This window comes from Pseudonocardia yuanmonensis (assembly GCF_039542425.1).
In the GTDB taxonomy this organism is placed as follows: Bacteria; Actinomycetota; Actinomycetes; order Mycobacteriales; family Pseudonocardiaceae; genus Pseudonocardia; species Pseudonocardia yuanmonensis.
The window spans coordinates 1-114,052 of the sequence record NZ_BAABIC010000023.1; the positions used below are offsets into that span (position 1 = coordinate 1).

General features: G+C 73.1%; 102 protein-coding genes, 1 tRNA gene and 6 pseudogenes. 63 read left to right on the plus strand and 46 right to left on the minus strand.

Translation table 11 applies throughout. The features are described from left to right. Positions 1 to 136: 136 nt before the first annotated feature. From ABD990_RS26995 to ABD990_RS27005, 3 genes and pseudogenes are all read right to left on the minus strand, one after another. The gene (locus ABD990_RS26995) at positions 137 to 1,117 is read right to left on the minus strand and encodes an alpha/beta hydrolase (RefSeq protein WP_425569668.1); all 981 of its coding nucleotides are present in this window, start codon (positions 1,115 to 1,117) and stop codon (positions 137 to 139) included. Between the two features lie 71 nt (positions 1,118 to 1,188). Then, entirely contained in the window at positions 1,189 to 6,099 is a 4,911-nt protein-coding gene (locus ABD990_RS27000) for an ATP-dependent helicase (protein WP_345383564.1), read from the minus strand. Between the two features lie 139 nt (positions 6,100 to 6,238). Next, a pseudogene (locus ABD990_RS27005) lies at positions 6,239 to 7,021 on the minus strand (DMT family transporter); the annotation flags it as partial. 40 nt (positions 7,022 to 7,061) lie between these two features. Between ABD990_RS27005 and ABD990_RS27010 the strand changes: the two are divergent. Further along, positions 7,062 to 7,628, plus strand: a complete 567-nt coding sequence (locus tag ABD990_RS27010; protein ID WP_345383565.1) for a TetR/AcrR family transcriptional regulator — start codon at positions 7,062 to 7,064, stop codon at positions 7,626 to 7,628. Positions 7,629 to 7,703: 75 nt separating this feature from the next. On the opposite strand, the gene ABD990_RS27015 is transcribed toward ABD990_RS27010, so the two are convergent. Together ABD990_RS27015 and ABD990_RS27020 are read right to left on the minus strand one after the other, a co-directional pair. Beyond that, positions 7,704 to 9,014, minus strand: coding sequence for a CoA transferase (locus ABD990_RS27015; protein WP_345383566.1), 1,311 nt, complete (start codon positions 9,012 to 9,014; stop codon positions 7,704 to 7,706). Next, positions 9,011 to 9,742, minus strand: a complete 732-nt coding sequence (locus ABD990_RS27020) for a TetR/AcrR family transcriptional regulator (protein WP_345383567.1) — start codon at positions 9,740 to 9,742, stop codon at positions 9,011 to 9,013. Before ABD990_RS27020 ends, ABD990_RS27015 begins: the two co-directional genes overlap by 4 nt. Positions 9,743 to 9,784: 42 nt before the next feature. Between ABD990_RS27020 and ABD990_RS27025 the strand changes: the two genes are divergently transcribed. From ABD990_RS27025 to ABD990_RS27045, 5 genes are all read left to right on the plus strand, one after another. Continuing rightward, positions 9,785 to 10,723 (plus strand): ATP-binding cassette domain-containing protein, encoded by a 939-nt coding sequence (locus ABD990_RS27025; protein WP_345383568.1) that lies wholly within the window; start codon positions 9,785 to 9,787, stop codon positions 10,721 to 10,723. Beyond that, positions 10,720 to 11,520, plus strand: a complete 801-nt coding sequence (locus tag ABD990_RS27030; RefSeq protein WP_345383569.1) for an ABC transporter permease — start codon at positions 10,720 to 10,722, stop codon at positions 11,518 to 11,520. Before ABD990_RS27025 ends, ABD990_RS27030 begins: the two co-directional genes overlap by 4 nt. A gap of 19 nt (positions 11,521 to 11,539) precedes the next feature. Beyond that, positions 11,540 to 11,749 (plus strand): DUF3046 domain-containing protein, encoded by a 210-nt coding sequence (locus tag ABD990_RS27035; RefSeq protein ID WP_345383570.1) that lies wholly within the window; start codon positions 11,540 to 11,542, stop codon positions 11,747 to 11,749. Positions 11,750 to 12,018: 269 nt separating this feature from the next. Continuing rightward, positions 12,019 to 13,068 carry a recombinase RecA gene (gene recA, locus ABD990_RS27040; protein WP_345383571.1) on the plus strand — a complete coding sequence of 350 codons (1,050 nt, stop codon included), beginning with the start codon at positions 12,019 to 12,021 and terminating at the stop codon, positions 13,066 to 13,068. Between the two features lie 2 nt (positions 13,069 to 13,070). Then, entirely contained in the window at positions 13,071 to 13,982 is a 912-nt protein-coding gene (locus ABD990_RS27045; protein WP_345383572.1) for a regulatory protein RecX, read from the plus strand. Positions 13,983 to 14,063: 81 nt separating this feature from the next. Here the strand turns inward: ABD990_RS27045 and ABD990_RS27050 are convergent, their stop codons facing one another. Further along, complete coding sequence (locus ABD990_RS27050) at positions 14,064 to 15,068, minus strand: ABC transporter substrate-binding protein (RefSeq protein ID WP_345383573.1); 1,005 nt, start codon at positions 15,066 to 15,068, stop codon at positions 14,064 to 14,066. Between the two features lie 183 nt (positions 15,069 to 15,251). Here ABD990_RS27050 and ABD990_RS27055 point away from each other — a divergent pair, with 183 nt between their 5' ends. Beyond that, positions 15,252 to 16,106 (plus strand): MurR/RpiR family transcriptional regulator, encoded by an 855-nt coding sequence (locus ABD990_RS27055; RefSeq protein WP_345383574.1) that lies wholly within the window; start codon positions 15,252 to 15,254, stop codon positions 16,104 to 16,106. A gap of 9 nt (positions 16,107 to 16,115) precedes the next feature. Here ABD990_RS27055 and ABD990_RS27060 read toward each other — a convergent pair whose 3' ends face one another. Next, a complete protein-coding gene (locus ABD990_RS27060; RefSeq protein WP_345383575.1) occupies positions 16,116 to 17,054 on the minus strand; it encodes a LysR family transcriptional regulator in 939 nt (312 codons plus the stop codon). Positions 17,055 to 17,142: 88 nt separating this feature from the next. On the opposite strand from ABD990_RS27060, the gene ABD990_RS27065 reads away from it, so the two are divergent. The 6 genes from ABD990_RS27065 (at position 17,143) to ABD990_RS27090 (ending at position 24,290) form a co-directional block, all read left to right on the plus strand. Beyond that, positions 17,143 to 17,877 (plus strand): succinate dehydrogenase cytochrome b subunit, encoded by a 735-nt coding sequence (locus tag ABD990_RS27065; protein WP_345383576.1) that lies wholly within the window; start codon positions 17,143 to 17,145, stop codon positions 17,875 to 17,877. A gap of 1 nt (position 17,878) precedes the next feature. Then, complete coding sequence (locus ABD990_RS27070; protein ID WP_345383577.1) at positions 17,879 to 19,822, plus strand: fumarate reductase/succinate dehydrogenase flavoprotein subunit; 1,944 nt, start codon at positions 17,879 to 17,881, stop codon at positions 19,820 to 19,822. Then, complete coding sequence (locus ABD990_RS27075; protein ID WP_345383578.1) at positions 19,819 to 20,577, plus strand: succinate dehydrogenase/fumarate reductase iron-sulfur subunit; 759 nt, start codon at positions 19,819 to 19,821, stop codon at positions 20,575 to 20,577. The genes ABD990_RS27070 and ABD990_RS27075 overlap by 4 nt, the downstream gene beginning before the upstream one ends. 223 nt (positions 20,578 to 20,800) lie before the next feature. Further along, complete coding sequence (locus ABD990_RS27080) at positions 20,801 to 21,613, plus strand: hypothetical protein (RefSeq protein ID WP_345383579.1); 813 nt, start codon at positions 20,801 to 20,803, stop codon at positions 21,611 to 21,613. 5 nt (positions 21,614 to 21,618) lie between these two features. Continuing rightward, positions 21,619 to 23,544 (plus strand): fumarate reductase/succinate dehydrogenase flavoprotein subunit, encoded by a 1,926-nt coding sequence (locus ABD990_RS27085; protein WP_345383580.1) that lies wholly within the window; start codon positions 21,619 to 21,621, stop codon positions 23,542 to 23,544. Beyond that, positions 23,541 to 24,290, plus strand: coding sequence for a succinate dehydrogenase/fumarate reductase iron-sulfur subunit (locus tag ABD990_RS27090; protein WP_345383581.1), 750 nt, complete (start codon positions 23,541 to 23,543; stop codon positions 24,288 to 24,290). The genes ABD990_RS27085 and ABD990_RS27090 overlap by 4 nt, the downstream gene beginning before the upstream one ends. Positions 24,291 to 24,359: 69 nt before the next feature. Here the strand turns inward: ABD990_RS27090 and ABD990_RS27095 are convergent, their stop codons facing one another. Beyond that, positions 24,360 to 24,743, minus strand: a complete 384-nt coding sequence (locus ABD990_RS27095; protein WP_345383582.1) for a hypothetical protein — start codon at positions 24,741 to 24,743, stop codon at positions 24,360 to 24,362. A gap of 112 nt (positions 24,744 to 24,855) precedes the next feature. Here ABD990_RS27095 and ABD990_RS27100 point away from each other — a divergent pair, with 112 nt between their 5' ends. Together ABD990_RS27100 and ABD990_RS27105 are read left to right on the plus strand one after the other, a co-directional pair. Beyond that, on the plus strand, positions 24,856 to 25,194 hold the full coding sequence (locus ABD990_RS27100; protein ID WP_345383583.1) for a hypothetical protein: 339 nt from the start codon (positions 24,856 to 24,858) through the stop codon (positions 25,192 to 25,194). Positions 25,195 to 25,364: 170 nt separating this feature from the next. Further along, a complete protein-coding gene (locus ABD990_RS27105) occupies positions 25,365 to 27,365 on the plus strand; it encodes a S9 family peptidase (protein WP_345383584.1) in 2,001 nt (666 codons plus the stop codon). A gap of 17 nt (positions 27,366 to 27,382) precedes the next feature. Here ABD990_RS27105 and ABD990_RS27110 read toward each other — a convergent pair whose 3' ends face one another. The 4 genes from ABD990_RS27110 to ABD990_RS27125 form a co-directional block, all read right to left on the minus strand. Further along, positions 27,383 to 28,252, minus strand: a complete 870-nt coding sequence (locus tag ABD990_RS27110) for an amino acid ABC transporter permease (protein WP_345383585.1) — start codon at positions 28,250 to 28,252, stop codon at positions 27,383 to 27,385. Between the two features lie 148 nt (positions 28,253 to 28,400). Next, a complete protein-coding gene (locus ABD990_RS27115) occupies positions 28,401 to 29,048 on the minus strand; it encodes an amino acid ABC transporter permease (protein ID WP_345383586.1) in 648 nt (215 codons plus the stop codon). A gap of 156 nt (positions 29,049 to 29,204) precedes the next feature. Then, complete coding sequence (locus ABD990_RS27120) at positions 29,205 to 30,095, minus strand: glutamate ABC transporter substrate-binding protein (RefSeq protein WP_345383587.1); 891 nt, start codon at positions 30,093 to 30,095, stop codon at positions 29,205 to 29,207. 31 nt (positions 30,096 to 30,126) lie between these two features. Continuing rightward, positions 30,127 to 30,855: an amino acid ABC transporter ATP-binding protein gene (locus tag ABD990_RS27125; protein ID WP_345383660.1), complete on the minus strand. Its 729-nt coding sequence runs from the start codon at positions 30,853 to 30,855 to the stop codon at positions 30,127 to 30,129. Between the two features lie 123 nt (positions 30,856 to 30,978). Between ABD990_RS27125 and ABD990_RS27130 the strand changes: the two genes are divergently transcribed. The 3 genes and pseudogenes from ABD990_RS27130 to ABD990_RS27140 form a co-directional block, all read left to right on the plus strand. Further along, on the plus strand, positions 30,979 to 31,644 hold the full coding sequence (locus ABD990_RS27130) for a response regulator transcription factor (RefSeq protein ID WP_345383588.1): 666 nt from the start codon (positions 30,979 to 30,981) through the stop codon (positions 31,642 to 31,644). Positions 31,645 to 31,656: 12 nt separating this feature from the next. After that, positions 31,657 to 33,069 carry a sensor histidine kinase gene (locus tag ABD990_RS27135; protein ID WP_345383589.1) on the plus strand — a complete coding sequence of 471 codons (1,413 nt, stop codon included), beginning with the start codon at positions 31,657 to 31,659 and terminating at the stop codon, positions 33,067 to 33,069. A 345-nt stretch (positions 33,070 to 33,414) separates the two neighbouring features. After that, positions 33,415 to 34,086: pseudogene (locus ABD990_RS27140) on the plus strand (AMP-binding protein); the annotation flags it as partial. Positions 34,087 to 35,586: 1,500 nt separating this feature from the next. Here the strand turns inward: ABD990_RS27140 and ABD990_RS27145 are convergent. The 4 genes from ABD990_RS27145 to ABD990_RS27160 all read right to left on the minus strand — a co-directional run bounded on the left by ABD990_RS27145 (position 35,587) and on the right by ABD990_RS27160 (position 40,250). Further along, entirely contained in the window at positions 35,587 to 36,594 is a 1,008-nt protein-coding gene (locus ABD990_RS27145; protein ID WP_345383590.1) for an ABC transporter ATP-binding protein, read from the minus strand. Then, positions 36,591 to 38,153, minus strand: a complete 1,563-nt coding sequence (locus ABD990_RS27150) for an ABC transporter permease (protein ID WP_345383591.1) — start codon at positions 38,151 to 38,153, stop codon at positions 36,591 to 36,593. Before ABD990_RS27150 ends, ABD990_RS27145 begins: the two co-directional genes overlap by 4 nt. Continuing rightward, positions 38,150 to 39,178 (minus strand): iron ABC transporter substrate-binding protein, encoded by a 1,029-nt coding sequence (locus ABD990_RS27155; protein WP_345383592.1) that lies wholly within the window; start codon positions 39,176 to 39,178, stop codon positions 38,150 to 38,152. Before ABD990_RS27155 ends, ABD990_RS27150 begins: the two co-directional genes overlap by 4 nt. Positions 39,179 to 39,281: 103 nt before the next feature. Continuing rightward, positions 39,282 to 40,250 carry a TAXI family TRAP transporter solute-binding subunit gene (locus ABD990_RS27160; RefSeq protein WP_345383593.1) on the minus strand — a complete coding sequence of 323 codons (969 nt, stop codon included), beginning with the start codon at positions 40,248 to 40,250 and terminating at the stop codon, positions 39,282 to 39,284. A 144-nt stretch (positions 40,251 to 40,394) separates the two neighbouring features. Here ABD990_RS27160 and miaB point away from each other — a divergent pair, with 144 nt between their 5' ends. Then, a complete protein-coding gene (miaB, locus tag ABD990_RS27165; protein WP_345383594.1) occupies positions 40,395 to 41,879 on the plus strand; it encodes a tRNA (N6-isopentenyl adenosine(37)-C2)-methylthiotransferase MiaB in 1,485 nt (494 codons plus the stop codon). A 23-nt stretch (positions 41,880 to 41,902) separates the two neighbouring features. Next, positions 41,903 to 42,433, plus strand: coding sequence for an Rv2732c family membrane protein (locus tag ABD990_RS27170; protein WP_345383595.1), 531 nt, complete (start codon positions 41,903 to 41,905; stop codon positions 42,431 to 42,433). Positions 42,434 to 42,513: 80 nt separating this feature from the next. Here the strand turns inward: ABD990_RS27170 and ABD990_RS27175 are convergent, their stop codons facing one another. The 3 genes from ABD990_RS27175 to ABD990_RS27185 all read right to left on the minus strand — a co-directional run bounded on the left by ABD990_RS27175 (position 42,514) and on the right by ABD990_RS27185 (position 44,801). Beyond that, complete coding sequence (locus ABD990_RS27175) at positions 42,514 to 42,957, minus strand: endonuclease domain-containing protein (protein WP_345383596.1); 444 nt, start codon at positions 42,955 to 42,957, stop codon at positions 42,514 to 42,516. 221 nt (positions 42,958 to 43,178) lie between these two features. Beyond that, the gene (locus ABD990_RS27180; protein WP_345383597.1) at positions 43,179 to 43,382 is read right to left on the minus strand and encodes a type IV toxin-antitoxin system AbiEi family antitoxin domain-containing protein; all 204 of its coding nucleotides are present in this window, start codon (positions 43,380 to 43,382) and stop codon (positions 43,179 to 43,181) included. Between the two features lie 153 nt (positions 43,383 to 43,535). Beyond that, entirely contained in the window at positions 43,536 to 44,801 is a 1,266-nt protein-coding gene (locus tag ABD990_RS27185) for a DUF349 domain-containing protein (protein WP_345383661.1), read from the minus strand. Positions 44,802 to 45,683: 882 nt separating this feature from the next. On the opposite strand from ABD990_RS27185, the gene ABD990_RS27190 reads away from it, so the two are divergent. From ABD990_RS27190 to ABD990_RS27215, 6 genes are all read left to right on the plus strand, one after another. Beyond that, positions 45,684 to 46,403, plus strand: a complete 720-nt coding sequence (locus tag ABD990_RS27190) for a class III extradiol ring-cleavage dioxygenase family protein (protein ID WP_345383598.1) — start codon at positions 45,684 to 45,686, stop codon at positions 46,401 to 46,403. Further along, entirely contained in the window at positions 46,400 to 47,299 is a 900-nt protein-coding gene (miaA, locus tag ABD990_RS27195; protein WP_345383599.1) for a tRNA (adenosine(37)-N6)-dimethylallyltransferase MiaA, read from the plus strand. The genes ABD990_RS27190 and miaA overlap by 4 nt, the downstream gene beginning before the upstream one ends. Positions 47,300 to 47,372: 73 nt before the next feature. After that, entirely contained in the window at positions 47,373 to 48,203 is an 831-nt protein-coding gene (gene dapF / locus ABD990_RS27200; RefSeq protein WP_345383600.1) for a diaminopimelate epimerase, read from the plus strand. Between the two features lie 57 nt (positions 48,204 to 48,260). Further along, a complete protein-coding gene (gene hflX, locus ABD990_RS27205; protein WP_345383601.1) occupies positions 48,261 to 49,883 on the plus strand; it encodes a GTPase HflX in 1,623 nt (540 codons plus the stop codon). Beyond that, positions 49,852 to 50,943 carry an SMP-30/gluconolactonase/LRE family protein gene (locus ABD990_RS27210; RefSeq protein ID WP_345383602.1) on the plus strand — a complete coding sequence of 364 codons (1,092 nt, stop codon included), beginning with the start codon at positions 49,852 to 49,854 and terminating at the stop codon, positions 50,941 to 50,943. Before hflX ends, ABD990_RS27210 begins: the two co-directional genes overlap by 32 nt. A gap of 94 nt (positions 50,944 to 51,037) precedes the next feature. Further along, the gene (locus tag ABD990_RS27215; RefSeq protein WP_345383603.1) at positions 51,038 to 51,862 is read left to right on the plus strand and encodes a universal stress protein; all 825 of its coding nucleotides are present in this window, start codon (positions 51,038 to 51,040) and stop codon (positions 51,860 to 51,862) included. Between the two features lie 19 nt (positions 51,863 to 51,881). On the opposite strand, the gene lexA is transcribed toward ABD990_RS27215, so the two are convergent. Next, positions 51,882 to 52,604: a transcriptional repressor LexA gene (gene lexA / locus ABD990_RS27220; RefSeq protein WP_345383604.1), complete on the minus strand. Its 723-nt coding sequence runs from the start codon at positions 52,602 to 52,604 to the stop codon at positions 51,882 to 51,884. Between the two features lie 381 nt (positions 52,605 to 52,985). On the opposite strand from lexA, the gene ABD990_RS27225 reads away from it, so the two are divergent. From ABD990_RS27225 to ABD990_RS27240, 4 genes are all read left to right on the plus strand, one after another. Next, positions 52,986 to 53,858, plus strand: coding sequence for a hypothetical protein (locus tag ABD990_RS27225; RefSeq protein ID WP_345383605.1), 873 nt, complete (start codon positions 52,986 to 52,988; stop codon positions 53,856 to 53,858). 614 nt (positions 53,859 to 54,472) lie between these two features. Continuing rightward, positions 54,473 to 54,667 (plus strand): hypothetical protein, encoded by a 195-nt coding sequence (locus tag ABD990_RS27230; RefSeq protein ID WP_345383606.1) that lies wholly within the window; start codon positions 54,473 to 54,475, stop codon positions 54,665 to 54,667. Between the two features lie 630 nt (positions 54,668 to 55,297). After that, entirely contained in the window at positions 55,298 to 55,801 is a 504-nt protein-coding gene (gene nrdR, locus ABD990_RS27235; RefSeq protein ID WP_345383607.1) for a transcriptional regulator NrdR, read from the plus strand. Between the two features lie 134 nt (positions 55,802 to 55,935). Next, on the plus strand, positions 55,936 to 58,836 hold the full coding sequence (locus tag ABD990_RS27240) for a vitamin B12-dependent ribonucleotide reductase (RefSeq protein ID WP_345383608.1): 2,901 nt from the start codon (positions 55,936 to 55,938) through the stop codon (positions 58,834 to 58,836). Between the two features lie 55 nt (positions 58,837 to 58,891). Here ABD990_RS27240 and ABD990_RS27245 read toward each other — a convergent pair whose 3' ends face one another. Then, positions 58,892 to 59,896, minus strand: a complete 1,005-nt coding sequence (locus ABD990_RS27245; RefSeq protein ID WP_345383609.1) for an alpha/beta fold hydrolase — start codon at positions 59,894 to 59,896, stop codon at positions 58,892 to 58,894. 119 nt (positions 59,897 to 60,015) lie between these two features. Between ABD990_RS27245 and ABD990_RS27250 the strand changes: the two genes are divergently transcribed. After that, positions 60,016 to 60,474: an NUDIX hydrolase gene (locus tag ABD990_RS27250; RefSeq protein ID WP_345383610.1), complete on the plus strand. Its 459-nt coding sequence runs from the start codon at positions 60,016 to 60,018 to the stop codon at positions 60,472 to 60,474. 114 nt (positions 60,475 to 60,588) lie between these two features. Here the strand turns inward: ABD990_RS27250 and ABD990_RS27255 are convergent, their stop codons facing one another. Continuing rightward, a complete protein-coding gene (locus ABD990_RS27255) occupies positions 60,589 to 61,392 on the minus strand; it encodes a transglutaminase-like domain-containing protein (protein WP_345383611.1) in 804 nt (267 codons plus the stop codon). A 77-nt stretch (positions 61,393 to 61,469) separates the two neighbouring features. Between ABD990_RS27255 and ABD990_RS27260 the strand changes: the two genes are divergently transcribed. Further along, positions 61,470 to 62,447 (plus strand): pirin family protein, encoded by a 978-nt coding sequence (locus tag ABD990_RS27260; RefSeq protein ID WP_345383612.1) that lies wholly within the window; start codon positions 61,470 to 61,472, stop codon positions 62,445 to 62,447. A gap of 15 nt (positions 62,448 to 62,462) precedes the next feature. Here ABD990_RS27260 and ABD990_RS27265 read toward each other — a convergent pair whose 3' ends face one another. Continuing rightward, positions 62,463 to 62,675 (minus strand): helix-turn-helix domain-containing protein, encoded by a 213-nt coding sequence (locus ABD990_RS27265; RefSeq protein WP_345383613.1) that lies wholly within the window; start codon positions 62,673 to 62,675, stop codon positions 62,463 to 62,465. Positions 62,676 to 62,912: 237 nt separating this feature from the next. Here ABD990_RS27265 and ABD990_RS27270 point away from each other — a divergent pair, with 237 nt between their 5' ends. The 5 genes from ABD990_RS27270 (at position 62,913) to ABD990_RS27290 (ending at position 67,013) form a co-directional block, all read left to right on the plus strand. After that, on the plus strand, positions 62,913 to 63,620 hold the full coding sequence (locus ABD990_RS27270; RefSeq protein WP_345383614.1) for a transglutaminase domain-containing protein: 708 nt from the start codon (positions 62,913 to 62,915) through the stop codon (positions 63,618 to 63,620). Between the two features lie 32 nt (positions 63,621 to 63,652). Continuing rightward, positions 63,653 to 64,723 (plus strand): MBL fold metallo-hydrolase, encoded by a 1,071-nt coding sequence (locus ABD990_RS27275; RefSeq protein WP_345383615.1) that lies wholly within the window; start codon positions 63,653 to 63,655, stop codon positions 64,721 to 64,723. A 69-nt stretch (positions 64,724 to 64,792) separates the two neighbouring features. Next, positions 64,793 to 65,689 (plus strand): hypothetical protein, encoded by an 897-nt coding sequence (locus ABD990_RS27280; protein ID WP_345383616.1) that lies wholly within the window; start codon positions 64,793 to 64,795, stop codon positions 65,687 to 65,689. Positions 65,690 to 65,921: 232 nt separating this feature from the next. After that, entirely contained in the window at positions 65,922 to 66,410 is a 489-nt protein-coding gene (locus ABD990_RS27285; protein WP_345383617.1) for a DUF3145 domain-containing protein, read from the plus strand. Positions 66,411 to 66,467: 57 nt separating this feature from the next. Then, entirely contained in the window at positions 66,468 to 67,013 is a 546-nt protein-coding gene (locus tag ABD990_RS27290; RefSeq protein WP_345383618.1) for a hypothetical protein, read from the plus strand. 14 nt (positions 67,014 to 67,027) lie between these two features. On the opposite strand, the gene ABD990_RS27295 is transcribed toward ABD990_RS27290, so the two are convergent. From ABD990_RS27295 to ABD990_RS27315, 5 genes are all read right to left on the minus strand, one after another. Beyond that, positions 67,028 to 68,266 carry a beta-ketoacyl-[acyl-carrier-protein] synthase family protein gene (locus ABD990_RS27295; RefSeq protein ID WP_345383619.1) on the minus strand — a complete coding sequence of 413 codons (1,239 nt, stop codon included), beginning with the start codon at positions 68,264 to 68,266 and terminating at the stop codon, positions 67,028 to 67,030. 82 nt (positions 68,267 to 68,348) lie between these two features. After that, positions 68,349 to 68,591, minus strand: coding sequence for an acyl carrier protein (locus tag ABD990_RS27300; RefSeq protein WP_037052399.1), 243 nt, complete (start codon positions 68,589 to 68,591; stop codon positions 68,349 to 68,351). A gap of 45 nt (positions 68,592 to 68,636) precedes the next feature. Beyond that, on the minus strand, positions 68,637 to 69,647 hold the full coding sequence (locus tag ABD990_RS27305; protein WP_425569667.1) for a beta-ketoacyl-ACP synthase III: 1,011 nt from the start codon (positions 69,645 to 69,647) through the stop codon (positions 68,637 to 68,639). After that, a complete protein-coding gene (locus ABD990_RS27310) occupies positions 69,644 to 70,561 on the minus strand; it encodes an ACP S-malonyltransferase (RefSeq protein WP_345383620.1) in 918 nt (305 codons plus the stop codon). Before ABD990_RS27310 ends, ABD990_RS27305 begins: the two co-directional genes overlap by 4 nt. 151 nt (positions 70,562 to 70,712) lie before the next feature. Further along, positions 70,713 to 71,942 (minus strand): PucR family transcriptional regulator, encoded by a 1,230-nt coding sequence (locus ABD990_RS27315; protein ID WP_345383621.1) that lies wholly within the window; start codon positions 71,940 to 71,942, stop codon positions 70,713 to 70,715. Positions 71,943 to 71,995: 53 nt separating this feature from the next. Here ABD990_RS27315 and ABD990_RS27320 point away from each other — a divergent pair, with 53 nt between their 5' ends. After that, entirely contained in the window at positions 71,996 to 72,757 is a 762-nt protein-coding gene (locus ABD990_RS27320; protein WP_345383622.1) for a pirin family protein, read from the plus strand. A 190-nt stretch (positions 72,758 to 72,947) separates the two neighbouring features. Here ABD990_RS27320 and ABD990_RS27325 read toward each other — a convergent pair whose 3' ends face one another. Then, positions 72,948 to 73,154 (minus strand): cold-shock protein, encoded by a 207-nt coding sequence (locus tag ABD990_RS27325; protein ID WP_037052393.1) that lies wholly within the window; start codon positions 73,152 to 73,154, stop codon positions 72,948 to 72,950. A gap of 254 nt (positions 73,155 to 73,408) precedes the next feature. Beyond that, positions 73,409 to 76,201 (minus strand): pyruvate dehydrogenase (acetyl-transferring), homodimeric type, encoded by a 2,793-nt coding sequence (gene aceE / locus ABD990_RS27330; protein WP_345383623.1) that lies wholly within the window; start codon positions 76,199 to 76,201, stop codon positions 73,409 to 73,411. A 222-nt stretch (positions 76,202 to 76,423) separates the two neighbouring features. On the opposite strand from aceE, the gene ABD990_RS27335 reads away from it, so the two are divergent. From ABD990_RS27335 to ABD990_RS27345, 3 genes are all read left to right on the plus strand, one after another. Then, on the plus strand, positions 76,424 to 76,855 hold the full coding sequence (locus ABD990_RS27335) for a DUF3052 domain-containing protein (RefSeq protein WP_345383624.1): 432 nt from the start codon (positions 76,424 to 76,426) through the stop codon (positions 76,853 to 76,855). 145 nt (positions 76,856 to 77,000) lie between these two features. Then, positions 77,001 to 77,459 (plus strand): peroxiredoxin, encoded by a 459-nt coding sequence (locus tag ABD990_RS27340; protein ID WP_345383625.1) that lies wholly within the window; start codon positions 77,001 to 77,003, stop codon positions 77,457 to 77,459. A 32-nt stretch (positions 77,460 to 77,491) separates the two neighbouring features. Continuing rightward, positions 77,492 to 77,563, plus strand: a tRNA-Val gene (locus ABD990_RS27345). A 471-nt stretch (positions 77,564 to 78,034) separates the two neighbouring features. Here ABD990_RS27345 and ABD990_RS27355 read toward each other — a convergent pair. Next, positions 78,035 to 78,786: pseudogene (locus tag ABD990_RS27355) on the minus strand (acetaldehyde dehydrogenase (acetylating)); the annotation flags it as partial. 160 nt (positions 78,787 to 78,946) lie between these two features. On the opposite strand from ABD990_RS27355, the pseudogene ABD990_RS34560 reads away from it, so the two are divergent. Continuing rightward, a pseudogene (locus tag ABD990_RS34560) lies at positions 78,947 to 79,147 on the plus strand (hypothetical protein); the annotation flags it as partial. Between the two features lie 158 nt (positions 79,148 to 79,305). On the opposite strand, the gene ABD990_RS27360 reads toward ABD990_RS34560, so the two are convergent. The 4 genes from ABD990_RS27360 to ABD990_RS27375 form a co-directional block, all read right to left on the minus strand. After that, positions 79,306 to 80,070: a FadR/GntR family transcriptional regulator gene (locus ABD990_RS27360; RefSeq protein WP_345383626.1), complete on the minus strand. Its 765-nt coding sequence runs from the start codon at positions 80,068 to 80,070 to the stop codon at positions 79,306 to 79,308. A gap of 96 nt (positions 80,071 to 80,166) precedes the next feature. After that, on the minus strand, positions 80,167 to 81,696 hold the full coding sequence (locus ABD990_RS27365) for an amidase (RefSeq protein ID WP_345383627.1): 1,530 nt from the start codon (positions 81,694 to 81,696) through the stop codon (positions 80,167 to 80,169). Continuing rightward, positions 81,693 to 82,340: an NAD(P)H:quinone oxidoreductase gene (gene wrbA / locus ABD990_RS27370; protein ID WP_345383628.1), complete on the minus strand. Its 648-nt coding sequence runs from the start codon at positions 82,338 to 82,340 to the stop codon at positions 81,693 to 81,695. The genes ABD990_RS27365 and wrbA overlap by 4 nt, the downstream gene beginning before the upstream one ends. A gap of 115 nt (positions 82,341 to 82,455) precedes the next feature. Further along, on the minus strand, positions 82,456 to 83,502 hold the full coding sequence (locus ABD990_RS27375) for an LLM class flavin-dependent oxidoreductase (protein ID WP_345383629.1): 1,047 nt from the start codon (positions 83,500 to 83,502) through the stop codon (positions 82,456 to 82,458). A 240-nt stretch (positions 83,503 to 83,742) separates the two neighbouring features. Here ABD990_RS27375 and ABD990_RS27380 point away from each other — a divergent pair, with 240 nt between their 5' ends. The 3 genes from ABD990_RS27380 to ABD990_RS27390 all read left to right on the plus strand — a co-directional run bounded on the left by ABD990_RS27380 (position 83,743) and on the right by ABD990_RS27390 (position 86,074). Beyond that, entirely contained in the window at positions 83,743 to 83,991 is a 249-nt protein-coding gene (locus ABD990_RS27380; protein WP_345383630.1) for a hypothetical protein, read from the plus strand. Beyond that, positions 83,988 to 85,421, plus strand: a complete 1,434-nt coding sequence (locus ABD990_RS27385) for an amidase (RefSeq protein WP_345383631.1) — start codon at positions 83,988 to 83,990, stop codon at positions 85,419 to 85,421. Before ABD990_RS27380 ends, ABD990_RS27385 begins: the two co-directional genes overlap by 4 nt. A 158-nt stretch (positions 85,422 to 85,579) precedes the next feature. Further along, positions 85,580 to 86,074, plus strand: a complete 495-nt coding sequence (locus tag ABD990_RS27390; protein ID WP_345383632.1) for a flavin reductase family protein — start codon at positions 85,580 to 85,582, stop codon at positions 86,072 to 86,074. Positions 86,075 to 86,251: 177 nt separating this feature from the next. Here the strand turns inward: ABD990_RS27390 and ABD990_RS27395 are convergent, their stop codons facing one another. Next, entirely contained in the window at positions 86,252 to 86,980 is a 729-nt protein-coding gene (locus tag ABD990_RS27395; protein WP_345383633.1) for an SDR family oxidoreductase, read from the minus strand. Next, on the minus strand, positions 86,973 to 87,608 hold the full coding sequence (locus tag ABD990_RS27400) for a TetR family transcriptional regulator (RefSeq protein ID WP_345383634.1): 636 nt from the start codon (positions 87,606 to 87,608) through the stop codon (positions 86,973 to 86,975). Before ABD990_RS27400 ends, ABD990_RS27395 begins: the two co-directional genes overlap by 8 nt. 300 nt (positions 87,609 to 87,908) lie before the next feature. Between ABD990_RS27400 and ABD990_RS27405 the strand changes: the two genes are divergently transcribed. The 10 genes from ABD990_RS27405 to ABD990_RS27450 are packed head-to-tail and all read left to right on the plus strand — an operon-like array spanning position 87,909 to position 99,230. Further along, positions 87,909 to 89,225 carry an MFS transporter gene (locus tag ABD990_RS27405; RefSeq protein ID WP_345383635.1) on the plus strand — a complete coding sequence of 439 codons (1,317 nt, stop codon included), beginning with the start codon at positions 87,909 to 87,911 and terminating at the stop codon, positions 89,223 to 89,225. A gap of 37 nt (positions 89,226 to 89,262) precedes the next feature. After that, positions 89,263 to 90,198 carry a 3-carboxyethylcatechol 2,3-dioxygenase gene (locus ABD990_RS27410; protein WP_345383636.1) on the plus strand — a complete coding sequence of 312 codons (936 nt, stop codon included), beginning with the start codon at positions 89,263 to 89,265 and terminating at the stop codon, positions 90,196 to 90,198. Further along, positions 90,195 to 91,097 (plus strand): alpha/beta fold hydrolase, encoded by a 903-nt coding sequence (locus ABD990_RS27415; protein ID WP_345383637.1) that lies wholly within the window; start codon positions 90,195 to 90,197, stop codon positions 91,095 to 91,097. The genes ABD990_RS27410 and ABD990_RS27415 overlap by 4 nt, the downstream gene beginning before the upstream one ends. Beyond that, on the plus strand, positions 91,094 to 91,888 hold the full coding sequence (locus ABD990_RS27420; RefSeq protein WP_345383638.1) for a 2-keto-4-pentenoate hydratase: 795 nt from the start codon (positions 91,094 to 91,096) through the stop codon (positions 91,886 to 91,888). The genes ABD990_RS27415 and ABD990_RS27420 overlap by 4 nt, the downstream gene beginning before the upstream one ends. A 2-nt stretch (positions 91,889 to 91,890) precedes the next feature. Then, positions 91,891 to 92,355: a nuclear transport factor 2 family protein gene (locus ABD990_RS27425; protein ID WP_345383639.1), complete on the plus strand. Its 465-nt coding sequence runs from the start codon at positions 91,891 to 91,893 to the stop codon at positions 92,353 to 92,355. Then, positions 92,352 to 93,122 carry an HpcH/HpaI aldolase family protein gene (locus ABD990_RS27430; protein WP_345383640.1) on the plus strand — a complete coding sequence of 257 codons (771 nt, stop codon included), beginning with the start codon at positions 92,352 to 92,354 and terminating at the stop codon, positions 93,120 to 93,122. Before ABD990_RS27425 ends, ABD990_RS27430 begins: the two co-directional genes overlap by 4 nt. Further along, a complete protein-coding gene (gene mhpA, locus ABD990_RS27435) occupies positions 93,119 to 94,735 on the plus strand; it encodes a bifunctional 3-(3-hydroxy-phenyl)propionate/3-hydroxycinnamic acid hydroxylase MhpA (RefSeq protein ID WP_345383641.1) in 1,617 nt (538 codons plus the stop codon). The genes ABD990_RS27430 and mhpA overlap by 4 nt, the downstream gene beginning before the upstream one ends. A gap of 42 nt (positions 94,736 to 94,777) precedes the next feature. Further along, positions 94,778 to 96,766 carry a flavin-containing monooxygenase gene (locus ABD990_RS27440; RefSeq protein WP_345383642.1) on the plus strand — a complete coding sequence of 663 codons (1,989 nt, stop codon included), beginning with the start codon at positions 94,778 to 94,780 and terminating at the stop codon, positions 96,764 to 96,766. Beyond that, the gene (locus ABD990_RS27445) at positions 96,763 to 98,397 is read left to right on the plus strand and encodes an FAD-dependent monooxygenase (RefSeq protein WP_345383643.1); all 1,635 of its coding nucleotides are present in this window, start codon (positions 96,763 to 96,765) and stop codon (positions 98,395 to 98,397) included. The genes ABD990_RS27440 and ABD990_RS27445 overlap by 4 nt, the downstream gene beginning before the upstream one ends. Then, a complete protein-coding gene (locus ABD990_RS27450; RefSeq protein ID WP_345383644.1) occupies positions 98,394 to 99,230 on the plus strand; it encodes a fumarylacetoacetate hydrolase family protein in 837 nt (278 codons plus the stop codon). The genes ABD990_RS27445 and ABD990_RS27450 overlap by 4 nt, the downstream gene beginning before the upstream one ends. A gap of 682 nt (positions 99,231 to 99,912) precedes the next feature. Here the strand turns inward: ABD990_RS27450 and ABD990_RS27455 are convergent. The 6 genes from ABD990_RS27455 to ABD990_RS27480 form a co-directional block, all read right to left on the minus strand. Further along, positions 99,913 to 100,365 (minus strand): universal stress protein, encoded by a 453-nt coding sequence (locus tag ABD990_RS27455; RefSeq protein ID WP_345383645.1) that lies wholly within the window; start codon positions 100,363 to 100,365, stop codon positions 99,913 to 99,915. A 458-nt stretch (positions 100,366 to 100,823) separates the two neighbouring features. Continuing rightward, positions 100,824 to 101,213 (minus strand): hypothetical protein, encoded by a 390-nt coding sequence (locus ABD990_RS27460; RefSeq protein ID WP_345383646.1) that lies wholly within the window; start codon positions 101,211 to 101,213, stop codon positions 100,824 to 100,826. Beyond that, positions 101,210 to 102,328, minus strand: a complete 1,119-nt coding sequence (locus tag ABD990_RS27465) for a globin domain-containing protein (RefSeq protein WP_345383647.1) — start codon at positions 102,326 to 102,328, stop codon at positions 101,210 to 101,212. Before ABD990_RS27465 ends, ABD990_RS27460 begins: the two co-directional genes overlap by 4 nt. 140 nt (positions 102,329 to 102,468) lie before the next feature. Then, positions 102,469 to 102,849 (minus strand): hypothetical protein, encoded by a 381-nt coding sequence (locus ABD990_RS27470; protein WP_345383648.1) that lies wholly within the window; start codon positions 102,847 to 102,849, stop codon positions 102,469 to 102,471. Between the two features lies 1 nt (position 102,850). Then, entirely contained in the window at positions 102,851 to 103,375 is a 525-nt protein-coding gene (locus ABD990_RS27475; RefSeq protein WP_345383649.1) for a universal stress protein, read from the minus strand. A 262-nt stretch (positions 103,376 to 103,637) separates the two neighbouring features. Continuing rightward, positions 103,638 to 104,909 (minus strand): PucR family transcriptional regulator, encoded by a 1,272-nt coding sequence (locus ABD990_RS27480; RefSeq protein WP_345383650.1) that lies wholly within the window; start codon positions 104,907 to 104,909, stop codon positions 103,638 to 103,640. Positions 104,910 to 105,086: 177 nt separating this feature from the next. Between ABD990_RS27480 and ABD990_RS27485 the strand changes: the two genes are divergently transcribed. Both ABD990_RS27485 and ABD990_RS27490 read left to right on the plus strand, forming a co-directional pair. After that, the gene (locus ABD990_RS27485) at positions 105,087 to 105,461 is read left to right on the plus strand and encodes a hypothetical protein (RefSeq protein WP_345383651.1); all 375 of its coding nucleotides are present in this window, start codon (positions 105,087 to 105,089) and stop codon (positions 105,459 to 105,461) included. A 206-nt stretch (positions 105,462 to 105,667) separates the two neighbouring features. Next, entirely contained in the window at positions 105,668 to 105,994 is a 327-nt protein-coding gene (locus ABD990_RS27490) for a hypothetical protein (protein WP_345383652.1), read from the plus strand. Positions 105,995 to 106,496: 502 nt separating this feature from the next. Here ABD990_RS27490 and ABD990_RS34565 read toward each other — a convergent pair. The 3 genes and pseudogenes from ABD990_RS34565 to ABD990_RS27505 form a co-directional block, all read right to left on the minus strand. Continuing rightward, positions 106,497 to 107,036: pseudogene (locus ABD990_RS34565) on the minus strand (alpha/beta hydrolase); the annotation flags it as partial. Next, a complete protein-coding gene (locus ABD990_RS27500; protein ID WP_345383654.1) occupies positions 107,017 to 107,745 on the minus strand; it encodes a hypothetical protein in 729 nt (242 codons plus the stop codon). The gene ABD990_RS27500 and the pseudogene ABD990_RS34565, both read right to left, overlap by 20 nt. A gap of 579 nt (positions 107,746 to 108,324) precedes the next feature. Next, complete coding sequence (locus tag ABD990_RS27505; RefSeq protein ID WP_345383655.1) at positions 108,325 to 108,834, minus strand: GreA/GreB family elongation factor; 510 nt, start codon at positions 108,832 to 108,834, stop codon at positions 108,325 to 108,327. 469 nt (positions 108,835 to 109,303) lie between these two features. Between ABD990_RS27505 and ABD990_RS27510 the strand changes: the two genes are divergently transcribed. From ABD990_RS27510 to ABD990_RS27530, 6 genes and pseudogenes are all read left to right on the plus strand, one after another. Beyond that, positions 109,304 to 109,735, plus strand: coding sequence for a universal stress protein (locus ABD990_RS27510; protein WP_345383656.1), 432 nt, complete (start codon positions 109,304 to 109,306; stop codon positions 109,733 to 109,735). A gap of 46 nt (positions 109,736 to 109,781) precedes the next feature. Next, positions 109,782 to 110,111, plus strand: a complete 330-nt coding sequence (locus ABD990_RS34570; RefSeq protein WP_425569669.1) for a WhiB family transcriptional regulator — start codon at positions 109,782 to 109,784, stop codon at positions 110,109 to 110,111. A gap of 415 nt (positions 110,112 to 110,526) precedes the next feature. Beyond that, on the plus strand, positions 110,527 to 110,844 hold the full coding sequence (locus ABD990_RS27515) for a DUF3040 domain-containing protein (protein WP_345383657.1): 318 nt from the start codon (positions 110,527 to 110,529) through the stop codon (positions 110,842 to 110,844). Further along, complete coding sequence (locus ABD990_RS27520; RefSeq protein WP_345383658.1) at positions 110,841 to 112,211, plus strand: NAD(P)/FAD-dependent oxidoreductase; 1,371 nt, start codon at positions 110,841 to 110,843, stop codon at positions 112,209 to 112,211. Before ABD990_RS27515 ends, ABD990_RS27520 begins: the two co-directional genes overlap by 4 nt. Further along, entirely contained in the window at positions 112,208 to 113,719 is a 1,512-nt protein-coding gene (locus tag ABD990_RS27525) for an amidase (protein ID WP_345383659.1), read from the plus strand. Before ABD990_RS27520 ends, ABD990_RS27525 begins: the two co-directional genes overlap by 4 nt. A gap of 179 nt (positions 113,720 to 113,898) precedes the next feature. Beyond that, positions 113,899 to 114,052 (plus strand): annotated as a pseudogene (locus tag ABD990_RS27530) (hydroxymethylbilane synthase); the annotation flags it as partial.

The window sequence follows — 114,052 nt, forward strand, 5'->3', positions numbered from 1 at the left end:
CCTCCGGGGTCCGAGCTGTGGTTCCTCGACAGCTCCACACCTCGCCCGGAGGTCCTCCCTACATCAAGATCATAAGCCTCGGCGTGTCACGTCGCCCGCCGTGTCACCAACCTCCGTAGGTGGGACAGCTAGACCGTCAGTCGCCCCGGGGCAGGTCGAGCGCCTGGCGCAGCACCGCGACCCGCTCGGCGGCCTCCCGCTTCGAGATCGTGGCGTCCTCGATCAGCGACGACCCGTGGAAGGTCCCGGGGAACAGGTGCAGCTCCACCGGCACGCCGGCGGCCTGCAGGGCCAGCGCATAGGCGATGCCCTCGTCGCGAAGGGGGTCGAAGGCCATCACCGAGACGTAGGCGGGCGGGAGGCCGGCCAGGTCGGTGGCCCGGGCGGGCGCGGCGTAGGGCGACACCTCGTTCGTGCCGCGGACGCCCTCGCCCAGGTAGGAGTCCCAGCTGACGACGGCGTTCGGCCGGTTCCAGATCGGTGTGTCGGTGAAGGCGCGCATGCTCGGCGTCTCCAGCCGGTCGTCGACCTCCGGGACGCCCAGGTACTGGAAGGCGATCGCCGGGCCGCCGCGGTCCCGGGCCAGCAGCGCGAGCGCGGCGCACAGGCCCCCGCCCGCGCTGATCCCGTGGATCGCGATCCGGTCGGGGTCCACGCCGTACTCCTCGGCGTGCTCGGCGAACCAGACGAGCCCGGCGTAGCAGTCCTCGAGACCCGCCGGGAACCGGTGCTCGGGCGCCAGCCGGTAGTCCACGGTGACCAGCACGGCCCCGACGCTCCGGGCGATCGCGACGTTGGCGGCGTGGCTGCCGTCGAGGTCGCCCATGATGAAGCCGCCGCCGTGCACGTCGTAGATCCCGACGGGGCCCGCGGGCACGTCCGGCCGGTAGATCCGCAGCGGCACGTCGGGCGCGCCCTCGGGACCCGGTACGCGCACCTCGGTGACCGTCACGCCCGTCTCGTCCGGCGCGGGCAGCTGGTCGCGCAGCTCGGTCAGCGTGGCACGCGCGGCCGGCAGGTCGCTGACGTCGAGGACGGGCAGTACGGGGATGGCGGCGGCGAGCTCGGGGTCGAAGTCGTACTCGACGGTCGTCACGGGTCGGACCTCCCACGGCATCGGAGTCGGTGGCCCGATCATCGTCCGTGATGCGGTCGCCTGCATCCGCCGGAAGCCTGAACGATCGCTCGTCAGGCTCTCAGGCGAAGGCCCTTCGGCGTGACGCGGAAGCCCGCCTCCGTGAGCACCTCGGCCAGCTCCGAGCCCAGCGCGCCGCCCCCGTCGGCCCGCTCCACCGCGAGCGTGCCCAGCCAGCCCTCGTGCACCGCGCCCGCGAGCGCCTGCGCGGCCGCGGACAGCTCCTCGTACCCGGTGGTGAAGGACAGCAGGGACTTGCCGCCGCGCTCGACGTAGAGCGTCGGCGCCCCCTCCACGAGCACCACGAGCGCCCCCGCCTTGCGGCCCGGGCGGTGCTTCGAGTCGCCGACGGTCGCCGGCCAGGGCAGGGCCGCGCCGTAGGGCTGCGCGGGATCGGCCGCCGCCAGGACGACGCGCGACAGCCCGGAGCCGCTGCCCGCGTCGTGCGGGGCACGGCCGGCGCCGGCGAAGTGCCGCCCGTCGAGATGGTCGGTCGGCTCGTACCCGCCCGCAACGCCCTCGGGGAGGTCGGCCGAGAAGTCCTCGAACCCGTCGGACTGCCGCCGCCCGCCCGGCCCGGACCCGCTCGTTGCCGACCCGCCCGCCGCGGCGGTGCCCGCCGCCGAGGTGCCGGGCGCCGAACCGCTCCCCCCGAGGCTGCCGTCGGGGCTGGACAGGGCCCGGATCCGGTCGATGGCCCCGGGCACGGCGAACTGCGCCGCCCCGAGCCCCTCGACCACGTACCCGCGCCGCACCCGCCCGGAGTCCTCCATGGCCCGCAGGACCTTGTAGACGGCCGCGAAACCGCCGGTCACCCGCTCGGTGCCCAACGCACCGCGGGTGAGCACACCGTGCCGCTCGAGGAACGCCTCGGCCCGTGCGTGCGCCCGGCGTGTGGGATCGGGCTCGCGGTCCACCGCGAGCGCCCACCGGCCGCCCACGGACGGCGGACCGGTCCGGCTCGGCATCGGTGGGCGCCCGGCGCGCAGCTGCGCGTACCGCCCGCGGGAGGCGGTGCGCCGGGTCCGGTGCGCGGGGCCGCCGCGGCTGCCGGAGCCGCGGCCGCCCCCGCCGAGCCGGGCGCGTAGCGGGCCGAGGGTGTCGTTGGTGAGCAGCCCAGCCCAGACGAGGTCCCAGATCGCGGTGACCGTCGCCTCGTCCGTCGGGGCCTCCTCGCCCTGCGCGACGAGCGCGCGCCCGGCCTGGTCGGCGAGCTGCCGGAAGAACAGGGCGCCGCCGCCGACCGCCGGCTCGCCGAGCTCGGGCAGGCCGAGCGCGGCGAGCAGGGCGCGGTGCAGCGGGGTGGCCGCGATCTCGAGGTCCGGCTCGGGCAGCAGCAGGTCCGCGACGTCCGCCGGGGCGACCGCCAGCCAGCCGTCGCTGCCGGCCAGCGGCCCGCACCCGGTCCAGGTCACCTCGCCGGCCGCGGTGAGCTCGTCGAGCAGGGCGGGGGTGTAGCCCGGCAGCCGGGCGGGCAGGATCAGCGACTCCAGCGCGCTCGCCGGCAGCGGGGCGCCGGCCAGCTGCTCGACCACCCCGAGCACGTCCTCCGCGCCCGGGGCCCGGCGCATGCGGCCGCGCCGCTCGCCGCCCGCGTTCGTGCGGACGCCCTGCCACGCGGGCAGGAACCGGCCGAGCGCACGCTGCTCCACCGGCTCGACCTCGGCGCGCAGCCGCGCGAGCGAGGCCCGGCGCAGCCGGCGCAGGACCTCGGCGTCGCAGTACTCGACCGAGCCCTCGCCGCCACCGGCGGCCTGCGGGCGCAGCTCGCCCCGGACCAGCCGCCCGACCCCGGTCAACCGGTCCAGCACACCGGCCACCACGGCGACGCCGAGCCCGAACCGCGCTGCGCACTCCGCGGCCGTGAACGGGCCGTGCGTGCGCGCGTACCGCAGCACGAGGTCGCCGAGCGGGTCCGGCACCGGCTCGGTGAAGGTCTCCGGGACGCCGACGGGCAGCGGCGCGCCGAGCGCGTCCCGGATGCGCCCGGCGTCCTCGATCGCGACGAACCGCTCCTCGCCCGCGATCCGCACCCGGATCGCCCGGCGCTGCGCCTCCAGCTCGGCGAACCAGGCCGGATCGACGCCGCGGGCCCGGCCGTCGGCCTCGGACAGGTCGCCGACGAAGCGCAGCAGGTCGGCCGCGCCCTCGACGTCCCGCGCGTGCCGGTCCTCCGCGGTGCGCTGCAGCGACGCCCCGACCTCGGCCAGCACCTCGGGGTCGAGCAGCTCGCGGATGGCCTCCGACCCCAGCAGCTCGGCGAGCAGCGTGGAGTCGAGCGAGAGGGCGGCGGCGCGGCGCTCGGCCAGCGGCGCGTCCATCTCGTACAGGAACATCCCGATGTAGCCGAAGAGCAGGCTCCGCGCGAAGGGCGAGGGCTGCGGGGTGGCCACCTCGACCACCTTGACCCGGCGCGACTCCACGTCGGACATCAGCTCGCGCAGGCCCGGCAGGTCGTAGACGTCCTGCACGCACTCGCGCATCGCCTCGAGCGTGATCGGGAACTGCTCGAACTTCCCGGCGACGGCCAGCAGCTGCGCCGAGCGCTGCCGCTGCTGCCACAGTGGGCTGCGCCGCTTCGGGTCGCGGCGCGGGAGCAGCAGCGCCCGGGCCGCGCACTCGCGGAACCGCGAGGCGAACAGCGACGAGTTGCCGAGCTCGGCCACCACGATCTGCTCGACCTCGCCCGGGTCGAGCAGCACGTCCTCCGCGGTCGGCACGACCTCGCCGCCGCTGTCGTCGAGCGCGTCGGGCAGCCGGAGGACGATCCCGTCGTCCGCGCCCGCGGCGTGCACCTCGACCCCGCGCTTCTCCCGCATCCGGGCCGCGATCGCGAGCGCCCACGGCCCGTTGACCTGCGAGCCGAAGGGCGAGTGCACGACGAGCCGCCAGTCGCCCAGCTCGTCCCGGAACCGCTCGACCAGGACCGTGCGGTCGCTCGGCACGTGCCGGGTGGCCTCGCGCTGTTCCCGCAGATAGGACAGCAGGTTGTCGGTGGCCCACTCGTCCAGCCCGGCCGCGGCGGCCCGGGCGCGGGCCTCCTCGTCCTCCAGGCCGGCCATCTCCCGGACGAACTTCCCCACCGCCCGGCCCAGCTCCAGCGGCCGGCCGATCGACTCGCCCTTCCAGAACGGCATGCGCGCCGGCTCGCCGGGCGCGGGCGTGACGATCACGCGGTCGTGCGTGATGTCCTCGACCCGCCAGCTCGAGGTCCCGAGCAGGAACGTGTCGCCGACCCGGGATTCGTAGACCATCTCCTCGTCGAGCTCGCCGACCCGCGAGCCCGCCCCGTCCGCCCCGCCCGGCGTCATGACGGTGAACAGGCCGCGGTCGGGGATCGTGCCGCCGGAGGTGACGGCCAGGCGTTGGGCACCGGGGCGGCCGCGCAGCTCGTCCGTGACCCGGTCCCAGGTGATCCGCGCGCGCAGCTCGCCGAACTCCTCGGACGGGTACCGCCCGGCGAGCATGTCCAGGACCGAGTGCAACGCCGAGTCCGGCAGGGCGGCGAAGGGGGCGGCGCGGCGGACGACGGCGGCCAGCTCGCCGAGGGTCCACGGGTCCATCGCGACCATGGCGACGACCTGCTGGGCCAGCACGTCGAGCGGGTTGCGCGGGTAGCGCATCGACTCGATCGCCCCGCCGCTCATCCGCTCGGCCACCACCGCGCAGGACACCAGGTCGCCGCGGAACTTCGGGAACACCACGCCCTGCGACACCGCGCCGACCTGGTGCCCGGCCCGGCCGACGCGCTGCAGCCCGGACGCGACGCTCGGCGGCGCCTCGACCTGCACCACGAGGTCGACGGCGCCCATGTCGATGCCCAGCTCGAGGCTCGACGTCGCCACCACACAGGGCAGCCGCCCGCTCTTGAGCTCCTCCTCGACCAGGGTCCGCTGCTCGCGGGACATCGACCCGTGGTGCGCCTTGGCCACCACCGGGGCCGCCCCGCCGCCCACCCCGGACTCGCCGATCGCCTCGGCCGGGAACCGGTCGAGCTCCACGGCCTCGCCCGCCTCTTCCGCGGCCAGCTCGTTGAGCTTCGCGGTGAGCCGCTCGGCCAGCCGCCGCGAGTTGGCGAACACGATGGTGGACCGGTGCTCCCGCACCAGGTCGAGCAGGCGCTTCTCCACCGCGGGCCAGATCGAGGGCCGCTGCGCGCCGCCGGCGGCGGAGCCGATGACCTCCTCGTCCGCGCTGCCCGGCGCCGGGCGCTCGTCCAGCGCGGCCAGGTCCGGCACGGGGACCTCGACCCGCACCTCGATCGTCTTGGGCGTCCGCGGGTGGACGACCTCGACCGGCCGCGCCCCGGACAGGAAGGTCGACACCTCGTCCAGCGGGCGGACGGTGGCCGACAGGCCGATCCGCTGGGCCGGCTTCTCCAGCAGCTCGTCGAGCCGTTCGAGGGACAGCGCGAGGTGCGCGCCGCGCTTGGTGGCCGCGACCGCGTGCACCTCGTCCAGGATCACCGTCTCCACGCCGCGCAGCGACTCCCGCGCGGCCGAGGTGAGCAGCAGGAACAGCGACTCCGGGGTGGTGACCAGCACGTCCGGCGGGGTGCGGGCGAACTGGCGCCGCTCGTCCGCCGGGGTGTCCCCGGTGCGCATGCCGACCGTGATGTCGGGAACGGGGTCGCCGCGCCGCTGCGCCTCCTGCCGCATGCCGGTGAGCGGGGCCCGCAGGTTGCGCTGGACGTCCACCGCCAGGGCCTTCAGCGGCGACACGTACAGGACCCGGCAGCGGCGGGTGCGCTCCTCGGGCACGGGTTCCGACGCCAGCCGGTCCAGCGCCCAGAGGAACGCGGCGAGGGTCTTACCGGACCCCGTGGGCGCCACGACCAGCGCGTTCCGGCCCGCCTGGGCGGCGCTCCACGCGCCCTCCTGGGCGGCCGTGGGCGCCGCGAAGGCGCCCCGGAACCAGTCCCGGGTGGCGGGGGAGAAACCGTCCAACGAGCTCACGGTCCCCATGATGCGCCGGGACACCGACAGTTTCGCGCCGACCGGTGTCGCGGCGCCCGGTCCCGCCCCGGCCGGTCCCGCCCCCGGCGAGCGCGAGCCACACGCCGACCGCGCACAGCGCGATGCCCGGCAGGGCCAGCAGGACCGGGACATCGCCGAACATCAGGAAGGCCCAGACCATCGTCGTGGGCGGGGTCAGGTAGAGCAGGGCGGACACCCGGGTGGCCCCGCTGCGCCGCAGCACCACCAGGTACGAGCCGTAGCCGCCGAACGAGGACAGGACCACCACCCAGGCCACCGCGCCCCAGAACCCCGGCTCTGCCGGCGGCTGCAGGCTCCCGGCCAGGGCGGCCACCGCGGTGAACAGCACCGCCGCCGTCGTCGACTGGAGGGCCATCGCGGTGAGCGGGCCCTCCGGCGGCCGCATCCGGCGCTCCAGCACGGTCCCCGCCGACAGCGCCAGCATCCCGCCCACGGGCAGGAGGAACGCCCACGCCGGCGCGGTGCCCGGGCCGAGGTCGCCGGCCACCACCAGCGCCACCCCGGCCAGCCCGACCGCGAGCCCGACCCGCTGCCGGCGCGTGGTGCGTTCGCCGAGGAGCCGGCCCGCCGCCGTCGCGACGACCAGCGGCTGCAGGGCGGCCACCAGCGCGGCGGTTCCCGCGGGGACCCCGAGCCCGACACCCGTGACCACGCCGCCCAGGTAGAGCACCTGGGACAGGGTGCCGAGCAGGGCCTGGCGGCCGACGGCGCCGCGCGGCAGTGGAGGCCGGCGCACCGCCACGACCAGCCACAACACGGCGGCGGCGAGCACGTACCGCCACGCCAGCAAGGTGTCGGCGCCGGTGTACCCGGTGCCGAGCTCCGCCCCGACGAACCCCGAGCTCCAGAACAGCACGAGTGCCGCGCCCGCGACCGCATCCCGCCTCATGGACTCGACGTAACCACACCGGTCGGTATACTCGCAGTGTATGGACACCCTGACCCCCGCCGGGGAGAAGCTCGTCGCCGCGGCGAGCCGCCTCTTCTACCGGCACGGCATCCGCGCGGTCGGCGTCGACCTCATCGCCGAGACCGCGGGCACCACGAAGAAGACGCTCTACGACCGCTTCGGCTCCAAGGACGCGCTGGTCGCGCTGTACCTGGAGCGGCGCGCGGAGTACTGGCGGTCGTTCCTGCTCGAGCACATGCGCGGGCGGTCCGTCGCCGGGGTCTTCGACGTCCTCGCGCTGTGGCTGCGGGACCAGGACCGCGGCTGCGCCTTCGTCAACGCCTACGCCGAGATCGGCGGCACGGATCATCCCGCCGAGCGGGTGATCCGGGAGGAGAAGGCGTGGATGCGCGAGTACTTCGTCGGGCTGGCGCGCGAGGCCGGCCTCCCGCCGGAGCTCGGCGTGGAGCTGCACCTGCTCTACGAGGGCGCGACCGTGCTGGCCACGGCGGGGGGCGTCCCGGAGGCGCCGGCGCAGGCCCGCGCGGCGGCGGAGCGGGCGCTCAGCGCCTGCGGTTCTGCACCCACCACCGGATCAGCAGGGTGAGCGAGGCCAGCAGCATCAGCAGGACCACCGCCTGCCCCAGCGGCGACGACAGGCCGGTGGGATCGGACATACCGGTCAGGGTAGCCACGCCGGCCGGGCGCCGCCGTACTCCGCGGGCGAGGGCCAGTGCAGCGGCCGACCGTCGACCGTGCCGGGCGGCGACGCGATCGTGAACGGGCCGAGCTCCTCCAGGTAAGGCGCCGGATCGACCTCCTCGGCGGCGGGCTCGGTGCGCGGCAGCGTCTGGAGGAAGGCCGCGGTGCCCGCCAGGGCGAGCCGGACGTGGTGGGTCCCGCCCCCGCGGCGTTGCGCGGCGAGCGCCAGCAGGGCCCCGGCCGCACCGAGGTAGCCGGTCGCGTGGTCCAGGACCTGCGCGGGCAGTGTGCCGGGCGGGCCGTCGGGCGAGGTGCGCTCGGTCTCGCCGATCCCGCACGCGGACTGCACGAGGCTGTCGAAGCCCCGCCGCCGCGCCCACGGCCCGGTGTGTCCCCAGGCGGACAGCGTGACGACGACGAGACCGGGGTGCCGCGCCGCCAGCTCCTCGGGGGCCAGCCCGAAGCGGTCGAGGGCCCCGGGGCGGTACCCGGTCACGACGACGTCCGCGCCCGCGAGCAGGTCCTCCACCGGCAGCTCGGCGATCGCGGACCGTTTGCCGGGCAGGGTGTCCCAGGCCTGGGCGGGGAGCTCCGGACGGTGCGGCGGATCGATCCTCAGCACGTCCGCGCCGTGCGCCGCGAGGAACCGGGTGGCGACCGGGCCCGCGATCACCCGCGTCAGGTCCAGCACCCGGGCCCGCCGGGCCGGTCGCGGCGCGGCCTCGCCGAGCAGCCGTCGGTCGACCAGGGGCAGGGCCCGGGCGGTCCGCCCGGCCTCCGTCGCGGTCCACTCCTCCTCGGTCCGGGTGGCCGCGGCGACGCCGCCCGCCTCGTGCAGCGCGGACTCCAGCGCGACCTTCGGCCATCCCGCGATCGCGGCCCGCACCTCCTCGAGGCCGGCGTCGGCGGACAGGTGCAGGACCCGTCGGGCCGCTGCGGCGTGCCAGGGGTAGTTCGCGTGCAGCCGCAGCCAGCCGTCCGCGGTGGGGTGGAAGGCCGACAGGGGGTCGAAGGGGTTGCCGGGGCTCACCCCCTCCCGCCGCAGGTACCGCTGGCTGCGCAGCGCAACCGCGACCTGCCGGGTGTCGATCCCGACGGGCCGGCCCCGGCCCGCCCGGCCGTCGTCGAGCGTCGCCGCGAGCAGCGCGGCACCGATCGTCGCCGTGCCGAAGGCCGTCACCGGGAACCGGCCGGCCAGGGTGTGCGCGGGCCCGCTCGTCGTCAGCCGGGGGAGTTCCGCCGGGTCGCCGCCGAGCGCGGTCCAGACCTGCTCGATCAGGTGCTCGCTCACGGCCGTGATCCTGCCCGGGCCTCGATCAGCCGTGCCACACCGTCGAGAATCCGCTCGAGCCCGAACCGGAACTGCGCGTCCCGGTCCTCCGCCGGGTCCGGGCCCGCCGCGAAGGCGCCCTTCCCGAACGCCTCGATCAGGGCGGGAAAGCGCGCGGGGTCGAGGAACCGGGTGAAGAGGCTCTCGTAGGCCGACTCCGGGGTGTCCGCCGCCTCGGCCTCGTGGAAGGTCAGGTCGCCGAAGGTGTGTGCGTTGAGCATCAGCATCACGTACAGCTTCTCCGGCTCGCTCAGCGGCGTCGGGCGCAACGTCCGCAGCCCGTACTCCAGCCAGGTGAGCTGGTTCGGCGTGGCCGGCGGGCCCAGCATCGGGAGCGTCTGCAGGATCCACGGGTGGGCGCGCATGCAGCGCACCGTCGCCCAGGCCCAGCGCTCCACGCCCTCGCGCCAGTCCGCGCCGGGTGCCGGGTCGAGCTCGGCCGGCGGCGGCCCGACTGCGACGTCCTGCATGTGCAGGACCAGCTCCTCCTTGCTGCCCACGTGCCGGTAGAGCGACATCGGCGTGAACCCGAGGGCCTTCGCGACCCGGCTCATCGACACCGCGTCGAGGCCCTCCGCGTCGGCGAGCTCGATCGCCGCGGCCACGATCCGGGCGAGCGAGAGCCCCTCGCGGCCGGCGGGGCCGGGCCCGGCATTCCAGACCGCCTCCAGCGGTGACAGCGCGTCCATCGGGCTTGATCCTACGACGTGTTTACGACATATACTATGTGTATGGCATACACAGTCGAGGTCGAGGGCCTCCGGAAGTCGTTCGGGACGCGACCCGTGCTCGACGGGATCGACCTGCGCGTCGAGCGGGGGAGCGTCGCGGCGCTGCTCGGACCGAACGGCGCGGGCAAGACCACCACGGTCAAGGTGCTCTCGACCCTGCTGCGGCCCGACGCGGGACGCGTCGTCGTCGCCGGGCGGGACGTGCTCGTCGAGCCGGTGGCGGTCCGCCGGGCGATCAGCCTGACCGGCCAGCACGCCACGGTCGACGAGGTGCTCACCGGGCGCGAGAACCTCGTGATGACGGGCCGGCTGCGGCACCTGACGAAGGCGGCCGCACGGGAGCGGGCGGCCGCGCTGCTGGAGCGGTTCGACCTGGTGGAGGCGGCGGACCGGCGCGTCTCGACCTACTCCGGCGGCATGACCCGCCGGCTCGACATCGCGCTCGGCCTGGTCGACGACCCCGAGGTCCTCTTCCTCGACGAGCCGACCACCGGGCTGGACCCGCGCAGCCGCCGGGACGTCTGGGACTCCGTCGCCGAGCTGGCCGCGTCCGGAGTCACGGTCCTGCTGACCACCCAGTACCTCGAGGAGGCGGACCGGCTCGCCGACCGCATCGCCGTGCTCGCCGCCGGCCGGGTCGCCGCCGAGGGCACGGCGGACGAGCTGAAGTCCCTCATCGGCGGGGAGACGGTGCAGCTGGTGCTGCCCGACGTCGCCACGCTGGCCGCCGCCACCGGCGTCGCCGAGGCGCGCGGGTACGTGGCGCGGGTGGACGCGGACGGCCTCTCCCTGCACGTCCCGACGGACGGCACGGCCGCCGGGGTCCGGGAGCTGCTGGAGGTCGTGGCCGGGCTGCCCGTCCTGCGGGTCTCGGTGCACCGGCCGACGCTCGACGAGGTGTTCCTGGCCCTCACCGAGGCGCCGGCGGTGGTCCGATGAGCACGGCGGTGTCCTCCCCGGTGTCCCCGGCCTCCCGGACGCCCGGCGTGCTGCTCGACGTCGGCACCTTCGTCGGGCGCAGCCTGCGGCACTCGGCGCGCAGTGTCGACGCCACGGTCGTCGCCGTCGTGCTGCCGGTGCTCATCCTGCTGGTCTTCGTCTACGTGTTCGGCGGGGCGATGGACACGGGCACCGAGTACCTGACCTACGTCGTGCCCGGGGTGATCGTGCTCTGCGCCGCGCACGGATCGGCGCAGGCGGCGGTCGGGGTCAACCAGGACATGACGACGGGCGTGATCGACCGGGTGCGCTCGCTGCCGGTCGTCGGGTCCGCGGTCCTGGCCGGCCACGTCGTGGCGGGTGTGGTGCGCAACCTCGTCTCGACGGCGGTGGTGGTCGCCGTCGCCCTGCTGCTCGGGTTCCGGCCGGTCGCCACGCCGCTCGACTGGCTGGCCGCGGCGGGGCTGCTGGCGTTGCTGATGGCCGGGGTGTCGGCGCTCGCGGCGGCGTTCGGCCTGCTGGTGACGAGCGCCGAGGCGGCGGGGGCGCTGTCGTTCGTGCTGCTCTTCCTGCCCTACGTCTCGAGCGGGTTCGTGCCGCCCGACACGATGCCCGCGGTGCTCCGCGGGTTCGCCGAGCACCAGCCCGTCACGCCGCTGATCGAGGCGGTGCGGGGGCTGCTGCTCGGCACGCCGGTCGGCGCGGCGCCGCTCCTCGCGGTCGCCTGGTGGGGCGGGCTGGCCGCGCTCGGCGTGCTGGCCTGCGGCCTGCTGTTCCGGCGGCGGGCCGCCCGGTGAGCGCACTACCCTCGGCCGGGTGCGACTGAGCCACTTCCGGACCCTGATGCACGACGAGTTCGGCGAGATGCGGGCGGCCTCGCTGGCGCGCGACCACGTGTTCGCCGAGCTCGGCGGGCGCAGCGCGGAGCAGGCCATCGAGGCCGGGATCGACCCGAAGCGGGTGTGGCAGGTGATCTGCGAGGCCTACGACGTGCCGGAGGGCCGCCGGCTGGGGCGCGACGACTGAGCCGTCGCTCGTGGTCCCACCCGGGTGGTCCCGCCCCGGTCCGGCGGGAGGGGCGCCGCTCGGCGCGGCAGGGTAGCCGATCGGCGTGTCGGGCTCGGCCTCGAACACGTGTTCGTATAGCGTGGTGTCCACACCCGGCCCCGGTTGTCCACAGCGGGGGCGCGAGTACCGGAACTGTCGGTGGGACCGAATACGGTTCCCCCGTGGCTCCCCGGAAGTCGTCGAACACAGCGAACACAGGCCCGTCCCGCACCGAGCGAGGTAGTCAGATGAGCACTCCCGACCGCGAGAAGGCGCTCCAGCTCGCCCTCGCCCAGATCGAGAAGAACCACGGCAAGGGTTCGGTGATGCGCCTGGGGGACGACACGCGCCCGCCGATCGGCGTGATCCCCACCGGGTCGATCGCGCTCGACGTGGCGCTCGGCGTCGGCGGCCTGCCGCGCGGCCGGGTCGTGGAGATCTACGGCCCGGAGTCCAGCGGTAAGACCACCGTCGCGCTGCACGCGGTGGCCAACGCGCAGGCCGCGGGCGGCACGGCCGCGTTCATCGACGCGGAGCACGCGCTGGACCCGGAGTACGCCAAGGCGCTCGGCGTGAACACGGACGAGCTGCTGGTCTCGCAGCCGGACACCGGTGAGCAGGCGCTGGAGATCGCGGACATGCTGATCCGCTCCGGCGCGCTGGACGTCATCGTCATCGACTCGGTGGCCGCGCTCGTGCCGCGCGCCGAGATCGAGGGCGAGATGGGCGACAGCCACGTCGGTCTGCAGGCCCGCCTCATGAGCCAGGCGCTGCGGAAGATCACCGGTGCGCTCAGCGCCTCGGGCACCACCGCGATCTTCATCAACCAGCTGCGCGAGAAGATCGGCGTGATGTTCGGGTCCCCCGAGACCACGACCGGTGGCAAGGCGCTGAAGTTCTACGCCTCCGTCCGGCTGGACATCCGGCGCATCGAGACCCTCAAGGACGGCACCGACATGGTCGGCAGCCGGACCCGGGTCAAGGTCGTGAAGAACAAGGTGGCCCCGCCGTTCAAGCAGGCGGAGTTCGACGTGCTGTACGGCGTCGGCATCAGCCGCGAGGGCTCGCTGATCGACGTGGGCGTCGAGCAGGGGATCATCCGCAAGTCCGGCGCCTGGTACACGTACGAGGGCGACCAGATGGGGCAGGGCAAGGAGAACGCCCGCAAGTTCCTCAAGGAGAACCCCGACATCGCCGCGGAGATCGAGAAGCGGATCAAGGAGAAGCTCGGGATCGGCGCGGTGCTCGACGCCGACGCCGAGCAGGTCGAGCCGCTGCCCGCGCCCGTCGACTTCTGATCATGGCGAGCTCCGGCGAGGATCGGGGCGGGCCGCCGCTCCGGTCCGGACCCGCCGGGCGCCGGATGTCGCCCGAGGATCTCGAGCCGGCACCGCGGGAGGCGGTCCCGGTCGTCTCCTTCGACGACCTCGAACCCGGCTCGCCCGCCGCTCACGAGGCTGTCGAGCTCGGGGAGCTCGGGGCACCGGCGGAGCGGGCCACGATCCTCTCGATCGAGGACCTGCGGATCCGCCGGGACAGGCGGAAGGGCGCTCCGGGCCGCCGCGGACCGGGCAGTGGGGCGACGGGCCCCGCGCCTGCCGAGGGCGACGCCGCGGCCGGCACCCGAGCGCGCCGCCGCGGCGTGTCGCGCGGGAGCGAGGCCGCGGAGGCCGGACCCGCGCAGGACGAGCGGACCCCGGAGGAGCAGGAGGCGGCGGCCAAGGAGATCTGCCTGCGCCTGCTCACCGACCGCGCCCGCTCGAAGCACGAGCTCGCCACCGCGCTCCGGAAGAAGGGCGTCGCCGGCGAGATCTCGGAGAAGGTCCTCGAACGTTTCGACGAGGTCGGCCTCATCGACGACCAGGCCTTCGCCGACGCCTGGGTCCGCTCGCGACACCGGGCGCGGGGCCTGGGCCGCCGGGCGATCGCGCAGGAGCTGCGGCGCAAGGGCGTCGCCAAGGAGGTCGCCGACACCGCACTCACCGAGGTCGACGACGCCGCCGAGGAGCAGCGCGCCCGCGAGCTCGTCGACCGCCGCCTCCGCGGTGTGACCGTGTCCGGACCGGAGGACCGCCAGAAGGCCGGCCGCCGCCTGCTCGGCATGCTCGCCCGCAAGGGCTACCCGCCCCCGATCGCCTACCGGGTCGTGCGCACCGCCCTCGCCGAGCACGGGGCCGACGAGGACGAGCTCGGCCCCGCCGACCTCGACTGAACCCCGGCGGCCGGGCCTGCCCGGCTCGACCGGACCGCCGGCGGCCCGGCCTGCCCGGCCGAGCAGCCGGGCCGGGACCGTTCAGCCGAGCAGGCGGGCCAGGTCGTCGAGCACGAGGTTCGCGCCGGTCGGGCCGAGCCCGAGGAACCACACGCTGTCGTCGACCTCCTGGGCGCGTCCCGCCTGCACCGCGGGGATGCGGGACCACAGGTCGCCGTTGACCACGGCGTCCTTCCCGGTGGTCGTCGGGTCGCCGTAGCTGGAGTAGAAGATCCGGTCGCCCGCGGCCTGGTCGATCCGCTCCTCCGAGATCTCCGTGGCGAGCTCCTCGATGTCCTGCACCGGCGGCCGCGGGAGGCCGACGTCGTGCAGGATCACGCCGATGAAGGAGAGGTTGCCGTAGAGCCGGAGCCTGCCGGGCATGAAGCGGACCAGCGAGATCGTGGGCGGATCGCCCGCCAGCGCGGCGCGGACCTCGTCGGCCCGGCGCTGGTAGCCGTTGAGCAGGTCGACCGCCTTCTGCTCCTCGCCGAGCGCGGCGGCCGCGAGCCGCAGGTTCTCCTTCCACGGGAAGCCGGGGCGGATGCTCAGCACGGTGGGGGCGATGGTCGAGAGCCGGTCGTAGAGCTGGTCCACGCGCAGCTGGCTGCCGAGGATCAGGTCCGGCTCCAGCGCCGCGACCGCCTCCAGGTTCAGCGGGTCGAGCGTGCCGAGCCGGGCGGCGTCGCCGACCTTCGACTCCAGATAGGTGGGCACCTTCCCGTCCGGGCTGGCCAGGCCGACCGGGGCCACCCCGAGGGCGAGGACGTCGTCGAGCTCACCGGTGTCCAGGACGACCACCCGGGTGGGCCTGGCCTCGATCCGCGTGGTCCCGCGGGCGTGCGTGACCGTGCGGGGGAACACGCCGGGCCCGACGTCGGCACCCAGCGCCGCGGTGGCGGCGTCGGCGGTGGAGAAGCGGGCACCGCCCGTGGCGACCTCGGCGTTGCCGGAGCCGGTCGGCGAGGGCACGGGCTGTGCGCACGCCGCGACGAGCCCGAGCAGGAGCACCGGCAGCAGCGCGCGGCGCAGGGTGAAGCGGGACATGGAACCTCTCCGTGGTGCGGGGGAGGTGGTGGGTGGTGGTGTCAGCCGGGACGTCGGGGAGGAGCCGTGGCGAGGTGCTCAGCCGGCGCCCGGCCGGGCGGCGAGAAACCCGACGGTCGTCATGTCGTGGACACTACAGTGGCGCGAGCAGTCGATGTAGTGGCTACTACAGGGGGCGGTGCGATGCCGGACTCGCTCGAGGCGCGGATGCGGCGGGTGCGGCTCACGGACGCCGAGCAGCGCGTCGTCGACTACCTGCTGGCCCATCCGCGCCAGGCGATCCTCGCGACCGCCGAGCAGATCGCGGGGGGTGCGGGCACCAGCGACGCGACGGTGGTCCGGACGGCCCGGACGCTCGGCTTCGCGGGGCTGCCGGAGCTGCGGCAGAGCCTCACGGACCGGGTGGTCGACGCGACGGGTCCCGCCGCACAGGTCCGGCGGGTGGCGGCGGACTCCTCGGCGGGCCTGCTCGAACGCGTCTTCGCCGAGGCCGTGGAGCGTCTGGCGCGCACCGCCGCGGCGATCGACGGGGAGGCCTTCTCCGCCGCGGTGGCCCTGCTCGCCGCCGCGGGTGAGGTGGTCGGTTACGGGATCGGGCCGTCCGAGCTCGTCGCACGGGCGCTCGCGCTGCGGCTGACCCGCCTCGGCCGTCGGGCCCGGGCCACCGGCGCGGTCGGGTTCCGGCTGGCCGACGACCTGGTGGGCCTCGGGCCGGACGCGGTGGTGGTGCTCTACCTCCCGGCCCGCCGCACCACCGACGCGGAGGTGGTGCTCGGCCACGTCCGCGCCGTCGGCGCCCGCTCTGTGCTGGTGACGGACACGCTGGGGCCGGCGCTGGGGGATCGCGCGGACGTCGTGCTCGACGCGGTGCACGGTCTGGGCGAGCTGACGGGGGAGGGGCTGACCGCCGCGGTCCTCACGGACGCGCTGTGCCTCGCCGTCGCGGCGGAGGACGAGCCCTCCGTGGTCGCGGCCGACGAGACGCTGACCCGGCTGCGTGCCGAGCTGAACCGGGACGCGTCCCGGCGGAGCCGCTGACCGGGCCTCTCACTCCTCCGCCCGGCGCAGCACCTGGACGTCGGCGGAGAGGCCGCCCGTCGCGGCGACCGATCCGATGTAGGCGAGCAGGGTGTCGATGAAGGCCTGGGCCGCGTGGGTGGGGGCGATGTCGGTCCGGCGGGCGAGCGCGACCGTCCGGTACAGCGGCGGGGTCAGCACCGTGCGGCGCAGCCGGGGGCGACCGGCGAACACCAGGTCCGGCACCACCGCGACCCCGGTGCCGGCCTCGACGAGCCGGAGGACGGCGTCCATCTCGCCGCCCTCGACCGCGAACTTGGGCGTGACGCCGGCGGCGCGGTAGGCGTCGAGTGTGACCTCGCGGAGGTCGTAGCCCTGCCGCACCATGACCAGCGAGCGCCGGGACAGTTCGGCCACCGTCATCGACCCGCGGGAGGACGGCGGGCGGCCGGAGCGCGGCGAGGCGACGGAGAGCCGTTCGCGCAGGAGGGGCAGCGTGTGCAGCGCGGGATCGACGCCGGAGGGCGGCACGATGACCAGCGCGACGTCGAGGGCGCCGCGGGCGAGGTCGCGCACCAGGGACTGCGAGCCGTTCTCGGCCAGCTCGAGGTGGACCTCCGGGTGCCGCTCGTGGAAGAGGCGCAGCACGTCGGCGAGCAGGCCGATGCACATCGAGGGGGTCGCGCCGACCCGCACCCGGCCCGTCCGCAATCCGACGAGCTCGGCGACCGAGGTCCGCGCCAGGTCCATGTCGGCGAGCATGCGGCGGGCGAGCGGCAGCACCGCCTCCCCCGCGGGGGTCAGCGTGACGTCCTTCCCGCGGTTCACCAGGGGTGCCCCCAGATCGTCCTCCAGGGCCCTGAGCTGCCGGGAGAGTGTGGGCTGCGCTACACCGACGAGATCGGCCGCCCGAGTGAAGCTGCGCACGTCGGCGACCGCCACGAAGTACGCCAGCTGCTGAAGTGTCACGTGTATAGCGTACGTGCATAGATCATGCCGACTCCATGCATTGGACGCTCGGACTCCTGAGTAGTGCACTGGCCGCGTGGCGACACAGGTGTCTAACAGGGGCTCGGCAGGCAAGAAGGCCCCGGCAAACTCCGCGGCGGCGCCCGCGCGGTCGAGGAAGCCGCGCATCCCCGCCGTCCTGCTCAAGTTCGTGATCGCGGTCAGCTCGGTCCTGCTGGTGCTCTACCTCGTCGTGCACATGCTCGGCAACCTGCAGATCTTCTTCGGGCCCGAGAACATCGACGGCTACGCGGTCTGGATCCGGACGATCCTCGAGCCCCTGCTGGGCAACGAGGGCTTTGTCTGGGTGATCCGGGTCGTCCTCACGCTGGCGGTCGTCGGGCACATCTGGGCCGCGACGGTGCTGGCGCTGCGGGCGAAGAAGGCGCGCCCGGTGAAGTACGTGGCCGGCAACAAGGTGAAGGGCAACTACACGACCCGCACCATGCGGTGGGGCGGCGTGATCATCCTGCTCTTCGTCGTCTACCACATCCTCGACCTGACGACCGGGACGCTGAACCCCAACGGCGAGCACCTGGCCGTGTGGGACAACGTGCACGCGGACTTCGCCCCGAGCCGCTGGTACGTGACGGTCTGGTACCTCGTCGCCCTGATCGCGCTGTTCCTCCACCTGCGCCACGGGCTGTGGAGCGCCGTCCAGACCTTCGGCTGGAACAGCAACAAGCGCGAGCCGATCCTGAAGGCGATCGCCACGGGTTTCGCCGGCGTGCTGATCGTGGGCTTCATGATCGTCCCGATCTCCGTCACCCTCGGATGGATCTGATATGAGCTTCTCCGACTACACCGTCGGCGCTCCCGTCGTCGACAAGGCCGCTCCCGACGGTCCGATCGAGACGCGGTGGGAGCGCCGCAAGTTCGGCGTCAAGCTGGTCAACCCGGCCAACAAGCGGAAGGTCCACATCATCGTCGTGGGCACCGGCCTGGCCGGCGGCGCCGCGGCGGCGACCCTGGGCGAGGCCGGCTACCAGGTCACCTCGTTCTGCTACCAGGACAGCCCGCGGCGGGCGCACTCGATCGCCGCGCAGGGCGGCATCAACGCGGCGAAGAACTACCGCAACGACGGCGACAGCGTCTACCGGCTGTTCTACGACACGGTGAAGGGCGGCGACTTCCGCGCCCGCGAGTCGAACGTGCACCGGCTGGCGGAGATCAGCCGGCAGATCATCGACCAGTGCGTGGCCCAGGGCGTCCCGTTCGCCCGTGAGTACAGCGGCCTGCTGGACACCCGCTCGTTCGGTGGTGTGCAGGTCTCCCGCACGTTCTACGCCCGCGGCCAGACGGGCCAGCAGCTGCTGCTCGGCGCCTACCAGGCGATGGAGCGGCAGGTGAACGCCGGCACCGTCACCGTCCACTCGCGCCACGAGATGCTCGAGCTGATCGTGGTCGAGGGCCGGGCGCGTGGCGTCGTCGTGCGTGACATGGTCACCGGCGAGATCGAGAGCCACCTCGCCGATGCGGTCGTGCTGGCCACCGGCGGCTACGGCAACGTCTTCTACCTGTCGACGAACGCCAAGGGCTCGAACGTCACCGCCACGTGGCGGGCGCACCGCAAGGGCGCGCTGTTCGCCAACCCCTGCTTCACCCAGATCCACCCGACCTGCATCCCGGTCTCCGGCGACCACCAGTCGAAGCTGACCCTGATGTCCGAGTCGCTGCGCAACGACGGCCGCGTGTGGGTCCCGAAGCAGATCGGCGACACCCGCGACCCGCGGGAGATCCCGCACGAGGAGCGCGACTACTTCCTGGAGCGGAAGTACCCGTCGTTCGGCAACCTGGTCCCGCGTGACATCGCGTCGCGTGCGGCGAAGGAGGTCTGCGACGAGAAGCGCGGCGTCGGTCCCACCGGCCTGGGCGTCTACCTCGACTTCGACGACGCGATCCAGCGGCTCGGGCGCAAGGCCGTCGAGGCCAAGTACGGCAACCTCTTCGAGATGTACGAGCGCATCACCGGGGAGAACCCGTACGAGGTGCCGATGCGCATCTTCCCCGCGGTGCACTACACGATGGGCGGGCTGTGGGTCGACTACGACCTGCAGAGCACCATCCCGGGCCTGTACGTGGCGGGCGAGGCGAACTTCTCCGACCACGGAGCCAACCGGCTCGGCGCGTCCGCGCTGATGCAGGGCCTGTCCGACGGCTACTTCGTCCTGCCGGTCACGATCGGCGACTACCTGGCGTCGAACAAGCTGGCGCCGGTGGCACCGGACGACCCGGCGGTCGTCGAGGCGGAGACCGAGGTGCGCGAGCGCATCGAGAGGCTGCTGTCGATCAACGGCACCCGGACCGTCGACTCCTTCCACCGCGAGCTGGGCCACATCATGTGGGACTACTGCGGCATGGAGCGCACCGAGGACGGGCTGCGCAAGGCGCTCGAGCTCATCCCCGAGCTGCGGCGCGAGTTCTGGAACAACGTCAAGATCCCGGGCACCGGCCAGGAGCTCAACCAGAGCCTGGAGAAGGCCGGCCGCGTGGCCGACTTCCTCGAGCTCGGTGAGCTCATGTGCCTGGACGCCCTGCACCGCAGGGAGTCCTGCGGCGGCCACTTCCGCGGCGAGAGCCAGACCGAGGACGGCGAGGCGCAGCGCGACGACGAGAACTTCTCGTACGCGGCCGCGTGGGAGTACACCGGTCGGGGCTCGGCCCCGGTGCTGCACAAGGAAGAGCTCGAGTTCGAGTACGTCCACCCGACCCAGCGGAGCTACAAGTGAAGGTCAACCTGCGTGTCTGGCGGCAGCGCGACGCCGTCGACAAGGGCCGCATGGTCGAGTACGTCGTCGAGGACGCGACCGAGGACATGTCGTTCCTCGAGCTGCTCGACGTGCTGAACGAGAAGCTGATCCTCTCGGGCGAGGAGCCCGTCGCGTTCGACCACGACTGCCGCGAGGGCATCTGCGGCTCGTGCAGCATGGTCGTCGACGGGCACCCGCACGGCCCCGAGAAGGCCACCACCGTCTGCCAGCTGCACATGCGGAAGTTCCACGACGGGTCCACCATCACCGTCGAGCCGTGGCGGGCCGGCGCGTTCCCGGTGATCAAGGACCTGGTCGTCGACCGCAGCGCGTTCGACAAGATCATCCAGGCCGGCGGCTACATCTCGGTCAACACCGGCTCGGCCCCGGAGGCGCACGCCACTCCGGTGCCGAAGGCCAACGCGGACCGCTCGTTCGCCGCGGCGAACTGCATCCAGTGCGGCGCCTGCGTGGCGGCCTGCCCCAACGGTTCCGCCTCGCTGTTCCTCGGCGCGAAGCTGACCCACCTCGGCGAGCTGCCGCAGGGTCAGCCGGAGCGCTGGGAGCGCGTGGTCAACATGGTCGAGACGCACGACGACGCCGGCTTCGGCGGCTGCACCAACACCGGTGCCTGCGCCACGGCGTGCCCGAAGGAGATCCCGCTCGACGTGATCTCCCAGCTGAACCACGACTACCTGAAGGCGACCGTCGGCGGGCGGCGCAAGAAGGCCTGACGGCCCGCTCCGGCGGCCCGACAACCGAACACGGACGAGCCCGATTCCCCAGGTGGGGGTCGGGCTCGTCGTGCTGCGTGAGGGCGCCGCCACGGAGTGTGACGTCCGTCTCGACTACCCATTTGTTCCCGACCTGACACTTCCCGCGTGTGACCCACGTCGTACCCTCCGTGTGATCCGCACTGCAGGCAATGACGCCGGAGAAGACGGGGACAACGACGACGTGTCATCCACCACTGACATCGCCGATCAGCGGGGCGCGGGCCGGGCCCGGATCGCGGCGCGGACGCTCCGCACCGACCGCTGGTGGCTCCCACCGTTGCTCAACGTGGTCGGGCTCGGGGCGTGGGTCCTCTACGCGACCGTCCGGGCCTTCATGCAGGAGTGGTACTTCGTCGCGGAGTACAACTACCTGACGCCGTTCTACTCGCCCTGCGTGTCCTACGGCTGCGTCGAGCAGGCGGCGCACTTCGGCCGGTTCGTAGCGGACGTGCCGTGGCTGCCGTACGCCTTGATCAGCCTGCCGTTCCTGCTGCTGTTCCGGCTGACCTGCTACTACTACCGCAAGGCCTACTACCGGGCGTTCTGGGCGAGCCCGCCGGCCTGTGCGGTCGCCGAGCCGCACGGCAAGTACACGGGCGAGACCCGCTTCCCGCTGATCCTGCAGAACCTGCACCGCTACTTCTTCTACATCGCGGCCCTGATCTCGGTCGTCAACACCTACGACGCGATCCTGGCGTTCATCAAGGCGGACGGGAGCTTCGGGCTGGGCCTGGGCAACATCATCCTGCTCGCCAACGTGATCCTGCTGTGGGCGTACACGGTGTCCTGCCACTCCTGCCGCAGCATCGTCGGCGGCCGGCTCAACCACTTCTCCCGGCACCCGCTGCGGTACCGGGCCTGGACCTTCGTCACCAAGCTCAACGGCAAGCACATGCAGCTGGCGTGGATCACGCTGGCCAGCCTCGCGATCACGGACGCCTACGTCATGTGCGTCTCCGCGGGCTGGATTCCCGACCTGCGGATCGTGGGGTGAGACCGATGACCGACCAGACCGACCGCACAGTCGAGCAGCACGCGTACGACGTCGTCGTCATCGGCGCCGGGGGCGCCGGCCTGCGCGCGGCGATCGAGGCGAGGTTGCAGGGCAAGCGGGTCGCGATCATCTCGAAGTCGCTGTTCGGCAAGGCCCACACGGTGATGGCCGAGGGCGGCTGCGCCGCGGCGATGGGCAACGCGAACCCGAACGACAACTGGCAGGTCCACTACCGCGACACCATGCGCGGCGGGAAGTTCCTGAACAACTGGCGGATGGCCGAGCTGCACGCCAAGGAGGCGCCCGAGCGCGTCTGGGAGCTGGAGACCTACGGCGCGCTGTTCGACCGCACCAAGGACGGCAAGATCAGCCAGCGGAACTTCGGCGGGCACACCTACCCGCGGCTGGCGCACGTCGGCGACCGCACCGGGCTCGAGCTGATCCGCACCCTGCAGCAGAAGATCGTGTCGCTGCAGCAGGACGACCACAAGGTGACCGGGGACTACGAGTCCCACCTGCGCGTCTTCCACGAGTGCACGATCACGGAGCTCTTCACGACCCCGGACGGCCGCATCGCCGGCTGCTTCGGCTACTTCCGCAACGACGGCCGGTTCGTTCGGTTCGACGCCCCGGCGATCGTCATGGCGACGGGCGGCGTCGGCAAGAGCTACCAGGTCACCTCGAACTCCTGGGAGTACACCGGCGACGGCCACGCGCTGGCCCTGCGCGCCGGCGCGACGCTGATCAACATGGAGTTCCTGCAGTTCCACCCGACGGGCATGGTCTGGCCGCCCTCGGTGAAGGGCATCCTCGTCACCGAGTCGGTCCGCGGCGACGGCGGCGTGCTCCGGAACTCCGAGGGCAAGCGGTTCATGTTCGAGTACGTGCCGGACGTGTTCAAGGAGCAGTACGCCACCACCGAGGAGGAGGCGGACCGCTGGTACACCGACCCGGACAACAACCGCCGGCCGCCCGAGCTGCTGCCGCGCGACGAGGTCGCCCGGGCGATCAACTCCGAGGTCAAGGCCGGGCGCGGCAGCCCGCACGGCGGCGTCTTCCTCGACATCGCCTCGCGACTCAAGCCCGAGGAGATCCTCAAGCGGCTGCCGTCCATGCACCACCAGTTCAAGGAGCTGGCGGACGTCGACATCACCAAGGAGCCGATGGAGGTCGGCCCCACCTGCCACTACGTGATGGGTGGGATCGAGGTCGACCCGGACACCGGGATGAGCTCGGTGCCGGGCCTGTTCGCGGCGGGCGAGTGCTCCGGCGGCATGCACGGGTCCAACCGGCTCGGCGGCAACTCGCTGTCCGACCTGCTCGTCTTCGGGCGGCGGTGCGGGCTCGGCGCGGCGCAGTACGCGGACGCGCTCGGTACCGTCCCGCAGGTCGCGCCCGGGGACGTCGAGGCGGCGATCGACCGGGCCCTGCTGCCCTTCTCCAGCGCGACGGACGGCGGCGAGAACCCGTTCGTGGTGCAGCTGGAGCTGCAGAAGACCATGCACGAGCTCGTCGGGATCATCCGCAAGGCCGACGAGATGGAGATGGCGCTCAAGAAGCTCGAGGACATCGCCACGCGCACCCGCACCGTCAGCGTGGAGGGGCACCGGGAGTTCAACCCGGGCTGGCACCTCGCCCTGGACCTGCGGAACATGCTGCTGGTGTCGCTGTGCGTGGCCAAGGCGGCGCTGGAGCGGCAGGAGAGCCGCGGCGGGCACACCCGGGACGACTTCCCGGTGATGGACTCCGACTGGCGGCACGTCCTGCTGGTCTGCTCGGCGCTCGGCGAGGACAACATCGAGCTGACCCGCAAGGAGCAGATCCCGATGCGGCCCGAGCTGTTCGACCTGTTCGAGCTCGACGAGCTGAAGAAGTACTACACCGGCGAGGAGCTCGGCGGGCACCGCGCCGACCAGGGGGAGAAGGCGTGAGCACGCACTGGCACCACTTCCGGGTCTGGCGCGGGGACGCCGAGGGCGGCGACCTCGTCGACTACCCGGTCGAGGTCAACGACGGCGAGGTCGTCCTCGACATCATCCACCGGCTGCAGCAGACCGAGGCGGGCGATCTCGCCGTGCGGTGGAACTGCAAGGCGGGCAAGTGCGGCTCGTGCTCGGCGGAGATCAACGGCCGGCCGCGGCTGATGTGCATGACCCGCATGTCGACCTTCGCCGACGACGAGGTCGTCACCGTGACCCCGCTGCGCACCTTCCCGGTGATCCGCGACCTGGTCACGGACGTGGAGTTCAACTACGTCAAGGCGCGCGAGGTGCCGGCCTTCGCGCCGCCGGCCGGGGTGGCGCCCGGCGAGTACCGGATGCAGCAGGTCGACGTGGAGCGGAGCCAGGAGTTCCGCAAGTGCATCGAGTGCTACCTGTGCCAGAACACCTGCCACGCGGTGCGCGACCACGAGGAGAACAAGGAGGCCTTCTCCGGCCCGCGCTACCTCATGCGCATCGCCGAGCTGGACATGCACCCGCTCGACGCCGCCGACCGCCGCGACACCGCGCAGGAGGACCACGGCCTGGGCTACTGCAACATCACGAAGTGCTGCACCGAGGTCTGCCCCGAGCACATCAAGATCACCGACAACGCGCTGATCCCGATGAAGGAGCGGGTCGTGGACCGCAAGTACGACCCGATCGTCTGGCTGGGCAACAAGCTCTTCCGCCGCTGACATGAACGAACGGCGCTCTCGCTCACTAGATGTGAGCGAGAGCGCCGTTCGTTCAGGATTTCGTGGAGGTCAGAGGCCCATGGACCGGCGGATCTCCTCGAGCTTGTCCTTGGCCTTGCGTTCCCGGTCGGCGAACTGCTCGTCGGCGGTGCGGGCGGCCTCGGTGTCGCCGGCCAGCTCCTGCCAGCCCGCGGCCGTGGCGGCGCGGCCCTCGATCTTGTCCCGGACGTAGTCCAGCGTGGGCACGCCCTCGTCGGTGTAACCGGTGGCGGGCGGGGTGCCGGGGGCGGGCGGGGCGGCGGGCACCGGCGTCGTCTCCTCGACGATCTCGGCGTCGATCGGCTCGGCGTCGCTCGACTCGGCACCGGCGGCCGGGGTGAGCCGGTTCGGGTCCGCGTCGACCGGCTCGGGCGTCGCGTCGTCGGCGGGGCGTGGGTCGTCGGGCCGGCTCATGTCGGTGCCTCCTGTCCGCGCGGTCGCCCCCACGCTACGCGGCCCCGCACCTCCCGGGATCGGGGTCGACCCCGGCTCTCGGCGCCCGGACCCCGACGGGAATCCTTCGCCCGTGACGCGTGTGCGGGAACTCGTGGTGGTCTACGACGTCGCCTGCCCGCACTGTTCGCGCATCGCCCGGGAGCTCCCGGACTGCGTCACGGTGCAGGTGCGTGTGCGCGCCTGCACCGAGCCGCGGCTCGCCGAGATCTACCCCAACCTGCCGGCGGCCGTCGCGGGCTGCCGCACGCCCGCCGTCGGCGTCCTGCGCACGGACGGGCAGGTGCGCTGGTGGACCGGCCTGTCCGGCGCCGTCGGGATCCTGCCCGTGCTGCGGCCGGGGGAGTTCCGCCGCGCCGCCGGGTTGCTGCGCACCGCGGCCCGGGTGCGCCGCCGGCCACCGGCGGCGTGACGGCACCACCCGACACCACGCGGCACCGTCACGACCCCACCCCCTACGGCACCACCCGGCACCACCGCGGCGCTGCCACGACCCCACCCCGCCACCGCGCCGCACGGCACCACCGCGCCGTTCGCGGCGGGTGATCGCGGAGTGTCGGTGGCGGGCACTAGCGTTGCGGCGTGACCTCCGCGCACACCGCTCCCTCCACCCCGGGTCGGGACGACCCGGCCGCCGTGCTGCCCTTCGGCTCCTGGCCGACCCCGATCACGTCCGAGCTCGTCGTCGAGGCCTCGGTGCGGTTGTCCGGCGCGCGGACGGACGGGGACGCGGTGATCTGGGCCGAGGCGCGGCCCACCGAGGGCGGGCGCACCCAGCTGGTCCGCCGCACGCCCGACGGGGCCACCACGGACCTGCTGCCCGAGGGGTTCGACGCGCGCACCGGCGTCCACGAGTACGGCGGCGGCGCCTGGTGGGTGCGGGAGGGGGTCGTCTGGTTCGCCAACTGGACCGACCAGCGGCTGTACCGGCTCGCGCCCGGCGGGGCACCCGAACCGCTCACCCCGGAGCCGGCCTTCCCCCGGGCGGACCGCTACGCCGACGGGTTCGTCACGCGGGAGGGCTCCGCGATCCTCGCCGTCCGCGAGCGCCACGCGTCCGAGGGCGGCGCCGCGGCCGTGCGCAACGAGATCGTCCGGCTGGCCGCGGACCGGCCGTCGGAGCCGGAGGTGCTGGTCAGCGGGCCGGACTTCGTGACCAGCCCGCGGCTGTCGCCGGACGGGGTGCGCCTGGTCTGGATCCAGTGGGACCACCCGTCGATGCCGTGGGACGACACGGTGCTGATGGGGCGCAACCTGCAGACCGGGGACGAGGCGGTCATCGCCGGCGGGCCGGGGGAGTCGGTCTCGGAGCCGTCCTGGCAGCCGGACGGCTCGCTCTGGTTCCTCTCCGACCGCACCGGCTGGTGGAACCTCTACCGCTGGCGGCCGGGGCACGACATCGAGCCCGTCGTGGTGCTCGACGCGGAGATCGGCGTCCCGGGCTGGCAGCTGGGCAGCTCGCGCTACGCGGTGCTGCCGGGCGGGCGGGTCGTGTTCGCGCGCTGGAGCAAGGGCTACGACGGGCTGGCGGTCCGCGAGCCGGACGGCGGGTTCACCGAGCTGGACCTGCCCTTCTCGGCCGTCGCCTCGGTCGTTCCGTACGGCGTCGGCAGTGTGCTCGTCGTCGCCGGGACGCCCACGGAGGAGCCCGGCGTGCACGTCGTGAGCGTCGACGGCGACCTGGAGACCCTGCGTGCGCCGCGCGAGCTCGGCATCGACGACGGTTTCCTGTCCGTGCCCGAGGCGGTCTCCTTCCCGTCGGTCGACGGCGGGGGCACACCGCGCACCGCGCACGCGCTGTACTACCCGCCCGCCAACCCGGGGTTCCGGGGGCCGGAGGGCGCCCTGCCGCCGCTGCTCGTCGTGATCCACGGAGGGCCCACCGCGGCGGCGTTGCCGGTGCTGTCGGTCGGGGTGCAGTACTGGACCAGCCGTGGCTTCGGCGTCGTCGACGTCAACTACGGCGGCTCCACCGGCTTCGGGCGGGCCTACCGGGAGCAGCTCAAGGGCGCGTGGGGCATCGTCGACGTCGCGGACTGCCTGGCCGCGGCCCGGTACCTGGCGACGACGGGGCGGGTCGACGGCGCGCGGCTGGCGATCCGCGGCGGCTCGGCCGGCGGGTACACCACCCTGGCCGCGCTGGCACGCGAGGACACCCCCTTCTCCGCAGGGGCGGACCACTTCGGGGTTGCCGACCTGGAGGCGCTGGCCGCGGACACGCACAAGTTCGAGAGCCGCTACCTCGACGGGCTGGTGGGGCCGTACCCGGCGGCCCGGGAGGTGTACCGCGAGCGCTCGCCGATCCACCACGTCGAGCTGTTCCGCACCCCGCTGATCGTGCTGCAGGGCGCGGAGGATGCGATCGTGCCGCCGAACCAGTCCGAGGCGATCGTCGACGCGCTCCGCGCCCGGGGGGTGCCCGTGGCGTACCTGCTGTTCCCGGGCGAGCAGCACGGCTTCCGGCGCTCGGAGAACATCCGCCGCGCCCTCGACGCCGAGCTGAGCTTCTACGCCCAGGTGTTCGGCTTCGCGCTGCCCGAGGCCGAGGGGATCGAGCCGGTGCGGGTCGAGAACCTCCGGTAGGGCTGCTCGGGGGCGTCCTACAGGGTCGCCGCGAACTCCTCCTCGCGCTCCGCCTCGCGGGCCTGCGCCTCGCCGCCCCGCGGGCTCCGGCGCAGCCGCCTCTCCAGCAGCTTGGACAGCCCCGACAGGATCAGGCACATCGCGATGTAGATGACCGCGACCACCATCGCGACCTGCAGGATCGGGGCGCCGAGCTGGCCCTGGCTGCCGAGGAAGCGCGCCTGGTAGAGCAGCTCCTGGTACAGGATGATGAAGCCGAGCGCGGTGTCCTTGAGCACCACGACGAGCTGGCTGAGGATCGTCGGCAGCATCGCGCGCAGCGCCTGCGGCAGCAGCACGTTCGTCATGACCTGGGTCTTGCGCAGGCCCAGCGCGTAGGCCGCCTCGGACTGCCCGCGCGGCAGCGCCCGCACCCCCGCCCGGAACACCTCGGCGAGCACCGAGCCGTTGTAGAGCATCAGGCCCAGCACCACGGCCCAGTACGCCGAGATGTTCACGCCGAGCCCGCGCGAGACGCCGAAGAACAGGATGAAGATCAGCACCAGCAAGGGGACGGCGCGGAAGAACTCCACGACCACCGTCGACACGCGACTGATCCAGACGTGGTCGGACAGCCGGCCCGCGGCGAACACCGCGCCGAACAGCAGCGCCAGCACCGCGGCCGCCGCGAACGCCTTCAGCGTGTTCCCCAGCGCGCCGAGCAGCAGGTACTGGATGTTGACGTAGGTGATCCAGCTCCACAGCCGCGGCTCGAACTGCCCGGTCACCGCGAAGCGGTAGATCACGAAGCCGACGAGCCCCAGCACGACGAGGGTGCCGACGACACCGAGCAGCGTGTTGCGCGCCCGGGCCCGGGGGCCGGGGATGTCGTAGAGGACGGCGGTCACGAGGCGCTCCCGGGGTGCGGCACGGACGGGGCGGGACGGTTCCGGACGGAGTGCGTCGCGCGGGCCCGGAGGGTGCTCGTCGCGCGGGCGTGAGCGGCGCTCATCGCGCTGTGCCGACGGGCGCTCGTCGCGCGGTGTCGACGGGCGCTCATCGCGCGGTGCTCCAGCGCCGGTCCAGGTTGCGCTGCAGCAGCGTCAGCGGCACGACCAGGATGAGGAAGCCGATCGCGACCCAGACCAGCCCGACGAAGACGTTGGCGCCGCGCTCCGACAGCGCCTGGTAGATCCCGCCGGCCTCGGTGACCGAGAAGCCGGCGGCGATCGTGGTGTTCTTGAGCAGCGCGATCTGCACGTTGGCCAGCGGCGGGACGACGTTGCGGACCGCCTGCGGGAGCACGACCTGGGAGAGCGTCTGGGTGAAGGTGAAGCCTAGGGCCCGCGAGGCTTCGGCCTGGCCGACCGGCACCGTGTTCACCCCGGACCGGATCACCTCGCAGACGAAGGCGGCCGTGTAGAGGATCAGGCCGATGCAGGCGCGGGTGAAGAAGGAGAGATCGGCGATCTCCAGCCGCGGGTACGCGAACGCGAAGAAGAAGATGACCAGCGTGAGCGGCGTGTTCCGCAGGATGTTGACGTAGACCGTGCCGAACGCCCGCAGGATCGGCACGGGGCTGACGCGCATCGCCGCCAGGATGGCGCCGAGGACCAGCGAGCCGACCGCGGACACGACGAACAGCTGGATCGTGCCGAGGAAGCCCCGGGCGTAGAGGTCGATGTTGTCCAGCAGGACGTTCACGGCGGGTCCCACCCTTCCGGCGGAGCGCTCGAACGGACACGGCCCGGGGCGGGCCCCGCTGAGTCGATCAGCGGGGCCCGCCCCGGCGCGGTCGGTGTCGGATCACTTGGGGACCACTCGCGGATCCTCACGGATCCGGTCGGGTCCCGGTGCGGATCAGTACCGCTGCAGCGCCGGCGGCGAGGCCGGCGAGCCGGACTTGCCGAGGGTCTCGTCGTAGATCCTCTGCCAGGTGCCGTCGTCGTAGGCGGCCTGCAGGATGTCGTTGATCTTGCCGCGCAGCGCGGCGTCGTCGCGGTTCAGGCCGATGCCGTAGGGCTCGCTGGAGAAGGTCTCGCCGACGACCTTGAGCCTGTCGGGCTGCTGCGCGGCGTAGCCCTTGAGGATCGCGTCGTCCGTGGTGACGGCGTCGACCTGGTTGGACAGCAGCTGGTCCACGCACTGGGTGTAGGTCTGGAACTCGACGATGTTGGTCGGCTCGGTCAGGCCCTGGTCGCGCACCCGCTGGATCGGCGTCGAGCCGGTCACCGAGCAGACCTTCTTGCCCTTGAGGGTGTCCTTGCCGGTGATCGCGGTCTCGTCGGCGCGCACGAGCAGGCTCTGCCCGGCGACGAAGTACGGGCCGGCGAACGACACGCGCTGCTTGCGGTTGTCGTTGATCGTGTACGTGCCGACGTAGTAGTCGACCTCGCCGCGGGAGATCGTGTCCTCGCGGGCCGCGGACGGCACCGTCTTGTAGTCGATCTTGTCCGTGCCGTAGCCGAGCTTCGCGGCGACGAGCCGCGCCATCTCGATGTCGAAGCCGGAGTACTCGTTGGTGGTCGCGTCCTTGAAGCCCAGGCCGGGCTGGTCGTCCTTGACGCCGATCACCACGCGGCCGCGCTGCTGGATGGCCGCGAAGGTCGCCGAACCGGGGACCTGCACGTCGGCCGCCGGGGCCTCGGAGACCACGGGGCCGGTGGAGCCGCCGGGGCTCCCCGACTGGCCGCAGGCGGTCAGGGTGAGGGCGGCCGCGGCCAGCCCCACCACGAGGGCACGCAACTTCATCGGAACTCCTGTCGGTTCGAGGGGAGCGGCGTCAGTGGGTGAGGATCTTCCCGAGGAAGTCCTTGGCGCGATCGCTCGACGGGTTGGTGAAGAAGTCGTCCGGCGTCGAGTCCTCGACGATCTCGCCGTCGGCCATGAAGACGACCCGGTTCGCGGCGCGGCGGGCGAAGCCCATCTCGTGGGTGACCACGAGCATCGTCATGCCCTCCTTGGCGAGGGTGGTCATGACGTCGAGCACCTCCTGGACCATCTCGGGGTCCAGTGCGGACGTCGGCTCGTCGAAGAGCATGACCTTCGGGTCCATCGCCAGCGCGCGGGCGATCGCCACGCGCTGCTGCTGGCCGCCGGAGAGCTGGGCGGGGTACTTGTCCTTCTGGTTCGCGATGCCGACGCGCTCGAGCAGCCGGACCGCGTTCTTCTCGGCTGCCGGCTTGTCCTGCCGGCGCACCTTGACCGGCGCGAGCATCACGTTCTCGAGCACGGTCTTGTGGGCGAACAGGTTGAAGCTCTGGAAGACCATCCCGACGTCGGCCCGCAGCCCCGCCAGCGCCTTGCCCTCGGCGGGCAGCGCGCGGCCGTCGACCTCGATCGTGCCGGAGTCGATCGGCTCCAGCCGGTTGATCGTGCGGCACAGCGTGGACTTGCCCGAGCCCGAGGGCCCCAGCACGACCACGACCTGCCCCCGCTCGACCTCGAGGTTGATGTCCTTCAGCACGTGCAGCTCGCCGAAGTGCTTGTCCACCGCGGCCATGCGGATCATGGGGGTGTCGGTCACGGTCGGCCTCCAGGCATGGCGGGACGCTAGGACGATTCGGACAGGCGAGTCCACCACCTTGGGCAAGCTTTAGGGTTTCTATCGAATAACAACCTCGGAGGGACCCGCGTGCACATTCTGCTCGTGGAGGACGACGACCGGGTGGCGGCGGCGCTGCGCCCCGCCCTGCACCGGCACGGCATGACCACCACGCGGCTCGAACACGGCCGCGGCGCGGTCGACCACCTCGCCGGTGTCGACGTCGTCCTGCTCGACCTCGGGCTGCCCGACGCGGACGGTGTCGACGTCTGCCGGGCGATCCGGCAGACGAGCGACGTCCCCGTCATCGTGGTGACCGCGCGCGGGGACGTCGAGGACCGGATCGTCGGCCTGCACTCCGGGGCGGACGACTACGTGGTCAAGCCCTACGACGTCGGCGAGCTGGTCGCGCGGATCCACGCCGTGCAGCGCCGCCGCGGCCCGAGCGAGGGGGAGCAGGCCGACCGGGTCGTCACGACGGAGGACGGCGTCGCCATCGACCTCGGCCGGCACACCGTGACGGTCGACGGTGCCGAGGTCACGCTCACCCGTAAGGAGTTCCAGGTCCTGGCGCTGCTCGCGGCCGCCCGCGGCACGGTGTGCACCCGCACCCGGATCGTCGCCGAGGTGTGGGGGCGGAGCTGGCCCGGCGCGAACCGGACGCTCGACGTGCACGTGGCCACGCTGCGCACCAAGCTCGGCCGTCCGGAGCTGGTGCAGACCGTGCGCGGCGTCGGGTACCGGCTCGGCGGCTGAGCGGGGCGAGGCGTGCGCACCCGGCTGCTCGTCATCGTCTGCGTGCTGGTCGGGCTGCTCGCCCTGGGGCTCGGTGTCCCGCTGGCGGTGTCGAACTCGCGGGCGACGCAGCAGGAGCTGTTCATCGACCGGCTCACCGACACCATCTACTTCGCCTCGCGCGCGCAGCGGCCGATCACCGAGGACACCGCGTCCGGCCTGCGCGAGGAGATCGCCCGCTACGACGAGGTCTACGGCGTGGCGGTCACCGTCGTCGACCGGGCCGGGCGGGTCGTCGCGGCCTCGCGGGCCGCGCCGCCCGAGCTCGACGCCGACGGCCGCGAACGACTGCAGGTCGCCCTGGCCAGCCGTCGCTCGGCCGCCCCGCCGCTGATCATGCCGTGGGACACGCGGCCGCTGGTGCTCGCCGAACCCGTGCTGGTCGACGGCGAGGTGCGCGGGGCGGCGATCACGGTGTCCCCGACGGACGCCCTGCGCGCCGCCGAGATCCGGGTCTGGTCGCTGGTGGCGGCGCTGGTGCTCGCGGCGCTCGCGCTCGGCGTGCTGGTCGCGGTGCCCGTGACCCGCTGGATCCTGCGGCCGGTCCGCCGGCTCGACGAGGGCACCGGCCGCGTGACGCGCGCGGTGCTGGCCGGGCGCCCGGCCGAGCCGGTGTCCGACGGGTCCGGCCCGCCCGAGCTGCGCCGGCTCACCCTCTCCTTCGACCGCATGGCCGAGTCGGTCGGCCAGGCGCTGTCGACCCAGCGCGCGTTCGTCGCCGACGCGAGCCACCAGCTGCGCAACCCGCTCACCGCGCTGCGCCTGCGGCTGTCCAACTTGGACGGACGCGTCGGGGGCGCCGCCGCGGAGGAGCACGTCGCCGCGATGGAGGAGGCCGAGCGGCTCTCCGGGGTGCTCGACGGGCTGCTGGCCCTGGCCCGCGCGGAGCGCGACGCCGGCGTGGACCGGGAGGTCGACACGCCGGTCGACCCCGCCGTCGAGGACCGCCTCGACGCCTGGCGGCCGCTCGCCGAGCACACCGGTCTGCGGCTGCTGCGCGGCGGCGTGCGCGGGCTGCGGGTGCGCATCGCGCCCGGCGGCATCGAGACCGTGCTCGACGCCCTGCTGGACAACGCCGTGAAGTTCACCCCGTCCGGCGGCACCGTGACCGTCACGGTCCGCCCGGTGCGCGGCTCGGAGCCGCCGCTGGTCGACGTCGCCGTGCTGGACACCGGCCCGGGGATCCCGCCCGAGGAGCTGGAGCGGGCCACGGACCGGTTCTGGCGCTCACCGGGGCAGAACAACGTCGAGGGCTCCGGGCTGGGCCTCGCCATCGCCGCCCGGACCGTCGAGCTGGCGGGCGGCTCGCTGGTGCTGGAGCTGCCGCCCCGCGGGGGTTTGAAGGTGGCGGCGCGACTGCGGCGGGCCCCGGGACCGGAAGCGTGACGAATCCTGTCCTTCCGGACTATTGCCAAGGTCAGGCTCACCACATCTGATGTGAGTATGACCGAAACGCCGGGGTTCGCCGGAGCCCTCGCGCGCCACGGCGGGCGGCCGGCGGTGCTCGTACCGGGCGGGGAGAGCCTGAGCTACCGGGAGCTGGCGGCGCGTGCCGACGCGCGGGCGGCGGAGCTCGGGGGCGGACGGAAGCTCGTCGCGGTGGTGGCGGGCCCCGGGATCGAGCCGGTCGTCACCTACCTGGCCGCCCTGCGGGCCGGTCACGTCGCGCTGCTGGTCGGTGACGACCCCGTGCGCACCGAGCCGCTGCTCGCGGCGCACGACGTCGCGGTCATGGTGCGGTCGGAGGGGGACGGCGTGCGGATCGAGGAGCGCGGGCCCGGCCCGGTGCTGCACCCCGACCTCGCGCTGCTGCTGCCGACCTCGGGCTCCACCGGCTCGCCGAAGCTGGTCCGGCTGTCCGCGCGCAACCTCGCCGCGAACGCCGAGTCCATCGCCGGGTACCTGCCGATCCGGCCCGGCGACCGGGCGCCGCTCACCCTGCCGCTGCAGTACTGCTACGGGCTCTCGGTGGTGAACAGCAACCTCGCGCGCGGGGCCACGGTGGTGCTGCCGGACCGGTCCGTCGCCGACCCGGCCTTCTGGACCGAGTTCGAGGAGCTCGGCCTCACCAGCCTGCACGGCGTCCCGTACACGTTCGACCTGCTCGACGCGACGGGCTTCGCCGAACGGGCGCTGCCGTCGCTGCGGTACGTCACGCAGGCCGGCGGGCGGTGGGACCCCGCCGCGGTCACCCGGTACGCCGCGCTCGGCGCGGCGCGCGGCTGGTCGCTCTACGTCATGTACGGCCAGACCGAGGCGACCGCGCGGATGGCCTACCTGCCGCCGGAACGTGCCGCAACGGCGCCGTCCGCGGTCGGGCTGCCGGTGCCCGGCGGTGCGTTCAGCATCGAGGGACCGGGCCCCGACGGCGTCGGCGACCTGGTCTACCGGGGCGAGAACGTGATGCTCGGCTACGCCCGCAGCGGCGCGGACCTCGCGCTCGGGCGCACCGTCGACCACCTGGAGACCGGTGACCGGGCCCGGCTGCGACCCGACGGTCTCCTCGAGATCACCGGGCGGGCGGCGCGGTTCGTCAAGCCGTTCGGGCTGCGGGTGGACCTCGACGAGGTGGAGCGGATCATCGCCGGGCAGGGGACGCAGGCGGCGGCGACCGGCGACGACCGCGGCCTGTCCGTCGCGGTCGTCCGCGGCGACCCGGCGGCGGTGGCCGACCTGCTCGCCGAGCGGCTCGGGCTGCCGCCGACCGCCGTCCGGGTCGCCGCGGTCGACGCGATCCCGCGGCTGCCCAACGGCAAGGTCGATCTCGCCGCTGTCGCCGCGGCGGCCCGGGAGCACCCGGCGCCGGCGGCGGAGCGGCCGGCCGCGGGGCCGGACCCGGTCCGGCGGGCCTTCGTGGCGGTCTTCCCGGGCCGCACGATCGCCGACACGGACACCTTCGTCGGGCTCGGCGGCGACTCGCTGCGCTACGTCCAGACCGCACTGCGGCTGCAGCGTACGGTCGGGGCGCTGCCACCGGACTGGCCGGAGCGCACGGTCGCGGAGCTGGCCGCGCCGGCCCGGGCGGCCGGCGCGCGGCCGGTGCCCCGGCGGTGGCTGCCGGTGGAGACCCCCGTCGTCCTGCGGACCGTCGCGATCGTCCTGATCGTGGGCTCGCACGTCGGGCTGTTCCGGATCCTCGGCGGCTCGCACGTGCTGCTGGCCGCGGCGGGCTGGGCGTTCGCGCGGTTCGCCCTGGCGCCGCCCCGGCCGTCGCGCACGATCCTGCGCACCGCAGGCCGGATCGCCGTGCCGAGCGCGCTGTGGGTGGCCTGGCGGGCGACCGTCGCCGAGGACGTCGACTGGTACAACGCGCTGCTGCTGAACTACGTGATCGACCCGGAGGCCTGGGGGTACTGGTTCGTCGAGACGCTGCCGCAGATCCTGCTGCTGATGGCGCTGCTCTTCGCCGTCCCCGCGGTGCGGGCGCTGGACCGGAGCAGGCCCTTCGCGCTGCCCGCGGCCGTGTACCTGGTGGGGCTGCTCGGCCAGTTCGTCGACGACGGCGGCAACGCCTTCTCCCTGCGGCAGATGAGCGTGCACACCGTGATCTGGCTGTTCGCGCTGGGCTGGGCCGCGCAGCGCGCCGGGACCGGCCCGCAGCGGGTCGCCGTGCTCGCCGGCCTCGCGGTCGCCGTGCCGATGATGTTCGCCCACGAGCCGCACCGGGCGGCGGTCGTGGCGGTCGGCACGGCCCTGCTGCTGGTCCCCACGCTCCCGGTGCCGAGGCCGCTCGTGCGGGTGTGCGGGCTGCTGGCGGGGGCGTCGCTGGCGATCTACCTGACCCACTACGCCGTCATGACGGCGCTGACCGGGCTGCCCACGGCCCTCGTCGTGCTCGCGTGCCTGGTCGCCGGGGTCGTCCTGCAGGAGCTCCTCGGCCGGGCTTGCGCCGCGGTGCGGGCGTCAGTCCGGGTAGAAGCGGACCGGTCCGTGCACCTCCAGGCCCACCGCGGTGCCCGGCTCCGGGGTCTCCGGTTCGGCCGTGCGGCAGCGCAGCGCCGTGCCGTCGAGGTCCACGAGCACGGTCGCGTCGTGCCCGTGGAAGATCACCTCCCGGACGCGCGCCGGCCCGCCGGGGCGTAGCCGCAGCTGCTCGGGCCGGACCAGGAGCCGGCCCGGGCCGTCCGCGGCCGCCACCGGCAGCGCGCCCAGCACGGTCTCCGCACAGCCGCCGCGGGCGACCGCGGGCAGGACCACCGCCTCGCCGACGAAGGTGCCCACCCCGAGATCGGCCGGTGCGCCGTAGATCTCCCGCGGCGGGGCGGCCTGGACGATCCGGCCCTCCCGCAGCAGGGCGACCAGGTCCGCGACGCCGAGCGCCTCCTGCTGGTCGTGGGTGACCAGGACGGCGGTCGTGCCGGCCGCCCGCAGCGCGTCCCGGACCTGCTCGCGGACCTCGGCCCGCAGCCCGGCGTCGAGGGCGCTGAACGGCTCGTCGAGCAGCACCAGCAGGGGGTCCGGGGCGAGCGCGCGGGCCAGCGCGACCCGCTGTTGCTGCCCGCCGGAGAGCTCCTGCGGCATCCGGTCGGCGAGGTCCGCCAGCCCGACCAGGTCCAGCAGCTCGCGCACCCGGTGGCCGCGGCGGGCGGCCCGGTCGAGCCCGAAACCGACGTTCGCGGCCACCGACAGGTGGGCGAACAGGGAGCCGTCCTGCGGGACCAGGCCGACGCGGCGGCGCTCGGGCGGGACGTCGACGCCCGGCCCGGCCACGACGCGCTCGCCGAACCGGATCTCGCCCGCGTCGAGCGGATGGAAGCCGGCCACGCAGCGCAGCAACGTCGTCTTTCCGCTGCCCGAGCCACCCAGCACCGCCACGAGCGCGCCGGCGGGCACCGTGAGGTCCACGCCGCGCAGGACGGACACGCCGGGGTGGCCCGCGTGCACGTCCGCGACCGTCAGACCGGCGTTCACCGGTGCACCGCCCGATCGAGCAGGGCGGCCGGGACGGCCGAGACCAGCACGAGGACCACGGCGTACGGGGCGGCGGCCGCGAACGCGCCCGCCCCCGTGTGGCTCCACAGCTGCACCGCCAGGGTCTCGGTGCCGGTCGGCCGCAGCATCAGCGTCACCGGCAGCTCCTTGACGACGGTGAGGAAGACGAGCGCGGCGCCGGCGACCGTGCCGGGCAGCGCGCGGGGAAGGGTGACGCGGGCGAACGCGGCCGCGCGCCCGCAGCCGAGCGAGCGCGCCACCTCCTCGTGCCCGACGGGCGCGGCCGCGACGGCGGTCCGGACGGCCCCGACCGCCAGGGGCAGGAACAGCACCGCGTACCCGACGACCAGCAGCGGCAGCTCCTGATACACCCCCGGCACCAGGCGGATCCCGACGAAGACCAGGGCGAGCCCGATCGTCACACCCGGCAGCGCGTGGCCGGCGTAGGCGGCGGTCTCGACGGCGGTGACCGTCCGGCCGCGGTATCGCGCCGCGAGGATCCCGACCGGCAGCGCGAGCAGGGTCGTCAGGGCCGCACCCAGCCCGGCGGCCTGCAGGCTCCCCAGCGCGGCGCTGCCCAGCGCCGGCCAGTCGACCCCGCCCGACGTGCCCGCCACGGTCCAGCGCACCAGGCTCACCGCGGGCACCCCGAGCGCCGCGCCGGCGACGGCGGCCACCGCGAGGAGCGCCGGCGGCCGCCAGGCGCCCAGCCGCACGGGTACCGGAGGTCGCGGGGTGCCGCGCCCGACCCATCCGGCCGCCCGCCCGCGTGCCCGGTACTCGCCCCAGGTCAGCAGCGCGGCGAGGGCCACGAGGACGCATCCGAGCACGGCGGCGGGCGTCCGGTCGAAGGTGGCCCGGTAGCTGGTGAAGATGCCGAGGGTGAAGGTCTCGTAGCGCATGAGCGAGACCGCGCCGAAGTCGCTGAGCACGTAGAGCGCGACGAGCAGGCTCGCGGCCGCGGCCGTCGGGCGGACCCGGCGCAGGGTCACCGCCAGCAGGACCTGGCCCGGGCCCCGGCCGAGGGAGCGGGCGACCTCCTCCAGCCCGCCGTCGGACACCCGGAGCGCCGCTGCGACCGGCAGCAGCACGTACGGGTAGCTGACCAGGGTGAGCACCAGGAAGGCGCCCGGGAAACCGGCCAGTCCCGGCCACTCGGCGATCCAGGTGAACCCGGCGACGTACGAGGGGACGGCCAGCGGCAGCGCCAGGACCACGGCCCACGCCCGACGCCCGGGCAGGTCGGTGCGGGACACGAGCCAGGCCAGCCCACAGCCCAGGACGAGGCAGGCCGCCGTGACCGTGCCGGCGAGCAGCACGCTGCGGACCAGCAGCTCGCCGGTCCGCGGCCGGGTCAGGACCGCGGCGACCGCGCCGGGACCCGCCTCCAGGGCGCGCACACCCAGGTAGAGCAGCGGGACGCAGGCCAGCACGCCCGTGACGACCGCGGCGCCGAGCAGGGCCCGGGGCGCCGCCCCCGATCGCGAGGACCGCGCCGGGGACGGTGCCGAGGAGGGTGCCGAGGAGGGTGCGGTCACGCCAGACCGGTCTCCTGCAGCAGCGTCAGCGACTGCTGCAGCGAGGCCAGGTCGGACAGGTCGATGTCCGGCGGCTGCAGCTGGTCGAGGGGCGGCAGGGTGTGCCGGGTGGACGTGACGCCCGCGCGGACCGGGTACTCGGCGGTCTCGTCGGCGAAGTACTGCTGGGCCTCGGGGGAGACCAGGAACTCGACCGCGCGGCGGGCCATCTCCTGCTGGGCGGTCCCGGCGACGACGCCGGCGCCGGCCACGTTGACCAGGCCGAGCGGGTCGCCGCCCGGCACGTAGTGCACGCGGGCGGGCACGGCCTGCTCACCGACCTCGGCCACCCGCTCGTACCAGTAGTAGTGGTTGGACAGCCCGAGGGCGATCTGCCCGGCGTTCACCGCGTCGAGGATCTGGACGTTGTTCTCGAACCGCACGGGCTGGTTCGCGGCGAAGGCCTGCAGCCAGGCCCGGGCGCCGTCCTCGCCGCGCAGCACCCGCACCCCGGTGACGAAGGCCTGCCAGGAGGCGTTCGTGGGCGCGTAGCCGATCCGGCCGCGCCACTTCGGGTCGGTCACGGCGTCGAGCGTCGCCGGGAGGTCCGCCTCGGACACCTGCCGCGGGTCGTAGAACAGCACGCGGGACCGGGCCGAGGTGGCGACCCAGCTGCCGTCGTCGGCGCGGTAGATCTCGGGCACGGCCTCGAGCGCCGCGGGCGGCAGCGGCTCGAGGCGGTTCGCCTCGTCGAGCGCCCCGAGGGCACCCGCGTCCTGGGAGAAGAAGACGTCCGCCTCGGTGCCGGTGCCCTCCTCCAGCAGCTGGGCGGCGAGCTCGGCACTGCCCCCGTAGCGCACCTCGACGCTCCCGCCGACCCGCTCCTCCAGCTTCTCGAGCAGCCCGCCCACGAGCTGCTCGTTGCGGCCCGAGTAGATGGTCAGGTCGGCGGAGCTCCCGCAGGCGGTCAGCGGGGCGAGGGCCGCCACCACGGCGACCGTCGCCGAGGCGATCCGGACACGTCGGGAAACGCGGGGGCGGGGCACGGGCGGCTCCTCGGTCGGCGGGCGGGTCGCCCGGGTGAGCGGAGCATAGCCTTGTTATGCCCGAGCATTGCCTGTCCTTTACCTCACCTCTCGGACGGTCCCGTCACGCGCCCTTGGCCTCGCGGTAGAACCGTTCGGCCCCGGGGTGCAGCGGGACGGGCTGGGTGCCGATGGCGGCCCGGGCGTCGATCGTCAGGGCGGAGGGACTGGTCGTCGCGAGCCGGGGCTGCTCCGCGAACACCGTGCCGACGAGGGCGCCGGCCAGGTCGTCGTCGAGCGCGGCGGGCACCAGCAGCAGGTTGCGCACGAACAGCGTGGCCACCGGCTCGCCGATGTCGTACGTGGAGGCCGGGACCGTGCCGGAGGAGTAGACGGGGTAGCGGGCCCGGACGGCCTCGAGCAGGTCGGACAGGTCCAGCAACCGGATCGGCGTGGCCGCGGCGAGCTCGGCGACGCCCGTGGTGGGCAGGCCGCCGAACCAGAAGAAGGCCTCGATCTCCCCGGCCTGCACCGCGTCGGCCGCGTCGGACAGACCGAGCTGCCGGGCGTCGACGTCCCGGTCCGGGTCCAGGCCGGCGCTCTCCAGCAGGCGCCGGGCCACGGCGTAGTACCCCGAGGTCGGGGTCCCGATCGACACGGCGCGGCCGCGCAGGTCGGCGATCCGCCGGACCGGCGAGTCCCGCCGGACCACGACGTGCAGCGCGTCGTCGTAGATGCGGGCGAGGGCGCGCAGCGCGCGGGGATCGCCCGGCGCGAGACCCGCGAGCCGCTCGGCCGCCGTGTCGACCTGGCTGAACGCGACGTCCGCGGTGCCGTCCGCGAGACGGTCGAGGTTCTCGACCGAGCCGGCCGTCGTCAGCACGGTGGGGGTCGCGGCCAGGCCGAGGTGCTCGCGCCACACCTCGGCGAGCGCCCCCGCGAGCCGGACGTAGACGCCGGAGGCCACGCCCGCGGCGATCGACAGCCGGCGTCCGGCGAAGTCGGCGCCGCAGGCCGGGAGGGCAGGGAGCACGGCGAGGGCGGCCAGGACGCGCAGCGCGGACCGGCGGTCCAGCCGGCGTCCGGGCTCCATCGCGGCATCGTGCCGGAGCCGGTGCCGCCGTGTCGTCCCCGGGCCCGTGGTGCCGGGCGGTGTGCGACGGCCGGCTCCGCCCGCTCGGCCCGCGTGTCGACGGTCGGCTCCGCCCGCTCCGCCTGCGGGGCATACCCTCGTGGCGTGACCCGCAGCTACACCATCCGCACCTACGGGTGCCAGATGAACGTGCACGACTCCGAGCGGGTGGCCGGTCTGCTGGAGTCCGCGGGCTATGCGCGCGCCGAGGACCCGGCGCAGGCGGACGTCGTCGTCTTCAACACCTGCGCGGTCCGGGAGAACGCGGACAACAAGCTCTACGGCAACCTCGGCCACCTGCGCCCGGCCAAGACCGCGAACCCCGACATGCAGATCGCCGTTGGCGGCTGCCTGGCCCAGAAGGACCGGGACACGATCACGAAGAGGGCCCCGTGGGTCGACGTCGTGTTCGGCACGCACAACGTCGGGTCGCTGCCCGCGCTGCTCGAGCGCGCCCGGCACAACCGCGCGGCCGAGGTGGAGATCCTCGAGTCGCTCGAGGTCTTCCCGTCGACGCTGCCGGCGCGCCGCGAGTCGGCCTACGCCGGATGGGTCTCGATCTCGGTCGGCTGCAACAACACCTGCACCTTCTGCATCGTGCCCTCGCTGCGCGGCAAGGAGCGCGACCGGCGACCGGGGGACATCCTCGCCGAGGTCGAGGCCCTCGCCGCGGACGGCGTGCTCGAGGTGACCCTGCTGGGGCAGAACGTCAACGCCTACGGATCGGAGTTCGGCGACCGCCAGGCCTTCGCGAAGCTCCTGCGGGCGTGCGGGACCGTGCCCGGGCTGGAGCGCGTGCGGTTCACCTCGCCCCACCCGCGGGACTTCACCTCGGACGTCATCGCCGCCATGGCCGAGACGCCGAACGTCTGCCCGCAGCTGCACATGCCGCTGCAGTCGGGATCGGACCGGGTGCTGCGGGCCATGCGCCGCTCGTACCGCTCGTCGCGCTTCTTGGGCATCCTCGACGAGGTGCGCGCCTCGATCCCCGACGCCGCGGTGTCCACCGACATCATCGTCGGGTTCCCGGGGGAGACCGAGGAGGACTTCGCGGAGACGCTCGAGGTCGTGCGCCGCGCGCGCTTCGCGCAGGCCTTCACCTTCCAGTACTCGCCCCGCCCGGGCACCCCGGCGGCCGAGCTGCCCGACCAGCTGCCCAAGGCCGTCGTCCAGGAGCGGTACGAGCGGCTGGTGGCGCTGCAGGAGCAGATCTCCTGGGAGGAGAACCGCGCGCTCGAGGGCCGCGAGGTCGAGGTGCTGGTGAGCACGGGGGAGGGCCGTAAGGACGGCGCCACCCGGCGGATGAGCGGGCGCGCCCGGGACGGGCGGCTGGTGCACTTCGCGCCCGGCCCCCGGGTCGACGCCGGCGGCATCCGGCCCGGCGACCTGGTGACGGTGCGGGTCGGCTACGGGGCGCCGCACCACCTCGTCGCCGACGACGGGGTGCTGGACCACCGGCGCACCCGCGCGGGCGACGCCCACGAGGCCGGGCAGCGGCCGGGCGGCGCACCGACGGGGCTGGGCCTGCCGGGCTTCGGTAGGCCGGCCCCCGAGCCGGTCGCCGCGGGGTGCGGGGCCCAGGGGTCGTGAACGAGGGACGGACGGAGCGGACGATGAGCGAGGAGCAGGGCTCCCGCCGGGAGCGCCGGGGACCGGACGGCGACCGGGCGCCGTGGGACCGCGAGGCCGACCCGACGCTGTCGGCGCTGGAGACGGAGCTCGCCGGGGTGGCCCGGCGGGTGGAACGGCGGATCGACCCCGGGGTGGCGGCGCTGGTCGCCGCGATCGGCACCCTGGCCGTCGTCGGGGCGCTGCTGCTGCCCTGGGTGGCGGGAGCCACGGGCTGGCAGCTGCTGGTCGGGGCGGAGTCGGCCGGGCCGCTGCCGCGGCTGTTCACCTTCACCGCCACCGCGTTCGGCGTCGTGGCGTCGGCGCTCGCGCTGACCACCCGGTACTGGGCGCTGGCCTGGATCTCCGCCGTCGGCTGCGGGATCTCGCTGGTCAACGGCGTGTGGGCGGTGTGGAGCCGGCAGACCGGGGCCCCCGAGGGCGTCGCGGGCCCCGGCCCGGGGCTGATCCTCGCGGTGCTCGGGGTGGCGCTGCTGACCTTCACCTGGGCCCGCATCTCCCTCCAGCGCCGCTAGACGGCTCTACGGCGCGCCCGTGATCCACGTCCGGGCAGCGGAACGCTCGGATTCCGGACGTCCCGCTGCCCGCGCGTGGATCATGGTCCGAGCGCGCGGCGGATCGCGGCGACCACGAGATCCGGATCGCCCGTGAGGTCGTGCCAGGTGAAGCGCAGGACGGTCCAGCCCGCCGCGACGAGGGCGTTCTGCTTCGCGCGGTCGGCGCGGAACCTGTCGACGTCCGAGTGCCAGGCCCAGCCGTCGGACTCGACCGCGAGCCGCGCGGCCGGGAAGGCCAGGTCCAGCGTCCAGCACCCGAACCGGCGTCCGCGGACCCAGCCCGTGATCCCGGCGACGCGCAGCAGCCGGAACAGAACCCGCTCGGCTGCCGAGTCGGCACGGTCCGCGGCGGCGACGAGCAGGGCGCGCATCCCCGCGGCACCGCGGCACCCCAGTGCGCGCCGATAGGCCCGCAGCACGTCCTCGAACCGGACGTATCGCTGGAGAGCACGGTCGAGGAAGGCGCCGCCGTCCGGCAGCACCGCGGCGGTCTCGAGCGCGGTGAGCGGCGGCGCGGTGAGCCGGACACCCGACGGCGGGTCAGATCCTCGGCAGCGAGGTCCCGCCGCCGTACGCGGATGCCCGGCGGCGGCATGGGCGCTCGCCGGCGCGGCACGGTCACCCGCACGCCGACGGGCGGACGGTCCAGCATGCCCAGCCACCACGCCGCCGCGGGCCCGGACACCGCCCCGTCGGGCAGCGTTCAGAGCGCGGCCACACGCAGCCGGACCACCGGGTCGTCCGCCGAGCCGTGGGCCAGGTAGACGCGCGGCGCCAGCTTCTGCCACGCACCGCCGGCCACCCGGCGTCGCACGGCCTGCCCGGAGATGCCGAGAGCGGCGGCCTGCTGCAGCGTGATCAGGCCGCCCTGGCTCGCCAGCAGGCGGGTGAGGGATGTCGGGGGCACGGCGCGAGAGTGCGGTTCCGACCCCCGGTCCCGGCGCGCTTCCGCTGCCTCGTTCGCACCTGTGAAGCCATGATCCGCGTCCGGGCAGCGGAACGGTCGATATCCGATCGTTCCGCTGCCCGGCCGTGGATCGTCGGCCGTCGCGCTGCCGGCTCAGCGGTCCTGGACGGACTGCTCCGCGGTCTCCAGCCACTCCCGCCACTGCGCGGCCTGCTGCTCCGCCTGCTGGGCGCGACGGTTGTCGCCGGAGGCGCGGGCCTTCTCGGCCTGCGCCTCGAACTGGGCGACGCGGTCGCGGAACTGGGCGACGCGGGCCTCGGCCTCGGGGTCGGTGCGCCGCCACTGCCGGTCGGCGGCCTCGCGCACGGCCTCCTCGACGGCGCGCAGCCGCTGCTCCAACGGTCGCATGTCCTCGCGCGGGACCTTGCCGATCTCCTCCCAGCGCTCCTGGATGCCGCGCAGGGCGATCCGGGCGGCGTCGGGATCGGAGGTGTCGATCTTCTCGGCCTCGTCGAGCAGCGCGCGCTTGGCCTGGGCGTTGGCCGCGAACTCGGAGTCGCGCTCGGCGAACACGGCCGAGCGGCGCGCGAAGAAGGCGTCCTGGGCGCTCCGGAAGCGGTGCCAGAGGGCGTCGTCGGCGTCCTTCTGCGCGCGGCCGGCCGCCTTCCACTCCGCCATGAGGTCGCGGTAGCGGGCGGCGGTGGGCCCCCAGTCGTCCGACTCGGCGAGGGCCTCGGCCTCGGCGACCAGCTCCTCCTTGCGCGCCTTGGCCCCCGCGCGCTGGCGGTCGAGGTCGGCGAAGTGCGAGCCGCGGCGCCGGTTGAAGGCCTCACGGGCGCGGGAGAAGCGCTTCCACAGGGCCTCGTCCGTCTTGCGGTCGATGCCCTTGATCGCGCGCCACTCGTCGAGGATCGCCTTGTAGCGGTCGCCCGCCTGCTTCCACTGGGTGGACTCGGCGGCCATCTGCTCGGCCTCCGCGACCAGCGCCTCCTTGCGGGCGATCGCCGCGTGGCGCTGCTCGTCCCGGGCGCTGCGGGCGGTGGCGACGGCGTCCTCGGCCATCCCGACGAGCTCGTCGAGCCGCTTGCGCAGCCCGTCCAGGTCCCCGACGACGGCGGCCTCGTCGAGTCCGTCGCGCAGGGCCTTCGCGCTGGTCAACGCGTGCTTCGGGTCCCCGCCGCCGGCGGCGAGCCGGGCGACCAGCAGCTCGGCCTCGGCGAGCAGGTCGTCGAACCGGCGGGCGAAGTGGGCGAGGCCCTCGTCCGGGGCGCCGGCCTGCCAGGAGCCGACCCGGCGCTCACCCTCGGCGGTCCGCACGTAGACGGCGCCCTCCGGGTCCACCCGCCCCCAGCGGGACGGGTTCTCCGACGCCGTCGCGACGGGCGAGGGCTCGACGGGTGGGGCCACGGGCCGGGCCACCGGGGCCGGCTGGGCCGGAGGGGCCGGGCGGGCTCCCGGGGGCGGACCCGGTCGCGGACCGGGCCGGGCGCCGGGCGGGGGGCCGGGCTTGGGCGGGCCGGGTTTCGGGGGAGCGGGCTTCGGCGCCGCAGGCTTCTCGGCCGCAGGCGGCGCGGCGTGCTGCTCACCGGATGGCTGCGGGGCGCTCGGCCGGTCGCCGGAGGGCTGCGGAGCGGGGTGCTGCTCGGCGGAGGGCTGCGGGACGGCGTGCTGCTCGGCCGAGGGCCGCGGCGCGGCGTGCTGCTCGGCCGAGGGCCGCGGCGCTGCGTGCTGCTCGCCCGCAGCCTGCGCGACAGCCGAGTGCACGGTGACGGGTTCAGCGGTGGGCCGTCCCGCAGGTGGCTGCGCGGCGGGCTCCTCGGTGACGGCCTGCGGGGCCGCGACGTCCGGAACCCGTGGCGCCGGCTCGCTCGGTGTCGACTCGTCGGCCGCGGCGTGCTCGCCTCCCGACTCGGACGCCTCCGGGTCGTGCGGTGCGGGCGTGCTCGCGGCGGTGCCGGGCAGGTCCTCCCGCTGCGTCTCGTCCGTGTGCTCGTCCGACACCGTCGTCCTCCCTCGTTCGGGCCCGCCGCGGGGACGGGCGCCCCGCCGCCGGACGGCGGGGCCGTGCACGAACCGGCCCGTCGCGACGCGCGACCACCGGTCGGCGGAATTCAAACAGGTCGGGCGGGCGCACGGAACCGCAGCGACCCGGACGAGACCGCGGGCGGACGCCTGAGCGCGCCGAGTCGCCGTCGTCGCGACTCTCCGGCTGCGATCTGCGACGGAGGGTGACGACGGCCGGTCCGCGCAGTACCCACCGCCCGCCGGTGCGGTCGGCCGCGCCGCACTACTGTCGGTCGCGTGCTGTCGCTGGTCGTCGTGCTCCCGCACCCTCCGCTGCTCGTCCCGGAACTGGCCGCGGGAGCGGCGGCCGAGACGGCGGAGCTGCGCGCGGCGGTGCGGTCGGCCGCGGCCCGGCTCGCCGGGGCGGCCCCGGACTGGATCGCGGTGGGCGCCGATGCCGCCGGCCGCCGGACCGTCCCGCCCGCGACCGCCGGCACGTTCGCCGGCTTCGGCAGGGACATTCGGGTCGCGCTCGGGCCCGGCGCCGGTGAAACCGACCCCGATCTCCCGCTACCGCTCCTGGTCGCCGGGTGGGCCGCCGGCGAGACCGACGCGGAGCCGCGCATCCGGGGCGAGCTCGTCGCCGACGACGCGCCCACCGCCGACTGCCTGCAGCTCGGTCGCGAGCTGGCCGCGGAGGCCGAGGCCGCGCCCGGACCGGTGGGGCTCCTGATCGTGGGCGACGGCGCCGCCACCCACACCGACAAGGCCCCCGGCCATCTCGACGAGCGGGCCGCGCCGTTCGACGCCGGCGTCGCGAAGGCCCTCGAGCACGGCGACCCGGCCCCCCTGGCCGCGCTCGACCCGGACCTGGCCGCCGAGCTGTGGGCCGCCGGCCGCGCGCCGTGGCAGGTCCTCGCCGGGGCCGCGGAGGGCCGGGACTGGCGCGGCGAGCTGCTGTACTCGGCCGTCCCTTACGGCGTGGCGTACCACGTGGCCGTGTGGACACCGGCGTGACCAGGCTCGTCGCCGTCGTCGGGCCGACCGCGACGGGCAAGTCCGACCTGGGCCTCGACCTCGCCGAGGCGCTGGGCGGCGAGGTCGTCAACGCCGACGCCATGCAGCTCTACCGCGGCCTCGACATCGGCACGGCGAAGCTGCCGGTCGCCGAGCGCCGGGGGATCCCGCACCACCAGCTCGACGTCCTCGACGTCACGGAGACCGCGTCCGTCGCCGTCTACCAGCGGGAGGCGCGCGCGACGATCGAGGCGCTGCTCGCCGCCGGGCGCACGCCGGTGCTGGTCGGCGGCTCGGGGCTGTACGTCCAGGCCGTGGTCGACGAGCTGGAGTTCCCCGGCACCGATCCCGCCGTCCGCGGGCGCTGGGAGGCCGAGCTGGCCGCCGTCGGGGCCCCGGCGCTGCACCGCAGGCTGGCCGCGGTCGACCCCGCGGCGGCGGAGAGCGTCCTACCCAGCAACGGCCGGCGCATCGTCCGGGCGCTGGAGGTCATCGAGCTGACGGGGCGCCCCTTCCGCGCAACGCTCCCCGGGCAGCGGACGGCGCGCTACGACGCCGTACTGCTCGGCGTCGACCGGGACACCGCCGAGCTCGACGAGCGGATCGCCCGGCGCGTCGACCTGATGATGGAGCAGGGGCTGGTCGAGGAGACCCGGGGGCTGCTCGCGAAGGGTCTGCGGGAGGGGCGGACGGCGTCCCGGGCACTGGGCTACCAACAGGTGATCGCGGCCCTCGACGGCGAGTACGGCCTCGCGACGGCCGCGGCGGAGACCGTGCGGGCCACCCGCCGGTTCGTCCGCCGGCAGCGCTCCTGGTTCCGCCGCGACCCCCGCATCCACTGGTTCGACGGCGCCGACCCGGAACTGTCGGCGGCGGCTCGTAGGCTGGTCACGTGAGCGAGCGCCGGCGAGCGAACCATCCACACATCAGCGACGCGAGCCGTCGGCCGAGCGTCGGCGAGGGCGAGCTGTGAGCGACGGCATCCCCTTCTCGAAGGGCCACGGCACGCAGAACGACTTCGTCGTGCTGCCCGACCCCGACGGCGCCCTCGACCTCACGCCGGAGCGGGTCGCCGCGCTGTGCGACCGGCGGCGGGGGCTCGGGGCGGACGGGGTGCTGCGCGTGGTCCGGTCGGCCGCGCTCGGGGTCGAGGGCCCCGAGTGGTTCATGGACTACCGGAACGCGGACGGCTCGGTCGCCGAGATGTGCGGCAACGGCGTGCGCGTCTTCGCCCGGTACCTGCAGCACGCGGGCTGGTTCCGCAGCGGGGAGCTGCCGCTGGGCACCCGCGCGGGCGTCAAGCGGGTCACGCTCGAGGGGGACGGGGTGTCGGTCGAGATGGGCCGGGCGCTCGTCGGGCCCGAGAGCGTGGCGACGGTCGGTGGCCGGGAGTTCCCGGGCGTGGCGGTGGACGTGGGGAACCCGCACCTCGCGTGCGTCACCGACACGGACCTCGCGGCGCTGGACCTGACCGTCCCGCCGGGCCGGGACGAGGCACTGTTCCCGCACGGGGCGAACGTCGAGTTCGTCGCTCCCGCCCGCGGCGACGAGCCGGTCGCCATGCGGGTGCACGAGCGCGGCGTGGGGGAGACGCGGTCCTGCGGCACCGGCACGGTCGCCGCCGTCGTGGCCGCGCTGCGGGCGGCCGGGCGCGCCGAGGGCCGGCTGCCCGTCGACACCCCCGGCGGGCGGCTCGAGGTCACGGTCCGCGACGACGGGGCGTCGACGGTCCTGCACGGGCCCGCGGTCCTGGTCGCGCACGGTGAACTGGATCGATCGTGGTGGGAGTCCGCGGGATGACGCGCGGGTGAAACCGGCCGACACGGCGGCCCGAAACGTGGGACAATCGACCTCACGATGACTGAATCCCCCCTGCGCTACACGCCTGCCGACGATGCTCTCGACCCCTCGAGGGGTGAGTTGGAGCTGGAGGAGCGGTCCTCGCTCCGGCGGGTCGCGGGTCTGTCGACCGAGCTCACGGACGTCACCGAGGTCGAGTACCGGCGGCTGCGGCTCGAGCGGGTGGTGCTCGTCGGGGTCTGGACCGAGGGCACCTCCGAGCAGGCCAACGCCTCGCTCCTCGAGCTGGCCCGGCTCGCCGAGACCGCCGGCTCCCAGGTCATGGACGGCCTGGTGCAGCGGCGGAGCAAGCCCGACCCGGCCACCTTCATCGGCTCCGGCAAGGTCGACGAGCTGTCCCACGCCGTGCAGGCCGCCGGCGCCGACACCGTGATCTGCGACGGCGAGCTCTCGCCCGGCCAGCTGCGCCAGCTGGAGGACAGGCTCAAGGTCAAGGTGATCGACCGGACCGCCCTGATCCTCGACATCTTCGCCCAGCACGCCCGCTCGCGGGACGGCAAGGCCCAGGTCGAGCTGGCCCAGCTGTCCTACCTGCTGCCGCGGCTGCGCGGCTGGGGTGAGGCGCTGTCCCGGCAGGTCGGTGGCCGGGCCGCCGGCGGTGTCGGCATCGGTGGCCGCGGCCCCGGTGAGACGAAGATCGAGCTGGATCGCCGGCGCATCCGCCACCGCATGTCGAAGCTGCGGCGCGAGATCGCCGCGATGAGCCGCGTGCGCGACACCCAGCGCGGCTCCCGCCGCCGCAACGACGTGCCCAGCGTCGCGATCGTCGGCTACACCAACGCCGGCAAGTCCTCGCTGCTCAATGCGCTGACGGACGCGGGCGTCCTCGTCGAGGACGCGCTGTTCGCCACCCTGGACCCCACGACCCGCCGCGCGGAGACGCCGGACGGCCGGGTCTACACGCTCACCGACACGGTCGGCTTCGTGCGGCACCTGCCGCACCAGCTCGTCGAGGCGTTCCGCTCCACGTTGGAGGAGGCCGGCCAGGCCGACCTGCTGCTCCACGTGGTCGACGCATCCGACGCGCTGCCCGAGGACCAGATCGCCGCGGTGCGCAAGGTGCTGGTCGAGATCGGCGAGGAGCAGGGCGGGGCCATGCCCGAGGAGCTCCTCGTCGTGAACAAGACGGACGCGGCCGGCGACCTCGCGCTCGCCCGGCTGCGGCACCTGCTGCCCGACGCCGTGTTCGTCTCGGCCCGCCGGGGCGACGGGGTGGCGCGGCTCAAGGCCTGCGTCGCCGAGAAGCTGCCGCGGCCCGAGGTCGACCTCGAGCTGCTCGTGCCCTACACCGAGGGCGGGCTGGTCGCGCGGCTGCACTCGGACGGGGAGGTGCTCGCCTCCGAGCACACCCCGGAGGGCACGCGGCTGCACGTCCGGGTCGGGCCCGAGCTCGCCGTCGCGGCCGTGCCGTTCGCCGTCGGGGGGACCGGGTCGGCCCCCGCCGAGAGGGACGGGGCAGGCTCGCGCGGTGCGAACGGCGCAGCGAACGACTCGACGAACGGCTCGGCCGGCGGGTCCGGGAACGGATCGGTTGACCGGACCGCGAGCGGGACTGCGAAGGGGTCCGGGAACGGGTCCGTGCGCGCCGGTGCCGGGGCGCGCGTCGCTGCGCGCGGCTGAGCGCACCGGCGGCGTCGGGCTCGCGCTCGGGGCCGTCCTCCTGCTGACGCTGCTGCTCGCCGCCCCGGTGAGCGCGGCGCCCGCCGCCCTCGTGCCCCCCGCGCCCGAGGAGCGCTGCACGGTCACCGACCGTCGGCTCGTCGAGCTCTCCGGCCTCGCCGTCGCCCCCGACGGCGGGGTGTGGGCGATGAGCGACGGCGGCAGGCGGGTCGCGCTGCACCGGCTCGACCTCGACACGTGCGCGGTGGTCGGCACCCGGACCGCGCCGCTGGACCCGTACGACGCCGAAGACCTCGCCATCGCGCCCGACGGCGCGTTCTGGGTCGCCGACACGGGCGACAACGACCGGGTCCGGGACACCGTGGCGCTGCTCGTGCTCCCGCCCGACGGCGCTTCGCGGCTGCACCGGCTGACCTATCCCGACGGCCCGCACGACGCCGAGGCCCTCCTGATCGGCGCCGACGGCGTGCCCGTCGTCGTGACCAAGGAGGTCTCCGGCACCGCCGGGGTCTACCGGCCGGCGGGGCCGCTGGCCGAACCCGGTCCGACGCCGCTCGTGCGTGCCGGCTCGGCGGGCTTCCCGCGCTCGGAGACCCGGGGCGGCCCGATCGGCAGCCTCGGCGCCTTCACCGTGACCGGCGGGGCGACGAGCGCGGGCCACGAGGTCGTCGCCCTCCGGACGTACACGGACGCCTGGCTCTACCGCGTGCCGCCCTCCGGGGATCTCGTCGCGGCACTGCAGGGCATGCCGCTGCAGGTCCCGCTCGCGGACGAGCCCCAGGGCGAGGCGCTCGCGTTCCTCGCCGACGGCACCCTGCTCTCCGGCTCCGAGACCCGAGGTGTGGACCGCGGCGCGCTCCGTGCCGTGCCCCGTGCCGTCGAGGCGGCCCTCGCCGCCGCACCCGCGGAACCCACGGCCGCACCGCCGCCCGCGGCGACACCGCCGGAGCCCGCGCCGGACTGGCTGCCCGCCGTGATCGGGGGCGGGGTCGCCGTCGTCGTGCTGGGGCTCCTCGCAGGCGCGATGGCGATGCACGGGCGGCGCCGGTCCCGCGTGTGACGAGCCCGTTAAGGCTGCTCACGGCCCGCGTTCGGACGGCCCCGGTCCGCCTAGGCTGATCACGCCGGGAGGAGGGGGGGCCGCGGTGCCGATCGTGACCGCGTACGAGGACACGCCGGGCGGCCACGACGCCCTGGTCCTCGGCGCGCAGCTGGCCCGGTTGACCGGGCTGACGAACGTCGTCGCGACCGTGTACCCGACGGACGGGCTGGGCTACTCGGCGATGGCCCGCGACCCGCGGTGGCGGGAGAAGATCGAGGAGGTCGCGCGCCGGCGGTTCACCCGGGCGCGGGAGCTGATCGGCGGCTCGTCCGGGCCCGGCGAACCCGAGTTCGCCCCGCTGGGGCCCGGGCCCGCGGCAGTGGTCCTCGCCGACCACGCCGAGGAGATCGGGGCGGCGGTGCTGGTCGTCGGGTCGACGGGCGGGGGACTGCTCGGCCGGCTCGCCCCCGGCGGCACCGTCCAGCGGCTGCTGCCGTCCGCGCGCTGCCCGGTCGCGATCGCGCCCCGGGGTTACCGGCACACCGCCGCGAAGGGGATCACGGTCGTCACGGTGGCCTACGACGGCACCCCGGAGGCCGACCGCGCCGCGGTCCTGGCCGTGCACCTGGCCGGCCGCACCGGTGCGGCGTTGCGGTTCGTGGTGGTCGCGGGGGCCGAGGACGAGGTGCCCGCCGCGACCGAGACCGCGCAGAAGGGGCTGGCCCAGGCACCCGTGGAGATCGACGCGCTCTACGACGTCGTCCTCGGGCGCTCGGTCGCCGAGACCCTGGCCGACCTGCCCGAGCGCACGGACGTCCTGGTCGTCGGCTCGCGCGGCTACCCGCTCATGAAGCGGCTGCTGCTCGGCGGGGTCGCGGGCGTGCTGGTCCGCACCGCCCGCTACCCCGTGGTCGTGGTGCCGCCCCCGGAGCGGTGAGCAGGGGGCGTCCGGGCCCTCAGAGCCGCCGCAGGACGGCGACGACGCGGCCGAGGATGGTCGCCTCGTTGCCGTCGATCGGCTCGTAGGCCGGGTTGGCGGGCATCAGCCAGACCTGCCCGTCCGCGCGTCTGAAGGTCTTGACCGTGGCTTCGCCGTCGATCATGGCGGCGACGATCTCGCCCTGCTCGGCGACGGGCTGCTGGCGCACCACGACCCAGTCCCCGTCCGTGATGGCGGCCTCGATCATCGAGTCGCCCTTGACGTTGAGCAGGAAGAGGGTGCCCTCGCCGACGATCTCGCGCGGCAGCGGGAACACGCTCTCCACCGCCTGCTCGGCCAGGATCGGGCCACCGGCGGCGATGTTGCCGAGCAGCGGCACGAACGCCGGGGCCGGCCGCTCGGCCCGGACCTCGGCGGCCTCGGCGCCGTCCGACTCCTCCTCCGGGCTGCGCACGTCGACCGCGCGGGTCCGGTTGGGGTCGCGCCGCAGGTAGCCCTTGCGCTCCAACGTGCGCAGCTGGTGGTGCACCGACGAGGTGGAGGTCAACCCCACCGCGTCCCCGATCTCCCGGACGCTCGGCGGGTAGCCGAAGCGCTCCACCCAGTCCCGGATCACCTCGAGCACCTTGCGCTGCCGGGGGGTGAGGCCCACCGGGTCCGCCGGCGGATCCGGGAAGGCGCGCACCTGTCCGGGCTCCCGGCCGGCCTCGCCGGCGCCGCCGGACTCGTCCCGTGCCATCTGCCTGCCGCCTCCTCGTGTGCCTGTCTCGTGCTCCGTCGAGCCGGTCGTGCCGGCCCGTGCTCCGTGCCGCGCCGTCCCCGGGCCCGTTCCGCCCGCCCGGTCCCGCGCACTTCCGGTGCAGGTGTCCGGGACGCCGGTCGCGTGCCCGCTCCTGCGGGCCGTACTCCCGGGTGCCGGACGCGGGTGCGTGCCGGTGTCGGTCGCGGGCCCGGACGGCCCGCCCGGGCGCCCCGGGTGGTCCGTCGGCTTCGGACGGTAGCCCGGATCCGGCCGATCGCCAAACACATGTTCGAACGACACGCCGATCGTGTCGGCGCGGACCCGTGACGTCCCGTCGCGGCGGTGGTAGAAATTCGCACAGGCGTTCGATTCGAACATGTGTGCGAGATCCGGCTGCTGAGCGGCGCGGACTGGCTGGAGGGGGTCGCCGTGAACGGCGCGGGGATCGCGGAGGGCGTGGCGGACGGGCGGCGGGGCGGTGCCCTGAGCGGCGCGCGGATCGGCGGCGGCCGCGGCGTGTCGCGGGCACTCGGCGAGGGCGTGGGCGTGGTCGAGGGCGAGGGCGTGGTCGAGGGCGGGCAGGCACCTCCGGCCGGTGCGCGGGAGCGAGCGGTCGCGCTCGAGGCCCGCCGCGCCCGCGCAGGGACGCCCGTGGACGGGCGGGGTGAGGCGGGATTCGACCGTGGCCCGCGCCCGGTCCGCCCCGCCCGGACCTCCCGCCGGGCCCGGCGGGCCGCTTCGATGACCGCCCCGATGACCGCCCCGACGGCCGGCCCGCTCGCCGCGCCGACGCCGCGGTCCGCCCCGCCTGCCGTGGGGGCGCGGGCCCGGCCGGTGCGCTCGGGTCCGGGCGCCGCGGTGGTCGGCCCAGGGGTGCGACGGGGCGCAGACGTCGGACGCCCCGCCGTGCGCGTGCTGCCCCGGGCCGTGCCCGCGGCGCGATACCGCCTGCGGCGCGCGGTGGCGGTGGTGGCGATCGCGCTCGCCTCCGCGGCGGTCGTGGTCGTACTGGGGCTCCTGGCCGGGGTGGCAGGGGACGCCCACGCCCGCGCGGCCGTGCCGGCGGGCACCGCGCAGGCGGTGGTCGAGCCGGGGGAGTCGGTGTGGGACGTCGCCCGGCGGGTGGTCCCGCCCGACACCGCCCGGGCAGCGGGCACCGTGGCGGTCGTGGAGCGGATCGCGGCGGAGAACGACCTGCCGGTGGACGCGGCGCCGCTGCCCGCGGGGCTGGTCCTGCGCGTCCCCGCGTGAGGGAGCGGCTCGTCGTGACCCCGGTCACGGCGGGCACCGGTTTTTGTCGGTGGTGGTTGATAGGAATCGCACACGCGTTCGACCGGTGGCCCGGGCATCCGGCTCGGGTGGGGTCGGCGCGGTTGGGGGAGGTCGTCATGGACTCCAGGAGTGCAGCGCTGGCCGAGGTGCCGGGTGGCGCCCGGGCCGGCGCGGCGGGAGCGCCTGGTGGAGGTGCGCACGCGCGCCGTGGCGCGGTCGGCCAGGTCGAGCGGCGGGCCGAGGCGCGGCCGGGCGCTCACCGGCCGCGGCAGGCAGGCCCAGCGGGTCACGGGCACGTCCCGGCCCGTGGCTCCGGTGTGCCTCCGCACGGCGTCCGTGGCCGCTCCGGCGCGGCACCGGAGCGGGTCCTCGGCGCCTACGCGTCGGGAGCCCGGGCTCCGGGAGCCCGGGCTTCGGGGTCCCGGGCGTCGGGGTCTCTGGTGTCGGGATCCCGGGTGTCGGGATCCCGGGCGCCGGAGGTGCCGCCGTCGGGGGTCCGGGCGCGGCTGGTTCGCCCGACCGACGGTCCCGCCGTGGTGCCCGGGTGCCGGCCTGTCACCCGACCCCGCCCGGCCCTCGCGGACTCGCGCTGCGTGGCGCCCCGGCGCCCCCGGCTCTCGCCCCTCTCCCGGCTCTCGCGCTACGAGCGCACGGGTGGGGCCCGGCGGCTGGCCGGCGAGGCGCGCACCGGCGTGGTCGACCGCGCGTTGGCGGTCGTGGCCGTCGCGCTCGCCTCGGCCACGGTCGTGGTCGTGCTCGGACTGCTCGCCGACCTCGCCGCGCGATGAGCGCCGCCCGGAGCGGGCGGATCGCCGGGTCGCCCGGGGTGGGCGGAGCGACGGATCACCGCGCGGGTAGGGGGCCGCGGTCACCGTGGCCGTCCGGCGGATCGGCGAGTGGCCCCTCGAAGGGTCGGGGCGCAGAGGCGTCCGAAGTGGAAGAGGCGCCGACCGGGCACGCGGAACGGGTGGGGCTCGTGAGCGACCGTGTGAGTGGTGGGGGCAACTGGCCCGGCACGGTGCGTGTCGAGGTATCCCGACACGCCGATGATCACGACACGCCGCGAATGCGGTCGGGCGCGTTCCCCGCAGTTCACCCGCGTGTCGCCGATAGGGCGAACGGTCCCGGCGGCGTCCGTCCCCGTGGCGGCCCCTTCGGTGTCCGTCCGCGGGTTCGTCGGAGGCGGGCGTGACCTGCGGAGCGTCACGGGGTGTCGCGGCCCGGCCACCGGGGCACCCGGGGACGGGGCGGCCGCGCCCGGCGTGAGAGGTTCCCTCCCGATCGGGGGAAGTCCGCACGACCCGCTGCACGGAGATGGCGCGACCCCTAGATGTTGTGGTTACATCCGTGTCGTTCGCCCACAGATTGGGTTCGACCCAGGTCGGACCGTCGGGCGCGTCGAGTCGGGGGAGGTCCGCATGCGGTGCCCGTTCTGCCGTCACACGGACTGCAAGGTGATCGACTCCCGCGAGGTCGACGAGGGCGCGGCGACCCGTCGCCGCCGCTCCTGCCAGGGCTGTGGGAAGCGCTTCACCACCGTCGAGGAGCCCGTGCTCGCGGTGCTGAAGCGCAGTGGTGTCACGGAGCCGTTCAGCCGCGAGAAGGTCGTGAGCGGCGTGCGCCGGGCCTGCCAGGGCCGGCCGGTCGACGAGGACGCGTTGCAGAAGCTCGCGCACCGCGTCGAGGAGGCCGTCCGGGCGGGCGGGACCGCGGAGATCCCCAGCCACGAGGTGGGGCTGGCGATCCTCGGTCCGCTGAAGGAGCTCGACGAGGTGGCGTACCTGCGCTTCGCGAGCGTGTACCGCTCCTTCTCGTCCATCGAGGACTTCGAGAAGGAGATCGCCGATCTGCGGAGGGCGGCTGCCGGGGAAGCAGCCGACCGGCGGGATCGGGCCGGGCGGGGTGCGGGGCCGACCGGGTAGGGGGTCCGCGGGGACCAGTGGGGCCGACCCGGACTACGGAAGTCGAGCCGACCCCGATCTCGCACGCAGGACACCGTCCGTCGCCCCAGCCGGCGGAGGGTGCAGCACATGGTCGGATGCGAATGAGGGAGAGCATGACGGAGACCGTCGGGGCGGAGTCCGCCGGAAGCGCCGCGAGCGCCGGTGCCAAGGGCACGGGGGGCTCTGCGGGGGGAACGGGTCGTGGCCGGGCCGGTAAGCCCGGCAAGCAGGGCGTCAGGCGCGGTCTGACCGTCGAGCGGCTCCACACCACTCCGGGGGTGCACCCGTACGACGAGGTCACCTGGGAGCGTCGGGACGTCGTCATGACGAACTGGCGCGACGGCAGCGTGAACTTCGAGCAGCGGGGCGTCGAGTTCCCCGACTTCTGGTCGATCAACGCCACCAACATCGTGACCAGCAAGTACTTCCGCGGCGCCGTCGGCTCCCCGCAGCGCGAGTCCAGCCTGCGCACGCTGATCGACCGGGTCGTCGGGTCCTACCACCGCGCGGGCGTCGAGCACGGGTACTTCGCGACGGACTCCGACGCCGAGATCTTCGCCCAGGAGCTCACCTGGATGCTGCTGCACCAGGTGTTCAGCTTCAACTCGCCGGTGTGGTTCAACGTCGGCACCGCCTCGCCGCAGCAGGTCAGCGCCTGCTTCATCCTCTCGGTCGACGACACCATGGAGTCGATCCTGAACTGGTACCGGGAGGAGGGCCTGATCTTCAAGGGCGGCTCCGGTGCCGGCCTCAACCTCTCCCGCATCCGCTCCTCCAAGGAGCTGCTGTCCTCCGGCGGCACCGCCTCCGGCCCCGTCTCCTTCATGCGCGGTGCCGACGCGTCCGCCGGCACCATCAAGTCCGGCGGCGCCACCCGCCGGGCCGCGAAGATGGTCGTGCTGGACGTCGACCACCCGGACATCGAGGAGTTCGTCCAGACCAAGGCCAAGGAGGAGGCCAAGATCCGCGTCCTGCGGGACGCGGGCTTCGACATGGACCTGGGCGGCTCGGACATCACGTCGGTGCAGTACCAGAACGCCAACAACTCGGTCCGCGTCACGGACGAGTTCATGCAGGCGGTCGAGGTCGGCACCGACTTCGGGCTCCGCTCCCGAACCACCGGCGAGATCATCGAGCGCACGGACGCCCGGACGCTGTTCCGCGGCATCGCCCAGGCCGCCTGGGAGTGCGCCGACCCGGGCCTGCAGTACGACGACACGATCAACGACTGGCACACCTGCCCGGAGTCGGGCCGGATCAGCGCGTCGAACCCGTGCTCGGAGTACATGCACCTGGACAACTCCAGCTGCAACCTGGCCTCGCTGAACCTGCTCAAGTTCCTGGGCGAGGACGGCCGGTTCGACGGCCCGCGCTTCGCCCGCGCCGTCGAGCTGATCATCACCGCGATGGACATCTCGATCTGCTTCGCGGACTTCCCGACGGAGCCGATCGCCGACACCACGCGCAAGTTCCGGCAGCTGGGCATCGGCTATGCCAACCTCGGCGCGCTGCTCATGGCCACCGGCCACGCGTACGACTCCGAGGGCGGCCGGTCGCTCGCCGCCTCGATCACCTCGCTGATGACCGGCGCGGCCTACAAGCGCTCCGCCGAGCTCGCCGGCGTCGTCGGCCCGTACGAGGGCTACGCCCGCAACGCCGAGTCGCACCAGCGCGTCATGCGCAAGCACGCCGCGGCGAACGACGGCTACCGCACCTTCCCCGCCAGCACCGCGATCCAGAAGCTGGCCACGATCACGTGGAAGGAGGCGCTGGCCACCGGCGAGAAGAACGGCTGGCGCAACGCCCAGGCCTCCGTGCTGGCGCCCACCGGCACCATCGGCCTGATGATGGACTGCGACACGACCGGCATCGAGCCGGACCTGGCGCTGGTCAAGTTCAAGAAGCTGGTCGGCGGCGGCTCCATGCAGATCGTCAACCAGACCGTGCGCCGCGCACTCGACCAGCTCGGCTACCAGGCCGAGCAGGCCGAGGCGATCGTCGAGTACGTCGCCGAGCACGGGCACGTCGTCGACGCGCCGGGCCTGCGCCCGGAGCACTACGAGGTGTTCGACTGCGCCATGGGCGAGCGCTCCATCGCGCCGATGGGGCACGTGCGGATGATGGCGGCGGTCCAGCCGTTCCTCTCCGGCGCGATCTCCAAGACGGTCAACATGCCGGAGGCCGCGACGGTCGACGACGTCGAGAAGATCTACCTCGAGGGCTGGCGGCTCGGCCTCAAGGCGCTCGCGATCTACCGCGACAACTGCAAGGTCGGCCAGCCGCTGTCGGCGGGCAAGAAGGCCACGTCGTCCTCGCAGGCCGACAAGGCCGAGGCGGAGCCGCAGGTCGTCGTCGAGCAGCGGCCGGTCCGCAAGCGGCTGCCGAAGAAGCGCCCGAGCCAGACCGTGTCCTTCACGGTCGCGGGCGCCGAGGGCTACCTGACGGCCGGCAGCTACCCGGACGACGGGCTGGGCGAGATCTTCGTCAAGCTCGGCAAGCAGGGCTCGACCCTGGCGGGCGTCATGGACGCCTTCTCCATGTCGATCTCGGTCGGTCTGCAGTACGGCATCCCGCTGGAGTTCTACGTCTCGAAGTTCTCCAACCTGCGCTTCGAGCCGGCGGGCATGACGGACGACCCGGACGTCCGCATCGCCACCTCGGTGCTGGACTACCTGTTCCGTCGCCTGGCACTCGACTACCTGCCCTACGAGAAGCGCGCCCAGCTGGGCATCTTCTCGGCGGCGGAGCGGGCGTCCCAGGTGGAGCAGGACTACGGCCCGGCCGATGTGGACCTCGACGCGGTGCGGTCCAGCGTGGACGTCAACCCGGCCCCGATCGAGCCGGCCGGTGTGGATCCGGCGCCGGTCGAGGTCGGCAGCTCCACCGAGCTGCTGGAGCTGCGGCTGGGCAAGGCGGCCGACGCACCGCTCTGCCTCACCTGCGGTACCAAGATGCGCCCCGCGGGCTCCTGCTACCTCTGCGAGGGCTGCGGCTCCACCAGCGGCTGCAGCTGAGCCGGACCTGACGGACGGCCCCGCCCCGCGTCCCGGAGCGGGGCCGTGCCGCGGGTCAGGTCGCGGAGCGTTGGGCGGAGGGCTCGACCGAGGCGACCGTGTCCGGCGTGGCGCGCAGGAGCTGACGCCACTGCTCCGGGCTCCAGCGGGCGGGTTCGGTGCCGCCGAGGAACTCCTCGAGCAGCCCGACGAAACGCTGCGGGTCGGTGTGGAAGGGGAAGTGCCCGGCGTCGGGGAAGATCTCCAGCCGGCTGCCGGGCATGGCCTCGTGGGCGCGGTGCCCGTGCTCGACCGGCACGATCGCGTCGTGCGCGCCCCAGATCAGCAGCGTCGGCATGCCGCGGGTGAGGTAGCAGCGGTCGAGCATCGTGACGACCTGCCCGCGCCAGTCGACGACGGCACGCAGGGTGCGGATGAAGGCCGCGCGGGAGGTCGCGTCGGGCAGGGCGTCGACCACCCGGAGCATGTCGGGCGCGTCCCGGCCCAGGCCCGTGCCCAGCACCCGCAGGGCCTCGACGACCGCGCCCACCTGCCAGCGCATGGCCGGCAGCCGCAGCGCGTGCAAGGCCGCCGTCGCACCGGGCAGCGTCATGGCCCGCAGCACCGGGTTGACCTCGGGGCCCGCGCCGCCGCTGCCGACCAGCACCAGGCGCTCGGTGCGGTCGGGGAACTGGTAGGCGAACTGCATGGCGACGCCGCCGCCGAGCGAGTGCCCGACGAGGGTCGCGCGGCGGATCCCGAGCACGCCGAGCAGGTCGCGGACGCCGTTGGCGTAGGCGGCGACCGAGTAGTCCGCGCGCGGCTTGTCCGAGCGGCCGTGGCCGAGCAGGTCGGGCGCGATGACGAGGTGGCGGCGCGCGAGCGCCGGGATGACCGACTCCCAGGTCGTGGAGTTGTCGCCGATGCCGTGGATGAGCACGACCGCCGGCCCCGAGCCGGCGACGCGGAAGGCCCGCCGGTAGCCGTGGACGGTGCGGAAGCGCAGGTCGGCGTCCCGCGGCGGGACCGCGCCGAGCCGGCCGCCGGCCGAGCGGATGCGTGGGCGGGCCGAACCGGCCATGGGTGTCACCTCCCGCGCTCGCGTCGAGCGTGACGCTAGGCGCGGGTCGTTACCGCCGTGTTGCCCTGACGTGCAGTGACCGGATCCCGTGACGGGTGCGCGGGACCTACGGTGGATCGGTGACCCCGCGCTACCAGCTCGTGCCCGCCGCCTACGTCGTCCTGCGCCGCGATCCGGACGAGATCCTGCTGCAGCTGCGGCAGAACACCGGGTTCCGCGACGGCTTCTGGGCCACGGCGGCGGCCGGCCATGTCGAGAAGGGCGAGTCCGTGCTCGCGGCGGCGGTGCGGGAGGCACGGGAGGAGCTGGGGGTCGAGATCACACCGGGGGACCTGCAGCCGGTGACCGCGATGCACCGCACGGAGGCCACCGGCGACCCGATCGACGAGCGCGTCGACTTCTTCTTCACCTGCCGCCGCTGGACGGGCACGCCGCGGCTGCTGGAGACCGCCAAGGCCGCCGACCTGGGCTGGTTCCCGCTCGACGCCCTGCCCGATCCCGTCGTCCCGCACGAGCGGGCGGTGTTCGAGTCGCTGCGCGCCGGCGGACCGCCGGCGATCACGACGCACGGGTTCTGAGGGCCGATCCCGCGGGGACGCTCGACCCGGCGGCCCGGTGTTCGCCGGTCCCGTGCACCCAGGGCGGGGCGAGCGGCCGTCAGCGCACGCGATCAGCGGCCGCGACGGCCCCCGTCACCCCAACTGCACCACCGCGTCGGGATCCTCCTTGGGCAGCTCGTCGACCACGGCCATGACCTGCATCGACGTCAGCTCGACCACGCCGTGGTGGGTGGTGAGGAAGGCTGTGTCGGCGGCGTCGCGTCCCGTGTGGATGCGCAGCATCGAGGCCCGTGGGGCGAGCCCGGTCGCGTCGACCACGACCCACCGCGACCCCGTCCACGCCTCGACCACCGCGTGGAAGTCCATCGGGAAGAGCCCCGGCGCGTAGACGGCGACGAGCCGCGCGGGTACGTCGAGCGCCCGCAGCAGGGTGACGACGAGGTGCGCGTAGTCCCGGCAGACGCCCTCGCCGAGGAGGAGGGTGTCGACGGCGTCGTCCGTCGGCTTGCTCGACCCGCCGACGTAGGAGAGCCGGTTCCGCACCCATCCGGTCACGGCCGCGATCCGCGCCTCCGCCCCCTCGACCGACCCGAACTCGCGGCTCGCGGTGGCCAGCAGCCGGTCCGACGGGCAGTACCGGCTGGGCCGCAGCGCCACCAGCCGGTCCATCTCCTCGGCCAGGGGCGCGGCCGGGAACTCCTGCCGCCCCTCGACGGCGGCGACGTACTCCACCACCAGCTCGCCCGGCGCGCACTCGAGCACGTGCGTACGCCCGCCGTGCCCGGCGTCGAGCTCGCGTGGCGGGTCGAGCACGGTGTCGTCGAGGGTGAGGGTGAGCCGTTCCGAGCTCGCCCCTCCGGCGACGGCGATCTGCAGCGCCATCAGCGCGGGCTCGGAGACGGTCAGCTGCAGCCGGGCGGTCACGTCGCGTCGCATCGCGGGCAGTCTGTCAGGCCGGTGTGACGAGAACGTGTCGGCGGGTGCCCGTATCGTCGGGGTCGGGGGGTGGTCGCATGAGCAACATGACGGCGGAGCCGCGGGTCACGGTGTGCGAGTCGTGGGCGACCGGTGGCCCGGTGAGCGAGCTGATCGAGCCGCGCCGGGTGCAGCTGGGGGAGAGCACACAGGTCCGTCGGCTGCTGCCGAGCCTGGGCCGGCGGATGGTCGGGGCGTGGTGCTTCGTCGACCACTACGGGCCGGACGAGATCGCGGCCGAGCCGGGCATGCAGGTCGCCCCGCACCCGCACATCGGGCTGCAGACGGTGAGCTGGCTGCTCGACGGGGAGGTGCACCACCGCGACTCGCTGGGGAGCGACGCGCTGGTCCGCCCCGGTGAGCTCGGCCTGATGACCGCGGGCCGCGGCATCGCGCACTCCGAGCAGTCCCCGGACCCGCACTCGCCGCTGCTGCACGGCGCGCAGCTGTGGATCGCCCTGCCGGGGGAGGAGCGTGCGATCGGGCCCCGCTTCGAGCACCACACCGACCTGCCGCAGGTCACCGCGCACGGTCTGAGCGCCACCGTCCTGCTGGGCCGGCTGGGCGAGGCGGCCTCCCCGGGCCGGGTGCACAGCCCGCTCCTGGGGGTCGACGTCCGGTTGGCGCCCGGCGCGGCCGGCGCGCTGCCGCTGGAGCCGGACTTCGAGCACGCGGTCCTCACGGTGTCCGGTGCCCCGGAGGTCGACGGCCGCATCCTGGCCCCCGGCACCCTGCTCTACCTCGGCACCGGCCGGCGGGAAGTCCCGCTGCGCGCCGAGCCGGAGAGCCGGTTCCTGCTGCTCGGGGGCGTGCCCTTCGCGGACCAGCTGGTCATGTGGTGGAACTTCGTGGGGCGCAGCGGCGAGGAGGTCGCCGAGGCGCGGGCCCAGTGGCAGGCGGAGATCGCCGGGGGCGCCGACCACCGCTTCGGCGCCGTCACCGGGTACGAGGGCCTGCCCCTCGCCGCGCCCGAGCTGCCCCCGACCCCGCTCAGGCCGCGGGGCCGCGAGCGCTGAGTCGCCGAGGCGCGCTCACCCCGCCTCGTACCGGGCGGCCGCGATGAGCTCCTCCACCGCGCTCGTCTGCACCCGGAAGGAGCGGCCGAAGCGCACCGCCGGGAGCTCGCCGCTGTGCACGAGGCGGTACACGGTCATCTTGGACACGCGCATACGCTCCGCCACCTCGGCCACGGTGAGGAACGGAGCGCCGATCACGTCCGGGTGGTCCCGATCCCCTGTTGCCATGCCGTGCGCCCTCCGTGCCGTCGGCGCCGCGCCCTCGTCCGGGCCCGGCGCGCTCACCTGTGGTGTTCCCGTGCGGAACCCTAGACGACCCAGCGTCACCGTCCGGGTGGTTCCGAGTGTCCCGAACGAGTGGAAACGGTGCGTTCCGCAACGGATCGTCACCGATGATCGACGCAGGGTGCGCGCCGTGGCTCGTCACGAAGGGCGAGGACCGGGCGAGCGCCTACGCTGCGACGGGTGAGCACCGCCGCCGACGCCGCGAACGACGCCGCCGACCCCGTCCTGCCGGAGCACCTCGCCCCCGGCGGCTTCGTCGACTCCGACTCGCCGGAGGTCCGCGCCTTCGCCACCCGTGCCGCCGGCGCGGCCACCGATCCCGTCGAGGTGGCCTCGCGGCTGTTCGAGGCCGTCCGGGACGGGATCTGGTACGACCCGCACCACCTGTCCACCGATCCCGCCGACCACCGGGCGAGTGCGGTGGCCGAGGCCCCGAGCAACTGGTGCGTGCCGAAGGCGGTCCTGCTCGCGGCGGCCGCGCGGGCCCGCGGGATCCCGGCCCGGCTGGGCTTCGCCGACGTCCGCAACCACCTCACGACCCCGCGGCTGCGCGAGCGGATGGGCTCGGACGTCTTCGTCTTCCACGGCTACACGGACCTGCACGTCGACGGCCGCTGGGTGAAGGCCACCCCGGCGTTCAACGCGGAGCTGTGCGCCCGCTTCGGGGTCTCGCCCATCCCGTTCGACGGCCGCACGGACGCCCTCATGCACGAGTTCTCCGGCGACGGCAGCCGCTACATGGAGTACGTGCACCACCGGGGCGTGTTCACCGACCTGCCGCTCGACCTGATCCTCGGCACCTTCGACGAGTTCTACGGGCACGGCCGGATGACCGGCGGCGGCGTCGACGGTGCAGAGGGTGCGGAACCCGACACCTTCGTCCGCTAGAAATGAACGATCGTTCGACTAGTATTCGGCGGGTGGTAGCTCCGACCGTCACCGACGACGACCCGAGCCTCTCCGGCGGCGACTGGACCGAGTCCGGCGTGTTCCGCGTGGCGGAGGGCGTCTACCGGATCCCCCTCCCGCTCCCCAACGACGGCCTGCGCGCGGTCAACGTCTACGCCGTCGCCGACGAGCGCGGGGGCGACCCCGGCTGGACGCTGGTCGACTCCGGCTGGGCGCTCGAGGAGTCCCGCGCCCTGCTCGAGAAGGCCATGCGCGCGCTGGGCTCGGACCTGCGCGAGGTGCGCCGGTTCCTCGTCACGCACTCCCACCGCGACCACTACACGCAGGCGGTCACCGTCCGCCGCGAGTTCGGCGCCGAGGTGCTGATCGGGGCGGGCGAGCGGGTCAACCTGGAGCGCGTCGTCGACCCCGGCCACACCGAGACGGACAACTCCGTCCCGCGGCTGCGCCGGGCCGGCGCGCCGAAGCTCGCCGCCGCCTTCGAACGGGCCGGCCGCGACCACGTGCGCGACATGAGCGGCTGGCTCCTGCCGGACGGCTACCTCGAGGACCGCAGCACGGTCGTCGTCGGCGAGTCGCGCACCCTCGAGGTGATCGAGACGCCCGGGCACACGCGCGGGCACGTGGTGTTCGCCGACGACGCGAACGACCTCCTCTTCGCCGGTGACCACGTCCTGCCCCGGATCACCCCGTCGATCGGCCTGGAGCCGGTGCCGACCGCGAGCCCGCTGTCGGCCTTCCTGACCTCGCTGCAGCTGATCCGGGAACGGCCCGACGCGGCGCTGCTGCCGGCGCACGGTGCGGTCGGGCGACGGGTGCACGAGCGGGTCGACGAGCTGCTGGCGCACCACGGCGCCCGGCTCGACGCCTCGCTGGCCGCCGTGCGGGAGGGCCGGCACACGCCGTACCTGGTCGCGCAGGCGCTGCCGTGGACGCGGCGGAACCACGCGCTCGCCGACCTCGACCGGTGGAACGCCATGCTCGCGATCCTGGAGACCCAGCACCATCTCGAGGTGCTCGTCGAACGGGGCGCCCTCACTCGGACGGAGCAGGAGGGCGTTCTGCACTACGCCCTCCCCTGACCTCGGACGGCCCAGGACACGCCGGGGCCGTTGGGTCACCTGGCGTAATTCACCCCGTACTCTCCGTGCATGCTCTCGATCCGGGGCGTGCTCGGCGGGCTCGTGGCGACCTTGCTCGCCGTCGGCCTCGCCGTCGGCGCGGGAAGCGGGGGCGAGGCGGCCGCGCCGTCGCCGTCCCCCGTGCCGGTGTGCGCCGAGACCGGGCCGTACGCGCCCCCGCCGCCGGACAGCGTCGGCACGCCGGCGGGGCTGCGGCTCTGTCCCGTCCGCGCCGCCCTGGAGGTCCGGACGCCCGGGGCCGTGCTCGACGGGCTCGACCTCACCGGCGGCGTGGTGGTCGCCGCCCCCGGCGTGGTCGTCCGCCGCAGCCGCATCACCGGCGACGGCACCACCGCGGCCGGGATCCGGACGGTCGAGGGCGGCTCGGTCCGGATCGAGGACACCACGCTCACCGGAGAGTTCACCGACGTCGCCCTCGACGGGCCGGACTGGGTGGCCGAGCGCATCGAGATGACCGCGGTCCGGGTCGACGGCGCGCGGCTCGGCCCCGGCGCGACCCTGCGCAACAGCTGGCTGCACGACTTCGCGCCGCACCCCGGCCGCGCGGTCGACGCGATCACCCTCGCCGCCCCGGAGGGCGACGTGCTGGTCGAGGCGAACCGCGTCCGGCTCGGCATCGGGCCCGGCCTCGGCAGCGCCGTGCTGGTCGACCCCGTCGAGGCGGCGCGGCACGAGAGCGCCGGCGAGCGAAGGCCCGAGCGGCGGGGTCCGGTGGTCGTCCGCGACAACGAGCTGGGCGGCGGCGAGTACACGGTGCTGCGCGACGCGGCCGCGGCGCCGCTCGCGATCCTGCGGATCACCGGCAACCGGTTCCACCGGGACGCCGGCGCGGCGCCGCTGCGGGTCCGGGGCGCCGCGGAGCTCCGGGACAACGTCTTCGTCGACGGGGGAGAGGTGCGCCGATGAGCGTTCCGGCCACGAGGACGCGCCCGGGCGCGCGCCTACTCGATCGACACTCCCGGGAGCGTGCGACACGCCGCAGCCACCGTCCAGTGCTGGCAGACGGGAGCGGGATCGGGCAGAGTGATCACGCACAGTTCCATCCCGTCCGGGCCGGAGGACCCGGAACGCCGGCCGACGCCGACGACCGTGGACGTAGGGGAAGACGATCCACGTCTGTCAGAAGCGGAGGTCTGCAGTGAGCACACGCGGCGTGGTCCACGTCCACTCGTCGCCGACTGCGGTCTGCCCGCATGTCGAGTGGGCGGTGTCGGGCGTCCTCGGGACACGGGTGACGCTCCAGTGGAGTGCGCAGCCGGCCGTACCCGGTCAGCTGCGCGCGGAGTTCAGCTGGACGGGTCCGGTGGGCAGCGGCGGCGCCCTCGCCGGTGCACTGAGAGCGTGGCCGATGCTGCGCTTCGAGGTCACCGAGGAGCCCAGCACGGGTGTCGACGGTCAGCGGTTCTGCCATGTCCCGGGGCTGGGGCTGTGGACGGGCCGGATGAGCGCCAACGGCGACGTGCTCCTGGGCGAGGACCAGCTGCGCACGATCATCGCGGACGGCCCCGCGTCGATGCTCGCCTCGCGCATCTCCGACGCCCTGGGTGAGGCGTGGGACGCCGAGCTCGAGGCCTGCCGGTTCGCGGGGGACGGCGCGCCGGTCACCTGGTTGCACCAGGTCGGCTGATCCCGGTCGGCCCGTGTCTGCTCCGTCCGGAGCAGTGATCTCGGGCAGACTGTCCCCGTGCGGAATGCGGTGGCGGTCGCGACGGCGGGAGCGCTCGCGCTGGTGGTGGCCGCGGCGGCGGCCGCGGCCTGGCTCATCGGCGGGCGGGCCTTCGAGGCGGGGGCACCCACGGACGCACCCGCCGCGGTGCCGGAAACCGGCGCCGGCCCCGCGACCGTCGAACTGAGTCACGACGCCCTCATGCACCCGCAGCACCTCGCCGTGCGCGAGCGGCTGCAGGCCTACTTCGACGCGATCAACGCGCGCGACCACGCGGCCTGGGCGGCCACCGTGACCCCGGAGCGGGCCGCCGCGCAGCCCGCCGAGACCTGGCTGGCGGGGGTGCGCAGCACGCAGGACGGCACGATCCGCGTGGACCGGATCGAGCCGGCACCGGGCGGTGTCCTGGCGCTGGTGCGCTTCACGAGCACGCAGGACCCGGCCGACGCGCCGCCGGACCTGCGGGTGGACCGCATCTGCTGGCGCGCCGCCCTCCCGATGACCGGCGCCGCCCTCGCGATCGGCGCCGGCTCACCGGGGAGCACCCTCTCCCGGCCCTGTTGACCGGGCGGGTGCGGCTACTTCGTGAACAGCAGGCTGGCGTTGTGGCCGCCGAAGCCGAAGGAGTTGTTCACCGCGGCGGTGAGGTCCATCTTGCGCGGCTCGCCCGCCACGACGTCCAGGTCGACCTTCGGGTCCTTGTCCTCGAGGTTCAGCGTGGCCGGGATGATCCCGTCCCGCACGGAGAGGAGGGCGATCAGACCCTCGACCGCGCCCGCGCCGCCGACGAGGTGCCCCATCGAGGCCTTCGGCGCGGTGAGCACCGGGTGGTCGCCGAGCGCCTTCTTGATGGCGTTCGCCTCGCCCACGTCCCCGACCACGGTGGACGTCGCGTGGCAGTTCACGTGCCCGACGTCCGAGGGTTCCAGGCCCGCGGTCCGGACCGCGTTGAGCATCGCCCGGCCCTGCCCGCCGCCCTCGGGGTCCGGACCCGTGATGTGGTAGGCGTCCGAGGTCAGCCCGATGCCCGCGAGGGTGCCGTGGATCGTGGCGTTCCGGGCCTCGGCGAACTCGCGCCGCTCCAGGACCAGCACGCCCGCGCCCTCGCCGAGCACGAACCCGTCCCGCCCGGTGTCGAACGGCCGGGACGCCTCCTGCGGGGCGTCGTTGCGCTGCGACAGGGTCCGGGCCTGGACGAACCCGGCGACGGTGATCGGCGCGATGCAGGCCTCCGCCCCACCCGCGACCACGACGTCGACCTCGCCCGCCTTGAGCAGCCGCCACGCCCAGGCCATGGCCTCGGCGCCGGTCGCGCAGGCGGACGCGGGGGAGTGCACCCCGCCCCTCGCGCCGATCTCCAGCGAGATCAGCGCCGCGGGCCCGTTGGGCATCAGCATCGGCACGACCAGCGGCGAGACCTTGCGCAGGCCGTCGGCCTCCAGCAGGTCGTCCTGGTCCAGCAGGGTGGTCACGCCGCCGATGCCGGTGCCGACGACCACCGCCAGCCGGGTCGGGTCGACCTTCGGCTCCTCGCCCTTCTCGACGGCCAGGCCCGCGTGCGCCCACGCCTCCCGCGCCGCGATCACCGCGACCTGCTCGCAGCGGTCCATCCGGCGGGCCTGCACGCGGGACAGGACCTCGGTGGGCTCCACGGCGAGCTGCGCGGAGATCTTGACGGGCAGGTCGTGCTTGTCCACCCACTCACCCGTGGTGTGCCCCACGCCGGACTTGCCGGCGAGCAGGGCGTCCCAGGTGGAGGCGGCGTCCCCGCCGAGCGGGGTCGTCGCGCCGTAGCCGGTGACGACGACGTCGGTCATGGATGGCCTTTCTGGCGAGCGGGCGGGCGGCCGGAGGGGCCGCGGTGCGCAGCGGCGGACCCGGCGGTGCGGGTCCTCCGCGTTACTGGTTCTTCTCGATGTACGAGACGGCGTCGCCGACGGTCTTGAGCTCGGCGAGCTGGTCGTCCGGGATCTTCACGCCGAACTTGTCCTCGGCCTGCACGGCGATCTCGACCATGGACAGCGAGTCGATGTCGAGGTCGTCGACGAAGGACTTCTCGGCGGTGACCTCGGCGGTGTCGATGCCGGCGACCTCCTCGACGATCTCGGCGAGGCCGGACAGGATCTCGGCGGTGTCAGCCACGGGCGTGCTCCTTCTGGATGGGTGTGGATCGGTCAGGGGGACAGCTCAGGGGACGCGCACGACCTGGCCGGCGTACGACAGCCCCGCGCCGAAGCCTACGAGGAGGGCGATGTCGCCGGAACGCACGCTCCCCGCGGCGCGCATGTGGTCGAGTGCCATGGGGATCGACGCGGACGAGGTGTTGCCGGAATGGACGATGTCGTCGGCCACGCGCATGTCCTCGCGGGCGCCCTCCTTGCGGAGCTTCTTCGCCACGGCCTCGATGATCCGCAGGTTCGCCTGGTGGGGTATCAGTACGTCGATGTCGGCGGGGGTGAGCCCGGCCTTGGCGACCGCGTCGAGCGCGACCGGGGCGATCTGCGTGGTGGCCCACCGGAACACGGCTTGGCCGTGCTGCCAGAGCTTGTTGGTGCTCTCCTCGAGGATCCGGATCGTGGCCGCCTGGTCACCCGCCGAGCCCCAGGAGACGGGCCCCACGCCAATCTCCTCCGGGCTCCGCGCGCCGGTGACCACGGCCGCGCCGGCCCCGTCGGCGAAGATGATGCAGGTCGAGCGGTCGTCCCAGTCGACCCAGTCGGAGAGCTTCTCCGCACCGATGACCAGCACGGTGCGCGCGGAGCCCGCCCGGACCAGGTCGGCGGCGGCGCCCAGGCCGTAGCAGAACCCGGCGCAGGCGGCGTTGAGGTCGAAGGCGGCGGGCGCGCTGATCCCGATCCGGTCGGCGGTCTGCGCCGCGGCGTTCGGGATCGGGGCGGTCATGGTGCAGGTGGCCACGATGACCGTGTCGACGTCGGCGGTGGTCATCCCGGAGTCCTTCAGCGCCCGCGACCCGGCCTCGACGGCCATGTCCACGAGCGTGACGTCCTGGGCGACCCGGCGCTCGACGATGCCGACCCGGTCCCGGATCCACTGGTCGTCCGTCTCCACCCGCTGCGCGAGGTCGTCGTTGGTGACGACGTGCTCGGGCTGGCTGCTGCCCAGGCCGATGATGCGGGCACCGGGCACCGTCGGGGCGAGGCGGAAGGTACTCCCCGCACCGGTCGCAGGTTCGCTCACGCGTGCTCCTCGATGAGCGCGACGGCCTTGTCCAGGTCGTCGGGTGTCTTGAGCGCCAGGGTCTTGACGCCCTTGAGGTCCCGGCGGACCAACCCCACCAGGGTTCCCGCCGGAGGCAGTTCCAACACCGCCGTCACGCCCAGTTCGCCGAGCGTCGCCATGCAGGAGTCCCAGCGGACCGGTCGGGTCACCTGGGCCACGAGCAGGTCGAGCGCGGCGGCGCCGCCCTTGACCACCGAGCCGTCCGAGTTGGTGAGCAGCGGGCGGGTCGGGTCGGCCGGGCTCAGGTCGGCGGCCGCGGCCCGGACGGCGTCCTCGGCCGGGGCCATGAACCGGGTGTGGAAGGCGCCGGCGACGGGCAGCACGGCGGCGCGGCGGGCGCCCTCCGGCGGCTCCTTCTCCAGCTCTTCGATCGCGGCCTGGGGGCCGGCGGCGACGATCTGGCCGGCGCCGTTGCGGTTCGCCGGGTCCAGGCCGAGCGCCTCGAGCCGGGCCAGCACCACGGTCTCGTCGCCGCCCAGGACGGCGGCCATGCCGGTGGGCTCCAGGGCGCAGGCGTCGGCCATCGCGCGGCCGCGGATCGCGGCCAGCCGCACGGCGTCGTCGGGGCCGATCACGCCGGCCACCGCGGCCGCGGCGAGCTCGCCGACCGAGTGGCCGGCGGTGGCGGCGGAGGCGGGCAGGGCGTCGGCGAGCCGGGCGGCGGCGAGCAGGGCGTTGGCGACGACCAGCGGCTGGGTCACGGCCGTGTCCTTGATCTCGTCGGCGTCGGCGGTGGTGCCGAGGCGGGCGAGGTCGAGCCCGGTGGCCTCGGACCAGGCCGCCACGGTCTCGGCGGCGGCGGGGTCCTCCAGCCAGGGCGCGAGCATGCCGGGGGACTGCGACCCCTGACCGGGCGCGAGCAAGGCGATCACAACGCTACAGCCAACACTGCGGCGGCGGGGAACGGAACACCGCCACGCACCACGTTGGCCACCCCGATTTGTGGGTTTCCTCCAACGGGCGGCACGCTACCCACCGGTCGCTCCCGGGCACGTCGAGCGGGGTGTGGAGGGTTCTGCCAGGTCAGGACGGGGTGGCTGGGCCCGCGGGCCCGGCCAGGCGGCCCGCCAGCAGGGCCGTGCGGAGCACCAGCGCGTCCCGGGGATCCGAGGGCGAGCGCCCGGTGAGTTCACTCACGCGCCGCAGCCGGTACCGCACCGTGTTGGGGTGCACGAACAGGGCGCGGGCGCAGGCCTCGAGCGCGCTGCCGCCCTCCAGGTAGGTGGCGAGCGTGCGGAGCAGCTCCCCGCCGGCGGCCTCCAGCGGCGCCACCACGGCGTCCACGAGGAGGCGCAGCGCGGCGGGATCGCCGGAGACCGCGCGCTCGGGGAGGAGGTCGTCGGCGTCGACCGGCCGCGGCGCCGCGGGCCAGCCGGGCGCGGCCCGCAGCCCGGCGAGGGCGTCCCGGGCGGAGACGTGCGCGGCCTCCAGGCTCGGCGCCCGTGGCCCGACGACGACGGGCCCCGGCCCGAAGTCCCCCACCAGCGAGGCGATCGGGTGGGCGCCGTTCCGCGGCCGGTCGTCGGGCGCGATCCGGCCCCGCGGCTCGGTCAGCAGCAGCACCAGCCGGCTGCCCTGCACCCCGACCAGCACCGAGCGGCCGAGCCGGGTGGCGTGCCGGCGGATGCCGGAGAGGATCTCGGCCGCGTCGCCGCCGTCGGCCGCGGGCGGGCTGCCCACCAGCACCCGGACCGCGGCGGCCGGGTCCCAGCCGAGCGCGGCCGCGCGGGAGACCAGCGCGTCGTCCGCGTCGCCGCGGACCACGCCGTCGACGACGAGGGCCTCCTGCCGGGCGTCCCACGCCCCGCGGGTCTCGGCGGCGTTGGCGTAGACGGTGGCGGCGGCGAAGGCGATCTCGCGGCCGAACCGCAGCACGGCCTCGACGAGGATCCGGTACTCGGCCTCGTCGGCGGCCAGCGGCGGCAGCCGCTCCTCGAACACCTCGGTGGCGATCCGCACCAGGTCGACGGTCTGGCGCAGGGACAGCCTGCGGGCGAGGTCGCGCGGCGCGATCCGGAACGCCTCCGCGGTGAGCCGGATCGTCTCGTCCGGCTCGCCGAGCCAGGCGACGAAGTTGCTGACCCCGGTCTGCGTGACGAGCAGGACGCCCGCGCGCCGGTCGGCGGGCAGCCGCGCGAACCACGGCTGGCCGTCCTCCATCGCGGAGAGGCATGCCGCGGCGAGGTCGCCGGTGGCCAGCTCGAGGCGGCGCAGGGTGGCCGCGGAGACCGCCCGCACGTCGGACAGGGTCATATGGGGAAGCATGGCACGCCGGGGCGGGCCGGACGCGCCGGAAGGAGGAGCCTGTGATCGGGTACGGACGGGTGGAGCTGCGCCGCGGTGCGGACCGCCCGCGGACGGTGCACGCCGGCTGCGAGGCGCGGCACGGCTTCTCCTTCGGCTCCCACTACGTCCCGGAGAACACCTTCTTCGGCGCCCTGCTCGCGCACAACGAGGAGCGGGTCGCCCCCGGCGCGGGCTACGACACCCACGCCCACCACGAGGTCGACCTCGTGACCTGGGTGGTGTCCGGCGAGCTGGCGCACGCGGACTCGCTGGGGAACGAGGCCGTGGTGCGGCCGGGGACGGTGCAGGTGCTCTCCGCGGGCACCGGGGTGGAGCACGCCGAGCGGTGCGGCGGGCCCGGCCCCGTCCGGTTCGTGCAGGCCTGGCTCGTCCCGGACCGCCCGCTGCGCGAGCCCGCGCTCGCCCGCCGGGACGTGGCCGACGAGCTGGCCGCGGGCCGCCCGTTCCTCGTCGCGACGGGCGGCGACGCCAGGGACGGGGCGCTCCCGCTCCGCCGCACGGACGCCGAGCTGCACGCCGCCCGGCTGGCCGCCGGCGCCGTGTGGTCCCTGCCCGAGGCGCCCTACCTGCACGTCTTCCTGACCGCGGGCAGCGCGGACACCCACACCGGAGAGCTGGGCGAGGGCGACGAGCTGCGCCTGACCGCACCCACGGTCGGCTCCGCACGCTCCGCCTCCGCGGGCAGCACGGAACTCACCGCGGGCGCGGAGGGCGCCGAGGTGCTGGTCTGGTCGATGGGCAGTGACCTACGACCGGGGTGACGCACTCGCAACGACCCCGGACGTCGACGACCGGGGTGACCGCGTGCTGGTCACCCCGGCCGTCGACGACGTACGGATCGTTCGCTGACACGTGCCGTGCGGGGCTCGCGCCGAGACGGGCGAGGAAAGCGGAACGTACTGTGCGCCGGTTGGTGGGTGGCGTCCCGACCGGCCGGCCGGGACGGGTGGATCAGCCGATCGGCGTCACCTGCGTGGCCTGCGGACCCTTCTGGCCCTGCTCGATGTCGAAGGACACACGCTGTCCCTCGTCGAGGCTCTTGTAGCCGTTGACCTGGATCGCGGAGTAGTGCACGAACACGTCCGCGCCACCACCGTCGGGAGCGAGGAAGCCGTAGCCCTTCTCGCTGTTGAACCACTTGACGGTGCCCTCTGCCATTCTTGCTCTCCTCGTACGTGCTCGAGGCTCTCGCCCCGGGAAACGCCGCCCGGCCGCTACTGTCCGCGCCCTGGTCGGGACGCCGATCCACCACCGGAGGGTCGGCGTCGGGCGGAGCCTAGCGTGATTCGCGTCGCTTGCCGAGGGGTCGTGAGCTGTGTATTCGGCCCGGAACGGGACCGAAACACGCCGAAAGCGACCTAATCGTCGGGAGGGGACCGTCCGGGCGACCGCCGGGCGGCCCCCTCCACCGATCAGGCGACGCCGGAGTCCGACGTCTGCGGGCCGGCGGCCTGCGGGTCGTCGATCCGGTACTTGGCGGCGGCCTCGGCGGGCGCGCCCTTGTCGACCTCGCCCCGCGCGGCGAGCGACTGCAGCGCCCCGACCACGATGGACTCGGCGTCGACCGCGAAGTGCCGCCGGGTGGCGGGCCGGGTGTCGGACAGGCCGAACCCGTCCGTGCCGAGCGTGACGAACGGCGCCGGCACCCACTGCCGGATCTGGTCCGGAACGGCGCGCATCCAGTCCGAGGAGGCGATCACCGGGGTGTCCGTGCCGCCCAGCGCCCGGGTCACGTACGGGACCCGCGGCTCGGCGTCGGGGTGGACGAGGTTGTGGTGCTCGGCCTCCACGCCGTCCCGGCGCAGCTCGCCCCACGACGTCACCGACCACACCTCGGCGCCCACGCCCCACTGTTCGGCCAGCATGTCGCGCGCCTGGATCGCCCACGGCAGCGCGACGCCCGAGGCGAGCAGCCGGACCTGCGGCCCGTCCTCCTTGTTCGTGCCCAGGTAGCGGTAGATGCCGCGGAGCACGCCCTCGGTGTCGAGGCCCTCCGGCTCGGCCGGCTGCGGGTACGGCTCGTTGTAGACCGTCAGGTAGTAGATGACGTTCTCCGGGTCGTCGCCGACCATGCGGCGCAGCCCGTCCTTGACGATGTGGGCGATCTCGAAGCTGAACGCCGGGTCGTACGAGACGATCGCCGGGTTCGTGGCCGCCAGCAGCAGCGAGTGCCCGTCGTTGTGCTGCAGGCCCTCGCCGGTCAGCGTGGTGCGGCCCGCGGTGGCGCCGACCAGGAAGCCACGCGCCATCTGGTCGGACGCCGCCCAGATCGAGTCGCCGGTCCGCTGGAACCCGAACATCGAGTAGAAGACGTAGACCGGGATCATCGGCTCGCCGTGGGTGGCGTACGAGGTGCCCGCCGCGGTGAAGGAGCCGACCGAGCCCGCCTCGTTGATGCCCTCGTGCAGCAGCTGGCCCTGCTCGGACTCCTTGTAGGCCAGCATCAGCGACGCGTCGACGGACGTGTAGTGCTGCCCGTGCGGGTTGTAGATCTTCTGCGTCGGGAACATGGAGTCCATGCCGAACGTGCGGGCCTCGTCCGGGATGATCGGCACGAACCGGGCGCCGATCTCCTTGTCCTTGATGAGTTCGCGCAGCAGCCGGACGAACGCCATCGTCGTGGCGACCTCCTGCTTGCCGGAGCCCTTCCGGATGGTCTCGTAGACCTTGTCGCCCGGCAGCACCAGGGCCTTCGACGTGGTGCGCCGCGAGGGCAGCGGGCCGCCGAGCAGGCGGCGGCGCTCCTTCATGTACTGGATCTCCGGTGCGTCCTCGCCCGGGTGGTAGTACGGCGGCAGGTACGGGTCCTGCTCGAGCTGGGCGTCGGAGATGGGGATGCGCTGCTCGTCCCGGAACTGCTTGAGGTCGTCCAGGGAGAGCTTCTTCATCTGGTGGGTCGCGTTGCGGCCGGCGAAGTGCGAGCCCAGACCGTAGCCCTTGATCGTCTTCGCCAGGATCACCGTCGGCTGGCCGTGGTGCTCGGTCGCGGCCTTGTACGCCGCGTGGACCTTGCGGTAGTCGTGGCCGCCGCGCTTGAGGCCCCAGATCTGGTCGTCCGTGAGCGGCTCGACCATGGCCTTCGTGCGCGGGTCGCGGCCGAAGAAGTGGTCGCGGACGTACGCGCCGTCGTTGGCCTTGTAGGTCTGGTAGTCGCCGTCCGGCGTGGTGTTCATGAGGTTGACCAGGGCGCCGTCGCGGTCGGCGTGGAGCAGGGCGTCCCACTCCCGGCCCCAGATGACCTTGATGACGTTCCAGCCGGCGCCGCGGAAGAAGGCCTCCAGCTCCTGGATGATCTTCCCGTTGCCGCGCACCGGGCCGTCGAGCCGCTGCAGGTTGCAGTTGACGACGAAGGTCAGGTTGTCGAGCTGGTCGGTCGCGGCCACCTGCAGGAGGCCGCGGGACTCCGGCTCGTCCATCTCGCCGTCGCCGAGGAAGGCCCAGACGTGCTGCTGGCTGGTGTCCTTGATGCCGCGGTCGTGCAGGTACCGGTTGAACCGCGCCTGCATGATCGCGTTCATCGGGCCGAGGCCCATGGAGACGGTGGGGAACTCCCAGAAGTCCGGCATCAGCCGCGGGTGCGGGTAGCTCGGCAGGCCGTGGCCCGGGCCGCCGTGGCTGACCTCCTGGCGGAAGCCGTCGAGGCGGTCCTCGGTGAGCCGGCCCTCGAGGTAGGCGCGGGCGTAGACACCGGGGGAGGCGTGGCCCTGGATGTAGACCTGGTCGCCGCCGCCGGGGTGCTCCTTGCCGCGGAAGAAGTGGTTGAAGCCGACCTCGTACAGCGTCGCCGACGAGGCGTAGGAGGAGATGTGCCCGCCCACGCCGATCCCGGGCCGCTGCGCGCGGTGCACCGTCATGGCGGCGTTCCAGCGGATCCAGCGCCGGTACGAGCGCTCGGCCTCCTCGTCGCCGGGGAACCACGGCTCGCGGTCGGTCGGGATGGTGTTGACGTAGTCCGTGCTGGTCAGCGACGGGACCCCGACGTGGCGCTCACGGGCCCGCTGGAGCAGCCGGAGCATCAGGTAGCGGGCGCGCTGCTGCCCGGCGTTGTCGAGCGCGGCGTCGAACGAGTCCAACCACTCGGCGGTCTCCTCCGGGTCGATGTCCGGGAGGTGGGCCGCGAGGCCGTCACGGATGACGTGGACGCGCCGCGGACTCTCGGCGCCGCTGCTGGCCGGGTTGCCGCCGGTGGTGCTCTGGCCGGTCAAGGGGTCTCCCTGGGTGGCTCGTACAGGTGCTGTGCAGTGTTCCGCGTTCCCCGGGGTCGTGCCGGGCGGCAGCCCCCGGGCGGTACCCCTATCGTGCCCCTCGCCGCATGATCACGGTACGGCGGTTGCGCGGGGCCGCATGGTCGTGTTCGGATTCCGCATCCGAACCCACTCGCGGCGGTCGCACCCTGCGCCGCCGTACCGGAGGAAAGAGGTGTACGCGTGGTCGCCGCGGAGGATGCCGGACGTCCGTCCGACATCGCGGGCAAGCTCGGCATCGAGCCGGGCATGGTCGTCCAGGAACTGGGATACGACACCGACGTCGACGACGCGGTCCGCGAGGCCGTCGAGGACGTCACGGGCGAGGACCTCCTCGACGAGGACGCCCAGGAGGTCATCGACGTCATCCTGCTCTGGTTCCGGGAGGGCGACGGCGATCTCGTCGACACCCTCGTGGACGCCCGCAGCATGATGGCCGACAACGGCATGATCTGGGTGCTCACCCCGAAGACCGGCCGGCCGGGCCATCTCGAGCCCAGTGAGATCGCGGAGGCCGCGCCGACCGCGGGCCTGGCGCAGACGTCCAACGTCAGCGTGGGCGAGGACTGGGCCGGCGCGCGGCTGATGTCGCCGAAGGCGGGCAAGAAGCGCTAGGCGGGCCCACGGCGGCGCGGGCGCCACGGCCGGCCCCGTGGGGCGGAGGTGTCGGCCCGTCTCCGCCGTGGCCTAGGCTCGGGAGGAACCGCCCGCCGGCCCACGCCGGCGGGCTCCCGCACGCCTTCGAGGAGATCGACGCACCATGGCACCCGAGGTGGGATCCCAGGCCCCCGACTTCACGCTGAAGGACCAGGACAAGCAGGAGGTCAGCCTGTCCTCCTTCAAGGGCGACAAGGCCGTCCTGGTGGTCTTCTACCCGTTCGCGTTCTCGGGTATTTGCACCGGCGAGCTCTGCACGGTGCGGGACGACCTCTCGTCCTTCCAGAACGACGACGTCCAGATCCTCGCGATCTCCACCGACCCCACCTTCTCGTTGAAGGCGTGGGCCACCGCGGAGAACTACACCTTCCCGCTGCTGTCGGACTTCTGGCCGCATGGCGAGGTCGCCAAGGCCTACGGCGTGTTCAACGAGGGCGCGGGCATGGCCGTCCGCGGCACCTTCCTCGTCGACCGCGAGGGCGTGATCCGCTTCGCCGAGGTCAACCAGCCCGGTGAGGCCCGCGACCAGGAGGGATGGAAGAAGGCCCTCGCGGCGCTCTAGCCGCATCCCGGGGCGGATTCCGCCCCGGTCCCGGGCGCGTAGCTCAGCGGGAGAGCACTCGGTTTACACCCGAGCGGTCGCAGGTTCGATCCCTGCCGCGCCCACCCAGTTCAGCACGGCAGAGCTGTTCGGTTCTGTCACGACCCGCCGGTCTCATGACACCAGTTGTGACACCAACTCCTTCGGTCGCGCTCCAGGGTGCGGTCTTGCCGAGGTGAACCTGTGTCACGACACGCCGTCGAGCGCGGCGTGTCGGCGCGCTGAGCGCGCGACCGTGGCCAGGGGTTGATGGCCGCGCCGATGCTGCCGAGCCCCGCCATCAGCAGGGTGAGCACCTCGAGCTCACGCAGTGACAGCCGATGCGGTAGCTCCTCCAGGGGATGACCGACCAGCAGGACGCGCTCGAAGTCCCCTTCACGCCGTGCGCCGAGCGCACACAGCGACCCGTCGACGTAGCGGACGCCGACCTTGTGGGCGATGACGGAGTTGGCGACGCCGAAGCTCATGTTCTGGTGGCCGTGGTAGCCGACCCAGGCCTCGGCGGTGTCTCCCGAGCCGACCTCGGCGACGAGGGCCTCGGTGGGCTCGTCGAACTGCGGCTCGGCGCGCAGCGTATAGCCGGGCACATACTCCTGCACCGCGTCGACCATCTCGTGGATCGACGCGGTGATCGCGGGGCGGTCGGCGTCGGCACCGATCATGCAGAACACAGTGTCCCGCATGATCATCGGCGGTTCCACCGGGTTCAGGATGATGATCGCCTTACCGCGCCCGGCCCCGCCGACCTCGGCCACGGCCCGGCCGGTGGTGTGGGTGAACTCGTCAATGTTCGCCCGGGTGCCCGCCCCGGCCGAGCGCGACGCGATCGAGGCGACGATCTCGGCGTAGGGCACCGGGGGTGATCCGCGAGACGGCGTGCACGATCGGGATCGTCGCCTGGCCCCCGCAGGTGATCATCGAGACGTTGGGCGAGGCGAGGTGCTCGGCGCCGTTGACCGCGGGCGAGACCATCGGACCCAGGTGCGCGGGGGTGAGGTCGACGGCCTGGATGCCCGCCTCCGCATAGCGGGGGGCGTGGGCGGCGTGCGCCTTGGCCGAGGTCGCCTCGAACACGATCGTCGGCAGCGGGTCCTGGCGGAGCAGCCAGTCCACCCCGTCCGCGCTGGCCTCGATCCCGCGCGCCCGGGCGCGGGCCAGACCCTCGGACTCCACGACGCCCGACGACGTAGCGGACGTCGAGCACCGGACTGCCGGCCAGCTTCGCCAGCAGGTCTGTGCCGATGTTCCCCGGCCCGACGATCGCGGTCGGGATCTTCTCTTGCTGCATGCCGGGACTGTCACACCGTCGCCAGGCCGACGGGAACATTCGACTCGCTCAGTGGAACGCCGGTAGCGCGAGCGACGAGTTCGTTCAGGTGGCGGGCGCCGTCTCCAGCTCATCAGCCAGTCCCGGAAGGTCCCGCCTTCATGAGCAGAGACGCCTGGATGCCGTCAAGGCGAGTGCTCTTCCGGCCCGGCATCAGGCGGCTCACGTCCGAGAAACACTCGACCCCACCGGGAAAGGCCGAGCCCGGTGGGCGATGCGCTGGAAGCCAGCCCTGAACGCCTTCGCGATCACCTTCGCCGGCCGTATCGTCCCCAGCAACGGAAACCAGCCATCACCCCGGCCAGTTACACCGTTCGTCTGACAGTCCCGCGGGCCCGAGACGGTCGCCGTGTCGGCGTTCCCTGCAGGCGCCCGTTGCGGCGGGAAGAACAGAAGTATGGCGCCGTGGCGGCCCGAGGATGGCCTTAGGTTCTCCTGGTAGCGGGTGTTCCGCGAAGGCGAGGCGCTCCGGTCAGCCGCTCACCAGCAGCCGGCGCGCTGGTAGAGCGCTCGGAGGTCGTTGATGTGCTGTCGCATCGCGGCCTCGGCGCCTGGGCCGTCGCCGGCGGCGATGTGCTCTGCGATGTGGCGGTGGTCTTCGTCGACGCGATCCCATTCAGAGCTGTCGGCGCTGTCGGCGGTGGCCTGGAGGAGTCGGGTCCGTAGTACGTCTGCCACAGGCTGCCCCATCATGGTGATCATGAGGTTGCCGGTGGCCATCAGGACGGTGGTGTGGAAGTCCAGGTGCCCGGCGAAGCCGGTGGCGTCGTCCGGCTGTCGGTGGGCGTTTGCTGCGGCCAGGATCGTCTCGAGGGTCTCTGGGTCGGCGCGTTCGGTGGCCAGTCGGGTGGCGATCGGCTCGAGCAGCAGGCGAGCCTCGAGCAGGTCTTCCATCCGCAGCTTGGGCGTCTCCACCAGCACACCGATCGTGGCGCCGAGAGCCGCGACTACTCGCTCCGGGTCGGGGCTGGAGACGAAAGACCCACCGTTGACGCCGCGACGTGTCTCGATCAAGTTCTGGCTGACCAGCATCCGGAGGGCTTCTCGCACGGTGCCGCGGCTCACGCCGAACATCTCGATCAGCTCGGTCTCGCTCGGCAGCCGCTGGCCCGGTCCGAGCAGGCCCGTCAAGATCTGGCCGCGGAGTTCATCGGCGACCTGCTGGTAGGCCGGCCGCACCCGTTGGACGCGTAGCCGGGGCGCGCGTGCGTCGGCTACGTGGGTGCTGTCGGCTTTGCTGGACATGTGGTGTGGACACGCTCCGAGACGAAGAGAAAGTGGCCCCATCCTACGTGGTGGGATCACATGTCCGCGCTTGTGTGCGCGCGGTTCGTCCCTTCCTCAGGGGCATGTCGCGAGGAAGGCATCGACCCCGCCGGGGTCCAGCTCGCCTTCAAGGTAGGGCGTCCAGCTCGGTCCGGAGCCCGTCACGTCATCCGGTGAGCCGGTGGCGATGCCGGGTGCTCGCGAAAGATCGGGAGTGGCCTGAGGTCGTCCTGCTGCGCGTTCGAAGGCGCGCCCGGCGCGGCAACAGGCGATCTCGTCCCAGGGGCGTGCGGTGAACTGGACCGACAGCGGTAGCCCCGTGGACGTGAAGCCGGCCGGGACTGCCAGGGCGGGGAAGCCGGTCAGGTTGGCGTGGGCGGTAAGCAACCCGTAACCCTTGTGCACCGGAAGGCTGTTGCCTCCGATGGCCAGGTTCAGGTCGTCGAGGCGGGGTGCGGAGGTAGCGGTGGTGGGGGTGAGCAGGACGTCGACCGGTTCCAGCGCGGCGAAGACGCGCCGTTGGGCGTCGGCGCGGCGTTGCAGGATCCGGAAGTACTCGGCGGCGGTCACCTCTTGGCCGGCGGCGAGACGCCCGACGCCGACTGGGTCCATGAGGTGGTGGTGCTCGGCGTGCGCGCCGTGGGTCGCCCAGGCTTCGGCCCAGACGATTTCGTAGGAGAGGTCGTGAAGCTCGCGGGCCGCCGGCAGTCCGCTGACCGGGACGATCTGGGCGCCTGTGGTGCGCAGCGCCTCGACGGCCCTCTCGAGTGCCTGGGTGGTCGGCTCGTCGGTGAGGTCTGCCCACCACTCGGGGGCGATGCCGATGCGCAGGGCGGTGGGGGGCGGGTCCTCGAGGTCCCGCTCGATGCTCCGGCCCGCGATGGTGCGTTGATCGGCGGGATCGTGGCCGGAGATGACCTGCAGGAGTGTGAGTGCGTCGGAGACGGTGCGGCTCATGGGGCCCACCACTTCGGCATGCCAGGAGCAGGGCATCACTCCCGCTCGGCTGACCCGCCCCATGGTGGGCTTGAGACCGACGACTCCGCTCCAGGCGGCCGGGATGCGTACCGAGCCGCCGGCGTCGGTGCCGACCGCGAGGGGGATCGTTCCGGCGGCGAGACCCGCCGCGGCGCCGCAGGAGGATCCGCCTGTCCAGTGTTCGGGGCTCCAGGGGTTGCGGGTCGGGCCGAACAGCGGGTTGAGCGGGCCACCGACGCCGAACTCCGTCGTGGCGTCCTTCGTGACGATGACCGCGCCGGCGGCCCGCAGCCGGCGCACGACCGTCGCGTCGTTCGTCGCGCTCCGGTTCCGGTAGAGCCGGGAGCCGCCGGTGCACGGAGCGCCGGCGACGTCTATGACGTCCTTGATCCCGACCGGGACCCCCTCGAGCGGTCGGGGTGCCGCCGAGCGCGAGCGCCATCGTGCGGTGGACTCGGCGGCCGCCGCAGCCGCAGTCTCGTGCAGGACGTGCCAGTGCGCGTTGATGACCGGGTTCGCGTCCGCGATCTGCGTGAAAACGCTCTCGACGACCTCAGAGGGCGTGAGCTCGCCGCCGGCGTAGGCCGTGAGGAGATCGGTGACCGTCGCCGTGTTCGTCTGCATCATCGGGCTCCTGCAAGTTGGGCGGTGATGCGCGCGAACCGGGCCCCCTGGAGTTGGCAGGCCTGCAGCGCAACGTCGTCGGGTGGAGCAGAACCTCGGGAGACGAAGGAGCCGCCATAGGGGTTGCCCGACTCCTTGAGATGGGGGTCGGCGTAGCCGACCGGCATGATGATCGCCCCCCAGTGATAGAAGACGTTGTTCATGGCAAGGATGGTCGACTCGAGCCCGCCGTGGGCGGTCGAGGCGCTCGTGAACGCCGTCCCGACCTTGCTCGCGAGTGCTCCGCGCGCCCACAGCCCGCCGGTCGTGTCGAGGAACTCCTTGAGCTGTCCGGCGGGGCCCCCGAAACGCGTCGGGCTTCCCAGGACGATGCCGTCGGCCCATTCGAGGTCATCGAGCGTCGCCGTGACCGGGTAGGGGTTGCTGTCGACCCAGGCGCGCCAGCGCGGGTTGCGGTCGATCGCTTCGCGAGGAGCGAGTTCGCGGACCGGGCGCAGTCTGACCTCGGCGCCCTCCCCACCGGCGCCCTTGGCGAGCGCCTCGGCCATCGCAGCGATGTTGCCGGTCGCGCTGTAGAAGACGACGGCGATGCGAGGTGCCGATCGGGCCCTGTCCTGTGACCCTGCCTCTTGTACGTGCGACGACACAGCACGCCTCCCCGATCTATAAACATCTGATGTATAGCAGACTTCGGTGCGGTCGGGCCGCCGCACTCGTCGCGCCCGCGGCGGGTGCGACGGGTGCGGCGACTGGCGCGACGCGCTATTGCTTGAGCAGGGGGATGACCTCTTTGCCGAACCGGTCGAGGTCGGTCAGGTAGTCCTGGAAGGTCAGCATCATGCCCGAGACCCCGTTGACCTCGCTGAGCTCGCGGATCTTGTCGGCGACGGTCTTCGCGTCCCCGACGATCCGCCCGATGCTGAACATGAACGCGTCAGACCCCAGCATGATGTTCTTGGTCGAGGCCTCGTCGGTGGAGGTGTCCGTCGACGCGATGCCCATCATGTTGCCGACGGCCTCGAAGTCCTGGTGCTCGCGCCAACTCTCGACGGCCTCCTCCGCCTCGGCCACGGAGTCACGCAGCACGATCGTGTAGAGCGGGTACCCGCCGACCTCGCGGCCGCTCACCTTTGCCGCCTGCTGGAGCCGATCGGACTGTGCTCGCAGGTCCTCGACCTCGGGCTTACCCACGAGGAACTGGTAGTCGCCCAGCTCCGCGCAGAAGCGGATACCACGGTCGGAGCCCCCCGCACACACGAGGTCGATGGGATGCGTGGGCCTGGGGCCGAGCATGCAGTCGTCCATCTGGAAGAACTCGCCCTTGAAGTCGGAGCGCCCGGTCTCCCAGAGCTCCTTCATGACGGTGACGTACTCGGTGGCGTGGTCGTAGCGGTTCGCAAAGTGCTCGTCACCGGGCCAGATGCCCATCTGGGTGTACTCGGGCTTCTCCCAGCCCGTGACGATGTTGAGCCCGAACCGGCCCCCGGCCATGTCCTGGATGGTGGCCGCCTGCTTCGCGCACAGCGCCGGGGGAGTGGTCAGGGTGGCGACCGACGCGTAGAGCTTGACCCGGCTGGTCCGCACCGCGAGCCCGGCCATGACGGCGAAGGAGTCGAGGGTGTGGTTCCACGGCTCGGTCGGGCCGTCGAACCCGCGGAGCTTCACCGGAGCCAACAGGAAGTCGAAGCCGTAGTGCTCGGCCTTGGTCGCCGTCTGTTCCATCAGGAACCAGTCCGGGATGAACTGAGGTGAGTTGGTGGAGAAGACCCACCCGTTGTTCATCGTGGGCATGAAGATCCCCAGCTGCACTTGCGCCTCCCCAATGAGTGGTCGGAGTTCGTGTGGTGCGCGGCCCGTCTTGCGGGAGCCTGCGCACTGCATCTAAGCCCCTCCGCTGCCGTTGCAGTGGGGTCGGACTGTAAACATCTGATGTATTGACGTCAAGGGTGGGCAACGGTCAAGCTCCTTGGGCGGCCAGACGAGCTCGGCGCTCCACCCGGCACTGAAGCTCGTCGACCTCGACGCCGCGCGACGGAAAGGAATCCCTCGATGGATGAGGATCTGACGGCAGTGGTGCTGCGGGCACGCGCCAGTCGGCTCGGCCGCGACCTCGACGCTGGGCAGCTGCAGGACCTGCGGGACTCGATCGATGCCGTCGAGCCCGTCCTGGCCGCGGTCCGCGCCCAGCCGATACCGCTGCTGTCCGGACAGACCGACCACGTGTGGGGTGACGTCTGGCTGCGGCGACGTACCGAGCAGGCGAGCGCCCCACAGCGACAGGCCGGGGAACAGAGTTGAACGATCTTTGTGCCCTCGACGTCGGTGAGCTGCTCGAGGCCTACCGCACCGGCGCCATCTCCCCGACCGAGGTGCTCGCCTCCAGCCGTGCGCGGATCGCGCGCTACGACGAGCAGCTCAACGCAGTGGTCACGGTGATCGGTGAACGCGCGGACCGTGCAGCCGCCGCGTCGGCGCGGCGATGGGCGCAGGGGCGTCCGCGGCCGTTGGAGGGCGTCCCGTTCGGGATCAAGGACGTCATCGACGTGCACGGCGAGATCACCACGTCGGGATCGAAGATCCACGCCCGGCGTGTCGCCGAGCGGACAGCGACGGTCGTACGCCGGGCGGAGGCTGCGGGTGCCGTGCTGGTGGCGAAGGAGGGCACGACCGAGTTCGCGATCGGCGGCCCCCACAACCCTTTGAACGGCCCCGTGCGGAATCCGTGGGACGTGCGCCGGTGGAGCGGGGGCTCATCGTCCGGATCCGCGGCCGCGATCGCCGCGCGCTACTACCCGGTGTCCATCGGGTCCGACGCCGGCGGCTCCATCAGGGTGCCCTCGTCATGGTGCGGTCTGACCGGTCTCAAACCCACCTGCGGCGCCGTACCCCGGACCGGAGTCGTGCCGCTGTCCCCGACGACGGAGACCGTCGGACCACTGGCCCGCACTGCGGTCGACGCTGCCCGTCTGTTCGAGGTCATCCGAGGCTACGACGAGGAGGATCCGCGTTCGCAGGACTACCCCTCGGCCGTCGTCCCTGCGCTGGACCTGACCGGGTCCCCGGTGACGATCGGAGTCCCGGACTCCTACTTCTTCGACGTCTGCGACGACGCGGTCGGTTCGGCGTATGACCAGTTCCTCGACGTCCTGCGACGTGCGGGAGCTCGTACCCGTCCGGTATCCATCCCCTCAGCCCCCCTCGCCCAGGCCGTCGGCTACCAGGTCCTCTTCACCGAGGCAGCCGTCTCCCACGCGGAGTTCGGCGACCGCCTCCACGACTACGACCCGGTCTTCATCAGACGTATGAGCCAAGGACTGCTCACCTCCGCAGCCGACTACCTGCGCGCGCTGCAGTTCCGCCACCAGCTCCAGACCGAGCTGGGCCGAGCCTTCGCCGACGTGGACATGATCGCGATGCCGTCAACCCCGTCGACGGCCCCCGACCTGGACGAACTCACCGTCAGCGTCAACGGGCAGCGCCTCCCGCTCTACGAGGCCCAGTCGAGGTCGACGATGCTGGGCAATCTGACCGGGGTGCCCGGTCTCGTACTCCCCACAGGGTGGGACCCGGCCGGCTGCCCGACGTCTGTCCAGCTGGTCGGTCCTCCCTTCCGTGAGGGCGTCCTCCTGGGTATGGCCAGGGCTTTCCAGGAACTGACCGACTTCCACAACACGACCCCACCCCTCGTCGCATCGCCGAAGACGGCGCAGGAACCGGGAGCGAAGTGATGACGTGGTCGACGTCGGTGACAGCGACGGGTGGCTCGGGTTGATCGCACCGCGAACCCGCGAACCGTGTCGCGCGCGCCTGCTCGGCCTGGATGCGGTGCTCCGATGCTCGCGGAGAGCCGACCGCTCAGCGCCGAAAGCGGACAAAGGAGCAGGACATGACAGGATTGGTGTCGGTCACGGCAGCCGATCAGCTGAGACAGGCGTTCGGGTGCTTCCCCTCGGGCGTCACCGCAGTGTGTGCTGTGATCGGGAGTGAGCCGGTCGGGCTTGCCGCAAGTTCGTTCACCTCGGTCTCGATCGAACCGCCGCTGGTGTCCGTGTGCATGCAGCACAGCTCGACGACCTGGCCCCGGCTGCGGGAGCGTCCGCGCCTCGGCCTGAGCGTGTTGGCCGAAGGCCAGGACGAGATCTGTGCCCGACTTGCCGGCAAGACGGGCGATCGCTTCGCCGGCACCCGCTGGTACACCGCGGACGACGGCAGCGTGTTCCTGCACGGGGCGACGTTGTGGGTCGACTGCACCATCCACGCCGAGGTGCCCGCGGGTGACCACGACATCGTGCTGCTCCACGTTCACGGTCTGCGCACCGACACCGCCGCGGCGCCCCTGGTCTTCCACGGCAGCCGCTTCCGCCGGCTGGCCGACGTCTGACCGCAAACCTGTCGTCCGGTCTCGGATCCGAACGCGAAGGAGATCGTGGCAAATCTCTTCCGCCCTCGCCGTCGGGGAGCCGGTGGTCGTCGTGGACGAGTGCTGGCCGAGCACAGGCTGCGGTCGAGCAGGCCACGGCGCAGATGTGCAACGCGATCTGTTTTCACCAGCAGGCTCTCAGACCGACTTCGTCTCTCCGCCGTCGACGCGGAGGTTCTGTCCGGTCATATAGGCAGACTCCTCACCTGCCAGGAAACGGACGACCCGGGCAGCCTCTGCGGTGCTCTGGGCGCGGCGCAGAGGGATGGCGCTCGTCCATTCGGCCGGGAGCGTGCCGGGGTCGTCCTTCGTCAGCCCGGTGAGCAGGTTGTTCATCCGGACGCCCTGCGGGCCGTATTCGTTGGCGTACAGCTTGGTGAAAGAGGCCAGCGCCGCTCGCATCGTCACCGACACGGGGAACATCGGGCTCGGCTCGAAGACGCCGGCGGTGGAGATGTTCACAATCGCGCCGCCGCCGGAGGTGATCAGGTGGGGCGTCACCAGGCGGGCCATGCGCACGACGTTGAGCAGGTAGAGGTCCATGCCCTCGGACCACTGCTCGTCGGTGATCTCCAACACCGGGCCCCGTGCCGCGTGGCCGCCGCTGTTGACGACCGCATCGAGCCGTCCGTACCGCGACACGGCGAGGTCGACGCAGGCGCGGAGGTCCTCGGTGCGGGTGTTCGAGCCGTCCAGGCCGGCACCGCCGAGCGACTCGGCGAGGGCCCGGGCCCTACCCGACGGCGACATCGCGACCACCTGATAGCCGTTCGCGGCGAACTCCCGCACACATGCGGCGCCGATCCCGGCCCCGCCGCCGACGACGATCGCGATCTTCCCGGTCGTGGACGGGGGGGTCTCAGTCATGCGCGAACTCCTTCAGGCGGGTGGCGACGAGGGACTCGAGCGCGTCGGCGGCCAGCTCCGCGTAGCGGACGAAGTCGATGTCGTCGCCTGCGGCGGCGGCCACCCGGAAGCCGTCGGTGAGCGCCCGGCCCATGACGGCCATGTCGACCGCAAGCTCCGCCACGACGTCCTCCGGTGCGCCCGGGTACGACGCCCGCGCTCGGGCGACGGCAACCTCGAACATCTCCTTGCGGATGGCCAGGTACCGTTGTCGTGCGAGGTTGTCCTGCAGCCGTTGCTCGAGCGCGAAGACGAGCCCGATGCTCCAGAACGCTGCGGCCGGTTCGGCCAGCAGTGCGGACGCGGCCGCCGACTCGCTGATGCTGTGGCGTAGCCGCTCGCGCATGCTGCCGAACGACGCGTTGGTCTGCTTCCACACCTCGAAGCAGTAGTCGAGCAGCTCGACGAACAGCTGCTCCTTGTTCTGGAAGTGCCAGTACACCGAGCCGATCGGCAGCCCGGCCGCCCGGGCGACGTCGGCCATGGTGGTGCCCTCGTACCCGGCTTCGACCGCCTGGGCGAGCACGGCCTCGAGGATCGCCCGTTTCGACGTCTCGGACGCCCGGTGGGTCCTTCGCCTCGTGGCCATCGATCCCCTCGCTGCTCTTCGAACGGCACTTCTACCAAACCGATCCCGGCCGCTTGACGCCTGCGGTGGGCCCCGGTTAGCGTACCGCACGTTCTAGAACGCAGATTCTAGAGAAATCCTCGGATCGCGACCTGGTGTGCGGTCCACCTTGCCCTCGGCGGGCCCACGGCTCCGGCACCGGCCCACCAGACCCGAGACAGAGAGGTCTCCATGAGGATGCAGTCGGACGACGACGGCGGGTCGCCGCCCGCCGTCGCCCCCCCGTCCCCTCCCGTTACCGACCACATCGCTCGAGAGAAGATGAGCGGCCTGCAGATCCGCGCCGTCGTTGTGGCGATCGGCCTGGTGGTGCTCGACGGCTACGACGTCTCGCTCACGTCGTTCTCCGCTCCGTACATCGAGAAGGGCTTCGGGGTCTCGAAGGCCGAGCTCGGACTCGTGATGTCCGGCGCCCTGATCGGCATGCTCGTGGGGTCGATCATCGTCGCGCCGCTCGCGGACCGTATCGGCCGACGCAGGATGGGCGTCATCTCAGCCGTGACGATCGCGGTGGGCATGTTCATCGGCCCGTTCGCGACGCCGGACACTGGGACCTGGCCCCTCGTCGTGAGCCGCATCGTCACCGGCGTCGGCGTCGGCTCCCTGGTGGCCGTGGTCGGGGTCATCCTCGCCGAGTACACAGGCAAGCGCATCTACGCACTCGTGATGGCCGTCTTCGCCGCCGCGATCAACATCGGCGGGCTGCTCGGCGCGATGATCGTGGGTCCGATGCTCGGCGCGTATGGCTGGCAGTTCGGCTGGTGGGTCGGGTTCGTCCTGAGCGCGATCGCGGCGGTCGCCACGTTCGCCTTCCTCCCCGAATCGCTCGCCTGGCTCGCCGAGGGACGCCGCCCGGACTCCCTGCAGCGGCTCAACGCGCTCCTGGCGAAGATGCACCGCCCCGCTCTCGAGGCGCTCCCGGAGTCCGACTCGAAGGGCGTCAGGGCGAAGGGCTCGCTGCGCACCGTGTTCACCGGCCGGACCGGCTTCTACACGCTGCTGATGGTCGTCGGGTACTTCGCGTACATGCTCAGCTTCTACTTCATGACGAACTGGGCACCGAGTGCGGTCGCCTCCGCCAACCAGAACCCTGCGCTCGCCCCGCAGCTCGTGATCGCCTTCAGCATCGGCGGCATCCTCGGCAACGTGGTCTTCGGCTACCTCGGTGGCAAGCTCAGCATCCGCGTCCTCGCCCCGGTCTTCCTGGTCCTGGCCACCGCCACCCTGTCGCTGTTCGGCATCGCGGGCCCGGATATGCCGACCGCCTGGTGGACGCTGTTCCAGGCCTCGTTCTTCGTCTGCGCGGGCACCGCGGCCTTCTACGCGATCGTCCCCACCTTGTATCCGACGCTGGCCCGCTCGACCGGTTTCGGTGTCGTCATCGGCCTCGGCCGGTTCGGCGGCATCGCGGCGCCGATCGTCGGCGGAGCGGCCTTCGACGCGGGGTTGGGGATGGGGGAGGCCTTCACGATCTTCGCTCTGCCCATGCTCGTCGCCGGCCTCTCCATCGTGGCCCTGCACCTGGGCCTGCGCCGCTCCGCCGGACGGGCTCCCGAGCTCGCCGGCACGTCCGCGTAGCAGCCGTCCACCATCTTCGAGAAAGGCAGACCACGCCATGCCGCTGGCCGTCGCAGCGCTCTCCCACGCGCCGTCCTACGGCAATGTCGACCCGGGCGGGGAGACGTTCGCCGAGATCAACGCCGCCATCGAGGAGGTCAGGGGGTTCGTCACCGAGTACGACCCCGACCTGGTCGTGGTGTTCGGGCCCGATCACTTCAACGGCCAGCTCTACTCACTGATCACGCCGTGGGTGATCGGCGCGGTCGCCGAGGGCATCGGTGACTACGGCACCACCGCCGGGCCACTGCCTGTCGACGGCGCCGCAGCCCGGACCTTCCACGCTGCGGTCCTGGGCGAGGGCATCGACATCGGCCGCAGCGAGCGGATGAAGGTCGATCACGGCGTGGTGCAGCCGCTCGACTTCGTGTTCGGCAAGGGTTTCACCCAGCCGATCGTGCCGGTGTTCGTCAACGCGATCGGTCTCCCGCTCTCCCCCCTGCAGCGGGTGCGACTGCTGGGGGAGGCGTTCGGCAGGGCGGCCCAGGCGATGGAGCGGAAGGTCCTGTTCGTCGCCTCGGGCGGCATCTCCCACAGCCCACCGATCCCGCGCTGGGACGGTGCCCCCGACACCGTGCACGAGCGCCTGGTCTCCTACTCGCCCTCGCCCGAGGAGCGGCACGCGCGCGAGCAGAGGATCGTCGAGGGCATCCAGGCGATCGCCGACGGCAAGGCCCCGAGCGACCCGTTGAACGAGGAATGGGACACACTCGTCCTCGACGTTTTGCGCTCCGGGGACCTCGACCAGGTCGACGCGTGGGAGAACGGCTGGTTCCTGGCGGAGGGCGGGTCGGCCGCACACGAGATGCGCAGCTGGATCGCCGCCTACGCGGCCCTGTCCACGGCCGGCCCGTACCGCCTGACCGTCGATCACTACTGGGCGGTCGAGAAGTGGGGCGCCGGCTTCGCGATCCAGGCGGCGATGACCGCATGAACCGCAGCGCGGACCGGCATCTCGCGACCTTCTGGGAGGAGCTCGCCGACCTCGAGCACACCCTGCGCTACGTGGACGCGGGCGGTTACCGCACCCGGGTCCTCGACGTCGCCGGGGCGGGCCCCGGGGCGCAGACGATCGTGCTCACCAACGGCACCAGCGGCCACATCGAGGCGTGGACGCAGAACGTCCGGGCCTTCGTCGAGGCGGGCTTCCGGGTGGTGGGCTACGACTACCCCGGACACGGGTACACCACCCTGGCGGATCACCCGCTGGAGATCCGCGACTACGAGGAGCACCTGCTCGGGCTGCTCGACGCGCTGGAGCTGGAGCGGGTGCACCTGGCCGGCGAGTCGCTGGGCGGGTGGCTCGCCCTGAAGTTCGCCCCGAAGCACCCCGAGCGGCTGCACACGGTGATCCTCTCCGCGCCTGGCGGGCGGATGATCGACGAACCGCGGCTGGACGGAACGCAGTCGGTGAGTACCCGGGCGGTGAGCGAGCCGACCTTCGACAACGTGAAGAAGCGTCTGCAGGTCGTCATCCACGACCCGGAGAACATCACCGACGAGTTGGTCCGCGTCCGCCAGGCGATCTACGCCCGGGAAGGGTTCAGCATGGCGAACGTGTCCGCGCTGCGGGAGCCGGAACGGCGGTGGCGCAACCGGGTCACCGACGAGGACTTCGCCGCGGTGCCGGTCCCGACCCTGATGGTGTGGAGCGACCACGAACCGACCGGCGACGCTGCCGAGGGCCTGCGGCTGTGCGAGCTGGTGCCCGACGGTCGGTACCTGCTGATCCGCGGGGCGGCCCACTGGCCGCAGTGGGAGGGCGCGGCGGAGTTCAACGCGGCGGCGGTCGCCTTCCTGACCGAGCACGCGGGCGAGGAGGGCCGGCGGTGAGCGTCAGCCAGGAGTCCATGCAGCGGATCGCGCGCGAGCTGTTCGAGGCGAAACGCGACGTCCGCACCGTCCCGTACGTGAGCCCCCGGCTCCCCGAACGTGACCTCGACGCGGCGTACGCGATCTCCGCCGAGTTCGCCGCCCTGCGCGAGCGCGAACTGGGGGTGAGGCGGGTCGGCCGCAAGGTCGGCCTGACCAATCCCCTCGTGCAGCAGCGCGTGGGCATCGACGAGCCCGACTACGGGATCATCCACGACGACATGGTGCATCCCTCCGGGTCGCACCTGCCGCTGTCGCGGTACAACCGGCTGCTGATCGAGGCCGAGGTCGCCTTCGTGCTCCACAGCGACATCCTCGAGGCCTCCCGCGAGCACGTCGAGGCCGCGATCGACCACGTGACGCCTGCGTTCGAGATCGTCGACTTCCGCTACGACGGCCCGGTCGGCCAGATCGTGGACACCATCGCGGACAACGCGGGTTGCAGCGGCGTCGTGCTCGGCGAGGAGCGGCACCCGTACGGGAAGGTCGACCTCACCGCCGTCGAGATGGTGATCACCGGCGGCAGCACGGAGATCACCCGTGGGGTCGGCAGCAATGTGCTGGGGGACCCGGTCAACGCGGTGATCTGGCTGGCCGAGACGGCGATCCGCACCGGCGAACCGCTGCGGGCGGGCGAGGTGCTGCTGTCCGGGTCCATCGGCTACATCGAGCCGTGGCCCGCCGACGTCGAGTGCGTCGCCACCATCACCGGACTCGGTCGCGTCGTCGCCACCGCGGATTCGAAAGGCTGAACATGAGTGAGTACCGCCCCGTCGACGCGACGACCCGCGTCGAGATCGAGCAGCTGATCGCGGAGATGCTGTACCGCCTCGACCACAACGGGGCGGACACCACGTGGGAGCTGTACACCGACGACGGCGTCTCGGTGGGCCCGCTGGGGGAGATGGACCGCGACGCCATGAAGGCCTGGGGCGCCGAGCGCGCCAAGCAGACCGACGTCGTCGGCAGGCACTTCATCGGCGGTGTCCGGCTCGTCTGGGACGGCGACGAGGTCGACGGCACGGTGCAGTACCTGACCTTCCGCGACACCAGCGAGCCGCAGACGCAACCGGCCTCGGTCGGTGAGTTCCGTGAGCGGTACCGCAGGGTCGACGGGCAATGGCGGTTCGTCCGCCGCCGGATCGTGCCGATCTTCGGCGGCAAGGCGGCCGCCGCGCACGCCGCGCGGCTGGCCGGGCGAGGGAGCACGGTCCAGTGAAGCGAGCAGACCTCGGTGAGGCCAACCCCGTCCTCTACCACCAGTCGGTGCCCTCGTTCTCCATGCCGGAGTGGGCAACGGCAGCCGGTTACGACGGGGTGGTCCTCGACCTTCAGCACGGCGAGCTGGGGCTGGAGGCGGCGTGCGGGATCCTGCGCTCGTCGCCCCGGCGGAGCGCCTACACGTATGCGCGGGTGGGCTCGCTGGATCCCGCGCCGGTCCTTCGGTTGCTCGACAGCGGGGCCCGCGGTGTCATCGCGCCCACGATCGAGTCCCGGGCCGAGGCGGTGGCGCTGGTCAACGCCGTCAAGTACCCACCGCTCGGCGGTCGCAGCCTGGGCCCCTCCAGGCCCGCGCTGTACGAGGGCACCTCCTACACCGAGGCGGGCAACCGAGCCGTGTCCGCCATCGCCCAGATCGAGACCAGGACCGGCGTGGACCGCGCCGAGGAGATCATCTCGACCCCGGGCCTGGATTCCATCTACCTCGGCCCGGCCGACCTGGCCGTCTCCTACGGCCTGCCCGGGCGGGGTGACTGGGCGGAGGGGCCCGTGCGGGAGGCCGTCGCGCACCTGCGCGAGGTCACGTCCGCCCACGGGGTCACCCTCGGCATCTACTCGGGGCAGCCTGCGTACGCCGCAGGCCTGCTGGCCGCGGGCCTGGTCGACTACGTCGCCCTCGGCATCGACCTGGTCCTGTTGAACCGTGCCTTCGTCGACACCATCGCCGCGCTGGACTCGGCGCGATCTCCCGGGAGCGCCGCATGAGCACGACCGTCATCGATGCCCTCGTCGTCGGGGCGGGGCCCGTCGGCCTCACCCTGGCCAACCTGCTCGGACAGCAGGGCGTCGACGTCCTCCTCGTCGAGAAGGAGGAGGGGCTGATCGACTACCCGCGGGCAGTCGGCATCGACGACGAGGCGCTGCGGGCGATGCAGACCGCAGGGCTCGTCGACGAGGTGCTCCCGCACACCATCCCCGACCAGAAGATCTACATGATCAACGGGGGCCGGATGATCCTCTCCGAGGTGAACCCGACCACGCGGGAGTTCGGCTGGCCCCGCCGCAACGGCTTCGTGCAGCCGCTGGTCGACCAGGCGCTGCTCGCCGGGCTGGACCGCTTCCCGAACGTCGCGGTCCGGTTCGGCTCCGAGGTCACCGATCTCGTCGAGGACATGGACGGCGTGGTGGCCACCTTCGCGGCGGGCGGGACGGTCCGCGCGCGGTACGTGGTCGCCGCCGAGGGCGGGGCGTCACCCACCCGCAAACGCCTGGGCATCTCCTTCGACGGTGAGACACGACCCACCGACGGCATCGTGATCGACGTCGCCAACGACCCGATCGGCACGCCGCACGCCGTCTTCGGCGGGGACCCGGCACGCAGCTACGCCTCCATCGCGTTGCCGCACGGCATCCGACGCTGGGAGTTCACCCTCTTCGAGGACGAGGCCGCGGACGTGGTCGAGGACGACGCCTACATCGCCGCGCTGCTGGCTCCGCACGTACCGGACCCGTCCAGGCTCGACATCATCCGCCGCCGCGTCTACCGCCACCACGCCCGCATCGCCGGGCGGTTCCGCAGCGGGCGGATCTTCCTCGCCGGCGACGCCGCCCACGTCATGCCGGTCGTCGGTGGCCAGGGTTGGAACTCGGGGATCCGTGACGCCTTCAACCTGGGCTGGAAGCTGGCGGCCGTCCTCAAGGGGCTGTCGACCGATGCCCTCCTCGACACGTACGAGACCGAACGGCGAGGCCACGTCACGCAAATGATGGCCGTCTCCCTCGAGATGGCGAAGGAGATGACCGACCACGACCCCGAGAAGGCCGCCGAGCGCGACCGGATCGCCGCCAACCGCACCCCCGAAGAGCGGGATGCGCAGAAACGACAGGCCTTCAAGCCCCAGCCGAAGTTCGACGAGGGCGTCGTGGTGCACACCCCGCTGCCGACGTCGAAGTCGCTGCCCGCTCGTGACGTGCCGCGTCTGGCGGGCTCGCTCTTCCCGCAGCCGCAGGCCACGGACGCGGACGGCGTGGAGATGCTGCTCGACGAAGCGACCGGGCAGGGCTGGCGGGTGATCACCTGGAACAACGACCCGGCGGTCTTCCTGTCGGCACAGCGGCTCGCCGTGCTCGACCGCGTCGGCGCCCGCCTCGTCCAGGTGGTGCCGAAGGCGCAGCTGCCGTGGGCGCGCAAGCACGCCACGAGCGGCGTCACGGTCGTCGGCGACCTCGGGGGCGAGTCGAGCCTGCAGGCGTGGTTCGACGCCCGCCCGGTCGGCGCGGTCGTCGTGCGCCCGGACCACGTGATCGCCGCCGAGTGCCTCGCCCAGGAGCTCGACGACGTGCTCTTCGCGGTCCTCGAGGTCGCCAGCATCGTGTGACCCCGGCACATCCCGAGCGAACCCGACCACGATGGAGTGCTCATGTCCGAAACGAGCGAGGTCGCCCAGGTCGACGACGTGTACTGGCGCGACGAGTACACGCCGATCACGGAGGACGACGCCTTCCTCGAACGCATCGTCGAGGAGGCAGACCTGCCGTCGCTGCTCACGGCGCTGGCCGCCCTGACCGGGGACCACACGCTGATCCCGGCGGAGCTGCGTCCGCCGCTCCCGCCCGTCGACACGACACCGCCCGCAAACGGCGGTATGAGCGAGGTCGCGCAGGCGCGGGCGCGCGAGCTCGCGCTGCCCGCGCTCAAGCGCGTCCGGGACGAGGGGCTCACCCGGCCGCGCCTGCTGGAGCCCGAGGAAGCGCGCGCGATCGTCGACTTCATCACGGGCGGGGCGAGTGCCGAGGACGCGGCGCTGATGATGCACGAGCTCGACCTGGTCGCCGAGCGCCCGGGAACGCCGACCTGGCACATCGACGAGGTCGCGCCCGACCGCGACTTCGACGTCGCGGTCATCGGCACCGGGATGAGCGGCATCGCGGCCATGTACCGGCTCAAGCAGGCGGGCGTCCGGTTCGTCGCGTTCGAGAAGCATCCCGAGGTCGGCGGCACGTGGTGGGCCAACACCTATCCCGGTGTCCGCCTCGACACCCCGACCTTCGGGTACAGCTTCTCGTTCGCCCAGCGGGCCGACTGGCCGCACGCGTACGCCGAGGGTGCGGAGATCGAGGCGTACGCCCTCGAGATCGTCGATCGCGCCGAGCTGCGCGAGCACATCGAGCTGAACACCGAGGTCGTCTCGATGACGTGGGACGAGGCGACCGCCACCTGGGGGCTCGTCGTCCGGCGCGACGGTGTCGAGCGACGACGGCGGTTCCACGCCGTCATCGCCGCGACCGGGCAGCTGGAGAAGCCGAACGTCCCGGAGATCCCCGGACAGGAGGACTTCCGCGGCGTCCGGATGCACTCCGCGCGGTGGGACCACGACGTGGACCTGACCGGTAAGCGGGTCGCGGTGGTCGGCACCGGGGCCAGCGCGTACCAGATCGTCCCGAGCATCATCGACCGCGTCGCCCATCTCGACGTCTTCCAGCGGTCGGGGCCCTGGACGGTCCCCGCCCCGAACTACCACGACCGGACACCGCGGGCCCTGGCCTGGCTCAGCGACCACGTCCCGCACTACGGGCAGTGGTTCCGGTTTCAGATGTTCTGGAGCGCGCGGACGGGGCGGTTGCACACCGTCGTGGTCGACCCGGAATGGGACCGCACCGACTCGGTCTCGGCCACCAACCTGCGGGTGCGTGAGGCACTCACCGCCCTCATGCGCGAGCAGTGGGCCGACCGTCCCGACATGCTCGACGTCGTCGTCCCCGCGTACCCGCCCGGCGGCAAGCGCATGCTCCGCGACAACGGCGTCTGGGCGGACGCGCTGCACCGGGAGCACGCCGAGCTCGTCACGTCCCCGATCAGGATGTTCACCCCCGAGGGCATCGTCACCGCCGACGGTGAACAGCACCCGGTCGACATCGTGATCTACGCGACCGGGTTCAAGGCGTCCGACTACCTCGACCCGATCGTGGTGACCGGGTCGAGGGGGCGGACGCTCGAGCAACACTGGAACGGCGATGCGACGGCTTGGGCCGGCGTCGCCGTGCCCGGCTTCCCGAACCTCTTCCTCATCCAGGGGCCGAACACGAACTACGTCGTGCACGGCCAGTTCCACTTCATGATCGAGTGCGGCGTAGGGTTCACCGTCGAGGCGATCCACCAGCTGCTGCGCCGCGGTGCCGGTTCGCTCGAGGTGGAGCAGGAGGCCCTGGACCGCTTGGTCGCCTGGATCGACCGGGGCAACGCCGAGCGTGCCTGGGGGCAGCCGCAGGTGCGGACCTGGTACAAGAACTCGCGCGGTCGCGTCTCGCAGGTGTGGCCCTACAGTCATCTTGAGTACTGGACGCTGACCCGAGGCGCCGACTTCGACACCGACTTCCTGCTCCGCCCGCGGCCGGAGGCGAGGCGGTGACCGCGCGGCGCGACGTGCTCGTGGTGGGCGCCGGCCCGATCGGTCTCGTCGCCGCCCTCCTGCTCGCCGACGCAGGCGTGCCCACGACGTTGGTCGAGAAGGAGACCGAACCGGGCGACCTGCCCCGCGCGATCAGCCTCCAGGACGAGTCATTGCGCACCCTCGACCAGCTCGGGGTGGCCGACGCGCTCAAGGCGGAGTCCCTGCTCGACACCGGCAGCCGCTACTTCGGGCTGGGGGATCGCCTGCTGCTCGAGGCGAGGCCGGTCGCGTCCAGGCTGGGACATCCCGCCAAGACCCAGTTCGACCAGCCGGTGCTGGAGCGGTTGCTGTGGGACCGGGCGGTCGCTCACGACGGGCTCGAGTTCCTGCGCGGCGCGGAGGCGACGGCGATCACGCAGGACGACGCCGGAGTGAACGTGACCAAGGCCGTCGCGGGGGAGACGCGGACGCTGACCGCCGACTGGCTGATCGGCGCCGACGGCGGACGCAGCCTCACCCGGCGGGCGGTCGGGATCGACCTGGTCGGGACCACCCAACCGCAGCGGTGGATCGTGGTCGATCTGCTCAACGAGCCCCGCGCCCGGGACCCGTTCGCCGAGTTCCATGGTGACGGGGAGCGACCGTACGTCCTCGTGCCCGGCATCAAGGGGCGCCTGCGGATCGAGTTCATGCTCTTCGACGACGAGGACCCCGACGCGATGACAGCGTCGGAGCGGATCCGGGAACTGGTCGTCCCGCGCTTCCGGGCCGAGCTCGCGCCGGGTGACGTACGCCGCGCGGTCGTGTACGTCGCGCACCAACGGGTGGCGCGGAGTTACCGTGCCGGGCGCGCGTTCCTCGTGGGGGACGCCGCGCATCTGATGCCGCCGTTCGCGGGCCAGGGCCTCAACGCCGGGATCCGCGACGCCACCAACCTCACCTGGAAGCTGATCGAGGCGATCGCCGGCGGGGCGACCGAGCGGTTGCTCGAGTCGTACGAGGTCGAGCGCCGCACCCACGGGGCTGCGATGGTCAGGGTCTCGCGACGCATCGGCGCGGTCGTCATGGCGACCCACCCGATCCTCACGCGCCTGCGCGACACCGTCGTCCGCACGGTCAGCCTGGTCCCCCGCGTCCGCGAGCTCCTCGCCAACATGCGCTTCATCGCCCCACCCGACTACACCGCCGGAGTCGCGGTCGAGTGTCCGGACGTCACGCTCGACGGTGTGACGGTCGGCCGCGCCCTGAGCCAACCGGTCGTCCGCGACACCACCGGTGCCGAACGCGGGCTCGACGCCCACCTCGGGCGCGGTTGGGCGCTGCTGCAGATCGGCGGCCCGCCCGAAGCGGCGGTCGACGCGTACTGGGACGCGATCGCGGCCAAGCGGCTGTGTGTCCGCGCACCGGGCGACGAGCCGGCCGACGGCATGGTCGCCGAGACCACCGCGGTGCTCACCTGCGGCGCGGGCTCCCGCCCGGTCTTCGTCGCGGTCCGTCCCGACCGCTACGTCGCGGCGGTGTTCGACCCCGCCCACGAGCACCGCGTCGTCGAGCGCCTCCGCGGCTTCGTCGACGACCGCCGCCGACAGACCGATCCCTCGTCCGAGATCACGTACGCCCGCCCATCACTGGACAGGAACACCCGATGACCAAGTTCGTCAGCTACTACCGTGCCGACCGCAGCATCGCCTGGGGGCGCCTCGACGTCGAGACCGTCTACGACGCGACCCCGATCGTGCCCTCGCTCGCCGAGGCCATCGCCGCGGGCGCCCTCGACTCCTTGACGCACTACACCGAGCACCCGGTGGCGCTCGACGACGTACGGCTCGCTCCGGTCATCCCACGCCCCGGCAAGATCATCTGCATCGGGGTCAACTACCGCACTCACCTGGACGAGATCGGCAAGGCGGCCCCTCAGGCCCCGATCGTCTTCGCCCGCTACGCCGACAGCCAGATGGGCCACGGCGAGGACGCCCTCAAGCCCGCGGACTCCGCACAGTTCGATTACGAGGGCGAGGTGGCGCTGGTCATCTCCAAGCCCGCGCACCGGGTCTCCAAGGCCGAGGCATACGACCGCGTCGCCGGGTACGCCGCGTACAACGACTTCTCGGTGCGCGACTGGCAGCGGGCCGCCAGCCAGTGGCTGCCCGGCAAGACCTGGCCGGGGACCGGCGGCTTCGGTCCGTGCCTGGTGACAGCCGACGAGGTCGGCGACGTCACCGAGCTCGAGCTCATGACCCGGGTCAACGGCGAGGTGCGCCAGCGCGGCAAGCTCGCCGACCTGATCAACGACATCCCCTCGATAATCGAATACGTCACCGCGTTCACGCCGCTCGCACCGGGAGATGTCATCGTCACGGGGACGCCGGGCGGTGTCGGGCTCTTCATGGAGCCGCCGGGATTCATCGTCGACGGTGACGTCGTCGAAGTCGAGGTCAGCAAACTCGGGACGCTTCGCAACACCGTCCGCGACGTCTCCTGACCGACGGAGGTGCAATGTTCGTCGTGCACCACAGCGACTCCAGCGAGCGGGTCGGCGGATACCGCTTCCTTCTCCCTGTGAAGGAGGCTCCCCCTGCCCGCCTCGGTAAGTCCGGGCGCCGAGCATTCCACCGCACCAGAGATTCGCGACGTAGCAACGGCTGATCACGGGTCTTCGCGTCCTACCCTCGATCGTGGCATCCGCCCAGATCAAGAGCTGGGACGGCCGGCCGCTGATTCACCTGGACCGAGACCGTCGACGAGATCCTCGAACGATCTCGTGTCGGCGTTGTCGCTGGCAGGAGGCCTGAGAGGGCAGTGGCGCGCTGTACACCCGATAGGTCGCAGGTTCAATCCCTGCCGCGCCCACCCAGTTCAGCACGGCAGAGCTGTTCAGTCCTGTCACGACACACCGGTGTCATGACACCAGTTGTGACACCACCTCCTTCCGAAGCGCTCAAGGCTGGAGCCTTGGCGAGGTGAAGCTGTGCCACGACACGCCATCGAACGCGGCGCGTCGGCTCGCAGGGCGCGGGGCCTCGGGGGCGCGAGAAGCCGGGGTTACGGGGGCAAGCCGCGATACGGCGGTCTGCTTCGCCATCCGGTTGATCGGCTCCGGTTCCGGCTCGTCGCGCCGGGCCCGGCCGGCGACGGCGCCCACAAACAGGTGAGTTAGAGAGCTCCTAGGGGACTACGGTGACCGGCCAACGCGTCGACCGGACCAGGCGAGTGCCTAGCGAACCGATCAAGCGGTGCCCGGCTTTCGTGGAGGCACCGATAACGATCGCGTCAACCCTGAGTTCGGCCGCTGCTCCGGTCAGCTTGCGGAACGGGTCGCCTCGGAGTACGTACACGTTCGCGTGGACCGAGAAGTGGGCGAGCCCGGCCTCGATCTTCGCACGCGCAGCCTGGGAGGCGTCTCGTTCAGCCTGGTCGATCGCGTTGAAGGCCTCTGGGGTGGTGGCCAGGGCGGCCATGGCCCCTTGGGCCTCGATGACGCACACCACGACTAGGGCGGCGTGCTGGCGTCGAGCCAGACCTGCCGCGTAGGCCGCAGCGCGCAGGGAGGTGGGTGATCCGTCAACTCCCACCAGGATCGCGTCTGGCCCGTCGCCGCCGAGTTCCGTGCCCCTCATCTGCTACCTCGTTTCCGGTGATTTCCGACCGCCGCGGCGCGGCCTCTTCGTGCAGCGTGTGGCGAGGGGCCGATCGATCCTGCGTTACATGCTCGTGCGCGGTTGCGATGACGGTGGCAGGACGACCCGAGCATCTGCCTCAGCCAGGGTGCTGTGTTTGTTGGCGTGGTCGGGCGCTGCATTAGCGCACGTGCAACGTGGGCGCGGTGACCGCTCGGGCATCGGGGCCGAGGCGAGCACGAGCGGTGGCGAGTGTCAGGGCGATGTGGCCCGTGATTCGGTCGGCGTCTGCGGCCCAGGAGACCTCCCGCTCGGTCTCAGGTACCGAGTAACAGGTGACCAGCAGGTTCGAGAGTTCGCGCAGGAGCTCTTCGACGGCCTGAGCACGGGTTGTACCGCGGATGGGTGTCATGGTGCCTCTTGGTCGACGGTGTCGGCAGGTGAGGGGACTGGCGGGGTCAGCGCCAGATCAGGTTGTCGGCGAGGCCAGATGCCGCGGCCTCGTCGTAGGTGAGGAGCTCGTGGGGGTTGTTCCGGAGCACCTGCAGCACGATGAGCGCGGCGAGGTGACGCTCGTCGGGGTCGCGCACCACGCGGGTGCGGATGGAGTCCGTGAGGCCGATGAAGGCGAGCGGTGTGCTCGGGTCGGCGCAGGTTCCCGCGATCACGGTCCACGCCGGGGCGTCCATGGCCTTGCGAGCGTGCAAGACCGTCGCTGCCGGGTTCTTGTCGACCCGGCAGTCCAGTCCGGCTCGGCGGACGATTTGAGCGACCAGCTGCAGGTCGATTTCTCCGACGTCCTGGTCGGTCACGTAGCCGCTGTCGGTGGTGGCGTTCGGGTGCGTCATCGTCTGATCGCCAGTGAGGTCGGCAGGGGGTCACTGTGGAGCTGCTCGGCGGGTACGCCGGCGGCGTGGAGCTGGTCGAGGGCCGTTGCCTGCATGCGGGGTGGCCCGCAGACGACGATGGCGTGCTGCTGCCAGCCCCGGGCCCGCAGCGCGGCTCCGACCGGGGAACTGGGCCGGTGGGTGCCGGTGGAGGGGACGACCGGGGTGACGGTCAGCCACGGCCGGTGGCGGGCGCGTGGGCCGCTGGGGAGCAGGGCGCGGAGCTCGTTCTTGCTGCGTGCGGCCGCGTAGAGGTGTGTGCGGGTCGGGTCCTCGCGTGTGTCGAGGGCGGCGATCAGGGCGGTCAGGGGCCCGAGGCCGGTTCCTTGGCCGAGCAGGAGGAGATCCCTGGTCGTGGTGAGGGCGTCCGGGAGCCGGCCGAGTGGGGGGCCGATCCGCCAGGTGTCGCCGGGCTGGGTTCGGGCGACCAGGGCGGGGCTGACCAGCCCACCGGGCAGGGCGCGAACGTGGAAGCGCAGAACTCCGTCCGGGCGGGCCGGCTCGCTGGGAGACAAGTAGCGCCACAGGCCGGGGCGCTGGGGGATCTCGACGCTGAGGTATTGGCCGGGGTGGTGGGGCAGCGGCTCGAGAGTTTGCACCACTATGCCGGCGAGATCAGCGGCGAGTCGCTGGTGTTCGACGACGCGGCCCAGCCACAGCGCCGGTCCGCGGTCGGCTGCGGCGGTGAGCATCTCGTCGGTAGCGGCGGTGTAGGCGTCGGCCCAGGCGTGAGCGAGCGAGGGTGTCCACGACGGGCCGTGGATGTGTGCGAGGGCTGCGAGCAGGGCCTGCCCGCCGGCCTCGTAGTGGGCGGCGGTGATGCCGTGTTTGCGATGATCGCGCCCGAGATCGGCAAGTCGCTCGGTGAGTTCGCGGCGCTGATCGAGGCGGTGCAGCAGCCAGATCAGTGTGTCGGCCAGCGGTGCCCGACGGCCGTAGGGGTCGAGCGGGAACAGGGTGCGCAGCCCCGGCGCGTGCTCGAACAGGGCCTCGTAGAAATGCTCGGTCAACTCGTCGGCGCGGTTCTCGACCCGCGCGCGGCTGCGCCTGAGCAGGTCGAGCTGCGCCTGGTCCATGGTCTCCGCCCCGCGAGCACGACGTGGCCGCCGGCGCGGTCGCGTCGTGCCGGCGCGGCTTTCTGCGAGGTTCGGGTCGGCCGACGCCGGGGAGCTCGCCGTTGCGGCGCTTGGGGCCTGGGGGGTCGCCGGATGGTGCATCAGCGCCTGCCGAGTTGGGCGGGGGTGCCGGCCATGGCGCGGCGGCAGGTGGCGAGCTGCTCGGCGGTGCGCGCCAGGATCGCGTGTGCCCCGGCCGCGGCGCCGTACTCGGCACGCATCGCACGATCGGCCGCCGTGCCGGCGATGTGGACGAGCTGGTCGCCGCAGACCGGGACGCGCAGCGGCACGGCGCGCAGCAGCGAGTAGGTCCAGAGACCCACTGGTGATCCACCTTGTCGTTCGGTGAGTTCGGATATGACGTTGAGCTCGGGGCTGGCCGGCAGGTGGGTGGCGATGGCGGCCAGCGTCAGGGCTTCGGAGTGAGCGCAGGCCACATCACGCGGGAGACGCAGCCGCAGCAGTGCAGCGACGATGCTCATGTCAGGCCGCCTTGTCAGCGAGGGCCCAGTCCGCGATGACCCCCTGTAGCTGCCGGGTGCCCTGCCTGCCCCGGGCGAGCGTCGGCGTGGTGCGGGCCATCTCGGGGGCGGGGACGACCAGGACCGGGCATCGGGCCTGGCGCAGGCACTGGCGGGCGGTAGGGGGGATGGTCCAGCGGCCAGGGCGCCCGGCCCCGAGGACGAGCAGGTCGGTCTCGAGGTGGGCTAGCCGGGGCAGTCGATATCCGGGGTGGCCCTCGACGACCACGGTGCGCAGGACGATGTCGTCTGGTGCCCCGCCCATCGCGTCGTCGAAGGCCTGCGTAATGAGCTGCACCCACGTGGTGACGCCCGGTTTGTGCGCGGTGGCGCGCATGGACTCCAGGTCGTTGCCGGTTTCCCAGACGTGGATGGCGTAGAGCACGGCGTCCCGCTCGCGTGCACAGTCGGCGGCGACTCGCAGCGCCTGCAGATTGGTCAGCGTTCCGGTCACGCCGACGATCACCCGCTTTCGAGCAGACGTCATTGCCTCTTCGTCCCTTCGCTTCCGATTCGACCCGACAACTCGGCGCGACAACTCGTGGCAGCGTGGGGCCGGGTGGCGGGCATGCGGGCGTCGGCAGGGGGACTGAGGAGGACACCCACATGCCCCGGTCCAGGCACTTCCTGGACAACAACCACGATGCCGGGGAACGCGCCCCGCGGCAGGGGCGATGACCCGCCAACTACGCACCCGCGAATCTGCCGGACCTCGGCAACCAAGCTCTGGAGGGTCGGCAGCGGGGTGGTCAGGTGGGGTCCGGTGCCGGGAGGTCGCGTCGGGGCCAGCCGAGCAGGCGGGCGCCGAGTACGGCGGCGTGCACGGTGAACCGTTGTGCGGGGTCGGTCGGGTCGTAGCCGGTGAGCTCGGCGATGCGCTCGAGCCGGTAGGTCACGGCGCGCACGGACAGGTGCAGCCGCCGCGCGGTCTCGGTCACCACGCATCCGGTGGCGAAGTAGGCGTCGAGGGTCTCCAGCAGCGGACCGGCGCCGCCGCGTGCTCGGGCGAGGGGGCTGGCGACGGCGTGCACGAGGTCGGTGATGGCCGGTTGGTCGCGCAGCAGGACCCGGTAGATCAGCAGGTCCTCGGCGCGCACGACCGGCATCTCCAGCTGCAGGCGCGCGGCCATGCCCAGCGCTTCGCGGGCCTCCTCGTAGGAGCGGGCGATGCCGTAGGAGCCCGGATAGGGCCGGCCCACGGTGATGCGCCACGGGCCGCCGCGCGGGAACCTGCTCAGGTCGGTGTGCATCAGTTCCCCCAGCCCACCGCCGGGGGTGGGATATCCACCAGGCGGCGTGCGAGCCGCGAGCCCGGCCGGGGCGGTCGGGGTGGCGGGGGCGACCACGACAATGCTGCCGTCCTTGGTGGCGACGAGCACGTCGCGGTCCCCGATGCCCTGTACCACCGCGCGTTCCAGGCTGCTCAGCGCGGCCTCGGCGTCGACGAGCCGGCCGGTGGGCGCGGCCAGGGCCACCTGGTGGGGTTGGGCCATGTCGAGCCCGAACGGCTCGGCGCGCTCGACCAGCGCGCCGATGTCGGCGTCGCCGCGCAGCAGGTCTTCGATCAGTTCGCGCCGCAGCGTCTCCTCGCTGCGCATCATGTCGCGGCGGGCGAGGGTGTAGCCCTCGGCGACACTGGCCACGGCCCGGTCGACCGCGCGCATCACGGCCTCGGCGGCGTTCGCGGTGGTGGCGCCGTCGGGGAACTCCACCACGGCGGGCAGCTCGCGCCACAGCCGCCAGGCCGCCGACAGGTACAGCTGAACGATGTTGCCGGCGGACACGCCGAGTTCGGCGGCTCGACGGCCGTTGAGCCCGACGGCGTCGAGCTCGGCCTTGTCGGGCCGGCGGCCGGTGGTGGCGGCCTCGACCAGAACCGACAGGAAACCGCCGAGGAGCTCGACGGGGACGCCTCCGGCGCCGCGGCTGGCTTCCTGCGCTACCCGGTGCAGCCAGGCCTGCTCGCCGCTTCGGGCCTGCGGATCGGGTGGGCTGCTGCGTCGTCCGGTCGGGTGGGTCATCGCTGTCGTTCTCCTCCGCCGTACCTGCGAGCGAGGCCGGCGTTCGGTCCAGATTGCCGGAGCACGGCAATCAAGTGCAATCCAACTTCGTTCAGGTTCGCCCCTGCGCCAGGCCGGGTGAACGAGGCACCGTCGAGAACGGCACCCCTGTCGTGGCGAAACGCCCGTGGTGGCGCCGTGATCATCTGTGTGTTTTCGGGCCGGGACCTTGCCCGGCTGAAGGAGGGTTCGAGACACGTGCATCCGTCCTGTGTCGATCCGGTGCCGCTGGCCGCGGCTGCGACCCACATGCGGTCGATGCAGCCAGGCCGGGCCACGACGGGGATCCTCACATCGAGCGCGCGACTACTGGAGAACCTCGCCGCCGCACTCGTCCACGACCACGCCGCCGTGCCGCCCTGCGTGCAGCGCGCCGCGGCGGCGCTCGCAACCGAGGTGCTCGCGACCTGCCAGCCCGCGCCAGACCGCCCTCGCCGTGCCGTGTCCGGCGACGCGCCACCACGACAGCGCCCACCGTTCACCGAATCCATCCGGCTCGGGAGGATGGGATGACCCGGGCAACGCCGCGGTCTGCGCCCACCCCGTCCTCGTCGCTGCGGCGCCCCGGCTTCGGCCCCGTGGCCGACTACGGCACGAGTCGCGCCTCGGCGTGCAGACCTGATCCACCGAGCCGCGCGGCGACGGGGGTCAACTCGACAACGACAGCCCGGGCGCAGCGCCGGATCGTCGGTCCGAGGCCTGAACCTGGCCCGCTTCGGGTGGGGATCACCGCCGCTGACGCGCAGTCGATGCCGCGTAGTGTTCCGGCGCTGATCCGACAGGTACGCCGCGGACTCGAGTCGCGGGCTGCGAAGACCGGTGATCACGCCAGAGGCCCGGTGGTCGTCGACCTGTCCGAGCTGCCGGTGCTCGGCGCGACGTCGTGTTCACAGTTGCTACTGCTGATCCGGCTGCTGCATGAACTCGCCGCTCCCGCCGAGGTGGTCGTCGTGGGAGTCGCTTCGACCGTGCGGGCCTGCCTGGTGGGCGGCCTGCCTGATGGGGTGCGGCTGATCGACCGGCGCGGGCGGAGCTGGCCGCACTGACTCGCCTCGCTACACCGGGCGCGGCGATGGGACCCGGCTGCTGGTGTGTGCGGTCGCGGGTCCGGTCCGGGCGGCGCCCGTCTCGGCCTTTCCGGTCCGGGTCGGCTCGACGCACAGCCTCGGCGAGTTCCTCGTGGGACTCCCCGTGCAGGGCCGGTGCAGTATCGCGAGCGAGATCGGCGTGGGCCCGCAGGACTGCCAGCACTGCGTCGGGCCGTTCGTGCGGGAGCAGCGCTCCGACCTCAGGCACCGTCAGTACTTCGGTGCCCAGGGCGCGCCGAACGGGGCGGTCGAGCCGGCCGTCGCCGAAGAGCGGGTCGTGCTCCCCGACGGCCACCGTGACCGGTGTCGTACGCCAGCGATGCGCCAGCTCGAGCTGCGCCGGCGGGGTGGTGCTCAGGGCCACGTGCCGACCGACCAGGCGCAACCAGTCCACCAGCGCGGCGGGGGGCGTGAAGCCCGGTCCGGCGAGCGCGGCGAGCAGCCGCGCGCCGGCCGCCGCGGTGGGGACGATCCGCCAACGCAGCAGCGCCCAGGCCACCCCGATGCGGATCGTTGGGCGGGTGAGGCCGTGCGGGCTGAGCAGGACCAGACCCTTGATGTGCGACGCGGGCCTGGCGGCCAGCGCGACCGCGGCGCCGAACCCGTGGGCGAGCAGGGTCACCCCGTCCGGGGCCTCTCGGGCCAGCCGGGCGAGGAGCGCGTCGAGCCACCGGCCGTAGTCACGCAGGCGATGGGTGTTCGGTCGGCCGGCCGACCCCAGCCCGGCCTCGCCGGGCAGGTCGACCGCGACCACCTGGTAGCGGGTGGCGAGCCGCTCGAGCACCCGGCTCATCACAGCGGCGTTGCCATGCCGCCCCGGCAGCACGACGACGGTCTGCCGGTGCTGGGTCCCGGCGACCACTAGATGTGCACTGCGGTGGGCCCACGGGGCCTCATCGCTGACCTGTCTTCGTCGGTGCGGCAGCGCCCAGTTGTCGAGGCGTTGTCGGCACCAACTCTGGATCGCCGTTCGGCCGGACCTACCGCGGTAGATCCACATGACGTGTTCCTCTCCTCGATCCCCCTCGCCGCATGCCGGAGCAGGTGCGCTGTCGAGGGAGCACTGCGATGACCGGACGGCTCACCGGCATGGCCGCGTCGTGGTCCACCGGGCCGCCGGGTTGCTCGGCCGCGGTGGAAGGTGCCGGATGAGCGAAGCGGCCGGATTCGACCCGGCCGCGCCGGGTGATGACACCGCGCCGGGTCAGCACGCTCCACGGCGTGCTCCGGCGGGGGAGCCCGCACCATCGCTGCCAGGCCGGACGAGTGTCGACCAGCCAGACGATCCATCGGCCGTCGCGCAGCCTGCGAAACCCGACATCGCTGATCCGCCTGGCAGCGGTGTGCGCGGCCATGGTCAGCACAGGCTTGCCCAGCACGGTTTCGGCGAGCCATTCCCGCTCGGGCTCGAGCGTTGGCCGTGTCGTACGGCAGGCCTGTCGCGGGGTGCTGACCTGCAGTCGCTGTCGCTGCCAGCGCGTCACGGCCCCAGCTGGCAGCGCGAAGCACTTCCCATCGCCGTCGACCAGGATCGCCTCGACGACCGGGCCGCTGCGCGTCCGCCGCACGCCCACGTCCCGGAGACGACCCAGATGCTCACCGCCTGAACCACTCACCGAGGCACCCACCATGCCGCTCAACCACAACATCGGCGGTCCCGCGGCTCGCCGCCACACCAGCCCCACGCCCTTCACGCCCTTTTCCGACACCTTATCGAGAGAGATCGGCCCCTCTGGCTGGCCGACCTTGACCTTCGAGCAGTCGAATATCTTTACCTACTCGGAAGCAGTTCTCGGAAATACTTTCCTTTCCTGGTCGCGCGACTTCCGGACACGCGTCAGGACCCACCCCTTCACGGCAAGCGCGGAAACTTGCACACTCGTCCGCTCGGGCGCGTAGCTCAGCGCAAACCCGGCATGGTCATCACCGCTCCTGAGAAGCCGTCATACAACGAAAAGCGTGCAGACGGGCCCAAAGGGGAGGTCCGGCCTGCATGCCTCCTGCTCGCCGAGGTGGCGTCCCCCCAGGTTGCCCGTTGGCGATGGCTCCGCACAGGTGGCTGTGTCGGCGAAGTACTGCCGGGCATCGTTGCCGGAGCCCGGCAACGAGATGCCCAGCGGGCGTCGATACTCCGGCGGCAACCTGCGATCGACTGCTCGAGGTGCCGCACCTCGGCAGCATCGGCCATCGCCGCGGCAGGTTCGAGGGACGGCATGCCTCACGCCGCAACCGACGCGGATGGCCATACGCGGCCACGGGCATCGCCTAGCCCACGCTTGGGCACGGGCCTAACCCGCCGCGGCCACACCTTCGGGGCGGTAGGGGACCGCCCGCAACAAGGTGACCTTCATGAGGTGTCCGTTCGGGAGAACGTACTGCAGTTTTTCGCCCTGCTTCTTCCCGGGCAACGCCTGCCCCAGGGGGGAGTCGGGAGAGCAGAGCATCAGGTCGTCCGGGTACGCGCCCTCTTCGTAATGGGCGAGCAGAAACGTCTCGGTCTCCTGGTCGTCCTCGTAGCGGACGGTGAGCATCATTCCGGGTTCGGCCACGCCGTCGTCGGGCGGGTCCTGGCCGACCAACGGGTTCTGCAGCAGTTCCTGCAATTTTCGGATCCGGTTCTCGCGCTCCCGCCGGTCGGTCAGCAGCTGCTGGCCGGTGTTCTGGTCGGCGCTGTCGCCGATGAACTGCTCGGCCGCTGGTCCGCTGAGTCCCTCGGTCCGCTGCCGCAACAATGTCATCAGCTCCGCCTTGAGACGGTCATAAGCGCTTTGCGCTAACCAGACCTGCGTTTCGGACATCTTCCTCACTCCTCACAGGAACATTTCGCTGAAAGCCGGCCCGGCCCCCGCGTGGCGTGGGCGTGGCGAGGGCAGCAGATGCGAAGGAGCACGGCCCGGGGCGCGTCGGGCCGTGCTCAGTGGGGCCGAGCCTAGCGACGGAAAAAACGCGGTGTCGACCGTTTTCGCGGTTGTTTCCGGTCGTCGGCACCCCGCGTCTCCTCGAGGGCCGTTGGGCGGCACCGCCACATGTACCACAACCGCCGGAATGGGACGCAACCTTGCCGGAACCCGGAAACGAGAGCAGCTGCGAGGTTGCGGGACTTCGCCCTGCCCCCGCCGGGTTTTCCTAGGCATGGTGGATGTCGGGCCTGCCGAGCTTCTCCGTGTGGCGCCACAGTAGGCAGGCCCGCCAAGTCCTGATCAACCAGGGCCTCGACGATCCGTCCGGGGCTACTGGATGGCTATCTGATGCGAAGGGGTGCGTGCTGTGGAGTCGGCTGTGCGGCCACGGGTGATCGTGGGCGTGGGCGGGCAAGGCGCTCATCCACGGGTCGTCGACACCGCGATGTCGCTGGCCCGCGGAACCGGCGCGGTCCTGTACGCGGTCGACGTCCGCGACGACCGCGACGGCGCGGCGGGCCCCGGCGGCGGCCCGCCGGCGCTGCAGGACGCCTACCACGCGCTCGCGCAGGCATCGGTGCCCGCCGACGATGTCGACGTCCGCCTCGTCGTCACGCCGGGGGACCCGGACGAAACGCTGCTTCGTCTGGCCGACCGCCCTGATGACCTGCTCGTTCTCGGTCACTCCCGGCATCGTCCCGCGCAGGGCGCCGAGCGTCCGCTGGCACTGCGGTGCGCTGCCCGCGCCCGCTGCTCGGTGGTCGTCGTGCCGTGTGAGCATCCGCAGGGCGAGGCGTGAGATGACGCCGAACGTGACTTCAAACATGACCATTCGCGAGGGGTGGATGCGCGGGGCGCACTGCGTGAAGCGCGACCCGCGTGCGTTGTCGGGTCCCCGGCCTCGCGGCGCCGATAGCCCGCGGTTGTGCCGCGGATGTCCGGTGCAACCCACCTGTCTGGGCTGGGCTCTGGTCAGTGGCGCCGACCAGGGGGTGCTGGGCGGCACGGAACCCGGCTACCGGCACGGCCTGCGGGCCCGGCTGCAGCAACGGCTGGGAAGTCGCCCGATGGCCGGCTCACCTGAACTCGCCGACGTCGTCCGCGCTTATTCGCAGCCGGGTAGGCACACGGCCGGGAAGCGCCGACCTGACCAGCGGGACGCGGTTACACGCTAGCCCTTCCGCAAGACAAGAAGCGCCCGCACTTTCCATCCGTGATGACCACACGGTCGCCCGTGCGCCACTACCGCCGCCACTACGGCGATCGAACCGGCCACCCTCCGGTGGCGTTGATCCTTGGAGTTGCCGTGCCCGAGAAATGTCATGCCTCCGGTTCGCCGCGAGTCCGAACTAACGGGCACGCGTCGGCTTCACCGTGGGTTCTCGCCGCCACCACACACGGACCCGACATAACCGTCGCAATTGCCGTCAAGGCGATCGCCGCCGAACCGCACGAGGTCGAGGACAGCGTCCGAGACATTGTCCAGGAGTGGGGCGAGCATTCCTTCCCGGCCAGCGATCCACCGGCCAACTGGTAACCGACCGAACCCTTTTCGGCCCTGACGAACGAGCACTGCTGGGGAGAAGTGCAATGTTGAACAACCACGAGCGGCACGTGCTCGACGAGGTCGAACGCCAGCTTCGCACCGACGACCCCGAGTTCGTCACTCGACTCGGTGATGGCCAGCAGCAGCTGCCCGTCCGCAGCCGTACCCGCAGCTGCCCTCGCCAGTTCCACTTCAGCTGGCCGGCTGTCGGCCTGCTCGTCCTGGTCGTCGGGCTGCTCGTCCTGGGACTCGCCGGCCCGGCCCTCCTCGTCGCCGCCCTGGCCGCTTTCCTGGGCTGGCTCAGCGCCGTCCACATCGAGGCACCCGTCGAGGCCAAGGCGAACAAGGAGGGCACACGGTGAACGACACCCATCGGCCCGACGACACCGACCAGTCCCTCGCTCCTGATCAGCAGCTGGTTGGTGCGGCCGAACCCGCCGAGCCCGGCGGGCGGTGGAGATGCTCGCTCGAGGAGCTCCCCCCGGCGCCGGGGCGCACGGGGCGGGTCGCGGTCGTCGGCGCCGGGATGGTCGGGCTGGCCACCGCCTGGTTCCTCCAACAGCGCGGGGTCGACGTCGATGTCCTCGAGCGGAACGAGATCGCCGCGGGCTCGTCGTGGGGCAACGCCGGGTGGCTCGCCCCCGCATTGACCACCCCGCTGCCCGAACCGGCCGTGCTGCGCTACGGAATGCGCGCCGCGCTCGATCCCGCCTCGCCGGTCTACGTGCCGATCAGCCTCGAGGCGAGCCTGTGGCGGTTCCTGGCCGGGTTCGCTCGCAACTGCACCACCCACCGCTGGCGGCGCGGCATGGCCGCCTACCGGGGTGTCAACCGCCAGGCCCTCGACGCCTTCGACGAACTCGCCGCGGGCGGGGTCGAGGCCCCGACCCAGCCGGCGGACCCGTTCCTGGTCTGCTTCTCCCACGCCGACGAACGCGCGCGCCTGCTCGAGGAACTCGGTGAGCTGGAACGGATCGGGCAAAAGCTCGGCTTCGACGTCCTGACCGGGGAGCAGGCACGCGAGCGCGCCCCGATCCTCACCGAGCACGTCGCGGCCGCGGTGCAGCTGCACGACCAGCGGTTCATCGACCCGCCGCGCTATCTCGCCGCGCTCGCCGACGCGGTCCGGGGGCGCGGGGCCGTCATCAGCGAGAACACCCGGGTCTCGGACGTCTTCGACGACGGGCAGCAGGTGTGGGTGCGCTCCCGCACAGGGATGCACCGCTATGACGCGGCCGTGATCGCCACCGGCGCGTGGTTGCCCGAACTCGGCTACCGGTTCGGAGTACGAGTGCCCGTCCAGGCCGGGCGCGGCTACAGCTTCACCGTCGCCGCCGAACGGCTGCCCGACGGGCCGGTATACCTGCCGGTCCAGCGCGTCGCCTGCACACCGCTGGGGGAGCGACTGCGGATCGCCGGCATGATGGAGTTCCGCGACCCCGACGAGCCCCTCGACCAGCGGCGCGTGCAGGCGATCGTGAACGCCGCGAGGCCGTTCCTGCGCGGGGTGGACCTCGACGAGCGCCAAGACGAATGGGTCGGCTCCCGCCCGTGCACCACAGACGGGCTGCCCCTGGTTGGTCCGACGAGCTCGCCGCGGGTGTTCGCCGCCGGCGGGCACGGCATGTGGGGCATCGGGCTCGGCCCGCTCACCGGCCGCCTGCTCGCCGACGCCATCGTCACCGGGAACGTGCCGTACGATCTGCAACCCTTCCGCCCGATCCGATGACCGAGCCCCGGGCGGTGTCGGGCGTCGACGCGCCGATCGCTGCGGCCTCGCGAGCTCGGCACCGCTCCTGCACGAGGCCGGCCGTAGGTCGCGCCTTCGGAAGCCGCCACACGGCCCCACCCACGACGAGTCGCGCTGAGATGACCCACGACGCCCTCGACAGCCCGGCTGCTCCCGGTCCCGGCGCCTCGAGCGTCCTGGCCATGCTCCAGGTCGGGTTCACCGAGGGCGCCCTGACACCCGTCGACCACATCGAGCGGGTCCTGACCAGGCTGCGCCACGATCCCCACAACGCGGTCGTGGCGCTCGACGAGGAGCGCGCGCTTCGCGACGCAACCGAGCTCGGAGCGGAACTGCGTCGGCGCGGGCCGCGCAGTCCGCTGCACGGCGTCGCGGTCGGGGTGAAGGACCTCATCGACGTGGCCGGGCTGCCCACCCGAGCCGGCTCCGCCGTCCGCACCGGGGCAGCGCCGGCGCGCGCCGACGCCGCGGTCATCTCGCGGCTACGCCGAGCCGGAGCGATCGTGGTCGGGAAACTCCACACGCACGAGTTCGGGCATGGGCCGACCGGTGACGTGGCTGTGTCCGGGCCTGCACGCAACCCGCACGACCCCACCCGGATCACCGGTGGGTCGTCGTCGGGGCCGGCCGCCGCCGTCGCGGCCGGTCATCTCCCGCTCGCGATCGGCACCGACACCGGCGGCAGCGTGCGCATCCCGGCTGCCTTGTGCGGCGTGGTCGGCCTCAAACCGTCCTGGGCAGCCCTGCCACGCCGCGGCGTGTATCCGCTGGCGCCCTCACTCGACCACGTCGGCCTGCTCGCCGCCGACCTCTATACCGCCCTGGCCGGCTGGGAGGTGCTCGGCGTGGGGAGCAGGCAGGACCCGGTCCATCCGCCACGCCCGATCCGCGTCGGGGTTCCCCAGCACGAGTACTGGACGCTCCTCGACGCCCCCATCGCGGCCGCCACGGCCCGTGCCGCCCACGCACTCGACACGGCAGGAGTCCAGGTCGTCCCCGTCGACACACCACAGATCTACCGGCTCGCCGCCGCCTACATGCCGATCCTCGGCCGCGAGGCCTACGCCGTCCACGCGGCCGCCCTGGCCGAACGTGCCGAGGACTTCCAGCCCGCCACCTACGCCGGACTGCGCTCCTACGCCGAGTATCCCCGCCACGACTACCTCGCCGCGAAACGGGCCGCGCGGCAGCTCTCGGCCGGGCTCGGTGCGCACCTCGCCGACATCGATGCCCTACTGACGCCCACGACTCGCACACGCGCCACCCCGCTGGCCCAGCCCTTCGTGTCGATCGGCACCGAACGCACGACCGTCGCGGCAGCCCTGCTGGAGCTCACCTTGCCGTTCAACCTCACCGGCTGGCCGGCGGTGTCGGTCCCGGCGCCCGGCAGCGGTCTGCCCATCGGCCTGCAACTGGTCGGCACCGGGACCGCCGGCAGCGACGAGCGCACCCTGCTCCATCTGGCGCGCATCATCCAGGCTCTCTGATCAGCTATCAAACCGGTCCGACCCCACCAGGCAGAGAGATCACGAATGCCCGTCATTCTCAGACCCCACAGCGCTCCTACGACCACCGCCTCCCGCTGCTCCGCTCGAGGTGCGGTGCATGACGCTCGCAGCCTCGTGCCCCGGCCAGCGGCAGCCGCCGGTGAAGCGCGGGGCTTTCGGTGACTGCCTTGCCGGCCCGTCCCCTGCGCGTCGGCACCCGGCCGAGCAAGCTCGCCGTCGCGCAGTCCGGCCAGGTCGCGGACCTGATCCGGGCCGCAGGGCGGCCCGCCGAGCTCGTCGACGTGCACACGACCGGGGACCGGTCCACGGCGC

Excerpts from the sequence above, each read along its gene's own strand:
- ABD990_RS27405 (WP_345383635.1), top strand. The coding sequence starts at position 87,909 with ATGAGCGGCCTGCAGATCCGCGCCGTCGTTGTGGCGATCGGCCTGGTG.
- ABD990_RS27410 (WP_345383636.1), top strand. The coding sequence starts at position 89,263 with ATGCCGCTGGCCGTCGCAGCGCTCTCCCACGCGCCGTCCTACGGCAAT.
- ABD990_RS27455 (WP_345383645.1), bottom strand. The coding sequence starts at position 100,365 with ATGAGGGGCACGGAACTCGGCGGCGACGGGCCAGACGCGATCCTGGTG.
- ABD990_RS27340 (WP_345383625.1), top strand. The coding sequence starts at position 77,001 with ATGGCACCCGAGGTGGGATCCCAGGCCCCCGACTTCACGCTGAAGGAC.
- ABD990_RS27030 (WP_345383569.1), top strand. The coding sequence starts at position 10,720 with ATGAGCACGGCGGTGTCCTCCCCGGTGTCCCCGGCCTCCCGGACGCCC.
- lexA (WP_345383604.1), bottom strand. The coding sequence starts at position 52,604 with ATGGCACGGGACGAGTCCGGCGGCGCCGGCGAGGCCGGCCGGGAGCCC.
- ABD990_RS27390 (WP_345383632.1), top strand. The coding sequence starts at position 85,580 with ATGACAGGATTGGTGTCGGTCACGGCAGCCGATCAGCTGAGACAGGCG.
- ABD990_RS27425 (WP_345383639.1), top strand. The coding sequence starts at position 91,891 with ATGAGTGAGTACCGCCCCGTCGACGCGACGACCCGCGTCGAGATCGAG.
- ABD990_RS27020 (WP_345383567.1), bottom strand. The coding sequence starts at position 9,742 with ATGGACGCGCTGTCACCGCTGGAGGCGGTCTGGAATGCCGGGCCCGGC.
- mhpA (WP_345383641.1), top strand. The coding sequence starts at position 93,119 with ATGAGCACGACCGTCATCGATGCCCTCGTCGTCGGGGCGGGGCCCGTC.
- ABD990_RS27245 (WP_345383609.1), bottom strand. The coding sequence starts at position 59,896 with ATGGCCGGTTCGGCCCGCCCACGCATCCGCTCGGCCGGCGGCCGGCTC.
- ABD990_RS27525 (WP_345383659.1), top strand. The coding sequence starts at position 112,208 with ATGACCGAGCCCCGGGCGGTGTCGGGCGTCGACGCGCCGATCGCTGCG.
- ABD990_RS27295 (WP_345383619.1), bottom strand. The coding sequence starts at position 68,266 with ATGACCGACGTCGTCGTCACCGGCTACGGCGCGACGACCCCGCTCGGC.
- ABD990_RS27470 (WP_345383648.1), bottom strand. The coding sequence starts at position 102,849 with ATGAGCATCGTCGCTGCACTGCTGCGGCTGCGTCTCCCGCGTGATGTG.
- ABD990_RS27120 (WP_345383587.1), bottom strand. The coding sequence starts at position 30,095 with ATGAAGTTGCGTGCCCTCGTGGTGGGGCTGGCCGCGGCCGCCCTCACC.
- ABD990_RS27415 (WP_345383637.1), top strand. The coding sequence starts at position 90,195 with ATGAACCGCAGCGCGGACCGGCATCTCGCGACCTTCTGGGAGGAGCTC.
- ABD990_RS27315 (WP_345383621.1), bottom strand. The coding sequence starts at position 71,942 with ATGACCCTGTCCGACGTGCGGGCGGTCTCCGCGGCCACCCTGCGCCGC.
- ABD990_RS27170 (WP_345383595.1), top strand. The coding sequence starts at position 41,903 with ATGAGCGAGGAGCAGGGCTCCCGCCGGGAGCGCCGGGGACCGGACGGC.
- ABD990_RS27255 (WP_345383611.1), bottom strand. The coding sequence starts at position 61,392 with ATGCGACGCGACGTGACCGCCCGGCTGCAGCTGACCGTCTCCGAGCCC.
- ABD990_RS27395 (WP_345383633.1), bottom strand. The coding sequence starts at position 86,980 with ATGACTGAGACCCCCCCGTCCACGACCGGGAAGATCGCGATCGTCGTC.
- ABD990_RS27265 (WP_345383613.1), bottom strand. The coding sequence starts at position 62,675 with ATGGCAACAGGGGATCGGGACCACCCGGACGTGATCGGCGCTCCGTTC.
- ABD990_RS27505 (WP_345383655.1), bottom strand. The coding sequence starts at position 108,834 with ATGTCCGAAACGCAGGTCTGGTTAGCGCAAAGCGCTTATGACCGTCTC.
- ABD990_RS27160 (WP_345383593.1), bottom strand. The coding sequence starts at position 40,250 with ATGGAGCCCGGACGCCGGCTGGACCGCCGGTCCGCGCTGCGCGTCCTG.
- ABD990_RS27055 (WP_345383574.1), top strand. The coding sequence starts at position 15,252 with ATGCCGGACTCGCTCGAGGCGCGGATGCGGCGGGTGCGGCTCACGGAC.
- ABD990_RS27070 (WP_345383577.1), top strand. The coding sequence starts at position 17,879 with ATGAGCTTCTCCGACTACACCGTCGGCGCTCCCGTCGTCGACAAGGCC.
- ABD990_RS27010 (WP_345383565.1), top strand. The coding sequence starts at position 7,062 with ATGGACACCCTGACCCCCGCCGGGGAGAAGCTCGTCGCCGCGGCGAGC.
- ABD990_RS27365 (WP_345383627.1), bottom strand. The coding sequence starts at position 81,696 with ATGATGCAGACGAACACGGCGACGGTCACCGATCTCCTCACGGCCTAC.
- recA (WP_345383571.1), top strand. The coding sequence starts at position 12,019 with ATGAGCACTCCCGACCGCGAGAAGGCGCTCCAGCTCGCCCTCGCCCAG.
- ABD990_RS27450 (WP_345383644.1), top strand. The coding sequence starts at position 98,394 with ATGACCAAGTTCGTCAGCTACTACCGTGCCGACCGCAGCATCGCCTGG.
- ABD990_RS27460 (WP_345383646.1), bottom strand. The coding sequence starts at position 101,213 with ATGACGCACCCGAACGCCACCACCGACAGCGGCTACGTGACCGACCAG.
- ABD990_RS27360 (WP_345383626.1), bottom strand. The coding sequence starts at position 80,070 with ATGTCCAGCAAAGCCGACAGCACCCACGTAGCCGACGCACGCGCGCCC.
- nrdR (WP_345383607.1), top strand. The coding sequence starts at position 55,298 with ATGCGGTGCCCGTTCTGCCGTCACACGGACTGCAAGGTGATCGACTCC.
- ABD990_RS27240 (WP_345383608.1), top strand. The coding sequence starts at position 55,936 with ATGACGGAGACCGTCGGGGCGGAGTCCGCCGGAAGCGCCGCGAGCGCC.
- hflX (WP_345383601.1), top strand. The coding sequence starts at position 48,261 with ATGACTGAATCCCCCCTGCGCTACACGCCTGCCGACGATGCTCTCGAC.
- ABD990_RS27380 (WP_345383630.1), top strand. The coding sequence starts at position 83,743 with ATGGATGAGGATCTGACGGCAGTGGTGCTGCGGGCACGCGCCAGTCGG.
- ABD990_RS27280 (WP_345383616.1), top strand. The coding sequence starts at position 64,793 with ATGCTCTCGATCCGGGGCGTGCTCGGCGGGCTCGTGGCGACCTTGCTC.
- ABD990_RS27045 (WP_345383572.1), top strand. The coding sequence starts at position 13,071 with ATGGCGAGCTCCGGCGAGGATCGGGGCGGGCCGCCGCTCCGGTCCGGA.
- ABD990_RS27515 (WP_345383657.1), top strand. The coding sequence starts at position 110,527 with ATGTTGAACAACCACGAGCGGCACGTGCTCGACGAGGTCGAACGCCAG.
- ABD990_RS27085 (WP_345383580.1), top strand. The coding sequence starts at position 21,619 with ATGACCGACCAGACCGACCGCACAGTCGAGCAGCACGCGTACGACGTC.
- ABD990_RS34570 (WP_425569669.1), top strand. The coding sequence starts at position 109,782 with ATGCGCGGGGCGCACTGCGTGAAGCGCGACCCGCGTGCGTTGTCGGGT.
- ABD990_RS27465 (WP_345383647.1), bottom strand. The coding sequence starts at position 102,328 with ATGGACCAGGCGCAGCTCGACCTGCTCAGGCGCAGCCGCGCGCGGGTC.
- ABD990_RS27325 (WP_037052393.1), bottom strand. The coding sequence starts at position 73,154 with ATGGCAGAGGGCACCGTCAAGTGGTTCAACAGCGAGAAGGGCTACGGC.
- ABD990_RS27025 (WP_345383568.1), top strand. The coding sequence starts at position 9,785 with ATGGCATACACAGTCGAGGTCGAGGGCCTCCGGAAGTCGTTCGGGACG.
- ABD990_RS27125 (WP_345383660.1), bottom strand. The coding sequence starts at position 30,855 with ATGATCCGCATGGCCGCGGTGGACAAGCACTTCGGCGAGCTGCACGTG.
- ABD990_RS27475 (WP_345383649.1), bottom strand. The coding sequence starts at position 103,375 with ATGACGTCTGCTCGAAAGCGGGTGATCGTCGGCGTGACCGGAACGCTG.
- ABD990_RS27260 (WP_345383612.1), top strand. The coding sequence starts at position 61,470 with ATGAGCAACATGACGGCGGAGCCGCGGGTCACGGTGTGCGAGTCGTGG.
- ABD990_RS26995 (WP_425569668.1), bottom strand. The coding sequence starts at position 1,117 with ATGCCGTGGGAGGTCCGACCCGTGACGACCGTCGAGTACGACTTCGAC.
- ABD990_RS27400 (WP_345383634.1), bottom strand. The coding sequence starts at position 87,608 with ATGGCCACGAGGCGAAGGACCCACCGGGCGTCCGAGACGTCGAAACGG.
- ABD990_RS27050 (WP_345383573.1), bottom strand. The coding sequence starts at position 15,068 with ATGTCCCGCTTCACCCTGCGCCGCGCGCTGCTGCCGGTGCTCCTGCTC.
- ABD990_RS27000 (WP_345383564.1), bottom strand. The coding sequence starts at position 6,099 with ATGGGGACCGTGAGCTCGTTGGACGGTTTCTCCCCCGCCACCCGGGAC.
- ABD990_RS27440 (WP_345383642.1), top strand. The coding sequence starts at position 94,778 with ATGTCCGAAACGAGCGAGGTCGCCCAGGTCGACGACGTGTACTGGCGC.
- ABD990_RS27480 (WP_345383650.1), bottom strand. The coding sequence starts at position 104,909 with ATGACCCACCCGACCGGACGACGCAGCAGCCCACCCGATCCGCAGGCC.
- ABD990_RS27095 (WP_345383582.1), bottom strand. The coding sequence starts at position 24,743 with ATGAGCCGGCCCGACGACCCACGCCCCGCCGACGACGCGACGCCCGAG.